The 110,189-nt window shown below is 73.4% G+C and carries 85 protein-coding genes, 5 tRNA genes and 3 pseudogenes; 50 read left to right on the top strand and 43 right to left on the bottom strand.

Features of this window, described 5'->3' with window-relative positions:
• Positions 1-383 precede the first annotated feature (383 nt).
• The 4 genes from ACFXHB_RS18775 to ACFXHB_RS18760 all read right to left on the bottom strand — a co-directional run bounded on the left by ACFXHB_RS18775 (position 384) and on the right by ACFXHB_RS18760 (position 4,991).
• Positions 384-1,058 carry a nucleoside/nucleotide kinase family protein gene (locus ACFXHB_RS18775; protein ID WP_380575496.1) on the bottom strand — a complete coding sequence of 225 codons (675 nt, stop codon included), beginning with the start codon at positions 1,056-1,058 and terminating at the stop codon, positions 384-386.
• An 85-nt stretch (positions 1,059-1,143) separates the two neighbouring features.
• A complete protein-coding gene (locus ACFXHB_RS18770) occupies positions 1,144-2,100 on the bottom strand; it encodes an LD-carboxypeptidase (protein ID WP_380575494.1) in 957 nt (318 codons plus the stop codon).
• A 113-nt stretch (positions 2,101-2,213) separates the two neighbouring features.
• A complete protein-coding gene (gene trpS, locus ACFXHB_RS18765) occupies positions 2,214-3,347 on the bottom strand; it encodes a tryptophan--tRNA ligase (protein ID WP_380575493.1) in 1,134 nt (377 codons plus the stop codon).
• Between the two features lie 180 nt (positions 3,348-3,527).
• On the bottom strand, positions 3,528-4,991 hold the full coding sequence (locus tag ACFXHB_RS18760) for an APC family permease (RefSeq protein ID WP_380575491.1): 1,464 nt from the start codon (positions 4,989-4,991) through the stop codon (positions 3,528-3,530).
• A gap of 434 nt (positions 4,992-5,425) precedes the next feature.
• Between ACFXHB_RS18760 and ACFXHB_RS18755 the strand changes: the two genes are divergently transcribed.
• Together ACFXHB_RS18755 and ACFXHB_RS18750 are read left to right on the top strand one after the other, a co-directional pair.
• The gene (locus ACFXHB_RS18755) at positions 5,426-6,544 is read left to right on the top strand and encodes an ABC transporter substrate-binding protein (RefSeq protein WP_380575490.1); all 1,119 of its coding nucleotides are present in this window, start codon (positions 5,426-5,428) and stop codon (positions 6,542-6,544) included.
• Between the two features lie 120 nt (positions 6,545-6,664).
• Positions 6,665-8,110, top strand: coding sequence for a hypothetical protein (locus tag ACFXHB_RS18750; protein WP_380575489.1), 1,446 nt, complete (start codon positions 6,665-6,667; stop codon positions 8,108-8,110).
• 111 nt (positions 8,111-8,221) lie between these two features.
• On the opposite strand, the gene ACFXHB_RS18745 is transcribed toward ACFXHB_RS18750, so the two are convergent.
• Positions 8,222-8,743, bottom strand: coding sequence for an NUDIX hydrolase (locus ACFXHB_RS18745; RefSeq protein WP_380575487.1), 522 nt, complete (start codon positions 8,741-8,743; stop codon positions 8,222-8,224).
• Between the two features lie 125 nt (positions 8,744-8,868).
• Between ACFXHB_RS18745 and ACFXHB_RS18740 the strand changes: the two genes are divergently transcribed.
• The gene (locus ACFXHB_RS18740; RefSeq protein ID WP_380575485.1) at positions 8,869-9,903 is read left to right on the top strand and encodes an ATP-grasp domain-containing protein; all 1,035 of its coding nucleotides are present in this window, start codon (positions 8,869-8,871) and stop codon (positions 9,901-9,903) included.
• 121 nt (positions 9,904-10,024) lie between these two features.
• Here ACFXHB_RS18740 and ACFXHB_RS18735 read toward each other — a convergent pair whose 3' ends face one another.
• Together ACFXHB_RS18735 and ACFXHB_RS18730 are read right to left on the bottom strand one after the other, a co-directional pair.
• Positions 10,025-14,128, bottom strand: a complete 4,104-nt coding sequence (locus tag ACFXHB_RS18735) for an ABC transporter ATP-binding protein (RefSeq protein ID WP_380575484.1) — start codon at positions 14,126-14,128, stop codon at positions 10,025-10,027.
• A 477-nt stretch (positions 14,129-14,605) separates the two neighbouring features.
• Positions 14,606-15,244, bottom strand: coding sequence for a TetR/AcrR family transcriptional regulator (locus ACFXHB_RS18730; RefSeq protein ID WP_380575483.1), 639 nt, complete (start codon positions 15,242-15,244; stop codon positions 14,606-14,608).
• A gap of 133 nt (positions 15,245-15,377) precedes the next feature.
• On the opposite strand from ACFXHB_RS18730, the gene ACFXHB_RS18725 reads away from it, so the two are divergent.
• The 4 genes from ACFXHB_RS18725 (at position 15,378) to ACFXHB_RS18710 (ending at position 22,079) form a co-directional block, all read left to right on the top strand.
• Positions 15,378-17,096 carry a carboxyl transferase domain-containing protein gene (locus tag ACFXHB_RS18725; RefSeq protein ID WP_380575481.1) on the top strand — a complete coding sequence of 573 codons (1,719 nt, stop codon included), beginning with the start codon at positions 15,378-15,380 and terminating at the stop codon, positions 17,094-17,096.
• 301 nt (positions 17,097-17,397) lie between these two features.
• The gene (locus tag ACFXHB_RS18720; protein WP_380575479.1) at positions 17,398-19,701 is read left to right on the top strand and encodes an acetyl/propionyl/methylcrotonyl-CoA carboxylase subunit alpha; all 2,304 of its coding nucleotides are present in this window, start codon (positions 17,398-17,400) and stop codon (positions 19,699-19,701) included.
• Entirely contained in the window at positions 19,698-20,687 is a 990-nt protein-coding gene (locus tag ACFXHB_RS18715; RefSeq protein ID WP_380575478.1) for a hydroxymethylglutaryl-CoA lyase, read from the top strand. Before ACFXHB_RS18720 ends, ACFXHB_RS18715 begins: the two co-directional genes overlap by 4 nt.
• 201 nt (positions 20,688-20,888) lie before the next feature.
• Positions 20,889-22,079, top strand: a complete 1,191-nt coding sequence (locus tag ACFXHB_RS18710; protein ID WP_380575476.1) for an acyl-CoA dehydrogenase family protein — start codon at positions 20,889-20,891, stop codon at positions 22,077-22,079.
• A 327-nt stretch (positions 22,080-22,406) separates the two neighbouring features.
• Here ACFXHB_RS18710 and ACFXHB_RS18705 read toward each other — a convergent pair whose 3' ends face one another.
• Positions 22,407-22,934, bottom strand: coding sequence for a universal stress protein (locus tag ACFXHB_RS18705; RefSeq protein ID WP_380575475.1), 528 nt, complete (start codon positions 22,932-22,934; stop codon positions 22,407-22,409).
• A gap of 921 nt (positions 22,935-23,855) precedes the next feature.
• On the opposite strand from ACFXHB_RS18705, the gene ACFXHB_RS18700 reads away from it, so the two are divergent.
• Positions 23,856-24,692, top strand: a complete 837-nt coding sequence (locus ACFXHB_RS18700; protein ID WP_380575473.1) for an HAD family hydrolase — start codon at positions 23,856-23,858, stop codon at positions 24,690-24,692.
• A gap of 564 nt (positions 24,693-25,256) precedes the next feature.
• Here the strand turns inward: ACFXHB_RS18700 and ACFXHB_RS18695 are convergent.
• Together ACFXHB_RS18695 and ACFXHB_RS18690 are read right to left on the bottom strand one after the other, a co-directional pair.
• Positions 25,257-26,057 carry a GNAT family N-acetyltransferase gene (locus tag ACFXHB_RS18695; protein WP_380575472.1) on the bottom strand — a complete coding sequence of 267 codons (801 nt, stop codon included), beginning with the start codon at positions 26,055-26,057 and terminating at the stop codon, positions 25,257-25,259.
• A gap of 371 nt (positions 26,058-26,428) precedes the next feature.
• Positions 26,429-26,731, bottom strand: a complete 303-nt coding sequence (locus ACFXHB_RS18690; RefSeq protein WP_380575471.1) for a hypothetical protein — start codon at positions 26,729-26,731, stop codon at positions 26,429-26,431.
• Between the two features lie 301 nt (positions 26,732-27,032).
• Between ACFXHB_RS18690 and ACFXHB_RS18685 the strand changes: the two are divergent.
• From ACFXHB_RS18685 to ACFXHB_RS18665, 5 genes and pseudogenes are all read left to right on the top strand, one after another.
• A pseudogene (locus tag ACFXHB_RS18685) lies at positions 27,033-28,038 on the top strand (helix-turn-helix domain-containing protein); the annotation flags it as partial.
• Positions 28,039-28,864: 826 nt separating this feature from the next.
• Positions 28,865-29,467 carry an oligoribonuclease gene (gene orn / locus ACFXHB_RS18680; protein WP_380575470.1) on the top strand — a complete coding sequence of 201 codons (603 nt, stop codon included), beginning with the start codon at positions 28,865-28,867 and terminating at the stop codon, positions 29,465-29,467.
• A gap of 167 nt (positions 29,468-29,634) precedes the next feature.
• Positions 29,635-29,710 (top strand) — tRNA-His (locus ACFXHB_RS18675).
• A gap of 125 nt (positions 29,711-29,835) precedes the next feature.
• On the top strand, positions 29,836-30,282 hold the full coding sequence (locus ACFXHB_RS18670) for a DUF4442 domain-containing protein (protein ID WP_380575469.1): 447 nt from the start codon (positions 29,836-29,838) through the stop codon (positions 30,280-30,282).
• A gap of 113 nt (positions 30,283-30,395) precedes the next feature.
• The gene (locus ACFXHB_RS18665) at positions 30,396-31,400 is read left to right on the top strand and encodes a hypothetical protein (RefSeq protein WP_380575467.1); all 1,005 of its coding nucleotides are present in this window, start codon (positions 30,396-30,398) and stop codon (positions 31,398-31,400) included.
• Between the two features lie 98 nt (positions 31,401-31,498).
• Here ACFXHB_RS18665 and ACFXHB_RS18660 read toward each other — a convergent pair whose 3' ends face one another.
• The gene (locus tag ACFXHB_RS18660; RefSeq protein ID WP_380575502.1) at positions 31,499-32,437 is read right to left on the bottom strand and encodes a spermidine synthase; all 939 of its coding nucleotides are present in this window, start codon (positions 32,435-32,437) and stop codon (positions 31,499-31,501) included.
• A 163-nt stretch (positions 32,438-32,600) separates the two neighbouring features.
• Complete coding sequence (locus ACFXHB_RS18655) at positions 32,601-33,122, bottom strand: hypothetical protein (RefSeq protein ID WP_380575465.1); 522 nt, start codon at positions 33,120-33,122, stop codon at positions 32,601-32,603.
• A gap of 457 nt (positions 33,123-33,579) precedes the next feature.
• On the opposite strand from ACFXHB_RS18655, the gene ACFXHB_RS18650 reads away from it, so the two are divergent.
• On the top strand, positions 33,580-35,229 hold the full coding sequence (locus ACFXHB_RS18650) for a tetratricopeptide repeat protein (RefSeq protein ID WP_380575464.1): 1,650 nt from the start codon (positions 33,580-33,582) through the stop codon (positions 35,227-35,229).
• A 103-nt stretch (positions 35,230-35,332) separates the two neighbouring features.
• On the opposite strand, the gene ACFXHB_RS18645 is transcribed toward ACFXHB_RS18650, so the two are convergent.
• On the bottom strand, positions 35,333-35,983 hold the full coding sequence (locus tag ACFXHB_RS18645) for a histidine phosphatase family protein (protein ID WP_380575463.1): 651 nt from the start codon (positions 35,981-35,983) through the stop codon (positions 35,333-35,335).
• A gap of 298 nt (positions 35,984-36,281) precedes the next feature.
• On the opposite strand from ACFXHB_RS18645, the gene ACFXHB_RS18640 reads away from it, so the two are divergent.
• The 6 genes from ACFXHB_RS18640 to ACFXHB_RS18615 all read left to right on the top strand — a co-directional run bounded on the left by ACFXHB_RS18640 (position 36,282) and on the right by ACFXHB_RS18615 (position 42,127).
• Positions 36,282-37,568 (top strand): hypothetical protein, encoded by a 1,287-nt coding sequence (locus ACFXHB_RS18640; protein ID WP_380575461.1) that lies wholly within the window; start codon positions 36,282-36,284, stop codon positions 37,566-37,568.
• Positions 37,565-39,220 (top strand): hypothetical protein, encoded by a 1,656-nt coding sequence (locus ACFXHB_RS18635; RefSeq protein WP_380575460.1) that lies wholly within the window; start codon positions 37,565-37,567, stop codon positions 39,218-39,220. Before ACFXHB_RS18640 ends, ACFXHB_RS18635 begins: the two co-directional genes overlap by 4 nt.
• Positions 39,221-39,228: 8 nt before the next feature.
• Positions 39,229-40,584 (top strand): AAA domain-containing protein, encoded by a 1,356-nt coding sequence (locus ACFXHB_RS18630; RefSeq protein ID WP_380575459.1) that lies wholly within the window; start codon positions 39,229-39,231, stop codon positions 40,582-40,584.
• 213 nt (positions 40,585-40,797) lie between these two features.
• Positions 40,798-41,205: a hypothetical protein gene (locus tag ACFXHB_RS18625; RefSeq protein ID WP_380575458.1), complete on the top strand. Its 408-nt coding sequence runs from the start codon at positions 40,798-40,800 to the stop codon at positions 41,203-41,205.
• Positions 41,206-41,365: 160 nt separating this feature from the next.
• A complete protein-coding gene (locus ACFXHB_RS18620; RefSeq protein WP_380575500.1) occupies positions 41,366-41,977 on the top strand; it encodes a bifunctional DNA primase/polymerase in 612 nt (203 codons plus the stop codon).
• 76 nt (positions 41,978-42,053) lie between these two features.
• Positions 42,054-42,127: transfer RNA gene (locus ACFXHB_RS18615), tRNA-Lys, on the top strand.
• A gap of 150 nt (positions 42,128-42,277) precedes the next feature.
• On the opposite strand, the gene pgi is transcribed toward ACFXHB_RS18615, so the two are convergent.
• Both pgi and ACFXHB_RS18605 read right to left on the bottom strand, forming a co-directional pair.
• Positions 42,278-43,939, bottom strand: a complete 1,662-nt coding sequence (pgi, locus tag ACFXHB_RS18610) for a glucose-6-phosphate isomerase (protein WP_380575456.1) — start codon at positions 43,937-43,939, stop codon at positions 42,278-42,280.
• 255 nt (positions 43,940-44,194) lie between these two features.
• The gene (locus ACFXHB_RS18605) at positions 44,195-45,778 is read right to left on the bottom strand and encodes a Na+/H+ antiporter (RefSeq protein ID WP_380575454.1); all 1,584 of its coding nucleotides are present in this window, start codon (positions 45,776-45,778) and stop codon (positions 44,195-44,197) included.
• A gap of 295 nt (positions 45,779-46,073) precedes the next feature.
• Here ACFXHB_RS18605 and ACFXHB_RS18600 point away from each other — a divergent pair, with 295 nt between their 5' ends.
• Positions 46,074-46,982, top strand: a complete 909-nt coding sequence (locus ACFXHB_RS18600; RefSeq protein ID WP_380575452.1) for an NADP-dependent oxidoreductase — start codon at positions 46,074-46,076, stop codon at positions 46,980-46,982.
• A 112-nt stretch (positions 46,983-47,094) separates the two neighbouring features.
• Positions 47,095-47,168: transfer RNA gene (locus tag ACFXHB_RS18595), tRNA-Lys, on the top strand.
• A 135-nt stretch (positions 47,169-47,303) separates the two neighbouring features.
• Here the strand turns inward: ACFXHB_RS18595 and ACFXHB_RS18590 are convergent.
• Positions 47,304-48,995: a chitinase gene (locus tag ACFXHB_RS18590; protein WP_380575450.1), complete on the bottom strand. Its 1,692-nt coding sequence runs from the start codon at positions 48,993-48,995 to the stop codon at positions 47,304-47,306.
• A gap of 212 nt (positions 48,996-49,207) precedes the next feature.
• On the opposite strand from ACFXHB_RS18590, the gene ACFXHB_RS18585 reads away from it, so the two are divergent.
• Entirely contained in the window at positions 49,208-52,498 is a 3,291-nt protein-coding gene (locus tag ACFXHB_RS18585) for a S41 family peptidase (RefSeq protein ID WP_380575449.1), read from the top strand.
• Between the two features lie 181 nt (positions 52,499-52,679).
• On the opposite strand, the gene ACFXHB_RS18580 is transcribed toward ACFXHB_RS18585, so the two are convergent.
• Entirely contained in the window at positions 52,680-52,946 is a 267-nt protein-coding gene (locus ACFXHB_RS18580) for a hypothetical protein (protein ID WP_380575448.1), read from the bottom strand.
• A gap of 222 nt (positions 52,947-53,168) precedes the next feature.
• On the opposite strand from ACFXHB_RS18580, the gene ACFXHB_RS18575 reads away from it, so the two are divergent.
• Positions 53,169-53,990 carry a phosphoribosyl-dephospho-CoA transferase MdcG domain-containing protein gene (locus ACFXHB_RS18575; protein WP_380575446.1) on the top strand — a complete coding sequence of 274 codons (822 nt, stop codon included), beginning with the start codon at positions 53,169-53,171 and terminating at the stop codon, positions 53,988-53,990.
• Positions 53,991-54,055: 65 nt separating this feature from the next.
• Here the strand turns inward: ACFXHB_RS18575 and ACFXHB_RS18570 are convergent, their stop codons facing one another.
• The 4 genes from ACFXHB_RS18570 to snpA (ACFXHB_RS18555) form a co-directional block, all read right to left on the bottom strand.
• Positions 54,056-56,128, bottom strand: a complete 2,073-nt coding sequence (locus tag ACFXHB_RS18570) for a phosphocholine-specific phospholipase C (RefSeq protein ID WP_380575445.1) — start codon at positions 56,126-56,128, stop codon at positions 54,056-54,058.
• Between the two features lie 191 nt (positions 56,129-56,319).
• Positions 56,320-56,976, bottom strand: coding sequence for a pentapeptide repeat-containing protein (locus ACFXHB_RS18565; protein ID WP_380575443.1), 657 nt, complete (start codon positions 56,974-56,976; stop codon positions 56,320-56,322).
• Between the two features lie 123 nt (positions 56,977-57,099).
• The gene (gene snpA, locus ACFXHB_RS18560) at positions 57,100-57,735 is read right to left on the bottom strand and encodes a snapalysin (protein WP_380575441.1); all 636 of its coding nucleotides are present in this window, start codon (positions 57,733-57,735) and stop codon (positions 57,100-57,102) included.
• A gap of 165 nt (positions 57,736-57,900) precedes the next feature.
• Positions 57,901-58,548 carry a snapalysin gene (snpA, locus tag ACFXHB_RS18555; RefSeq protein ID WP_380575440.1) on the bottom strand — a complete coding sequence of 216 codons (648 nt, stop codon included), beginning with the start codon at positions 58,546-58,548 and terminating at the stop codon, positions 57,901-57,903.
• Between the two features lie 230 nt (positions 58,549-58,778).
• Between snpA (ACFXHB_RS18555) and ACFXHB_RS18550 the strand changes: the two are divergent.
• A pseudogene (locus ACFXHB_RS18550) lies at positions 58,779-59,738 on the top strand (LysR family transcriptional regulator); the annotation flags it as partial.
• 203 nt (positions 59,739-59,941) lie between these two features.
• On the opposite strand, the gene ACFXHB_RS18545 reads toward ACFXHB_RS18550, so the two are convergent.
• Together ACFXHB_RS18545 and ACFXHB_RS18540 are read right to left on the bottom strand one after the other, a co-directional pair.
• Positions 59,942-61,156: a low temperature requirement protein A gene (locus ACFXHB_RS18545; protein ID WP_380575438.1), complete on the bottom strand. Its 1,215-nt coding sequence runs from the start codon at positions 61,154-61,156 to the stop codon at positions 59,942-59,944.
• A 562-nt stretch (positions 61,157-61,718) separates the two neighbouring features.
• Positions 61,719-63,425, bottom strand: a complete 1,707-nt coding sequence (locus ACFXHB_RS18540; protein ID WP_380575437.1) for an ABC transporter family substrate-binding protein — start codon at positions 63,423-63,425, stop codon at positions 61,719-61,721.
• A gap of 318 nt (positions 63,426-63,743) precedes the next feature.
• Here ACFXHB_RS18540 and ACFXHB_RS18535 point away from each other — a divergent pair, with 318 nt between their 5' ends.
• From ACFXHB_RS18535 to ACFXHB_RS18510, 6 genes and pseudogenes are all read left to right on the top strand, one after another.
• Positions 63,744-64,724, top strand: coding sequence for an ABC transporter permease (locus ACFXHB_RS18535; protein ID WP_380575435.1), 981 nt, complete (start codon positions 63,744-63,746; stop codon positions 64,722-64,724).
• Positions 64,725-64,743: 19 nt separating this feature from the next.
• Entirely contained in the window at positions 64,744-65,832 is a 1,089-nt protein-coding gene (locus ACFXHB_RS18530) for an ABC transporter permease (protein ID WP_380575433.1), read from the top strand.
• Complete coding sequence (locus ACFXHB_RS18525; RefSeq protein ID WP_380575432.1) at positions 65,829-67,967, top strand: dipeptide ABC transporter ATP-binding protein; 2,139 nt, start codon at positions 65,829-65,831, stop codon at positions 67,965-67,967. Before ACFXHB_RS18530 ends, ACFXHB_RS18525 begins: the two co-directional genes overlap by 4 nt.
• A 142-nt stretch (positions 67,968-68,109) precedes the next feature.
• Positions 68,110-68,183 (top strand) — tRNA-Lys (locus tag ACFXHB_RS18520).
• 134 nt (positions 68,184-68,317) lie between these two features.
• Positions 68,318-68,680: pseudogene (locus tag ACFXHB_RS18515) on the top strand (GPP34 family phosphoprotein); the annotation flags it as partial.
• 70 nt (positions 68,681-68,750) lie between these two features.
• Positions 68,751-68,972, top strand: coding sequence for a hypothetical protein (locus tag ACFXHB_RS18510; RefSeq protein WP_380575504.1), 222 nt, complete (start codon positions 68,751-68,753; stop codon positions 68,970-68,972).
• 79 nt (positions 68,973-69,051) lie between these two features.
• Here the strand turns inward: ACFXHB_RS18510 and ACFXHB_RS18505 are convergent, their stop codons facing one another.
• Both ACFXHB_RS18505 and ACFXHB_RS18500 read right to left on the bottom strand, forming a co-directional pair.
• Positions 69,052-69,897, bottom strand: coding sequence for an alpha/beta fold hydrolase (locus tag ACFXHB_RS18505; protein ID WP_380575431.1), 846 nt, complete (start codon positions 69,895-69,897; stop codon positions 69,052-69,054).
• A gap of 116 nt (positions 69,898-70,013) precedes the next feature.
• Positions 70,014-70,883 (bottom strand): DUF998 domain-containing protein, encoded by an 870-nt coding sequence (locus tag ACFXHB_RS18500; RefSeq protein ID WP_380575430.1) that lies wholly within the window; start codon positions 70,881-70,883, stop codon positions 70,014-70,016.
• A gap of 145 nt (positions 70,884-71,028) precedes the next feature.
• Here ACFXHB_RS18500 and ACFXHB_RS18495 point away from each other — a divergent pair.
• From ACFXHB_RS18495 to ACFXHB_RS18485, 3 genes are all read left to right on the top strand, one after another.
• Positions 71,029-71,102 (top strand) — tRNA-Lys (locus ACFXHB_RS18495).
• Between the two features lie 275 nt (positions 71,103-71,377).
• Positions 71,378-73,867: a transglycosylase domain-containing protein gene (locus tag ACFXHB_RS18490; RefSeq protein WP_380575429.1), complete on the top strand. Its 2,490-nt coding sequence runs from the start codon at positions 71,378-71,380 to the stop codon at positions 73,865-73,867.
• A 173-nt stretch (positions 73,868-74,040) separates the two neighbouring features.
• On the top strand, positions 74,041-75,186 hold the full coding sequence (locus ACFXHB_RS18485; RefSeq protein ID WP_380575428.1) for a DMT family transporter: 1,146 nt from the start codon (positions 74,041-74,043) through the stop codon (positions 75,184-75,186).
• A gap of 73 nt (positions 75,187-75,259) precedes the next feature.
• Here the strand turns inward: ACFXHB_RS18485 and lepB are convergent, their stop codons facing one another.
• Entirely contained in the window at positions 75,260-75,868 is a 609-nt protein-coding gene (gene lepB, locus ACFXHB_RS18480; protein ID WP_380575427.1) for a signal peptidase I, read from the bottom strand.
• A 559-nt stretch (positions 75,869-76,427) separates the two neighbouring features.
• Positions 76,428-76,763, bottom strand: a complete 336-nt coding sequence (locus ACFXHB_RS18475) for a chorismate mutase (protein ID WP_380575426.1) — start codon at positions 76,761-76,763, stop codon at positions 76,428-76,430.
• Positions 76,764-77,088: 325 nt separating this feature from the next.
• Here ACFXHB_RS18475 and ACFXHB_RS18470 point away from each other — a divergent pair, with 325 nt between their 5' ends.
• Both ACFXHB_RS18470 and ACFXHB_RS18465 read left to right on the top strand, forming a co-directional pair.
• Complete coding sequence (locus ACFXHB_RS18470) at positions 77,089-77,514, top strand: OsmC family protein (RefSeq protein ID WP_380575424.1); 426 nt, start codon at positions 77,089-77,091, stop codon at positions 77,512-77,514.
• Between the two features lie 561 nt (positions 77,515-78,075).
• Positions 78,076-80,205: a putative bifunctional diguanylate cyclase/phosphodiesterase gene (locus tag ACFXHB_RS18465; RefSeq protein WP_380575422.1), complete on the top strand. Its 2,130-nt coding sequence runs from the start codon at positions 78,076-78,078 to the stop codon at positions 80,203-80,205.
• A 326-nt stretch (positions 80,206-80,531) separates the two neighbouring features.
• On the opposite strand, the gene ACFXHB_RS18460 is transcribed toward ACFXHB_RS18465, so the two are convergent.
• Positions 80,532-81,635 (bottom strand): LLM class flavin-dependent oxidoreductase, encoded by a 1,104-nt coding sequence (locus ACFXHB_RS18460; RefSeq protein WP_380575420.1) that lies wholly within the window; start codon positions 81,633-81,635, stop codon positions 80,532-80,534.
• A 492-nt stretch (positions 81,636-82,127) separates the two neighbouring features.
• On the opposite strand from ACFXHB_RS18460, the gene ACFXHB_RS18455 reads away from it, so the two are divergent.
• Together ACFXHB_RS18455 and ACFXHB_RS18450 are read left to right on the top strand one after the other, a co-directional pair.
• Positions 82,128-82,724, top strand: a complete 597-nt coding sequence (locus tag ACFXHB_RS18455; RefSeq protein ID WP_380575418.1) for a DedA family protein — start codon at positions 82,128-82,130, stop codon at positions 82,722-82,724.
• Between the two features lie 372 nt (positions 82,725-83,096).
• A complete protein-coding gene (locus tag ACFXHB_RS18450; protein WP_380575416.1) occupies positions 83,097-84,374 on the top strand; it encodes a hypothetical protein in 1,278 nt (425 codons plus the stop codon).
• A 67-nt stretch (positions 84,375-84,441) separates the two neighbouring features.
• Here ACFXHB_RS18450 and ACFXHB_RS18445 read toward each other — a convergent pair whose 3' ends face one another.
• From ACFXHB_RS18445 to ACFXHB_RS18420, 6 genes are all read right to left on the bottom strand, one after another.
• Positions 84,442-85,362, bottom strand: a complete 921-nt coding sequence (locus tag ACFXHB_RS18445; RefSeq protein ID WP_380575413.1) for an alpha/beta fold hydrolase — start codon at positions 85,360-85,362, stop codon at positions 84,442-84,444.
• Entirely contained in the window at positions 85,359-86,450 is a 1,092-nt protein-coding gene (locus ACFXHB_RS18440) for a branched-chain amino acid ABC transporter permease (protein WP_380575411.1), read from the bottom strand. The genes ACFXHB_RS18445 and ACFXHB_RS18440 overlap by 4 nt, the downstream gene beginning before the upstream one ends.
• A gap of 167 nt (positions 86,451-86,617) precedes the next feature.
• The gene (locus ACFXHB_RS18435; RefSeq protein ID WP_380575410.1) at positions 86,618-87,484 is read right to left on the bottom strand and encodes a branched-chain amino acid ABC transporter permease; all 867 of its coding nucleotides are present in this window, start codon (positions 87,482-87,484) and stop codon (positions 86,618-86,620) included.
• Complete coding sequence (locus ACFXHB_RS18430) at positions 87,484-88,377, bottom strand: ABC transporter ATP-binding protein (protein ID WP_380575498.1); 894 nt, start codon at positions 88,375-88,377, stop codon at positions 87,484-87,486. The genes ACFXHB_RS18435 and ACFXHB_RS18430 overlap by 1 nt, the downstream gene beginning before the upstream one ends.
• Positions 88,378-88,442: 65 nt before the next feature.
• Positions 88,443-89,219 (bottom strand): ABC transporter ATP-binding protein, encoded by a 777-nt coding sequence (locus ACFXHB_RS18425; protein ID WP_380575408.1) that lies wholly within the window; start codon positions 89,217-89,219, stop codon positions 88,443-88,445.
• Between the two features lie 5 nt (positions 89,220-89,224).
• Positions 89,225-90,499, bottom strand: a complete 1,275-nt coding sequence (locus ACFXHB_RS18420) for a substrate-binding domain-containing protein (protein WP_380575406.1) — start codon at positions 90,497-90,499, stop codon at positions 89,225-89,227.
• A 360-nt stretch (positions 90,500-90,859) separates the two neighbouring features.
• Between ACFXHB_RS18420 and ACFXHB_RS18415 the strand changes: the two genes are divergently transcribed.
• The 4 genes from ACFXHB_RS18415 to ACFXHB_RS18400 all read left to right on the top strand — a co-directional run bounded on the left by ACFXHB_RS18415 (position 90,860) and on the right by ACFXHB_RS18400 (position 96,921).
• Entirely contained in the window at positions 90,860-91,621 is a 762-nt protein-coding gene (locus tag ACFXHB_RS18415) for a CoA transferase subunit A (protein ID WP_380575403.1), read from the top strand.
• A gap of 5 nt (positions 91,622-91,626) precedes the next feature.
• Entirely contained in the window at positions 91,627-92,430 is an 804-nt protein-coding gene (locus ACFXHB_RS18410; RefSeq protein WP_380575402.1) for a 3-oxoacid CoA-transferase subunit B, read from the top strand.
• A gap of 569 nt (positions 92,431-92,999) precedes the next feature.
• Positions 93,000-94,919 carry a glycosyltransferase family 2 protein gene (locus ACFXHB_RS18405; RefSeq protein ID WP_380575399.1) on the top strand — a complete coding sequence of 640 codons (1,920 nt, stop codon included), beginning with the start codon at positions 93,000-93,002 and terminating at the stop codon, positions 94,917-94,919.
• Between the two features lie 70 nt (positions 94,920-94,989).
• Entirely contained in the window at positions 94,990-96,921 is a 1,932-nt protein-coding gene (locus ACFXHB_RS18400) for a galactose oxidase-like domain-containing protein (RefSeq protein ID WP_380575398.1), read from the top strand.
• A 78-nt stretch (positions 96,922-96,999) separates the two neighbouring features.
• Here the strand turns inward: ACFXHB_RS18400 and ACFXHB_RS18395 are convergent, their stop codons facing one another.
• The 4 genes from ACFXHB_RS18395 to ACFXHB_RS18380 all read right to left on the bottom strand — a co-directional run bounded on the left by ACFXHB_RS18395 (position 97,000) and on the right by ACFXHB_RS18380 (position 101,256).
• Positions 97,000-98,088 (bottom strand): glycoside hydrolase family 6 protein, encoded by a 1,089-nt coding sequence (locus ACFXHB_RS18395; protein WP_380575397.1) that lies wholly within the window; start codon positions 98,086-98,088, stop codon positions 97,000-97,002.
• Between the two features lie 161 nt (positions 98,089-98,249).
• Complete coding sequence (locus ACFXHB_RS18390) at positions 98,250-98,921, bottom strand: uracil-DNA glycosylase (protein WP_380575497.1); 672 nt, start codon at positions 98,919-98,921, stop codon at positions 98,250-98,252.
• A gap of 190 nt (positions 98,922-99,111) precedes the next feature.
• Complete coding sequence (locus ACFXHB_RS18385; protein WP_380575396.1) at positions 99,112-100,380, bottom strand: low temperature requirement protein A; 1,269 nt, start codon at positions 100,378-100,380, stop codon at positions 99,112-99,114.
• A 96-nt stretch (positions 100,381-100,476) separates the two neighbouring features.
• A complete protein-coding gene (locus ACFXHB_RS18380; RefSeq protein ID WP_380575394.1) occupies positions 100,477-101,256 on the bottom strand; it encodes an HAD-IIA family hydrolase in 780 nt (259 codons plus the stop codon).
• 418 nt (positions 101,257-101,674) lie between these two features.
• Here ACFXHB_RS18380 and ACFXHB_RS18375 point away from each other — a divergent pair, with 418 nt between their 5' ends.
• A complete protein-coding gene (locus tag ACFXHB_RS18375; protein ID WP_380575392.1) occupies positions 101,675-102,730 on the top strand; it encodes a lytic polysaccharide monooxygenase in 1,056 nt (351 codons plus the stop codon).
• A gap of 105 nt (positions 102,731-102,835) precedes the next feature.
• A complete protein-coding gene (locus ACFXHB_RS18370; protein ID WP_380575391.1) occupies positions 102,836-103,939 on the top strand; it encodes a Gfo/Idh/MocA family oxidoreductase in 1,104 nt (367 codons plus the stop codon).
• Positions 103,940-104,023: 84 nt separating this feature from the next.
• On the opposite strand, the gene ACFXHB_RS18365 is transcribed toward ACFXHB_RS18370, so the two are convergent.
• Both ACFXHB_RS18365 and ACFXHB_RS18360 read right to left on the bottom strand, forming a co-directional pair.
• Positions 104,024-104,446: a type II toxin-antitoxin system VapC family toxin gene (locus ACFXHB_RS18365; protein ID WP_380575390.1), complete on the bottom strand. Its 423-nt coding sequence runs from the start codon at positions 104,444-104,446 to the stop codon at positions 104,024-104,026.
• On the bottom strand, positions 104,439-104,723 hold the full coding sequence (locus tag ACFXHB_RS18360; RefSeq protein ID WP_380575388.1) for a type II toxin-antitoxin system Phd/YefM family antitoxin: 285 nt from the start codon (positions 104,721-104,723) through the stop codon (positions 104,439-104,441). The genes ACFXHB_RS18365 and ACFXHB_RS18360 overlap by 8 nt, the downstream gene beginning before the upstream one ends.
• A 297-nt stretch (positions 104,724-105,020) precedes the next feature.
• On the opposite strand from ACFXHB_RS18360, the gene ACFXHB_RS18355 reads away from it, so the two are divergent.
• A complete protein-coding gene (locus ACFXHB_RS18355) occupies positions 105,021-105,314 on the top strand; it encodes a DUF6412 domain-containing protein (protein WP_380575387.1) in 294 nt (97 codons plus the stop codon).
• A gap of 89 nt (positions 105,315-105,403) precedes the next feature.
• The gene (locus ACFXHB_RS18350) at positions 105,404-106,102 is read left to right on the top strand and encodes a YidC/Oxa1 family membrane protein insertase (protein ID WP_380575386.1); all 699 of its coding nucleotides are present in this window, start codon (positions 105,404-105,406) and stop codon (positions 106,100-106,102) included.
• A 58-nt stretch (positions 106,103-106,160) separates the two neighbouring features.
• Here the strand turns inward: ACFXHB_RS18350 and ACFXHB_RS18345 are convergent, their stop codons facing one another.
• Positions 106,161-106,715, bottom strand: coding sequence for a TetR/AcrR family transcriptional regulator (locus tag ACFXHB_RS18345; protein ID WP_380575385.1), 555 nt, complete (start codon positions 106,713-106,715; stop codon positions 106,161-106,163).
• Between the two features lie 106 nt (positions 106,716-106,821).
• On the opposite strand from ACFXHB_RS18345, the gene ACFXHB_RS18340 reads away from it, so the two are divergent.
• Both ACFXHB_RS18340 and ACFXHB_RS18335 read left to right on the top strand, forming a co-directional pair.
• Positions 106,822-107,253, top strand: coding sequence for a DoxX family membrane protein (locus tag ACFXHB_RS18340; protein ID WP_380575383.1), 432 nt, complete (start codon positions 106,822-106,824; stop codon positions 107,251-107,253).
• A gap of 128 nt (positions 107,254-107,381) precedes the next feature.
• A complete protein-coding gene (locus tag ACFXHB_RS18335) occupies positions 107,382-108,152 on the top strand; it encodes a CDP-alcohol phosphatidyltransferase family protein (RefSeq protein WP_380575382.1) in 771 nt (256 codons plus the stop codon).
• Positions 108,153-108,264: 112 nt separating this feature from the next.
• Here the strand turns inward: ACFXHB_RS18335 and ACFXHB_RS18330 are convergent, their stop codons facing one another.
• Positions 108,265-108,432, bottom strand: coding sequence for a hypothetical protein (locus ACFXHB_RS18330; protein WP_380575381.1), 168 nt, complete (start codon positions 108,430-108,432; stop codon positions 108,265-108,267).
• The gene (locus tag ACFXHB_RS18325; protein WP_380575379.1) at positions 108,429-108,797 is read right to left on the bottom strand and encodes an ATP-binding protein; all 369 of its coding nucleotides are present in this window, start codon (positions 108,795-108,797) and stop codon (positions 108,429-108,431) included. Before ACFXHB_RS18325 ends, ACFXHB_RS18330 begins: the two co-directional genes overlap by 4 nt.
• 266 nt (positions 108,798-109,063) lie before the next feature.
• Between ACFXHB_RS18325 and ACFXHB_RS18320 the strand changes: the two genes are divergently transcribed.
• Positions 109,064-109,927, top strand: coding sequence for a helix-turn-helix domain-containing protein (locus tag ACFXHB_RS18320; RefSeq protein ID WP_380575378.1), 864 nt, complete (start codon positions 109,064-109,066; stop codon positions 109,925-109,927).
• Between the two features lie 4 nt (positions 109,928-109,931).
• On the top strand, positions 109,932-110,117 hold the full coding sequence (locus tag ACFXHB_RS18315) for a DUF397 domain-containing protein (RefSeq protein WP_380575376.1): 186 nt from the start codon (positions 109,932-109,934) through the stop codon (positions 110,115-110,117).
• Positions 110,118-110,189: the final 72 nt, after the last annotated feature.

Raw genomic sequence — 110,189 nt, 5'->3', positions numbered from 1 at the left:
GTTGACTTTTGGCACGCTGTTGAGTTCTCAAGGAACGGACACTTCCTTCGGACCGCCTTCCAGCGGGCCCTCCGGGCGCTTCGTTCTTTCGTGTTCCCAGCTTATCAGATGTTCTCCGTGCCGTTTCCGGCGCTTCCCTCATCCAACTCGCTGATGTCTTCTGCGGCTTGACGCCCCGTCCGACGTTTCAAACTCTAGCCGATCCCCGCCCCGAAAGGCGAATCCGACCGCAACCCATATAAACGCGCACACCGAATAAGACCTGAGCCGCACCGTCAAAATGACAAAGCACAGCCCGATCAGAACCGGAAAGTGGTGTTTCAAGGATTGGCCGCCCCGGGACCGTCCGCGCAGATGCGTGTCCGGTGCTCCCAGCCGAGCGACTAGAGAACACTACGCCCATGCGGGGCCGGAGGCAAACCGGTGCCGGGCACGGTCCGGGTACAGAGCGAACGGGCGGCCTTCACGTACTCGCCGTTGGGGTGGTCGTTGGTGGTGACCCACTGGCGGGCCGTGGCCTCGTCGCGCCCGCCGGCCCGGTGGCGGGCGATCAGTCGCTCCTCCCGGACGGTGTCCTCGGCCTCGACGTACCAGAGCTCGCGCATCAGTCGGCGGGCCTCCGACCACGGGTGTTCGGCGGCGGCGAGGTAGTTGCCCTCGGTGACGACGAGGCGGGCCTGGGGCGGGACGACATGGCGGGCGGCGACCGGCTCGTCGAGGTCCCGGTCGAAGTCGGGGACGTAGATGGGCTGGAAGCGGTCGGCAGCGACCCGGCGCAGCAGTGCGACGTAGCCGTGTACGTCGAAGGTGGCGGGTGCGCCCTTGCGGTGGGCCAGGCCGAGGCGGTCGAGCTGTGCCGCGGAGAGGTGGAATCCGTCGAGCGGGAGGTACGCGGCGCTGCCCGGGCCTTCCAGTCGCTCGACCTCCGCCACGAGGTACCGGGCCAGGGTGGACTTGCCGGCGCCGGGCGGGCCGGCAAGTCCGAGGATGGTGCGGGCATTGCTGCCCGGCCCCCGGAGGAAGCCCAGGGCGAGGGTGGTGAGGGTGTCCTCGTTCATGGCCGCACCCTACTGAGCCCACCCGCGATGACCGCACCCGCGCCGACCGCGCCCGGTGACCTCGGACGGCCCCGGTGCCGGGGGTTCAGCGCGCGGCGAGGGCGGGTGTCTCCAGGGTGAGGGTTCCGGTGTCGGCGTCGAGCAGGGCGGGCACGCCCAGCGGAACGGTGAGGGTGGAGGGGCAGTGGCCGAAGCCCAGCTCCCAGATGACGGGTACGCCCAGCGGACCCAGCCGGTCGAGCATGACCTCGCGGACGCGGTCGGGTCGGCCGCAGCCCTCCCACGAGCCGAGGGCGATACCCGCGACTCCCTCGAAGGCGCCGGAGCGCAGGAACTGGGTGAGGAGACGGTCGAGCTGGTACGGGTGCTCGTTGACGTCCTCCAGGATCATGATCGTGCCGGCGAAGGAGGGCCGGGCCGCGGGCGTGCCGCGCTCGGCCGCGAGGACGTGCGCGCAGCCCCCGGCGGTGATGCCGCGGGCCCGGCCGGGGACGAGTGCGGAGGCCGTGGCCGAGGTGATCACCGTCGTGGCCGTGGGTTCGAAGAGGGTGCGGCGCAGGTGTTCGGCCGTCGGTCCGTCGGAGATGAAGGAGCCGGCCGAACTCATCGGCCCGTACAGCGAGGCGACACCGAGTCGCCGGGCGACGGCCTCGTGCAGCGAGGACACGTCACTGAAGCCGATCAGCACCTTGGGCGCAGCGGCGCGCATCGCCTCCCAGTCGAGCAGGTCGACCATGCGGTGGACGCCGTAGCCGCCGCGGGCGCAGATCACGGCGTCGACGGTGGGGTCGAGCCAGGCGTCCTGGAGGTCGGCGGCCCGGTCCGCGTCGGCGCCCGCCAGGTGGGCGAGGGTCGGGTGGGTGTCGAGGACGTGCGGCGCGACGGTGACCCGCAGCCCCCAGGAGCGCAGGATCGCGCACCCGGCGGTGAGCCGCTCGGGGTCGATCGGGCCACTGGGGGCGACCACGACGATGTGGTCCCCGGGCCGGAGGTGCGGCGGGCGCGTCAACCCTCGGCCGGGCGGGGTCGGTTGCTGGTCCATGGCCGGGATCCTTCCAGGGGTACGGGCAACGAGGTGCGCGGGGATGGCGCGGGCTCGGGACGGATCGGTCCGGTCCGGTCCGGTTCGCCCGGGGGAGGTATGCCCCGCCCGCTTCAGACCGATCCCATCACCGCCCTGACCTCGGCGAGCGTGGCCTCGGCCACGACGTTGGCGCGCTCTGCGCCCTCCCGCAGGACCTGCCGGATGTAGCCGCGGTCGGCGGCGAGTTCGGCACGGCGGGCGCGCATCGGGCCGAAGTGCTCGTTGACCGCCTCGGTCACCGTGCGCTTGAGGACGGCGGCGCCACCGTCGCCGATCTCGTCGGCGACCAGTTCCGGCGCGCGGTCCTGGCAGAGCGCGGCGAGCAGCACCAGGCTGGAGACCTCCGGCCGGGCGGCCGGGTCGTAGGTGATCCGGCGGTCCGGGTCGGTCTTGGCGCCCCGGATCAGGCGGGCGGTGGTGTCGGCGTCGGCGGAGAGCCGGACGGCGTTGCCCCGGCTCTTGCTCATCTTGCCGCCGTCGGTCCCGAGCAGCAGCGGGGCGGCGGAGAGCAGGGCCTCCGGCCGGGGGAAGACGCCGGTGCCGTCCGGGTGCGGGTAGCGCTCGTTGAAGCGCCGGGCGACGGTGCGGGCCACTTCGAGATGGGGCAGCTGGTCCTGGCCGACCGGAACGACGTTCGCCTTGCAGAAGAGGATGTCGGCGGCCTGGTGGACGGGGTACGTGAACATCAGTCCGTTCACGGCCGACTGGCTGGAGTGGGCGATCTCGTCCTTGACGGTGGGGTTGCGGCCCAGTTCGGCCACGCTGACCAGGCTGAGGAAGGGCAGTAGCAACTGGTTGAGGGCGGGGACGGCGCTGTGGGCGAAGATCGTGGCGCGGTCCGGGTCCAGCCCGGCGGCGAGGTAGTCGAGGACGAGGTTCTCGCTGTGCTCGGCGAGGCGGTCGGCGATGTCGCGGTCGGTGATGACCTGGTAGTCGGCGACCACGACGAACATCTCGACGCCCAGGCGCTGGAGGCGGACCCGGTTCTGCAGGGTGCCGAAGTAGTGGCCGAGGTGGAGCGGGCCGGTGGGTCGGTCGCCGGTCAGGACCCGGTGGGCGCCCGGATCCCGGCGGATCGTCTCGTCCAGGTCGGCACCGGGCCGGCGGGCGGGCGCGGCCGGGGTGCCGGGCACGGCCTGGTCGGCGGGTTCGGCGGGGGCAACGGGCTCGACGGGGACGGTACGGGCGGCGGTGGGAACGGTCATCGGATCTCTCCTCGGTACGGCGGTGGCGGTGGCCGTCCGTCCGGGGTTCCGGGCCCGTCCCGTCGGGGAGACGCAACAGGGCCGTCCTTCCGGACGGCCCTGGTCAGGCATGACTGGTGGCCGTCCTAGGACGGCCACCAGTCGAGACCTGCGAAGCGCTTCACGCGTTCGAGGATAGCGTCAGTCCTCCACGATCAGTGCGGGGGTGTCCTTGCGCAGGGTCTCGCCGCGGAAGAACTCGGGCCGGAACGCGGCGTAGCAGGTCATCAGCACCGCCCCGAGCAGCAGGATGCCGACGCCGATGACGAATACCGATCCGATCCCGAAGACGGCGCCGCTGCCGTAGTCCGGGTCCCAGGCGTCGGTGAGGGTCTGCAGGAACACCCCGGCGAGCAGCACGCCGCCGAGCAGCGGGGCGATGCCCCGCAGCACCAGGTCGCGCAGGCTGCTCCGGAGCGAGCGGCGGAAGTACCAGACGCAGGCGAAGGCCGTCAGGGCGTAGTAGAAGCAGATCATCAGACCGAGGGCCAGGATGGTGTCCTGGACGACGTTCTCGCTGATCAGGCTCATGCCGACGTAGAAGACCGCGGTGGCGATGCCGGCGGCGACCGTCGCGTAGCCGGGGGTGCGGAAGCGCGGGTGAACGGCGCCGAAGCGCGGCGGCACCGCGCGGTAGGCGCTCATCGCGAGCAGGGTGCGGGCCACCGGGATGAACGTGGTCTGCAGGCTGGCGGCGGCGCTGGCGACGACGGCCAGGAAGAGCAGGATGCTCCACGGCGAACCGAGCACCGGCCGGGCCAGCGCGGAGAAGACGTTGTCGGCGGTGGCCGGGTTGCCGAGGCCGGTACCGGCGGTACCGACGCCGGCGAACATCTGGGCCGCGATCGCGACCAGCAGGTACGAGCCCACCAGGGTGACCATGGAGATCATCGCGGCCCGGCCGGGGGTCTTCGCGCTGCCGAGGGTCTCCTCGTTCATGGTGAGGCAGGTGTCCCAGCCCCAGTACATGAAGATCGAGAGCGACAGCCCGGCGGTGAACGCGCTGAAGGAGCTCACCTGGAGCGGGTCGAGCCAGGAGGCGGAGAAGCCGATCGAGTGCGGCAGGTCCCCGGCGGCGGCCTTGCTGATGGCGATGACCGAGAAGAGCACCAGGACGGCCAGTTGGAGGCCGACCAGGCTGTACTGGAACCACTTGGTGGCCGTCATGCCCCGGTAGCTCATCGCGGTGGCGGCGGCGATCAGCACGACCACGGTGAGCAGATGGACGGCCTTGTTGTCGTTCAGCTCCGCGATCCCGCTGCTGCCCGTCATCTCGCCGAGCATCAGGTAGAGGAAGTCGGTCGCCACCCCGGCCAGGTTGGAGAGCACGATGATGGTCGCGACCGTCAGGCCCCAACCCGCCATCCAGCCGACCCGGGGGCCGAAGGCCCTGACCGTCCAGCTGAAGGACGTACCGCAGTCCGGGAAGTCCTTGTTCAGCTCCTTGTACGCGAACGCGACGAGCAGCATCGGCAGGAAGCCGGCCAGGAAGACCGCGGGCATCTGGACGCCGACGGCCGTGACCGTCGGCCCCAGCGTCGCGGTCAGGCAGTAGACCGGGGCGACCGTGGAGAGGCCCAGGACCACGCTGCTCAACAGGCCCACCGAGTTACCCCGTAGACCCTTGTCCCCCGCTGCCCCCGCCGCCCCCGGATCGGGGACTCCACCACTGGCACCACTGTCCGGGGCACCCTGCGGAGCGGCGGGCGCCGTTGCCCGTCCGCTGCTTCCGTGCTCTGAGAGCTGCTGATCAAACACCTGCGCACCCTAGGTGGAGGCATCGAAGGTTGTGTAGGCCAACCCCTGGTGATCTGAGCCACTTGCTTCGATTCATTCACAACAAACGCCCATAGGGCAATGGATTAACGGCGTGTTAACTCGTGTACCTTGGTTTCCAAGGGTTGATGGCGATTTGATTTATTCCTTATGTCATGGGTTGAGATGATTTCTCCCCTCCCCTCGCCCCCTCGATCGAGCCACGCGAAGGCTTCGGATAGGTTTGCCTCACCTAACATCGATCGATCGAGAAGGAGCGTCGCGTGGCCCCCCACCCCGCCGACCGGACCCTCGTCAACCGCACCCCCTCCCGTCGGACGTTCCTCGCCGCCGGACTCACCGGTGGCGCCGTCCTCGGCCTCGGCGGGCTGCTCACCGCCTGCGGCGGCTCCGGCGGACCGACCGGGTCCGGCGGCTCCGCGAACGGATCGGCCCAAGCCTCGTCCGGCTCCTCGCCGAACCAGAAGTCGGTCAAGCAGGGCGGCGACGACTACGCCGCCGTGATCGAGAAGATGAAGGACTTCGGAACCGACGCCGCCCCCGGCGTCTACCCGCGCACCGTCAGGCACGCGATGGGCGAGACCGTCATCCCGGCCAAGCCGGTCCGGGTCGTGGTGCTGGACACCGGCGAGCTCGACAACGTGGTCGCCCTGGGCATCCAGCCGGTCGGCGTCGTCTACACCGACGGCTCCAAGAGCATGCCGTCCTACCTCAAGGACAAGGCCGGCGACCCGGCCGGCGTCGGCACCATCAACAGCCTCAACCTGGAGGCCATCGCCGCGCTCAAGCCCGATCTGATCCTCGGCAGCCAGCTGCGCGCCCAGGACCAGTACGCGCAGCTCTCCAAGATCGCGCCGACCGTCTTCTCCCTGCGCCCCGGATACCCCTGGAAGCAGAACTTCCGGCTCAACGCGGCCCCGTTCGGCCTGGAGGCGGAGGCCGGGGCGCAGCTCGACGCCTACCGGGCCGCCGCCGTCGCGATCGGCGCCGAGCTGGGCGACAAGCGGCCCACCATCACGCCGCTGCGCTTCATGCCCGGCAAGACCCGGCTCTACGCGGAGCTCTCCTTCATCGGCACCATCCTCACCGACGTACCGCTGCCGCAGCCCAAGATCGAGCAGGTCAAGGAGCTCGCGGTCGAGATCGGCCCCGAGCAGATCGACAAGGCCGACGCCGACTGGGTCTTCTACGGGGTGTACGGCACCCCCGGCTCCACCAACCAGGACGCGGTGCTCGGCGGCCCGCTCTGGAAGACCCTCGGGGCCGTCAAGTCCGGCCAGGCCCGGCCGGTTTCGGACGAGACGTGGTTCCTCGGCCTCGGCGTCCTCGCGGCCACCACCGTGCTGGCCGACCTGAAGGGGTTCGTCGCACCGGGCGCCTGAGCCCCGGCGACGGGGGCGGAACGGGACGGTGTCCTCGCACACACCCGCCGGAAAGGCGCTTGGAGCTGGTCCCGGGGTGCGGGAGGATCATCAGGACCGTACCCCGAAGGGCCCATGCCGATGACCGCGCTCGACCGCACCGCCACTGACCCGCCCCCGTCCGGCGCGCCCGCGAACGGCGTGACCGTGACCGGCGTGCCCGCGGTCGGAATGCCCTCGGTCAGAACGCCCGTGGCCGGGACGGCCGTCGGCGGCACGCCCGCGGTCGAGGTGTCTGCGGGCAACGCGCCCGCGGTCGACGCGCACCCGGCCGACGTGCTCGCCGGAGCTGCGACCGGCGCGCCCGACGGGTCCGCGTCCTGTGGCGCGTACCCCGGGTCCCCCGAGTCCCCCGCCGCCGCGGGCGGACCGGGAAGCGGGGAGCCGGCTCGGACCGCCTCGCTCTGCACGATGGCAGCGACAGCGGGCGACCTCGCCCCCGCCCGGTCCACCCGGGACGGCTCGGTCCCGCGCCCCCGCGGTGGTGGGCCCACCGCCGAGAACGGCCGGGACATCGGCGCCGGCGCCGCCGGCGGTACGGGCGGCGAACTCGACGGGGCGGACGGCCCCCCGGCCCAAGGCGTCTCCGGCGGTGCCCTCGGTGCTGTCGAGAGTGACGTCGACGGCCGCTCCGACAGTGCCGCGGGCACCTTCGACAGTACCGAGGGCGCCTTCGACGCGAGCGGGCAGACCGCCGCCCGGATCCGGGCCGGCCTGGCCGCCCGGCTGCGCACGGCCCACGGTCAGGGCCGTTCGCTCGCCGAACTGGCCGCCGCCTGCCGTCGGCCGGTGGCCGAGATCCGCGCGCTGCTCGCCGAAGGCCTCGGAGCCGACGCGGCCGGCCCGGTGGCCGGCCCCGGTGCTGCCTCCGCCACCGGGACGGAGCTGTTCGTCCTGCTCCAGGCTCCGCCGTCGACACCGACGGACGAACAGAACGTCCCCGTGCTGCGGGCCGCGCAGGCGGAACTGCGGACCGTCCTGTCCAGGCGGCCCTCGCCCTCCCGGCGGCTGCGCCGTATGCACCCGGAGGCCGGCGGCCCGGGCGAGCCGAAGGCCACCCCCCGCGCCGGGGCCGGTCGCCACGCGGAGGCCGCGGCGCCGCCCGTGCCGTCGTCGCCCAGGTCGGCCGAGCCGGAGGCCTCCGACCCGCCGGTCGGGACGGTGGGACCGGCGGCCGGTGACGCCGCCGGCGGGGACGCCGAGACGCCGCTGGGCATCCTGATCGGCGGCACCCCTCATCTCCCGGAGGCCGCCGGCCGCCCAGGGGAACGGCAGCCGGTCCGGGTCGCCGCCGAACCCGTCCGGATCGGCCGCGGCACCAGTCTGGTGATCCTGCCGGCCTGGCGGCCCGCCATCGCCGTCTCGGTGCCGACCGACCACCTGCTCTCCGCCACCGGCCTCGCCGTCGACCAACTGGCCGACGCACAGCTGTCGGTGCTGATCAACCCGGGGGCGCTGCACGACCGGGAGCTCGATCCGCACGGTTGGCAGGCCGGCCCGGCCGGCCGCACGGGCCGGGGCGGCTGACGGAAGTCCTCGTAGCCGGGAGGAACGGCCCGTGAGGGCTGCCGGGGGTGTTCGACATCGAGGCCGCCCGGGCGGCCCGGGTAGTCGGGGCCACCGGGGCGGTCGGGCCCGTCAGGCGTTCGGGAGGTAGCCGAGGTCGACCGGCACCGGCTCGCGCCGGCCGTCCAGCCAGCCCTCCCGGACCTCGGCCAGCAGGTCCGGCAGCCGGGGCGGCCAGAGCGCGTCCGCGTGCTCGTCGGCGAGGTCGTCCACCGTCCACCAGCGCCAGTCGAGAATGCGGTCGGCCGCGTGCATCGCGCTGACGTCGCCGACCGGGCCCCGGTGCGGCCCGCTGGTCAGATAGATGTGCTCGTGCTGGCGGACGGGCGTGCCGTGCCAGGTGAAGTCGTGTTCCCAGGTGCAGAGCAACGGACCGGGTTCGAGATCCGTCCAGCCGGTCTCCTCCCAGAGCTCACGGCGGGCTCCGGTCCACGGTGTCTCACCCTCCTCGATGCCGCCGCCGGGCATGGTCCAGTGGACGCCGACCTCGCTGTTGTCCGAGCGGAGGAGGAAGACCGATCCGCTCTCGTCCAGTACCACCGTCCTGGCCGCCTGCCTCGGAGTCCGCTTCGCGCGGCGCAACAGATTTCGCATCGGGTCACTCTCCCAGCCCGGCCCCCGGGCGTCGAACGGATTAGCCGCGGCACCGACGGCATCACCCGGGAGGAGAAAGGGTGTTGGCGCCGCCGGGAACGACCGGTGGACGTACTCTGACGCCCATGCCCGCACCCGCGCTCCTCTTCCCGGCCGACCCGCTCAACCCGCACCGGCCCGACCCGCACTTCGCCTGGGAGGCCCGGGTGCTGCGGGGCCTGGGCGGTGAGCAGTACCTCGTCGACCACGACGCGCTGCTCGCCGGCCAGGCCGAGGAGGCGGTCCGCCGGGTGCCCCGGGACTGCGGCCCGCTCTGGTACCGGGGGTGGATGATTCCGTCGGCCGGCTACGCGGACTTCGCCCGGGCTCTGGCCGGGCGCGGTGCCCATCTGCTGACCAGCGCGGCCGGTTACGCCTCGGCGCACGAACTGCCCGGCTGGTACGGCGTCTTCGAAGGGGCCACGCCACCGAGCGTCTGGATTCCGGTGCGGTCGGCGGCCCGGCCCGGCCCCGAGGAACTGGCCGCCGCCGTCGAGCGGCTCGGCGGGCACGGTCCGGCGATCGTCAAGGACTACGTGAAGTCCCGCAAGCACGAGTGGCACGAGGCCTGTTACGTCCCGGACCTGACCGACCTCGCCGCCGTCGCCCGGGTGGTGGCCCGGTTCGTCGAGTTGCAGGGCGAGTACCTGGCCGGCGGGGTGGTGCTGCGACGGTACGAGGAGTTCGCCCGCTTCGACGGGGTCGCCCGGGCCGGCGACCGCGGGAGCGCGGAGGCGCGGCACCGGAACGGGCAGGGCGGGGCGCGGAACGGCGGCGCCGCCGCGAGTCGGTCCACCGCGAGTCGGTCCGCCGCGAGTCGGTCCGCCGGGAACGGGCGGGCGCCGGCGGCCCGGGCGCTGGAGGCCCGGGTGTGGTGGCTGGACGGTGAGCCGGTGCTGGTCGGGCCGCACCCGGACATGCCCGGTCAGCCCGCCGAACCGGATCTCACCGAGGTCCGGCCGCTGGTCCGCGCCCTCGGCTGCCGCTTCGTCACCACCGACCTCGCCAGCCGGGCCGACGGCTCCGGCTGGCGGGTGGTGGAGGTGGGCGACGGTCAGGTCAGCGACCTGCCTCGCGGGATCGACGCGTCCGGGCTGCTCACCTCGTTGATCGCCGCCTGAGCCCAGCCGGGGCGGTCGGCCGGCGGCGCGGCGGGTCGGGTGGAGTGGCGGGTCCGGGCGGGTGGGCCGACGGCTCGGGTGCGCGAGCCGTCGGGTCAGGCGCGCGGACCCGCGGGCCGGCTCACCGGCCGGGGGCCTGACCCGCCACCACGTCGGGCGCGGGGTGCCCGTCGGCGACGAACGCCTGCCAGAGCCGCGCGTACACGCCGCCCAGGGCGAGCAGGTCGGTGTGCGTGCCGTCCTCGACCACCGTGCCGTGATCCAGGACGACGACCCGGTCCGCGCGTTCCGCGGTGGTGAGACGGTGGGCGATCACCAGGGTGGTGCGGCCGCCGCTGAGCCGGTCCGCCGCGTGGTTGACCGCCGCCTCGGTGGCCAGGTCGAGCGCGGCGGTGGCCTCGTCCAGCAGCAGGATGTCCGGGTCGACCAGTTCGGCCCGGGCGAGTGCGATCAGCTGGCGCTGCCCCGCCGAGAGGTTCCGCCCACGGCCGGTGACCTCGTGGTCGTAGCCGCCGGACAGGCCGAGGATCATGTCGTGCGCACCGACCGCCCGGGCCGCCGCCTCCACCTCGGCCGCCGGGGCCGAGGGCCGGCCGTACGCGATCGCCTCGCGCACCGTGCCCGCGAACAGGTACGCCTCCTGCGGGACGACGCCGAGCCGGTGGCGGTACTGCGCGAGGTCGTAGCGGGTCAGGTCGACGCCGTCCACCCGGACGGTGCCGGCGGTCGCGTCGTAGAACCGCGCGACCAGCTTGACCAGCGTCGACTTGCCGGCACCCGTCTCGCCGACCAGGGCCACCGTCTGGCCTGCGGGTATCCGCAGGTTGACACCGGTGAGGACGTCCCGGGCACCGTCGGCGCCGCCGTTGTAGGCGAAGCTGACCCCCTCGAACTCGATCTCGCCGCGGAGCGCCGCCCGCACCGGCACCGGGTCGACGGCCTCGGCGGTGGTGGTCGGCGTGCGCAGCAGCTCGCGGATCCGGCCCAGGCCCACCGCCGCCTGCTGGTAGCCGTCGAACACCTGCGAGAGCTGGTTGACGGGAGCGAAGAAGAGGTCGATGTAGAGCAGGTAGGCCACCAGCGCGCCGACGGTCAGCGTCCCGGAGTCGACCCGCGACGCGCCCACGATCAACACGAGCGCGGCGGCGACGCTGGAGAGGAACTGCACGAACGGGAAGTACAGCGAGATGTAGAACTGCGCCCGGACCCGGGCTTCGCGGTAGGCCATCCCCCGGGCGACGAAGCGGTCGGTGTTGGCGTCCAGCCGACGGAAGGCCTGGACGATCCGCATGCCCGCGACGTTCTCCTGGAGATCGGCGTTGACCGTGCTGATCAGGTCGCGGGAGATCTCGTACTGCGCCTTGGACTTCTTGCGGAACACCAGCGTCGCCACGACCAGCAACGGCAGCACGGCGAAGACCACCAGGGCCAGGCCCGCGTCGATGATCAACAGGGCGGCGAAGATGCCGAGGAAGGTCAGCAGGCTGACCACGGCCGTGACCACCCCGGTCTGCAGGAAGGAGGTCAGCGAGTCCAGGTCGGTGGTCATCCGGGTCATGATCCGGCCGGACAGCTCGCGCTCGTAGTAGTCCAGGCCGAGCCGGTTGAGGTGCGCGAAGATCTTGAGCCGGAGGCTGTAGAGCACCCGTTCACCGGTGCGGCCACTGATCCGGCTCTCGGCGCTCTGCACCATCCAGTCCAGCAGGACGATCACCAGTGCCACCAGCGCGGCGACGGCGACCCCCGACATCAGGGCCTTGCTCACGCCGTCGTCGATGCCGTGCCGGATCAGGATCGGCAGCACCAGCCCTGCCCCCGCGTCCAGGGTGACCAGGAACAGGGCGACGGCGAGCGGGCGGCGGAACGGGCGCAGCAGGCGCCGGAGGCTGAAGTCCGGGTCGCCGGCCTCGGCCTCGGCCCGGGGGACCTCCGGGGTGTCGGTGGCCGGCGGGAGGGCGGCGACCTTGGAGAGCAGGGCGGGGTCGGCGGTGCGGGCCGCCTTGGCCAGGGCGGGCGTCGCCGGGGCGGCAGCGGGCCGCGACGCGGGCGCGTCCTCGGGGCCGGCCTCGGGCCGGGCCTCGGGGGCCGCCTCGGCGGGCGACCCGTTCACGGGGGTGGGGGTGACCGCGGCGGTGGCCGTGGCCACGGTGGGTCCGGCGCCCGCTTCGGCGGTGGCCGGCGGCTGGGTCCGGCCCGCCTCGGGGTCGGAGATCAGGACGCGGTACTGCGGACATCGGACGTCGAGTTCCTCGTGCGTCCCGATGTCCAGCAGCCGGCCGTGGTCCAGGACGGCGATCCGGTCGGCCAGCTGGAGGGTCGACCGGCGGTGCGCGATCAGCAGCGTGGTGCGGCCGGCCATCACCGACCGCAGGGCGTCGTGGATCTCCGCCTCGATCTGCGGGTCGACCGCCGAGGTCGCGTCGTCGAGCAGCAGGATCCGCGGGTCGGTGAGGATGGCCCGGGCCAGGGCGATGCGCTGGCGCTGACCGCCGGAGAGGGTCAGGCCCTGCTCGCCGACCTTGGTCTCGTACCCGTCGGGCAGCTCCCGGACGAATGCGTCCGCCTGGGCGGCCCGGGCGGCCGCCAGGACCTGCTCGTCGGTGGCGTCGGGACGCCCGTACGCGATGTTGGTGCGGACCGTCTCGGAGAACAGGAAGCTCTCCTCGGGCACGATGCCGACGGCCGCCCGCACCGAGTCGAGGGTGAGGTCACGCAGGTCGTGGCCGTAGAGCCGGACCGCGCCCGCCGACGGGTCGTAGAACCGGGGGACCAGCTGCGCCACCGTCGACTTGCCCGAACCGGACGCGCCGACCAGGGCCAGCGTCTCGCCGGGGGCGAGCTTCAGATCGAGCCCGTGCAGGACGGGGACCGGGTGCTCGGGGTCGTAGCGGAACTCGACGCGGTCGAACTCCAGTGCCACCTCGGGCGTGCGGGGGTCGGCCGGCCGCCCGGCGCCGTCCTCGTGCGCTGCCGGGCCGTCGACGTGGCCGAGGTCCAGGGTGACCGCGTCCGGGCGCTCCCGCACCAGCGGACGCTCGTCGATCAGCTGGAGCACCCGTTCCACGCCGGCCCGGGCCTGCTGGCCGACGGTGATGACCATGGTCAGCATCCGGACCGGGCCGGTCATCTGGGCCACGTAGGTGGAGAAGGCGACGAAGGTGCCGAGGGTGACCTGACCCTCGACCGCCAGCCAGCCGCCGAAGGCCAGCACCGCGACCTGCGCGAGCGCCGGGATCGCCTGCATCGCCGGGTTGTAGCGGCTGTTGAGCCGGACCGAGCGGAGCCGGGCCGCGAAGAGGTTGCGCGACGCCGCCTCCAGCTTGTCCAGCTCCTGGGCCTCCTGGCCGAAGCCCTTGACCACCCGGACGCCACCGACGGACTCGTCGACGACCCCCGCGACGGCCGCGGCCTCCTGCTGCGCGGCCCAGGTGGCGGGGAACAGCCGCTTGCGGCTCAGCGCCGAGACCCACCACAGCGCCGGACCCATGACCAGGGCGATCAGCGTGAGCGGCGGTGACAGCCAGAGCATCACGGCGAGCGACATCACGAACATCAGCAGGTAGCCGGTCATCATCGGCAGCATCGAGAGCAGGCCGTTGATCAGCTGGAGGTCGGACGTCGCGCGGCCGACCACCTGGCCGGTGTCCAGGCGGTCCTGCCGGTGCCCGTCGAGCCGGCCGAGCGAGCGGAAGAGGTCGCTGCGCAGGTCGTGCTGGACGTCGAGGGCGAGCTGCCCCCCGTAGTAGCGACGCACCTGGGTGCAGGCGAACACCAGGGCGGCCGCCAGCAGCAGCGCCACGGCCCAGGGAGCCAGCGAACGGGTGTGCGCGGTGATGACGTCGTCGATGATCACTTTGGTGACCAGCGGCACCAGCGACGTGACGGCCATCCCGACGATCGAGGCACCGAAGGCCAGCAGCACGCTGCGCCGGGAGCGCCAGCAGTAGCCGATCAGCCGGCGGAGCCAGCCCGCGTCCGTCCCGCCGCCGGAGGCCGCGGCCTCGCCCCGGGGCGCGCCACCGCGGTCGCTCGACCGGCCGGTACCGCTCTCGTGCCGTCCGCCCTTGCCGTGCCCGCCCTGCCCGCCGCGCTTACCGTTCGTGCCGCCGGGCGCGCTCGGGCCGCCCCGCTCGCCCTTCGTGCCTCGCGTGCCCCGGGTGCCTCGCGGGCCGGTTCGGGTACTGCTCGGGGAAAGCTCCACCGTAGATCGATGAGTCTCAGGCATATTTAGGGATGCTAACCATTCCGTCGAGTGGCCGCCATGGAGTTTCAGGCCAGAGCGAGCCGGAGGACCCGGCCCGGCTGAGGAGCCAACAGCCTGCGGCCTGCGGTGATTCCCGACCGGGCCGCGCCCGCGCCGTCACTACCCAGCGTGGACGGCATCGCGCCGGACGCCCAGCGGCGGCCGACGCAGGCGGCCGCCGTCCTTTCGACCTAGGGCGGACGGCCGACCCCGGTGCCCGCGACCCCGCGACCGTGACCCCCGCGACCGCTCCGCCCTTTCGGCCGGGCGGCCCGCCGCACCGGTCGCCCCGGTCACGGGTCACGCCGGTCGCGGGTCACCCAGTCACGGATCCCTCAGCCGGTGGCCGCCTCGGTCGCGGGCCACCCGGTCACGGATCCCTCAGCCGGTGGCCGCCTCGGTCGCGGGCCACCCGGTCACGGATCCCTCAGCCGGTGGCCGCCTCGGCCACCGGTCACGTCAGCCGCGGGCCGCCGCTTCGGCGGCCGCGGAGAAGGCGCCGTGCGCCAGGCTGTGCAGCAGGACGGCCATGCCGTCGCGCTGCAGGGCGACGCGGTCCTCCTGGGCGGGGCTCGGGCCGAGGCTGTGCGGGGTCGAGTTGATCAATCCGAAGACGGCGTGCACGGCGGCCCGCGCGACCGGCTCGGCATCGGGCTCGGCCAGTGGCGGATAGGCCCGCCGGACGACGTCCACCCACAGCTCGACGTAGCCGCGCTGGAGCCGGCGGACCCTCCGGCGGTCCTCCTCCTTGAGGTTCAGCAGCTCTCGGTCGTGCAGGGTGATCAGATCCCGGTCGTCGAGCGCGAAGTCGACGTGCCCGCCGATCAGCGCGTCCAGCGCGTCGGCCGCGCCGTCACCCCCGCCGGCCCGGCGGCGGCCCTCCTCCAGGAGGCGCTCGCTGATGCCGATCAGGAGATCGGCGAGCATCGCGTCCTTGCCGGCGAAGTGCCGGTAGAGACCCGGTCCGCTGATGCCGACGGCTTTGCCGATCTCGTCCACCCCCACGCCCAGGAAGCCCCGGGCGGCGAACAGCCGCGCGGCCTCCCTGCGGATCTGGTCACGGCGTGGGAGCGCGGAGGCGGCTGGGACGTTCGACATGCTGCCCATCGTAGACAGTCCGGTTATCGGCCGTTAACCTGGGCGGCACGAGTTAACGCTCATTAACGTGGGGGTCGCAGGCTTACCCAGGCTCTGCCGCCCACCTGCTGCCGAGGGCAAGGGAGCTCTTGGGATGGTCATCTCCACCGCCGGTGTACCCACCGGCGTCCATGGCGGCGCAGCGGCCGGAACCGCGGCGGGCGGCGCCGTCGGCGCCGTTCCGCCGGGAGCCGTCGCACCCGCCCCCCGGCTCGGCACCTCCGTCGACCCGGGCTCCGAGGCCTATCGGGCCAACACCGAGGCGCACCGCGCCCTGGTCGCCGAGCTGCGCGAGAAGCTCGGCACGGCCGCCCTCGGCGGCGGGGCCAAGGCCCGGGCCCGCCACACCGCCCGTGGCAAACTGCTCCCCCGCGACCGGGTGGACACACTGCTCGACCCGGCCTCGCCGTTCCTCGAACTGGCACCGCTGGCAGCCGACGGGATGTACGACGGGGCCGCACCGGCCGCCGGCGTCATCGCGGGCATCGGCCGGGTCGCCGGGCGCGAGGTGGTGGTCGTCGCCAACGACGCCACCGTCAAGGGCGGCACGTACTACCCGATGACGGTGAAGAAGCATCTGCGCGCCCAGGAGGTCGCGCTGGAGAACCGCCTGCCCTGCGTCTACCTGGTGGACTCCGGCGGCGCCTTCCTCCCGATGCAGGACGAGGTCTTCCCCGACCGCGACCACTTCGGCCGGATCTTCTACAACCAGGCCCGTCTCTCCGCCGCCGGCATCCCGCAGATCGCCGCGGTGCTCGGTTCCTGCACGGCGGGCGGCGCGTACGTGCCGGCGATGAGCGACCAGGCCGTCATCGTCCGCAACCAGGGGACGATCTTCCTCGGCGGACCGCCGCTGGTGAAGGCCGCCACCGGCGAGGTGGTGACCGCCGAGGAGCTGGGCGGTGGCGATCTCCACTCGCGGACCTCCGGCGTGACGGACCACCTGGCCGAGGACGACGCCCACGCGCTCTCCATCGTCCGCACCATCGTCGCCGGGCTCGGCCCGCGCCCGGCGAGGCCGTGGCAGCTCACCCCGGCCGAGCCGCCCACGGTCGACCCGGCCGGCCTGTACGGAGCCGTCCCGGTCGACCCGCGCACGCCGTACGACGTCCGCGAGGTGATCGCACGGCTGGTGGACGGCAGCCGGTTCGCCGAGTTCAAGGCCGAGTACGGCGCGACGCTGGTGACCGGATTCGCCCGGATCCAGGGCCACCCCGTCGGCATCGTCGCCAACAACGGCGTGCTGTTCGCGGAGTCCGCCCTGAAGGGCGCCCACTTCATCGAGCTGTGCGACCAGCGGGGCATCCCCCTCCTCTTCCTCCAGAACATCACCGGCTTCATGGTCGGCCGGCAGTACGAGGCGGGCGGCATCGCCAAGCACGGCGCCAAGATGGTGAACGCCGTGGCCTGCACCCGGGTCCCGAAGCTGACCGTGGTGATCGGCGGGTCGTACGGAGCCGGTAACTACTCGATGTGCGGCCGGGCCTACTCACCTCGCTTCCTGTGGATGTGGCCGGGCGCGAAGATCTCCGTGATGGGCGGCGAGCAGGCCGCCTCGGTACTGGCCACCGTCCGGCGCGACCAGCTCGAAACACACGGCGAGGACTGGCCCGCCGAGGCGGAGGAGCAGTTCAAGCGCCCCGTCCGCGAGCAGTACGAGCGCCAGGGCAACGCCTACTACGCCACCGCGCGGCTCTGGGACGACGGGGTGATCGACCCCATGGACACCCGCACCGTCCTCGGGCTCGCCCTCACCGCCTGTGCCAACGCCCCGCTCCCGCCGCCCGGACCGTACGGCGTCTTCCGGATGTGAGGTCCGCCCGGGTGCGGTCGCCCGTCCGAACGGCACCTCCTCCGGACGAGCGGCCCTCCCGGGCTCACCACCCATCAGGCCCGACCCGCCTCGAACCGGCCCGGCCCAGCGCAGCACAGCACTCAGACACCTCGAATCGGCCGACCCGCCTCCGGACCGAACCCCGGACCGGCGGCGGGTGTCGGACCCGACCGCCGCCCTTCCGACCGGTCGGCCCGCCCGACCGCACACGACGCGCCGCTCCCGCCGCCTCCCGGCACCTCCTTCGTACGGCTCCCCTCGACCCGGAGGATCACCTCCCATGTTCGACACAGTTCTGGTCGCCAACCGTGGCGAGATCGCCGTCCGGGTGATCCGCACGCTGCGGCGACTCGGCGTGCGCTCCGTCGCCGTGTTCAGCGACGCGGACGCCGACGCGCCCCACGTTCGCGAGGCCGATGTCGCGGTGCGGCTCGGACCGGCCGACCGCAGCGACAGCTCGGCCGCCGAGACGTACCTGCGGACCGACCAGATCCTCGCCGCGGCCCGCCGCACCGGCGCCCAGGCCGTTCACCCCGGTTACGGCTTCCTCGCCGAGAACTCCTCCTTCGCCCGCGCCTGCGCCGACGCGGGCCTGGTCTTCATCGGACCTCCTCCTGCCGCGGTCGAGCTGATGGGGGACAAGATCAACGCCAAGGAGGCCGTTCGGGCCGCCGGAGTGCCGGTGGTTCCGGGCAGCCAGGCAGCCGCGCCCACCGACGGGGAACTCGTCGCGGCCGCCGACGAGATCGGCTACCCCGTCCTGCTCAAGCCGTCCGCCGGCGGTGGCGGCAAGGGCATGCGCCTGGTGCGGGACCGGGCCGAGCTGCCCACCGAGATCGCCGCCGCCCGGCGGGTCGCCCGCACCGCCTTCGGCGACGACACCCTGTTGCTGGAACGGTGGGTCGACCGGCCCCGCCACATCGAGGTCCAGGTGCTCGCCGACGCCCACGGCACCACCGTCCACCTCGGCGAGCGCGAGTGCAGTCTGCAGCGCCGCCACCAGAAGCTGATCGAAGAAGCACCCTCCGTTCTCCTCAATGCCGAGACCCGCGCCGCCATGGGCGCGGCCGCCGTGCGCGCCGCGGAGTCCTGCGGCTACACCGGGGCCGGCACCGTGGAGTTCATCGTCCCCGGCCTCGACCCGGACTCCCCCGTTCCCTCCGAGGGGGTGCGGGACTTCTTCTTCATGGAGATGAACACCCGTCTCCAGGTGGAACACCCCGTCACCGAACTCGCCGTCGCCGTCGCCGACACCGCCGACGGCTCCGCCGGGACGGGTGCCGGCCGGCCGCGGCGACTGGACCTCGTCGAGTGGCAGCTGCGGATCGCCTCCGGCGAACGCCTCACCTTCTCCCAGTCGGACATCTCCTTCCTGGGCCACGCCATCGAGGCCCGAATCTGCGCCGAGGACCCGGAACGGGACTTCCTCCCCACCGGCGGACGCATCCTGGTCCTCGACGAACCGCGGGGAGAGGGCATCCGGGTGGACTCGGGAGTCGCCCCGGGCACCGTCGTCACCAGCTCCTACGACCCCATGCTGGCCAAGGTCATCGCGTACGGGCCCGACCGCCCGACCGCGCTGCGCCGACTCCGCGCCGCGCTCGCGGACACCCGGATCCTCGGCGTGACCACCAACACGGGCTTCCTGCGACGCCTGCTCGCACACCCCGACGTCACCGCGGGCCGGCTCGACACCGGGCTGGTGGAGCAGACGGCCCAGCAGCAGCCCGCACTGCTCGCCTCGCCCTATGCTCCGGCCAACGCGGCCACCGCCACCGGCACCACCGACGCCCTGGTCATCTCCGATGCCCCGGACAGCACCGACGCCCGGCCCGTCGAGCCCCCGGCGCCCACGCACCTCCTCTACTACGCGGCCGCGCTCGCGCGGCACCTGAACCTCACCCCCACCACCGACAACGGTGGTTGGACCGACCCCTTCTCCATTCCGTCCGGCTGGCGCATCGGCGGTGACGCGGCCTGGACCACCCATCGACTCCGTACCCCCGGCCAGGATCCGGTGTCGGTGAGCATCCGCGCGATCACTGCCCGCAACGTAGCCGAGGCCACTGACATTCCCCCGGGCGTCACTCCCGAGGTGGACATCCGGCTCGGATCCGGGCCGGTCCACCGCGCCCGGGCCGTCCGGTCGGGCGACCGCCTGCACCTCACCGCCGACGGCCTGCAGACGACCTTCGCCCTGACCGTCGACGACGCCCCCGGCGCCGCGGCCGGCCCGGTGACCTGGCTCGGGATCGACGGCGACGCCTGGCCGGTGCACGGGTACGACCCGGTCGGCGAGAGCAGTGCCGCCGGCGCGGCCCACCACGGCGCCCTCACCGCCCCGATGCCCGGCACCGTCACCGTCGTGAAGACCACCGCCGGCGAGTCGGTCCGCAAGGGCCAGCCGCTGCTCGTTCTGGAGGCCATGAAGATGGAGCACGTGATCGCCGCCCCGCACGACGGCACGGTGAGCGAACTGCGGGCCACCGCTGGCGCCACGGTGGCGATGGAGGAACTGCTGGTCGTGGTCACCCCGGCCGAGGACGGGGCGGCCGGCGCGGTCACCGCCGAGGTGCGGTCATGACCGCCGGGACCGGCCCCGAGCCCGACGCGCTGGACCTGGCCCTGCCCGCGGAAGTCCGTCTCCCGGGCCTGCCCGAGGTGGTCCGGATCCACGAGGTCGGACCGCGCGACGGCCTGCAGAACGAGAGCGGCCTCGTCCCCGTGGAGGTCAAGGCCGAGTTCATCTCCCGACTCGCCGAGGCCGGGCTGCGCACGGTCGAGGCCACCAGCTTCGTTCACCCGAAGTGGGTACCGCAGCTCGCCGACGCCGAGGAGCTCCTACCCCGGCTCACCGGGCTGCCCTCCCGCCACCCCGGTCTGCGCCTGCCGGTCCTCGTCCCCAACGAACGCGGCCTGGACCGCGCGCTCGCCCACCACGCCACCGACATCGCGGTGTTCGCCAGCGCCACCGAGACCTTCGCGCGGCGCAACCTCAACCGCTCGGCGGACGAGGCGATGGCGATGTTCCGGCCGGTGGTGGAGCGGGCGACCGGAGCCGGGATCCGGGTGCGCGGCTACCTCTCGATGTGCTTCGGCGACCCGTGGGAGGGGCCGGTGCCGGCCGATCAGGTGATCGGCTTCGGCGTCCGGTTGCTGGAGATGGGCTGCACCGAGCTGAGCCTCGGCGACACCATCGGCGTCGCCACCCCGGGCCAGGTCACCGCGCTGCTGGACGGTTTCGGCAGGGCCGGCGTACCGGTCGAGAGGCTCGCGGTGCACTTCCACGACACCTACGGCCAGGCGCTCAGCAACACGCTGGCCGCTCTGCGCGGCGGCGTCACCGCGGTCGACGCCTCGGCCGGCGGCCTGGGCGGCTGCCCGTACGCCAAGAGCGCCACCGGCAACCTGGCCACCGAGGATCTGGTCTGGATGCTGCACGGTCTCGGCATCCGGACCGGTGTCGACCTCCGGGCCCTGGTGGCCACCAGTGGCTGGATGGCGGGGCAGCTCGGCCGGCCCAGCCCCTCGCGCACCGTCCAGGCGCTGCTCGGCAACGACCGGGACTGACCCGCCCGACACCCCCGCGCCACACGGCATTTCACCGCACGGCATGCCACGACACGACACGGGCCGCGACCCGGTCCGGCCGGGTCCGTACGCCATCGCCCAACCGCCCGACACGCCGCATGTCCATCACATCGTCGGACTGACATGCGGTCATCCCGATCACGCCCGCGGCCACCCCGGCCGGGCCCCAGGAGGATCACCATGCTCGATCACCGGCTGAACAGCGAGTACGAGGAACTGCGGCGCACTGTGGCCGAGTTCGCCCAGGACGTGGTCGCGCCGAAGATCGGCGAGTTCTACGAGCAGGGCGAGTTCCCCTACGAGATCGTCCGGGAGATGGGACGGATGGGCCTCTTCGGCCTGCCCTTCTCCGAGGAGTACGGGGGCATGGGCGGCGACTACTTCGCGCTCTGCCTGGCGCTGGAGGAGCTGGCGCGGGTCGACTCCTCGGTCGCGATCACCCTGGAGGCGGCGGTCTCCCTCGGCGCGATGCCGATCTACCGCTTCGGGACGGAGGAGCAGAAGCGCGAGTGGCTGCCCCGGCTGACCTCGGGCGAGCTCCTCGGGGCATTCGGCCTGACCGAGCCCGAGGGCGGATCCGACGCCGGCGCGACCCGCACCACGGCGCGGTACGACGAGGCCACCGACGAGTGGGTCATCAACGGCACGAAGTGCTTCATCACCAACTCCGGCACCGAGATCACCGGCCTGGTCACCGTCACCGCGCTCACCGAACCGATCGCTCGTTCGAGTGAAGAGGGCGAATTCCCCTCGCCACGGCGCGAAATCTCTTCCATCATCGTGCCCACCGGAACCCCGGGGTTCCAGGTCTCGAAGAAGTACTCGAAGGTCGGGTGGAACGCATCCGACACCCGTGAATTGTCCTTTACCGACTGCCGTGTTCCTGCGGCCAACCTGCTGGGCGAGCGTGGCCGCGGCTACGCCCAGTTCCTGCGGATCCTCGACGAGGGCCGCATCGCGATCGCAGCCCTGGGCACGGGCCTCGCCCAGGGGTGCGTCGACCAGTCCGTCGCCTACGCCGGCCAGCGCCGGGCCTTCGGCCGTCTCATCGGTGCCAACCAGGCCATCCAGTTCAAGCTCGCCGACATGGAGATGCGCGCCCACGTCTCCCGCCTGGCCTGGCGGGACGCCGCGTCCCGACTGCTGCACGCCGAACCGTTCAAGAAGGAGGCCGCGATCGCCAAGCTGTACTCGTCCGAGGCCGCCGTCGACAACGCCCGTGAGGCCACCCAGATCCACGGCGGGTACGGCTTCATGAACGAATTCCCCGTCGCGCGCTTCTGGCGCGACTGCAAGATCCTCGAAATCGGGGAGGGCACCTCGGAGGTCCAGCGCATGCTCATCGCCCGTGAGCTCGGCGTCCCCTCCTGAGGCACCAGCACCAGCCCCGGGCGTCGCCGACGCCCCCGTTCTCCCGCTCCTCGGCCGGTCGGTGCACCGGTCGGCCGAGGAGCGGGGGGATCGGGGCCGGCCGCCCGCCACTCATCGACATCCGTCAGAAGTCCGACAGTCCACCAGAAGTCCGGCAGTCCGTCGGAGAGGAGGCATCCAGGCCCCAGAGCGACAATGCGGTGAAGGAGCACGGGAGACGTCGCGCGACGATCACCGGCGCTCGGCGTCCGACGCCGGCGCCCGGGCGGCACCCAGACCGACACCCGGGCAACGCCCGGACCGACAACCTCACCGCCCGACGATCCGTCAGGGAATGACAATCACCGGGCGGTTGGCGCGACGGGCCAGCCGGCCGGAGACCGAACCGAAGATCTTGCCGAGCAGGCCGTGCGTGCTGCCGACCACGATCGCGTCCGCGGCGTACTCGCGGCCGACCTCCTCGATCTCGTGGCAGATGTCGCCGCCGCGCTCGACCAGGATCCAGGGCACCCCGGCGAGGAAGTCCGCGCACGCGAGCTCCAGGCCGAGCACCTCGGTCCGGTGGTCGGGAAGGTCGACGAACACGGGAGGCTCACAACCCGCCCAGACCGTGGCGGGGAGGCGATTGGCGACGTGGACGATCACCAGGCCGCACTGCGAGCGACGAGCCATGCCCACCGCGTAGGCGAGAGCGCGCTCGCTCGACAGTGAACCGTCGAAACCCACCACCACGCCGTGCTGAAAGGCGGGGTCGCACGAGCCGCCGGGCGACTCCTGCGCCGACGGCTCGTCCGAGGTACTCGGCAGGCCGGTGCCTCCCGGGTGGTCGGCACCCGGTCCCAGGCGGCCTGTCATCGCCGACTCCGCGTGGTCGGTCCGATGATCGCCCCGCTGCCCATGGGACCCGGGACGGCTCCGGCGCGCGATGGTGCGGAGCAGGCGCGAGAAACCGCGGACATCCACGGCGTCCGCACCCGTGTCCGGGGCCGCACCGGCATCGGGGGCCGCGCCGCCGGGCTCTGCGCGACCGCCGCCGCCTCCCCCGGCCACTGCGCCCGCACTGCGGACCGCATCCGGTTCAACCGGTCGGGAGGACTCAAAACCAGCCATGGCTCAAGGCTCTTCGCAGGAGATGGGCCGACAGGAGAGGACAAATCTGCCCCGGCAGCAGGCCCGCCCACGGGAACACGTCGGTCTGAGCCGAGCACCACCGTTTGTGACCTGTCCCTTTCAGAGTACGACGGGCGAGAGACTCAGCCCAGCGGCAAAGCCTCGGAACGGCTTTGTTACCGCGAATGGAGGATGCGCTCGCCAACGGCGATGCGCCCCCTACCAGCGCGCGGTCGCGCCCCCTCTGGCAAAGAGGGTTCTCTGGAGCTTGACTGAGCGGACGGGGTGATGCAACAGGCCACCGGGACACCGTGACCGGACTGTCATTGATCGACAACGATCCGTCGCCATCCGTCACCGACCGCCGGCGCCGGCGGACCACCGGACCGGGGCGGAACGACGCACATCGCCGTGCGCCGTCGCGCGCCCTCGTCACCCCCGGCCGCCACCCCCGGCCGGTTCCGGACCGCCTCCGCGGCCTGCTCCCGGGCGGCGTTCCCCCGCCACCGTTCGCCGGCCGCACCAGGGCCTCCGTGCCCGCCGCACAGCCCCCGCATCGGCCCGGCCCACCCGGACCGGTATCCATTTCAGCCATTTCGCACGGGTTCGCGACGCCCTCTGGCATTTGCCAGGTGCATACACGCGGCCGCTGGCACCATGCTCGACATGCCCCTGCTCCTGTTCGACCTCGACAACACGCTGCTCCCCAGGGACGCCGCTTTCCGGGCCTGGGCCCGGGACTTTCTGGCCGAACGGAGCCTTCCGCCGGGTGACCTCGACTGGCTCGTCACCATCGACGGCGGCGGCTATGTGCCGCGCAGCACCGTACTGTCCGCGACCCAGCGCCGCTACGGGTTGGACGACTCTCTCGACTTCCTGCTCGCCCACTACCGACGCGGCATCAACTCCCACATCCACTGCCCCTCCAGAAACGTCGACGCGCTGCGGGCGGCGCGCGCGGCCGGATGGACGCTCGGCATCGTCAGCAACGGCGGCACCCGGCCCCAGTTGGAGAAGATCCGCCGGACCGGGCTCGGGCCGATGGTCGACGGCTGGGTCATCTCGGAGGAGGCCGAGTGCGTCAAGCCCGATCCGTTGATCTTCGAGATCGCCGCGCAGCGGTGCGGCATCGCGCCCACCGGTGACTGGGCCTCCCACACCTGGATGGTCGGGGACCACCCACCCGCCGACATCGCGGGCGCGGAGCTGGCCGGGCTGCGCAGCGTCTGGCTGCACTACGGCCGGCCCTGGGCCGAGCCGGGCTACCGGCCGACGCTGAAGGCGGCCGGTCTGCCGGAGGCCGTCGGGCAGGTGCTCTCCGCACGCAACGCCCCGGGAGCGCGGCCGGGTATCCGGGCCGCCGGGCCGGGCCGCCGGCACACGGTGGGCGCGGTGGCGGGCAGCCGCCCGCTCCGCAGCCGCGGCGGTGCCACGCTGTCCGGCGCCACGCTTCCCAGTACCGCTCAGCCTGGGGCGCTGCCCAGCGTGCGGCCCAGCGCGTAGGCGTCGCTTTCCGCCCCGGACGGCCCGCGTGCGCCTGTTCCCGGCGACCACCCCGCACCATGGCGCCGCAGCCACCGCGGCGGCCTGCCGTGTCCGAAACCGTTCAGCCGGAGTTGCCACCGCCGACGACGGCGGACCGGTCGACGAGGAACCAGCACTCCCCGGCGACCGGGGACCCGTCGCAAACCGGACGGCCCGGCGTCCTCGCCCCTTGCCCGCAGCCCGCCCTGTGCCCGCGCTCCGGACCGCATCACCGGTCGGGCACCCCCAGGCACCGGACACCCACACACCCGGGCACCCACACGGCACCCCATCCCCGGCGGACATCGAGGTGCTCCAATGTCCCGGCGATCCGGCGATCCGGCGATACAGGCGGAGAGCCGTCCTGCGGCCGCCCCGGCCGCCCCGGCCGCCGCAGCCGGCCTCCACGCCCGGACCCGCCCACGCTGCCTGCCGTGGGCCGCGCGGGCGGGCGACGAAGGTCATCGGGCGAGCCCCCGCCGTGGAGTCCGCGCCCCGGTCGAGCGGCGGGCGACCCGCCGTCGGGGCGGGCGCGGCCGGACGCTACTGCTTCGAGGCGTCGGGCAACGACCACCAGTGGCTTTGCCCGTGCGCGGTGAAGCCGAGCTTGCGGTAGAGGGGTTCGCCGAGCGCGGTGGCGATCAGGGTGACCGGACGGTCGGGGTGCGCGGCGGCCAGCGCGGTCTCCAGGACGGCCCGCGCCACCCCCCGGGAGCGCTGCGCGGGGAGTGTCGCGACCCAGTACACACCGGTGGCGCGACCGTCGTCGTAGGTCAGGCAGGCGCCGGCCAGGTCGCCGGCTATCCTGGCGCGCCAGGCCCGCAGGCCCGGCTCGCGCCGGAGACCCTCGGGCAGCATCCCGCCCCGCGCCCAGGGCTGACGGTCCGTGATCGGGAAGCCCTCGACCACCGCGTGCTCGACGTCGGCGAACGCGTCGTCGTCCAGAGCCTCATCGACCGTCAGGTCGCCCCCGGCCAGGGACCCGGAAGAGGGCACCGCTCCGAGCAGAGGCGCTTCGAGCGAGCCCGGCTCACGGACCATCACGGGCATCGCCCGGCCGTGGACACAGCCGAACCGCGACATGTCCAGCCCGAGGTACGGGTCCTCCAGGGTGACCCGGGTGGTGGACCACTCCTCCAGAAGGGCCGCCAGCTCCTCCTCCACCCGCGCCGGTTCGTCGTAGGGGCGGGTCACCACGATGCGGTGGGCGTCCGGAGTGCGTGCGCAGCGGACCGCGGTGAATCCGGGACGGACGACCTTCTGCCAGCCGTGCACACGGGCTTGGGCGAGCCAGAAAGCGGCGGCATTGTCGTTGGCCTGTTCGAGCCGGCTGAGGTTATTCACGACAGGACGGTAGCGCGGGCGGCGGACGCCCGATCCACGGCCCCGACACTGGCCGGATGAAGCCAAGGAGGCGCACACATCGAGAATCGTGCGCCCTGCTGTGCACCGCCTATTTTCGGTCAATCTCGCGCGACTCCCCCACCCTTGGGCAAAGCCGCAGCCCAGACCCGCCGGCCGGGCACGCCGAAGCCGGGCGCCCCAGGACCGGCCCCGCGACAACCAGCCACCGTTGCACCGGCCCCCTTCCCAGAAGGGTCGACGGGTGCCACGCTTCGTGATCGAATGCATCACGCCAAATTGCCATGTCGACATAGCGTCGGATGGTGAACTTGTCACAACGGCAACGGTCCACCCGATAGATTCGATCTTGGCTAGCAGTGCCGCACCACCACACCACACCACCGAGGGGGCTTGAGCGCCTTGAGCAGGGTGAGCAGGAGCGACGCGGGTCCTGACAGCGACCGGGCCGTGGCCGGTATCGCGGGTCGGTCCGCGAGAGGCACCGGCGTTTCGGCCATCGCTGCCAACGCCCGTTCCTCCGGCACCTCCAGCGCCGCCCCATACGTCTCACCCACCTCTGTGGGCACATCGACCTCACCGGCCCCAGTCGCCTCGGCGACCTCCGGCACCGGCGTCTTCTCCCCGGTCTCGGACCAGGCCGGACGGATGGTCACCCGATCAGCCGTCAGCCCTTCGGCCACCCAAGGGCCGGGTGCGGGTGGCCATGCGGGCCCGTCGGTTCCCGGCCATCCTGGCGGTCACGGCGGCGCCCTCTCCGGCGGACACCCGGTCGGCCAGGAGACGCCGTTCGCCACCATGACCACGGCCGGTCTGCCGGGCGGCATGCCCGGCCAGGGCCCGAACGGTCAGAACCCGATCGGCCAGAACTCGAACAGCCAGAGCCTCAACGGCCACGGCCCCGGCGGCCACGGCATCGGCGGCGGGTCCGGCCTGAACGGCCCCTCGATCCCCAGCATGTCCGCCGCCCCCCGGAAGCTCTCGGGCCGGCGCCGGCGCGAGACCGTCGCGGTGCTGATCTTCGGCGGGGCCCCGATCTTCGAGAGCTCGATCCCGCTCTCCGTCTTCGGGGTCGACCGCCAGGACGCCGGGGTCCCCCGCTACCGCCTGCTGGTGTGCGCCGGCGAGGAGGGTCCGCTGGCCACGACCGGCGGCCTGACCCTCTCCGCCCCGTACGGGCTGGAGGCGCTCGCCCGGGCGGGCACCATCGTCGTACCGGCCTGGCGCTCGATCTCGCAGCCGCCGCCGGTCGAGGCGATCACCGCACTGCGCAAGGCGCACCACGAGGGCGCGCGGATCATCGGCCTCTGCACCGGCGCATTCGTCCTCGCGGCCGCCGGTCTGCTGGACGGCCGCCCCGCGACCACGCACTGGATGTACGCGCCGACCCTGGCCAAGCGCTACCCCCGGGTCCACGTCGACCCGCGCGAGCTCTTCGTCGACGACGGCGACGTCCTGACCTCGGCCGGTACGGCCGCCGGCATCGACCTCTGCCTGCACGTGGTGCGCAGTGACCACGGTGCCGAGGCCGCCAACGCGCTGGCTCGCCGACTGGTGGTGCCCAGCCGCCGCAGCGGTGGAGGACAGGCCCAGTACATCGATCAGTCTTTACCGGAAGAGATCGGCAACGACCCGCTGGCCGAGGTGGTCACCTGGGCGCTGGAGAACCTCAACCAGCAGTTCGACGTCGAGGTGCTGGCCGCGCGCGCCTACATGAGCCGGCGCACCTTCGACCGCCGGTTCCGCACGCTGACCGGCAGCGCCCCGCTGCAGTGGCTGATCACCCAGCGGGTGCTCCAGGCACAGCGGCTGCTGGAGACGTCGGAGCTGTCGGTGGACGACGTCGCCCGCCGCTGCGGCTTCCGGTCGCCGGTGGCGCTGCGCGGGCACTTCCGGCGCCAGCTCGGGGTCTCGCCGGCCGCCTACCGGACCAGTTACCGGGCCCGTCGCCCCGGCTCGGCCTCGCCGACGCCGACGCCGATGCACCCCGGTGACCTCCGGCCGGCCGGTTCCGTGCCGCAGTCGGCCGCGGCGCAGGCCGCGGCGGCCGCCGCGGCCGCGGCCACGGCGGCGAGCGGCGCGGTGCCGGGGCAGCACGGGCCGGCGTCCGGGTCGCCGTACCCGGCCGGCGGCTCCGCCCACCCGGGCCCGCACGGACCGCTCGGGCACGGGCAGCACGGACAGCCGTCCTCGCAAGGGGTCCACGCGCGCGCCGTCCAGCCCTACCCGTATCCGCAGGCGGCCCACCAGCCGCACCCCGGCCAGCCGGGCGCGGGGCGCGGTCCGGGACGGCCGCCGCTGGTCCCGGCGCAGGCCGGTCCCGGGGCGGGCCGACCGCCCCGCACGGCGGAGCACGCCGCCGCGGAGGACGGTCAGCCGCAGCCCGGGGCCCGTGGTCAGGGTCAGGGGCACCGCAGCACGGCCGAGCGGCCGTCGGAGGACACCGCCGACGGCCGGGGCCACGGTGCGGCCACCGGTCGGGCGACGGCGTCGGCCGCTCCGGTGCCGCCGGACGGTCGGGCCCGCCCGGGACGCGCCCCCCAGGTCCGGCCGCAGGGCGGCCGCGCCGCGGGCTCGGACGGAGCCCGCGAGCCGCGTGACCCCCGTCCCGCCCGGGACGGCCACCAGGCATATCCGGTTCACCCCGCCAACCAGGCCGGCCAGGCCCGGGAGGCGCACGAACCGGACGGCCACGGCCAGGACGCGCACGGTGCGGAGGCCTGTGCCCCGGCACCCCGCTCGGCTCCTCCGGTGCCCGCGGCGCGTGATCGCGCCGTAGGGTGAGTGGCGTGAATGACCGTTTGGTATGGATCGACTGTGAAATGACAGGCCTCGACCTCGACCGGGACGCCCTGGTCGAGGTCGCGGCGCTGGTGACGGACTCCGAGCTGAATGTCCTCGGCGAGGGCGTCGACGTCATCATCCGCCCGCCCGCCGAGGCCTTGGCGAACATGCCCGAGGTGGTGCGCACGATGCACACCTCCTCCGGGCTGCTCGACGAGCTGGAACACGGCGTCACGCTCGCCGAGGCGGAGGCGCTCGTCCTCGCCTATGTCCGCGAGCACGCGCCGGAGGCCGGGCGGACGCCGCTGTGCGGGAACTCCGTGGCGACCGACCGCGGCTTCCTCTCCCGGGACATGCCCGCCCTGGAGGGTCACCTGCACTACCGGATCGTCGATGTCTCCTCGATCAAGGAGCTGGCCCGGCGCTGGTACCCGAGGGCGTACTACAACAGCCCGCAGAAGGGCGGCAACCACCGGGCTCTCGCGGACATCCGCGAGAGCATCGACGAACTGCGGTACTACCGCGAGGCGGTGTTCGTCGCGCAGCCCGGACCGGACACCGACACCGCGCGCGCGATCGCCGAGAAGTACCAGGCCGCGACGGACTGACCCGCCCGCACCTCCCGGAGCCGGGGCCCGCCCGAAGGGGGTCGCCGGACCCGGGAGGTCGCCCGCGTCGGGCTGGTCGAAACCCTGGCGCGAGCACCCTCTCGGATCCTGTATTGTTCTTCCTGTCGGAACGGGAACGCGAAGAGCGGGAACGGACCGGACAGATGGTGGGTGTAGCTCAGTTGGTAGAGCACCTGGTTGTGGTCCAGGTGGCCGCGGGTTCGAGTCCCGTCACTCACCCCAGAGCCTGAGGGGCCGATCTCTTCAAGAGATCGGCCCCTCAGGCGTTTTCGCGTTCCCTCAGATTCCCGCGGTTTCCTTCCCGGGAGATCTGCCACCAGATGCTACCGACTAGTAACATCGCTGCCATGACCACACCTTCGATCGGCCAGCTGCTCGACTCGACCGTGCCGATGGCACGCACCCTCAAGCTGGAGTACCTGGAGACGACGCCGGAGCGTGCCGTTCTCCGGCTGCCGGACCAGCCCGAGTACCACAACCACGTCGGCGGCCCGCACGCCGGCGCGATGTTCACCCTCGCCGAGTCCGCGAGCGGCTGCATCGTGCTGGGCGCGTTCGGTGCCGAGCTCTCGCGCGCCGTGCCGCTCGCGGTGAGCGCCGAGATCTCGTACAAGAAGCTCGCGATGGGTGCCGTCACCGCCACCGCGGTGCTCGGGCGTCCGGTCGCGGACATCGTCGCCGAGCTCGACAAGGGCGAGCGGCCGGAGTTCCCCGTCACGGTCGAGATCACCCGCGCCGACGGTGCGGTGACCGGCGTCATGACCGTCATCTGGACCCTGCGCCCCAACTCCTGAGTCCCGCAGGAGCGCCGGCTCCGGCAGCGGCGGCCCGGCGGCCGAGGTCGGCGTGATGACTGTCCGTGACGGCGACCGTGACCTCACGGCCCGTCCGCTCGTTCTCCACTCACGTGCGAGCCAATCACGCGGCCAAGGCGCCGGAACCCGCCCGACCCGCCGTCGTCGCCGCGCGGCGCCCGGGCGGTCGGCGGCTGACCCGCCCGCGCGTCCTCGCGGCCGGCGGGGCGCTCCTCGCACAGCTCTGGGGGCTGGGCGCGGCCACCGCCTGGGCCGCCGCCGGGCCGCTCCCGGAGCCGGTCAGCCGTACCGTCGGTCGGACGCTGGACGGTGGCCCGCTCCTCGACGAGGGGTCAGCCGAACACTCCGCGGGGACGCCCGACCAGGGCGCGCCGCCGCACCCGACGTCGGCGCACTCCCCCGGCCAGGCGGTACCCCAGCAGGCGGCACCCCAGCAGGCGGCACCGGACGGGACGACTCCCCAGCAGGCGGCGCCCGGTCAGGCGGCGGCGCCCGGCGCCCTCGGGCAGCTCGCCGATCCGGCGGGCGCGGCGGTTCCCGTACCCGGCCTGGACGCGGCGACCGCGCCCGTGGGCAGCCTGCTCCAGGACCGGATCAGAGCGGGCGGACTGCCACTGCCCGGTCAGCGGGCCTCTCTTCCCGACGCGTTCGCGATCGCCTCCGGACTGCTCGGCCCCACCAGCGCCCAGACCCCCGCCCAGGCCCGCGCCTCCGGGACGCGCGCCTCCCGGGACGGCGACCCCGGTGGGCCGGCGGCCGAACCCGGCCGGGCGGCCGGCACCACCGCCCCGGCCGCGTCACCCGCCCCGGTGGCCGGTGGGTCGCACGGCCCCGCCGCTCCGCCGCCCGCCCACGATTCCGCCGACCACCGGGACCGCACCGGACAGCCTGGCCCCGACGGGGGCGAGAGGGCGCGGGCCGCCGCCTCCGACCGGCCGGCGCCGCACGAGAACCCCACCGTGACCGACACGGCCGCCACCCCGGCCGGGCAGGGCCTCTCCGGCACCGGGACAGCCGTGCTCGCGCCCATCGCGGCCGGGTTGCTGCTCACCGGCGCCGCGATGTGCAAGCACCGGGGGCTGCCGCGCGGGCACTGAGCCGGGCCCGGACGACGCGGCGGCCGAGGGCGGGATCGACGGCCCGGGGTCGCCGTAGGGGTCCGGGAGCGGCTCCGACGACCGGCCCGGGTGGTCGGCTACCGGAAGACCTCCGGCGGCGGGGCCGGGGAGGGAGCCGCGGTGAGGTCGGTGGCGGGGGCCGCGCCGGCGGCGAAGTCGGCCAGGGTGCGGCCGTGTTCGACCCGGCCCAGGGCGGCGTCCGAGGCCACCTTGCGGCTCAGTTCGGCGATCGGTAGCGGGGTGTGCGCGGCGGCCAGGATCAGGTTCCCGAAGCGCTTGCCGCGCAGCACCGCCGGATCGGCCACCAGACAGAGCTCGGGGAAGACCGCGCCGAGGGTGGCGATCTGCGAACGGGCGAAGGGCAGCGCCGAGCCGTCGGCGATGTTGACCGCGTACCAACCGCCGGGAGCGAGCGCGCGGGCCGCCAGCGCGGTGAACTCGACGGTCGTGCAGTGGGCCGGGACGCGGGCGCCGGAGAAGACGTCGGCGATCACCAGGTCGACGGTGCCTTCGGGGGTCCGTTCCAGGACGCCGCGGGCGTCCGCACCCCGCACCTTGATCTGCCAGCCGCGCTCCAGCGGCAGTTCGGCACGGACGAGTTCGGTGAGCGCGGTGTCGATCTCGGCGACCTGCTGGCGGGAGCGCGGGCGGGTGGCCGCGACGTAACGGGCCAGGGTGAGGGCGCCGCCGCCGAGGTGCAGGACGGTCAACGGCCGGCCTGGCGGGGCGACCAGGTCGATCAGGTGGCCCAGCCGACGCTGGTACTCGAAGCCCAGGTGGGTCGGGTCGGCGAGGTCGACCATGGACTGCGGCGCGCCGTCGATCAGCAGCGACCAGGCGGCCGGGCGGTCACGATCGGGGCGGAGTTCGGCCAGCCCGGAGTCGACGGGGCGGGTGAGCGGCCCCTGGGCGTGTGTGCGGCCGCCGGAACCGGTGACCGCCGGCTGCGGCTCCGCCGTCGTACGGCCCTTGTCCGCGCCGCGACCGGCCCTGCTGCTTCGTCCCATACCGGCCATTATCGCCGCCACCGCGAAGGTCTCCGCAGCTCGGCGGGGTGGCCGGAAGGGGAACGGAGGAGGGGGCGGAGCCAGGTGGTGGGCCCGAGCGGGCCGGGCGACCGGCCCGGACCACGGAACGAACCCGTGACAGCGACCGCGGCGGCAACCGCGGCACCGAGCCTCAGAACGGGCCGAGACCGCCGGCGGTCAGGGTGCACGCGGCCTCGCAGAGGGCCGACCGCAGCACCCAGGCATCGGTGGGGCGGACGGCGAAGTCCGCGCCGGCCGGCGGCATCACCCAGCGCGGATCGGTGGCGGGCAGGAGCAGGGCGCCCGCGGTACACGAGCTGCCGGGCAGGTGCCACGTCTCCGAGGTGCCGGCCGGGACGAAGAACGAGACCGTGCTGCCGTTGCGGCTCTGCAGCACCACGCCGCAGGCCCGGCGCAGCCGCAGGATGTCGACCGCCTCCAGGCCGTGCCGCAGGGCCACGGTGACGGTGTCGCAGCCGGTGACGACCACGCCGCCGTCCGCCGCGAGCCGGCGGACCGGACCGCTGCCGCCGCCGCACGGGACCCGGCCGCCTTCCAGGGGCCCGCGCCCCGGACCGCGGTCGTCGGCCGGTTCGGGCAGCAGGGCGGGGGCGGCGCCCGCGAGCACCCCTCCGGCGACCAGGCGGCGGTACTGCGGTACTCCGGTGGCCATCACGGGCTCTCCTGTCGCCTCGTCCGATCGGAAGGGTGCCGCCGCTCCGGGGTGGGGGCCGCCCCTGCGGGCGGTGGGCCTGGGCGACGACCGGGGCTTCCACGTATCAGGACAACGCCGAGGGTCCGGTCGAGGCCACGGGGCGCCTTACAGCAAGGCATGGCATTTCATGGCAGATCCAGGCAACAGCGCCCGTTTTGACCGCAATTGGCAGCACATCATCCACAAACAGGCTGTGGCCGACCGGTAACTCCGGGTACTGTCGGTCGCGAATCCGGGGCCCATCCAGCCCCACCGGGCCCACCCGCGGCCGAGCAGAGTCCACCCCCGACCGAGCAGGCCCGAACCGCCGACCGGAGCCACCGCACCGACCGGCCGGAGCCCACCGACCGCAGGACCGACACCCACCGGAACCGCCCCACCCGGCACAGCACCCCGCACGACCACGGAGCGCACCATGGCAGCCACCCCACCGGCCGAGCCGAACCGCCCGTCACCCAACACCGTGATGCGCGCACTGCGCGGCGACCGTTCGCCGGGCGAGTTCGCGATGACCGTACGACGGGCGGCCCGCGAGATCGGTGAGCACGTCTCCTGCGACGCCCGCTATGTCGGGCGGGTCGAGGCGGGCGAGATCCGCTGCCCCAACTACGCCTACGAGCGGGTCTTCCGGCACATGTGGCCGGACCGCTCACTGGCCGACCTCGGCTTCGCCCCCCGTACCGCCGTCCGCCGCCGCTCAGCGGACGGCGGTACGGGCACCGCACCACCCCGACTCCACCCGCAGTTCCCGCCCCTGCCCGCCCCGCGCTCGCCGCATTCCATCCAACTCCCGTACGCTGCCTCGCCGTACGCGGAACCACCCCCACCGGACGGACCTGCGTCACCGAGGTCTGCGGCGTCACTCCGGGGGCCCGACGGATCGCACCACTTCGACGAGGAGAACGACGACGTGCGTCGCCGTACGTTCCTGGCCGGCGGCCCGGCCGCGCTGGCCACCGTGATCGGCATCGACCGGCCGGCCGCCGCCACCGGGCACCCCGCCCCGGGCGCGCCCGGGGCCGAGCGGCCCGCCCGACTCATCCCGGCCCAGTCCGGCCCCGGCCCCGGCCCCGGCGCGGGCCGGTCCGGCCCTGCCGCGGACCCGTTCGACCCGGGGTCCGCCTTCGTACCCGGCCGGCCCGGCCCGGTCCCGCCACTCCGCCGGATCGGCACGGCCGAGGTACTCGGCGTCGAGCAGGCCGTCCGGGACATCCGGCTGGCCGACGACGTGTACGGGGCCGACGCCCTGTACGAGCTGGCCGGGCAGTCGTTGCGCACCGCCTACGTCCTGCTCAACGAGGGCGAGTACAGCGCCGAGACGGAGCGAAGGCTCCAGGCCGGCGCCGGCGAACTCGCCATCTCGGTGGGCTGGCTGGCGCACGACTCGAACCGGCTGGCGGACGCCCGGTCGCTCTACGCCGAGGCGCTCGCCACGGCCCGGATGGCGGGCGACTCCGCCCTGGAGGCGCATGTGTTCTGCAACAGCGCCTTCCTGGCCCGGGACGCCGGCCGCCCTCGCGAGGCGCTCCGCGCCGCCCAGGCCGGGCAGGCCGCCGCCCGGCACCTGGACTCCGACCGGCTGCTCTCGCTGCTGGCCATGCGCGAGGCCGGCGGCTGGGCCCTCCTCCAGGACCGCGCCGCCTGCGAACGGGCCCTCGGCCGCGCCGCCGTCCTGTTCGACCGCGGTCCCTCCGAGGCCGACCCCGAGTGGATGTCCTTCTTCGGCGAGGCGGAGATCGCCGGGCTGCGGTCCCAGTGCTGGTCCGCGCTCGGGGACTGGGACCGCGCCAGCGAGCAGGCCGGGCTGGCGATAGCGCTCCAGGAGCCGCACTTCGTGCGCAACCGCGTGCTCTACACCGCCGAGCTGGCCCACGACCGCCTCGGCCGGGGGGACGTGGCCGGCGCCGCCGACCACGGCACGGCCGCCGTCGCCCTGTTCGGCGAGGTCCGTTCGGCGCGGATCCGCAGCATGCTGGCGGACACCGCCGAACGGCTGCGCCCGCACCGCGCCGTCCCGGAGGTCGGCCGGTTCCTGACGGCCTACGACCTCGCGGCGGCGGCCTGACCGGCCCGGCGACACGCGCCGCGACCGCGCGCCCCGCCGGCGACCGGTCACCCGCACCGGGCCGGGCCCTGACAGACCGTCGGAGCCCGGCGCGGCGGGCCGGTCAGTGCTTCAGGCCCTCCAGGTGGCCGAGGTCGTTCCAGACCTCGACCGCCGGCGCGCCGTACTCCCAGGAGAGCACGCAGAGCGCGGCCGTTCCGAGCTTGAACCGCTGGGCGTACTCGGGGGGCAGCCCGAGCCAGCGGGCGGTCAGGATGCGCAGCAGGTGTCCGTGGGCGAAGAGCACCACGTCGCGGTCGGCGCAGTGCATGACCGTGGTGTCCGGGTGCGGTACGCCGTGCTCGTCGTTGAGGTCGGCCAGGAAGGCGTCCACCCGGGCGGCGACATCGGCCAGCTTCTCGCCGCCGGGCACGCCGTCCCGCCAGATCAGCCAGCCGGGCCGGTCGGTGGCCCGGATGTCCGGACCGGTCCGGCCCTCGTACTGGCCGTAGTCCCACTCCAGCAGCTCCGGCCGCTCCACCGCCCGGTCGCCGAAGCCCGCCAGGGCGCAGGTCTCCTTGGCGCGGTCGAGCGGGCTGGTGTAGACGAGGGCGTCCGGCAGGCCGTTCCAGGGGGCCTTGGCGAGGCGGACGCCGAGCGCCCGGGCCATCGCGCGGCCCTCCTCGGTCAACGGAATGTCGGTCCGGCCGGTGTGGCGGCCGGTGGCCGACCACGCGGTCTCACCGTGGCGGACGAGGACGATTCGGGCGGGCATGGGTGGCTCCTCGCAGCGGGGCGGTGGCAACGGTCGGTCTCGCCATTGAGCACCGGCACTCCATGATCCCTCACTCGCCGCCCGCCCACGATCGCGGGCCGGGCGGCCACGACGGGACCGGGGCGGACGCCCACGGCGTGTCCGGCACGGCCGCCCGCCGGGCCCGTCCGGCACCCGCCGGACCGGGGCCCGCGCAGCGCCCGGGCCCGCGCCGGAAAGCGCCCGGAATCGCCGCGATGGCCGCGGATCGCCGGGCCGGACCGGAATGTCGGACCCGGGTGCGACACTGGGCCGCACCATGAACGTCTCGACGAACGTCCCGTCCCACGGGCACTTTGAGCCGCTCGCCCAGCGGCTCGCCGAGCTGCGCGGTCCGGCCCCGCAGCGCAGCCTGAACGCCCGCGCGCTCGCCGCGCTCGCCGCCAATCCGGGCTGTCACCGCCGCGCGGTGCTCGACGCCGCCGGGGTCGACAAGTCCGCGCTGGCCGCCCGGCTCGGCCGCCCCGCGCCGTTCGGGCAGTCCCCGTTCGCCCTCGCCCGCGGTGTGATCTTCGAATCGCGGTTGAAGGAGGACGACTACGCGGCGCTGCTGGAGCCGCTGCGCCGCCACCTCGGCCTGCCGACCGACGGCGACGCCCCGCTCAGCGTGCCCGATCTGCTGCGCCGCTCCGGCCCGGCGGTCCGGGCCGAGCGGACGGCCGCCGCCCTGGCCGAGGCCGCCGCCGACCCGCGGACCTGGACGCTGCTCGACCATCCGCTGCTGCGGCTCACCGTGGCCGGCGGCACCGCGTACCTGGAGCCGGACGCCGTCGTGGTGCACGGCGGGCGGTGCACCGTGATCGAGATCAAGTCCTTCCCCGTGCTGGACGGCAGCGCGGACCCGGCCAAGGTCGGTGCCGCCGCCCGCCAGGCCGCCGTCTACGTGCTGGCGCTCCAGGAGACGGCCGCCGCGCTGGCCGGCCTGGAGGCGGACCGGAACCCGTACGTCGAGCAGCGGCTGCCGGGCAGCCCCCGGCTGAGCGTGCTGCTGGTCTGCCCGAAGGACTTCGGCAACCGGCCCACCGCCGTGACCGTGGACATCCGCCGCGAGCTGGCCACCACCCGCCGCCAGCTCAGCCGGATGACCGGCATCGGCCGGCTGCTGGACGCGCTGCCGGCGGGCGCCGGCTTCGACCTCGCCTCGGACGGGGCCGGCGTTCCCGCCCGCTCGGCCGAACAGCTGGCCGAGTCGGTCGAGGCGGTCCCCGCCGCGTACAGCCCGGACTGCCTCTCCACCTGCGAACTGGGCTTCCACTGCCGGGCCCGGGCCCGCTGCGGGGACCGGGTCGAACAGCTCGGCCGGGGCGTGCGCGGCGAGTTGGGCAGCATCCGGACCGTCACCGAGGCCCTGGCCGCAGCCGCGGGCACCGCCCCGGAGCACGACACCCCCGCCGAAGCCACGCTCGCCGCCGACGAGGCCGCCGCCCGGCTGGCCTACGCCGCCGCGCTGCGCGCCGAGGCGTTGGGGCGGCCGCTCACGGCGGCGGCGGGTCCGGCGGGCCCGGCGACGGCGGACCGGGCGGCCGGACCGGGAGCGGCCCGATGAGCCTGCTCGGCACCCTCGCCCGGTTGGAGGCCGTCCGCAGCGGCCGGGCCGAGCCGCTGGCCACCGTCCGCCACCGGCACCTCTCCGACCGCCCCATGGTGGTCGTCCCGCTGACCGCCGCCGGCGAGGCGGGCGCGCCGCTGGCCGTGCTGCTGGGCACCGACCGCTCCGCCCCCCGGCTGCACATCGTCCCGCAGCCGCTCAACCGCACCCAGCGGTTCGACTTCCTGGCCGAGCTGGCGGCCGACCTGCTGCCCTACCTGGAGTCCTTCGCCGCCGAGGTGGAGCGGATCGAGGGGTCCGAGAAGGATCCGGAGACGGGCGAGAAGACGCAGGTCCTCCGCGAGCTGTGCGCCGACGCGCCGCAACTGGTCGTGCCCAACAGCGCGGGTGTGCACCACCTCGCCCTGCTCGGCCGCTCCACCCGCTTCCGTCGCACCGTCGAGGACGACGAGCCGGGCCCGTACCCGGCGCCGGCCCGAGTGCCGCTGCTCGGCCGCTGGCTGACCCACCTCACCGACCGGGCCCAGGTGCCCGGCTCCAGCCTGCTGCTGGCGATGACCGGCCTGCTCTCCCGGCACTGGGCGACCGGCCAGAGCCACCTGGAGGACCAGCACCTCGCCGCCCGGCTGGCCTGGCACACGCCGCCGCCCGGCCTGACCGGGGCCGAGGCGGCCGAGCTGGCCGAGTCCGCCCGGGACGCGGCCGGCCAGCTGCTGCACCCGCCGGCCGGTCCGGCCACCGACCCGCGCTTCGACGAGCTGGTGCTCGGCCCGGCGATCGCCCGCTACGACGCCGCCGCGGCCGCCCTGCCGCACGCCGTCCGGGAGCCGGGGAGCACCGAGGCGGAGCGGGCCCGGGCCGCCGTCCGGGCGGCGGCCGAGCAGCTGCGCACGGTGCTGTCCGGGGTGCTGCTGCCCACCTGGCACGACGTGTGGCACGGGCTGGACCTGCTCCGCGGCCTGCCGCCCGCCGGGCACCTGGCGGAGCGCTGGACGGGTGACCGCTGGTCCTACACCGGTCACCGCGACCGGTTGGCGGCCGGCGAGCCGCCGCAGCCCCGGCAGGACGACGCCGTGACGGCCGCCCGGAAGCTGGCGCAGCGCGAGCGCGAGCAGGCCCGGCTGGACGTCCAGGAGGCGCTGGACGACCCGCTGGCGATGGCCGAGCACCGGCTGGCCGGCGAGGCGTTCGCGGGTGTGGTGACCGAGGTGGTGCCGGACTACGACACCTCGGGGCGCTCGCCGAAGCCGCGTCCGCTGATCACCGTCCGCACGGCCGACCGTCCGCACGCGGACCTCGGCCGGGAGGCGCACCGGGTCCGGGAGTCCTCCTCGTCGGAGTCCGGCACCGGACCGAGCGCGCAGAAGGCGGTGATCGCCGCGGTCGACCCGGCGGCGGGCACCATCACGTTGCGGGTGCTGTCCGGCATGGGGCGCAAGAAGGAGCCCGAGCCGGGCAGCCTGCCCGAGCCCGGCGAGCGGATCACCTTCACCCTGTTCGAACTGACCGTCCGCCAGTCCGCGCCGCTGCCCGAACCGGACGACACCCCGTGGACGCACGGCGGCCCGCCCGGTGCCGCCGCGCCCGGTCTCCTGCCGGTGGCCACGGCCACCGCCCCCGCGGCCACCGACACCGAGGAATGGGAGTGATCCGGCAGATGAGCAGTGAGCAGGCCCCCGGCGCGGCCGCCGACGCGGCGGTGGCCAGGATCCTGGAGGCCACCGTCCACCCGGCCACCGGCGCCCCGCGCGGCGTGGTGGTGGACTCCCCGCCCGGTGCCGGCAAGTCCACCCTGGTGGTGCGCGCCGCCCGGGAGCTGGTCGAGGCCGGCGAGCGCATCATGATCGTCGCCCAGACCAACGGCCAGGTGGACGACCTGGTCGACCGGCTGGCCCAGAAGGCACCCGAGCTGACGATCGGCCGGCTGCACGCGGCGGACTCCCGGCCGGGGCCCGAGGTGCTGAGGCACCCCCATGTCACCCCCTCCGACAAGGTCGCCGACCTCGCCGAGCTCGACGTGGTGATCTCCACCGCCGCCAAGTGGCAGTGGGTGAGGACCGAGGCACCCTGGCGGCACGCGATCGTCGACGAGGCCTACCAGATGCGCTCGGACGCCCTGCTCGCGGTGGCCCGGCTGTTCGAGCGGGCCCTGTTCGTCGGGGACCCGGGCCAGCTGGACCCGTTCACGGTGGTCGGCACCGAGCAGTGGGCGGGCTTGTCGTACGACCCGTCGAGCAGCGCGGTGGTCACCCTGCTCGCGCACAACCCGCAGATCGAGCCGCACCGGCTGCCGGTCTCCTGGCGGCTGCCGGCCAGCGCGGCACCGCTGATCTCCGACGCGTTCTACCCGTACACCCCGTTCCGGTCCGGCACCGGGCCCGGCGAGCGGCGGCTCACCGCCTCGGTGCGGCCGGACGGCGGCGCGTTGGACGCGGCGATCGACCGGGCGGCCGAGCACGGCTGGGCGCTGCTGGAGCTGCCCGCCCGGCACACCGTCCGGACCGATCCGCAGGCGGTGTCCGCCGTGGCGGCCACCGTCCGCCGACTGCTGGAGCGCGGTCTGACGGCCCACTCCGAGCAGGGCTCCGTCCCGCTCGCCCCCAGCCGGATCGCGGTCGGCACGGCCCACCGGGACCAGGCGGCGGCCGTCCGGGCGGCGTTGGTCACGGCCGGTGTCCCGGTCGACCCGGCCGTCGGGCCGGCCGTCACGGTGGACACCGCCAACCGGCTGCAGGGGCGCGAGTACGACGTCACGGTGGTGCTGCACCCGCTCTCCGGCCGGCCGGACGCGACCGCCTTCCACCTGGAGACGGGACGGCTCTGTGTGCTCGCCTCGCGGCACCGGCACGCGTGCATCGTGGTCGCCCGGGCCGGCATCGCCGAACTGCTGGACGAGCACCCGGCCACCGAGCCGGTCCAGCTCGGCGTCTCGGTCACGTTCCCCGACGGCTGGGAGGCCAACCACCAGGTGCTGCAGCACCTCGCCGGGCACCGGGTGCGGCTGGCGCGCTGAGCGGGGCCGCCCGCGGCCCGGCGGGCGCCCGGCCGGCCGGGGGCGGGCGGCAACGGGTGCACGCCCCCGGCGCGCCGGGAGGGAATAGTGCCCGGACTCGCACCGTTCCGTTACCGGCTGCCGACGCGAGACAATGGACGGCGGCCAGGACCGGGCGGCGTCGTCCCCGGCTGCCGTCGTCCGCCCCCACCGAGCACCCGGAGGTGTCCGTCCATGCCCGACTCCCACGCCCAGGCGTCCGACCCGAGCGGTTCGACCGTGCCGGCCGGTCCGGGCGCAGGCGCCGGTGAAGCGCCCGCCCGACGCCGGCGCCCGGTGCAGCTGCTGTTCGAGCCGCATCTCGCCGAGCCGGAGCCGGAGCGGTTCTTCGACCTCGAATCGATCGAGGACCCGGCGGAGCTGCTGCGCCGGTCCACCGAGCTGGCCCTGGCCTTCCGCGCGGCCGCCGAGCGGGCGACCGACTTCCAGGCCGTCGCCGCCGCGCAGCTCGCGGACACCCGCCGCTTCGACGCGCTCTCCGACACCGAGATCGCCGACCGGGCGGACTGGACGCCGGACTACGCGACCAAGATGATCGAGTACGGCCGCGGCCTGCTGCAGCCCCGGCGTCACGACGGCTAGCCGTTCCGGCCCCTGAGGTCGTCGCCCGGCCCGGGCGACGCTTCCGGAGACCGGCGCGGCCGCGGTACGGGCACCGGCGGCCGGGCGGGGGCGGCGGAACGGCCCGGAGATCTCGCCAGTGGCATATGCGGCGCGGCAGGGTACGCCGGTGCCCGTCGCGCTGTCCGGCAAACCGCGCTTTCCCTCCCGGACACCCGACGGACACTCCACCCTGCTGTCTGTGGACATCTGGACGTATCAGTCGGTGGAGTACGTCACCGTGGCCGGTGAGGCCTGGCTGGCCTCCGCCAGCGAGTACCCGCGCAGCATGCGCGCGCTCTGGGAATCGCGCCCGTGGGCGCCCTCGGTGCTGCCCTGCGGGCGCGCCTTCGACGTGATCAGCATGCCGGCCCTGTTCGGCCGCCGGGTCCTGGACGAGCTGTGGACCTCCGGACCGGGCTGCGGCCCGGTCGCCGCGTACCGGGGACGCACCCTGCTCTTCGTCCGGCCCGGGGCGGCGGCCCGGCTGCGGCGACTGCTCGCCTGGGAGGAGTGGGCCCGGGACGTCCCGCCGCTGCTCTGCCACGGTCGCGGCGACGCGGTGACCGTTCCGCCGGTGCAGCGGATGGTGCACAGCCCTGACTCCCCCGGCCTGGGCGCCGGGCGGTGGATCGTCGCCCCGGAGAGCCGGGAGCCGTGGCTGCCGGGTGCCTCGGTGGTGCTCTGGGCCTGCGTCCGGGCGGCCCGCGAGCCCGCCGACCGGGCCGGGTCGGCGGCCCTGCCCGCCGGCTGAGCCCGGCCGCACGCCGGACCGGGTATTCGATTTTGGCCGGGCCGCGCGCCGCTGCTAAAGTCTTCTCTGTCAGCAGGCGCCGCTAGCTCAGTTGGTTAGAGCAGCTGACTCTTAATCAGCGGGTCCGGGGTTCGAGTCCCTGGCGGCGCACAGACAGCCGGAAGGCCCCTTGCGAAAGCAAGGGGCCTTCGGTGTTTCCTTGGCGGCATCGGGCCGTCCCGGACCGCCCCGGGACCGCCCCGGAGACGCCGACCGGTGCCGCCCGCCGGCCGGACTCGGCGGGCGGGCGGCACCCCTCGGTCAGCGGCCGCGCAGCGAGCGGTAGCGCGCGACCAGCTCCGCCGTGGAGCTGTCCAGCGCGTCGACGCCCTCACCGGTCAGCAGCACCGGCTCGATCCGCTTGGCGAGCACCTTGCCGAGTTCGACGCCCCACTGGTCGAAGGAGTCGATGTTCCAGATCGCGCCCTGGACGAACACCTTGTGCTCGTACAGCGCGACCAGCTGGCCGAGCACCGACGGGGTCAGCTCGGCGGCCAGGACGGTGGTGGTCGGGTGGTTGCCCTTGAAGGTCTTGTGCGGCACGAGCTCGGCCGGCACGCCCTCGGCCGCGACCTCCTGCGGCGTCTTGCCGAAGGCCAGCGCCTGGGTCTGGGCGAAGAAGTTGGCGAGCAGCAGATCGTGCTGGGCGACCAGGCCGGCCGGCAGGTCGGCGACCGGCTGGGCGAAGCCGATGAAGTCGGCCGGGATGACCTTGGTGCCCTGGTGCAGCAGCTGGTAGTAGGCGTGCTGGCCGTTGGTGCCGGGCGTGCCCCAGACCACCGGGCCGGTCTGCCAGCTCACCGGGTTGCCGTCGCGGTCCACCGACTTGCCGTTGGACTCCATGTCCAGCTGCTGCAGGTAGGCGGTGAACTTCGACAGGTAGTGCGAGTAGGGCAGCACGGCGTGCGCCTGGGCGTCGAAGAAGGCCCCGTACCAGACGCCCAGCAGGCCGAGCAGCAGCGGCACGTTCTCCTCGGCGGGGGCCGTGCGGAAGTGCTCGTCAACCAGGTGGAAGCCGTCCAGCATCTCGCGGAAGGCGTCCGGGCCGATGGCGATCATCAGCGAGAGGCCGATCGCCGAGTCGAAGGAGTAGCGGCCGCCGACCCAGTCCCAGAACTCGAACATGTTGGCGGTGTCGATACCGAAGTCCGCGACGCCCTCGGCGTTGGTGGAGAGGGCGACGAAGTGCTTCGCCACCGCCTCGGTGCCCGCGCCCAGGCCGGTGAGCAGCCAGGTGCGGGCCGAGACCGCGTTGGTGATGGTCTCGATGGTGGTGAAGGTCTTGGAGGCGACGATGAAGAGCGTCTCGGCCGGGTCGAGGTCACGGACGGCCTCGTGCAGGTCGGCGCCGTCCACGTTGGAGACGAAGCGGACGTCGAGGTCGCGGGCGGCGTAGGAGCGCAGCACCTCGTAGGCCATGGCGGGGCCGAGGTCGGAGCCGCCGATGCCGATGTTGACGACCGTCCGGATCCGCTTGCCGGTGTGGCCGCGCCAGGCGCCGCCGCGGATCTGCTCGGCGAAGGCCGCCATCCTGTCGAGCACGGCGTGCACGGCCGGCACCACGTTCTCGCCGTCGACCTCGACCACGGCGCCGCGCGGGGCACGCAGCGCGGTGTGCAGGACGGCGCGGTGCTCGGTGTTGTTGATCTTCTCACCGCGGAACATCGCGTCCCGCAGCCGGGCGACGCCGGTCGCCTCGGCGAGCTCGCGCAGCAGGGCCAGCGTCTCGTCCGTGACCAGCTGCTTGGCGTAGTCCACGTGCAGGTCGCCGACCTGGAGGGTGTAGCGGCGGCCCCGCTCCGGGTCGGCGGCGAACAGCTCGCGCAGGTGCGTCTCGCCCAGCTCGGCGCGGTGCTTGCCGAGGGCGGCCCACTGCGGGGTGCGGTCCAGCGGGGTACGGGCGTCGGCACGGGTCTCCGACATCGGTGGCTCCTCGATTCATCTGGGTGCAGATACCGGCAGGGCCAGGCGGGAGGGTTTTCGCGAGGTCGTGCGGGTACTGGTGGTGCGCCGACTTCGTTGACGGCCTGCCCGGGGCCAGCCTATGCAACGTCGGGGCCGCCCGCGCACATTCCGTTCGCGGACGCTCCGTCGCCGCCGTACGGACGCCCGGCGGTTGCCGTCCGGACGCTCCGCGGCCGCCGTCCCGACGGACGGGCGGCCCGCCCGGACACCGCGTCACTTCCGTTCGGAGCGCAGGTCGAGGCCGCGCAGCACCTGGTCGACGAGTTCCGGATCGGCGCCGAGTTCGCTGCGGGCGGCCAGCATCTCGCGCCGGGAGGCGGCGATCATCTCCTGCTCGACGCGGTACGCGGCGCGCCACTGGCTGAGCCGCAGCTTCGCCTCGCCGGCCTCCTCCTCGGCGTACTTCTCCGGGCAGAGCCGGGCCAGCCGGTCGTGCTGACGGTCCCGCAGGCGGTCGGCGACCTCGGCGGGCAGCTTGTCCTGCTCCTCCAGTTCGCCGAGCCGCTGCAGCCCGGCCCGGGCCGCCCGCCACCAGAGCTGGCGGACCGCCTGCTCGTGCTTGTCGTGGTCGACGTCCAGCCGCAGCCGCTTGGCCAGCCACGGCAGGGTGAGCCCCTGGACCAGCAGGGTGAAGAGGACGACGCTGAAGGCGATGAAGACCAGCCGGCCGCGCTCGGGGAAGCCCTCGCCCGAATGAACGGTCAGCGGGACGGCCAGGGCGAGCGCGACGGTGGCCACCCCGCGCATCCCGGACCACCAGAGCACCACGCTCTCCTGCCAGCTGATCGGGGTGTCCTCCTCGGCCCCGGAGCGCAGCTTCCTGGAGAGCCAGCCGGCCGGCAGCAGCCAGAGCAGCCGCACCACGACCACGACGGCGATGACGACGGCCGCGTCACCGAGCATGCTCGTCCAGCCGGCGCCGGCCTCCTTCAGGACGGTGGCCAGCTCCAGGCCGATCAGGCCGAAGGCGACACCCGTGATCAGGATCTCGACGATCTCCCAGAAGGCGTTGCCGACCAGCCGGTAGGAGACGGCGTCGGCCTCCGCGGCGCGCTCGGCCAGGTAGAGCGCGCAGACCACGACGGCGAGCACGCCGGAGCCGTGGATCTCCTCGGCCAGCGCGTAGGCGGCGAAGGGCACCAGCAGGTTGAGCGCGACCTGCTGGGTGGGGTCCTCCAGGAAGGAGGCGAGCCTGGCGTTGAGCCAGCCGAGCCCGATCCCGATGACGACGGCGAGCACGGCCGAGAGCACGAACCGCAGGACCGCATGGCCGGCCGAGAAGTCGCCGCTGACCACCGCGTCGATGGCCAGCGAGTAGATGACGATCGCGGTGACGTCGTTGAACAGGCCCTCGCTCTCCAGGATCGCCACCAGCCGGCGCGGCAGGCCGACGCTGCCGGCCACCGCGACGGCGGCGACCGGGTCCGGCGGGGAGACCAGCGCGCCGACCGCGACGGCGGCCGCGACCGGCAGGGCGGGCAGCAGCGCGTGCACGGTGCCGGCGACCGCCGTCGTGGTGACCACCACCAGCGCGACCGCGAGCAGCAGGATGGAGCGGATGTTGGCCCGGAAGTAGCGGACCGAGGAGCGCCGGGCGACGGCGAAGATCAGCGGCGGCAGGACCAGGGGCAGGATCAGGTCCGGGTCGAGGGAGATGTCCGGGATCTGCGGGAGCAGCGCCATGACGATGCCCAGCAGGGTCATCAGCACGGGTTGCGGGACGCCCGTGCGCCGGGCGAGCGGCATGGTCACCACGGAGGCGAGCAGCACCACGAAGAGCAGGGGCAGCTGGCCCACGGCGGGGTTCCTCTCGGTGACGGACGGCTGGGACGGGCGGCTGACGCGGACGGCCGGGACGGACGGCCGGGACGGAGCGAGGGGGCGGACGGCTGGGACGGCGGACCGGGACGGGCGGCGGGGCCGGCCGGTCCGGCGCCGCCGGACGCGCTTCGGGCCGCCGTCGAGGATAAATCCGACAATGCGCCCAGCTGTCGCAACACGCCGAAGGACGCTTGACCTCAAGTCCGCTTCACCTTCGATGATCGGAGCGCGGGCAGGACCGCGCGCACCGACCACGAGGCAGGAGTTCCAGATGAAGGCTGTCACCGTCCCCCGGTTCGGCGGCCCCGAAGTGCTGCGGGTGACCGAGGTGCCCACCCCCGCCGCCGGACCGGGCGAGGTGCGGGTGCGGGTCTACGCGGCCGGGGTGCAGCCCGCCGACCTCGCCGTCCGGGAGGGCTGGGCGCCGCCGGGTGTGCGGGTCGAACTGCCGGCGGTCCCGGGCAACGAGTTCGCCGGGGTGGTCGACGCGCTCGGGCCGGGCAGCTCCGACTGGAAGGTCGGCGACGAGGTGCTGGGCTTCCGTGCGCTGCACAGCCACGCGGAGTTCGTCACCGTGGACGGCTCCCAGCTGGTCCCCAAGCCCGCCGGCATGCCCTGGGAGCAGGCGGGCTCGCTCTCCGCCTCCGGCCAGACCGCCCACGTCGCGCTCACCCGGCTGCGGGTCGGCCGGGGGGACACCGTCCTGGTCCACGGCGCCTCCGGCGGGGTCGGCACGGTCGCCGTCCAGCTCGCCCGCGCCTGGGGGGCCACCGTGATCGGCACCGCGAGCGAGCGTAATCACGACTATCTGCGCGAGCTGGGCGCGCTCCCGGTCGCCTACGGGGAGGGGCTGGTCGAGCGGGTGCGGGCGGTGGCGCCGCAGGGGGTGGACGCGGCCTTCGACGCGGCCGGGCGGGGCGCCCTGGAGGCCTCCGTCGAGCTGGTCGCGGACCGGGACCGGATCGGCACCGTCGTCGACCACCCCACCGCCGCGCGGCTCGGCCTGGTCGAGCTGCGGGCACCGCGGACGGCGGCCCGGTTGGCCGAACTGGTCGCGCTCTGGGAGTCGGGCGGCCTACGGCTGGAGATCGCCGACACCTTCCCGCTGGAGCGCGCCGCCGACGCGCACCGGCTGGTCGGCACCGGGCACGTCCGGGGCAAGGTGGTCCTCACCCCGTGAACCCCGTGAACCCCGTGAGCCTTGTGAGCCCCGGCAGGGCCCGGGCGGGGGCCGTCCGGCCGTCGATTGGGAGTTTCGGCTGCTGACCAGGTAATGTTCTCCGCGTCAGCAGGCGCCGCTAGCTCAGTTGGTTAGAGCAGCTGACTCTTAATCAGCGGGTCCGGGGTTCGAGTCCCTGGCGGCGCACAGGCAGCCGGAAGGCCCCTTGCGAGAGCAAGGGGCCTTCGGTGTTTCCCGGGGCCTTCGCGGCGCCGGCCACCGCGACACCGATGCCGGGGCGCCGGACGGGTACGGTCCCGTCCGGCGCCCCGCGGGGATCGGTCAGCGACGGAAGTAGCTGTCGAAGTTCTTGGAGAACTCACGGCCGCCGAACTGGTCCCAGTTGATCGACCAGGTCATCAGGCCGCGCAGGTCGGGCTGGGCGCCGGCCTTGGGGACGTAGCTGCCGCAGTTGACGGCCTTGGTGAGGCAGTCCAGCGCCTTGTTGACCTCGGTGGGGGCGACGTAGCCGTTGCCCGCGTTGGTGGTCGCCGGCATGCCGATGGCGATCTTGGAGGCGGGCAGCGCCGGGAACACGTTGTTGGTGTTGCCCGCCACCGGGAAGCCCTTGAGCAGCATGTCGGTCATGGCGACGTGGAAGTCGGCGCCGCCCATCGAGTGGTACTGGTTGTCCAGGCCCATGATGGAGCCGGAGTTGTAGTCCTGGACGTGCAGCAGGGTGAGGTCGTCGCGCAGCGCGTGGATGACCGGCAGGTAGGCGCCGGCGCGCGGGTCCTGGCCGCCCCACGGACCGGATCCGTAGTACTGGTAACCGAGTTGGACGAAGAAGGTCTCCGGGGCCATGGTGAGGACGAAGTTCGGGCCGTACTTGGCCTTCAGCGTCTTCACGGCGGAGATCAGGTTGACCACGACCGGGCTGGTCGGGTTCTTGAAGTCGGTGTCACCGGTGTTCAGCGAGAGCGAGTGGCCCTCGAAGTCGATGTCGAGGCCGTCCAGGCCCCACTTGTCGATGATCGCCGAGACCGAGCTGACGAAGGCGTCGCGGGCGGCCGTGGTGGTGAGCTGGACCTGGCCGTTCTGGCCGCCGATCGAGATCAGCACCTTCTTGCCCTTGGCCCGCTTGGCCGCGATGGCGGCCTTGAAGTCCGCGTCCGACTCCACGCCCGGGCACTCGGTGACCGGGCAGCGGTTGAACCGGATGTCGCCGGAGGTGACGGAGGTCGGCTCGCCGAAGGAGAGGTTGATGAAGTCCCAGGAGTCCGGGACGTCGGCGACCTTGGTGTAGCCGGCGCCGTTGGCGAAGCTGGCGTGCAGGTAGCCGACCAGGGCGTGGCTGCCGGGCGGCGAGGTGGGCGTCACGGTCGGGGTCGGGGTCACGGTCGGGGTCACGGTGGGCGTGACGGTGGGCGTCACGGTGGGGGTGACGGTGGGGGTGACGGTCGGGGTCACCGTGGGCGTGACCGTCGGCGTCGGGCTGGGCGCGCCCGGCCCGTCCAGCGAGACGTCGTCCGCGTAGTAGGTGCCCTGGCCGTACCAGCCGTGGGTGTACACGGTGGCGCTGGTCTGGGTCGCGGCCGTGGTGAAGCTGACGGTGAGCTTCTGGTAGGCACCGCCGGTACCCGGCGTCCAGGTGCTGGTGCCGCCGTCCACCCCGAGGTAGACGTACGAACCCTTGAGGTAGGCGCTGAGCGTGTAGGTGGTGTTGGGCGCGACCGTGACGGTCTGGGCGCAGCGGGCGGTGTCGCCGGCCGAGGCGGCCGCGGCGAGTGCGTAACTGCCGCTGTGGGACTGTCCGGTGACGACGCTGCCGGTGCCGGCGGAGCAGCTCCAGGGGCCGACGGCCCCGGTCTCGAAGCCGCCGTTGGCCAGGAACTCGCCGGCCGAGGCGGCGGGCGCCAGGCCCAGGGTCAGACCGACCAGGGTCGCCGCGGCGACGGCCGAGGCGGTGCCGGCGGCGACCAGCGTACGGGGGCGGCGGGGCGTGCCGGGTGCGGCTACAGGTGTTCTGCGCATGCGGGGGACTCCTGCGGGGGCGCGAATCGTGGGGGACGTCCAAGGGCACGGCGATGTACGTGCCAGTGGGGGTTCGGCCCGACCGCGCACCCTAGTTGGACTAGACCACTGAAGTGGATTCGGCCGTGCGCTGTCAATGGTCCAGACCGGTCGGACGCCTGCGCCCGGCGCGTCCGGTTGCCGGGCGTGACACTGCGTCGAACCATGGAGAGGTGACGTCGCCCGGCTACCTCCGCTACCCCCACCTGCGCGGGGGCCTGCTGGCGTTCACCGCCGAGGACGACGTCTGGATCGCCCCGCTCTCCCCCGACGGCAGCACCGGCCGGGCCTGGCGGGTCAGCTGCGACCGCACCCGGGTCAGCCACCCCCGGATCTCCCCCGACGGCAGCACCCTGGCCTGGACCGGCTGGCAGAGCCCGACCCCCGAGGTCTGGACCGCGCCGGTCGACGGCGGCGAAGCCGTCCGGCTCAGCTACTGGGGCAGCCAGGACACCCGGCTGCGCGGCTGGCTGCCGGACGGCGAACTCCTCGCCGTCACCTCGTACCACGAGCCCTTCGGCCACTACACCTGGGCGCACGCGCTGCCGCCGGACGGCTCCCCCGGCCGCCGGATGCCCTGGGGCCCGGTCGGCGACGCCCAGCTCAGCCGCGCGCACACGGTGCTGCTGACCGGCTCGGCACCGCACGAGCCCGCCGCCTGGAAGCGCTACCGGGGCGGCGCCACCGGCCGGCTCTGGGTGGACGGCGAGCAGATCCTCCCCCGTCACCGGGGGCACTTCGCCTCCCCCATGCCGGTCGGCGACCGGATCGCCTTCCTCTCCGACCACGAGGGCATCGGCAACCTCTACTCCTGCCGCCCCGACGGCACCGACCTGCGCCGGCACACCGACCACGCCTCCTACTACGCCCGGGAGGCCGCCACCGACGGCACCCGGATCGTCTACCAGCACGCCGGTGACCTCTGGGTGCTGGAGAGCCTGGACGCGCCCGCGCCGCACCGGCTGCGCGTCCCGCTCGGCGGCGCCCGGGCCGGCCGGCGGCCGTACCAGGTGAGCGCCGCCTCCCACGTCAAGGACCTGGCCTGCGACCACAGCGGCCGGGCGGGGGTGATCACGGTGCGCGGCAGCCAGTACTGGCTCACCCACCGGGACGGCCCGGCCCGGGCGCTCGCCGACACCCCGGGGGTGCGCACCCGGCTGCCGGTGGTGCTCGGGCACACCGGCGAGGCCGCCTGGATCACCGACGCGCAGGGCGAGGACGCGGTCGAGATCGTCCCGCTGCCCGGCCACGACGCCGTCGGACACGAGGCGGACGGCGAGGCGGGAGCGGACGGTGAGGCGGGCGCGGACGGCACGGCGGGCGCGGCCGGCGTCCACCGCCACCGGGTGCTCGCCGCCGGCCGGCTCGGCCGCGTCCTGGAGCTCACCGCCTCCCCCGACGGCACCCACCTGGCCGCCGCCGCCTCCGACGGCCGGCTGCTGCTGGTCGGCGCCGCCGACGGCGCCGTCCGCGAACTGGCCGCCTCCGACCACGGTCCGGTCACCGGCGCCCGCTTCTCCCCCGACTCGCGCTGGATCGCCTGGTCCCAGCCGGTGGCCGGCCGCTCACTGCGCCGGATCCGGCTCACCCGGGCCGACGCGCCCGCCCCGACCACCGAGCTGACCGACGGCCGCTTCGAGGACGAGCAGCCGGTGTTCACCCGGGACGGCCGCTACCTGGCCTTCCTCTCCTGGCGCGGCTTCGACCCGGTCCACGACGTACACACCGGTGACCTCTCCTTCCCGCTCGGCTGCCGCCCCTACCTCGTCCCGCTCGCCGCCGACACCCCGTCCCCGTTCGCCGCGGCCGCCGAGGACGGCGCCCCGCGCGGCGACGGCGGCGGGGACGGCACCGTGCACGTCGACCCGCGGGGCATCGGCGAGCGGCTGCTGCAGTTCCCGGTGATCGCCTCCAAGTACTCGGCCACCGACGCCGTGCGGGGCGGCCTGGTCTGGCTGCGCTGGCCGATCTCCGGCACCCTCGGGCAGACCTTCACCAATCCGGACGACACCTCCGGCCGCCCCTCCCTGGAGTACTTCGACCTGGCCCGGGGCACCCGCAGCACACTGGCCGACAAGCTGGACGGCTACGCCGTCTCGGGTGACGGCGGCTCGGTCGCCGTCTACTCGGCCGGCACCCTGCGGATCGTCCCGGTCGGCGCGCCGTCCGCCGGCACCTCGGTGGACCTGCGGCGGATCACCCACACCGTGCATCCGCCCGCCGAGTGGCGCCAGGCCTACCACGAGGCCGCCCGGATCGTCCGGGACCAGTTCTGGGACGCCGGCATGTCCGGCTTGGACTGGCCCGCGCTGGTCGCGCAGTACGAGCCGCTGCTGGAGCGGATCGCCGGTCCGGACGACTTCGCCGACCTGCTGCGCGAGCTGCTCGGCGAGCTCGGCACCTCGCACGCGTACGTCACCCCCTCCCGGCGCGGCGAGGGGCCGTCCCTCGTCCAGCACCCGCTCGGCCTGCTCGGCGCCAACGCGCGCCACGCCGCCGACGGCCGCTGGCTGGTCGACCGCATCCTGCCCGGCGAGTCCTCCGACCCGCGCGCCCGTGCCCCGCTCGCCTCCCAGGGCGTCCGGGACGGCGACGAACTGCTGGCGGTGGCCGGCCGCCCCGTGGACCGGGTGCGCGGTCCGGCCCCCCTGCTGGCCGGCACCGGCGGCACCACCGTCGAGCTGACCCTGCGCGGCGGCGCGGGACCGGACGCCGGAGTCCGCCGGATCACCGTCACCCCGCTGACCGACGAGCGGCCGATCCGCTACCAGGACTGGGTGGCCAGACGCCGCTCGCTGGTCCGGGAGTTCAGCGACGGCCGGTGCGGGTACCTGCACATCCCGGACCTCGGCGGCTCGGGCTGGGCCCAGTTCAACCGGGACCTCCGGCGGGAGCTGGACAAGCCCGCGCTGGTGCTGGACGTCCGCGGCAACGCCGGTGGCAACGTCTCCGAGCTGGTCCTGGAGAAGCTCACCCGACCGGTACTGGCCTGGGACTTCAGCCGGGGGCGGCAGCCGGTGCGCTGGCCGCGCTACGCACCGCGCGGGCCGATCGTGGCACTGGCCGACGAGGCGACCAGCTCGGACGGTGACGTCATCATCGCCGCGATCAAACTGCTGGGACTGGGCCCGGTGGTCGGCAGCCGCACCTGGGGCGGGGTGGTCGGGATGACCGGCCGGCACACGCTCGGTGACGGGACGCAGATCTCGGTGCCGAAGAACGCCTCCTGGTTCGACGGCGGGCTCGGCTGGTCGGTGGAGAACCGCGGTGTGGAGCCGGACGTCCACGCGCTGCGCACACCGCGGGACTGGGCCCGGGGGCGGCACCCCGAGCTGGTCACCGCCGTCCGGCTGGCGCTGGACCTGCTGGAGGACGCGCCGGCCGCCGTCCCGCCACCGGACGACACCCCGCGGCCGGACCTGCGGCGGCCGGCGCTGCCGCCGCGCGAGCCGCCGGGCCACTGACCGGGGCGCGGGCGCGCCGGGTCGGGGCGGGCCGGCGGGCTGGCGGGCTGGCGGGCCGGCGAACGGCCCGGGCCCGCCGCGAGGGACGCCGAGGGCACGCCGGGAGGAGGTCGGGGGAACGCCGAGGGGACGCACCCCTCCAGCGGGTGCGTCCCCTCGGCGCGATCGGTCAGCGGTGCGGTCAGTCCCAGGGATCGCCCTCGGCCGTCATGTCCTCACGGGCCCGCTCCTCGGCCTCCCGTTCGGTGACGCCGGTGGTCTCCCGGCCCCCGCGGGCCCGCTCGGTCTCGGCGCTGAACGCGTCGGCCGCCTCGTCGTGCGCGAGGGCGGCCCGCTGGGCGGGGTCCGTCATCGCGCCGCTGTCCTGCTCATGGCTCCCGCCGAGCGAGGATCTGGCCTCCTCGCCGGCGTCGTGCGCCTTGTGGCGGAACCTGTCGAAGATGCCCATGACTCCTCCTTTGGACGACTTCCGGGCTGCCCCCACTCTCACACCGGTGCGCGGCGGGCGCATCCGCTGGCGGTCCGCGCCCGGCGGGCACCCGGGCCTTTGGTCCCGGGCGGGCGCGTCCAACGGCCGTAGCCGGGCGCCGCGCGGCGGGCGGAGGGTGGGTTCCGTCAGACGATCCCGGCAGCGCCGCCGATCCGACGCCTCTCGCCCCTGGAGCCCGCTGTGGCCGTCCCCCACCCGGAACCGCTCGCCCATCCGGACCAGCGCACCCGCCGGCCGCTGCCCGAGGAGCACCACGGCGGGCCGCGCCGACTGGTCGGACCGCTGGCCGCGCTGGACGGACGGCTGCCCGGCCCGCACGACCTCCTGCTGCTGCAGTGCCCGGGCTCGCTGCGGCCCCTCGGCGGCGGCGAACTGCCCGGCTGGGCCCGCGCGGTCCTGCGGGCGCACCCCTGGGTGACGGTCGGCCGGGCTCCGGCGGTGGTCGGCGGGCCGTTCGACACCCCCTCGCCGGTGCGCTGCACCCGGGACCCCTCGGCCGCACCGGAGCACTGGCTGCCGGTGACGGTGCGCGGCCCGGAGCGCGGGCAACGGCTCGACGCGCTGGCCCCGCGCTCGGCGGTGGCCCGGACCCTGCGGCCCGAACAGGTGGCGGGACGGCAGGCGCTGCTGCCGCCGGAACGGGTGGCGGCGATCCCGGCGCTGGCCGCCCTCCCGGCGGCCGGACAGCTGGTGGCGGACCACCGGCTGGTCTGGGGGCCGATCGGCGCGGTCGGCTACGAGCTGGGGACGGGTGTGCCGGTGACCGGTCCGCTGAGCCCGCTGCGGGTGGTGCTGCGTGCGCCGCAACCGGTCAGCCGGCGGGACGCGCTGGGGCTGCGGCGGGCGCTGAGCAGGCTGCCGGTGCCGGTGCAGGCGGAGTTGGAGACCCGGCACGGCGCGGTGCTGCTCGCCGAGTACGCGGCCTCGCCGCTGTCGCTCACGCTGTTGACGCCGGAGGGGCCCCGGGAGGTCCACGATCCGTGGTTCCCCCGGGACCGCTGAGCCCGGGGTCTCCGAGCCCGGTGGCGCCGAGCGGGTGACCCCGTCCCGGCGCCACCGGCCCGGGGTCAGCCGCTGACGCTGGCCGCGCCGGTCTCCAGGTGGCCGGTGAACCGCTGCGACCAGGAGCTGTCGGCGTCCACCGTGACGGTGAAGTCGTACCAGCCGTTGGTGTAGGCGACGGCGTTGAAGAAGTCGCTCACGCTGCCGCCGGCCGGCACCTGGTACGTCCAGGGGCCGTCCGTGCGGTAGTTGTTCGACGCGATGGTGAAGGTCAGCGCCGTGGTGCCGGTGTTGGCGAGCTTGAACCAGAGCGCCGTCTTCCCGGTGCCCGGCTCCACCGCGTACGAGGCGGTGACGGCCGCGTTCTTGCCCGCCTTGGTGGCGTCGCCCTTGAAACGGCGCAGGAAGCGGTTGGGGCCGACCACGGAGAGGTCGTAGGGGCCGCCGCCGAAACCGGTGCCGCAGTTGAAGAAGTCGCTCTGGTTGCCGCCCGGGTCCACGGTGTACTGCCAGGGCCCGCCGGTGCGGTAGGCGTTCGCGTAGGCCGAGAAGTGGACCGACTTCTGGGCGACCGCGCCCTCGTTGGCCATCTTCAGCCAGACCTTGATCGCGCCGGCGGAGCCGAACTCCAGCCGGTCCAGGTTGGCGTTCGGCTGGTACGGCAGGGCGCGGGCCTGGCGGGTACCGGGCTCCTGGACGGGCAGCTTGTTGTCGACCGGCGCCGGGTTGGGCAGCGGGCCGCAGCTCGACATGCCGATCACCGCGTCGGTGTTGGGCAGGGCGGGCAGGCCGTAGACCGGGTTGGCGAAGTCGAAGGCCCCGGTGAGGTCGCCGCAGACGCGGCGGCGCCAGTCGGTGATGTTGGGGCAGGTGGCCGGCTTGCCGATGGCGGCCGTCCACTTCTCCAGGAAGCGCAGCACCGAGGTGTGGTCGAAGACCTCGGAGTTGACCCAACCGCCGCGGGTCCAGGGCGAGATGGCGATCATCGGAACGCGGAAGCCGAGGCCGATGTTGGTGCCGCCGTAGAACTCGCCCGGGGTGCCGGCCGGGGCCGCGGGCGGCGGGACGTGGTCGAAGAAGCCGTCGTTCTCGTCGTAGTTGAGGAACAGGACGGTGGAGTTGAAGACGTCCGGGTCGGCGGCCAGCGCGTCGATCACGTTGTGGACGAAGTGCGCGCCGTCCTGGGGGGTGGAGTACGGGTGCTCGGAGGAGCCCTGGTCGGGAACGATCCAGGAGACCTGCGGGAGGGTCCCGTTCAGCGTGTCGGCCTTGATCGCGGCGACGATGTCGTCCGGGGTCCGGCCGGTCACCTTGGGGACGGAGCCGGTGCCCTTGACCGCGAGCGGGCTGCCCGCCGGGGCGGAGCTGAACCTGGTGAAGTAGGCGAGCGCGTTGTCGCCGTAGTTGTCGGCCGCGTTCTGGTAGACCTTCCAGCTCACGCCGGCGTCCTCCAACGCCTCGGCGTAGGTCTGCCAGCGCAGGCCCTTCTCGTCGCCGCCGTCGTACGCCGGGCCGCCCGCCTTGCCGTCCGGGTCGATCTGGCCGGACCAGTGGTAGGTCCGGTTGGGGCCGGTGGCGCTGAGGACGGAACAGAAGTAGGCGTCGCAGACGGTCCAGTTCTCGGCGAGCGCGTAGTGGAACGGGATGTCCTGACGGGTGAGGTACCCGAGGGTGCGGACATTGCCCTTGGCGGCCACCCAGGAGTCCATCTTGCCGCCGTTCCACGCCTTGTGCTGGTCGGACCAGCCGTGGGCGAGGTCGCCGTTGCACTGCGCCAGGCGCTCGGGGTCGGCGCCGCCAGCCGGCTTGGTGGCGCTGAACTGCCACGGGTACTGCCGCCCGAGCCCGTTGGGCTGGTTGAAGACGCTGTACCCGTTGGCGATCTGGATCGCGCTGCGGTCGGCGAAGCCGCGCACGCCGCGCAGCATCCCGAAGTAGTGGTCGAAGCTGCGGTTCTCCTGCATCAGGATGACGATGTGCTTCGCGTCCACGATGGTGCCGGTCTGCGACAGTGCCGCCGACGGCGCCGCCGCGGGGACCCCCGGCGCCGCCCCCGCACCGGTGGTCCCGGCCACGGCCAGACCCGCCGCCGCGGCTCCGGACAGCGCGACGAACTTCCTACGACTCAGCTCGGCCATCAGCCGGCCCGTCCCTTCACTGGCGATGTTGTGCAGACAAGTTGGGGCTCATCGATCGCGCAGCATCTTCCCCCCGCCCGAACCGCCGCCACCAGGGTCCCGGGAGAGGGTTGGCGGACTGTTCGCCCGGCTGTCACCGAGCGACGCCCGCCTGAACGGCGGGGCGGCGGGCGGCGGCCGGGAGGTGCCCCTCAGTCCTTCACGGTGATCCCCAGGGCATGGGCGAACTGCGGCGCCAGTTCGAGGAGTTGGGGGGAGCTGATGACGGCGCCGCGCAGGCCCTGATGGCCGTCGGGCAGGCCCAGGCGGACGGCGCCGCGCAGGTCCGTCCTGGTGAGCGTGGCGCCGCGCAGGCGGACCTCCTCCAGGGTGGTGCCCGGGAAGGAGACGTCGGTCAGCTTGGCGTCGCCGAAGTCCACGTCGCGCAGCAGGCAGTCCTCGAACACCACATCGCGCAGGACGGCGGCCCGCAGGTTCACCGCCTCCAGCTTGCAGCCGCGGAACACCGTGCGGCGCAGCGCCGATCCGTGGGCGGCCACTCCGGCCAGCACCCCGCCGGTGACGGCGCTGTCCTGCCACTCGCTCTCGCCGAGGTCACAGCCCACCCAGCGGCCGGCCTGGGCCCAGACCTCGTTGAAGCGGGCCTGGCGGAGCTTGACCCCGCTCAGCGCCACGCCGGTGAAGGCGCACTCCAGGAAGGTGGCGCCGCCGGCCCGCTGGTCGGTGTACTCGCCGCCGTCGAAGTGGACGGTGTCGTAGCGCTCGTCACTGCGCAGCGGGCCGGTGTGCGGGCTCAGCAGGTGGGCGAACGGCAGGTCGGCGAGACGGTCGGGGACGGAGAGCGGCATGGCGGTGGCACCTCACGGGTCGACGGGCTGGTCCTCGCCCCGCATGCTCGCACGCGGCACCGACAGGGCCCGGCCGCTCGGGCGAGCGGCCGGGCCGTCAGTGGTCCGCGCGGTCCCGAGGGGTCAGCCGCGGAGCCAGAGGGAGTTGACCCGGCTGCGCTCGGCGCTGTTCGGGTACGGGTTGGTGCACGAGGTGCCGGGGCCACCGCCGGACATCAGCTCGCTGCACGGGCCCGAGTAGTGGTCCGGCAGGCCGAGCACGTGCCCGGTCTCGTGCGCCGTCACCCGGGTGGAGTCGTACTGCTGGTTCTGGGAGTAGTCCAGGAAGATGTAGCCCTGGCCGTGCCCGTTGGTGCTGGCGTACGAGCCGCGCGAGTCGTTGCCCTCGTAGTAGCGGAAGTCCGCGTTGGTGCCGGACCGCAGCTGGACGTTGGCGACCGAGCCGTTCCAGATCTGGGCGCTCTGGGCTATCTGGTTGCGGAAGGTCGGCGCGCTGCTGGCGTCGTAGGTCACCACGACGGCCTTCAGGTACGGCGTGGCCGCCTGCTTCGCCAGCGCGGACTTCATCACGGCCTCGTAGAACGCCTGGTTGTCGGCGTCCTCGGCGGCCGAACCGGCGTAGCCGGCGGCGGTGGCCGTGTAGCCCTGGACCGCCGGCGCGGGCACGGGTGCGGCGACGGCCGTGGTGGGCAGGGCCGCCAGGCCGGCGGCGAGCACCAGGCCGACGGCGGCGGAGAGCGTACGTGAGACACGGTTCATGTGGGGGCTCCTGTTCGCGGGTGCCGGGGCCGCTGGGGGTGGGCCACGGCGAACGGGTGAACGGGTGAACGGGTGAACGGTGATGCGGTGGGGTGGGGCGGCTCAAGGGGGCCGGGCCCGGGTCGGGACGTCGACGCCCCGGTCCGGGCCGGCGGGTGGCGTCGGTCAGCCGGTGACGGCGGCCAGGCCGTTGCGCCAGAGGGAGTTGACCCGGTTGCGCTCGGCGCTGTTCGGGTACGGGTTGGTGCACGAGGTGCCGGGGCCACCGCCGGACATCAGCTCGCTGCACGGGCCCGAGTAGTGGTCCGGCAGGCCGAGCACGTGCCCGGTCTCGTGCGCCGTCACCCGGGTGGAGTCGTACTGCTGGTTCTGGGAGTAGTCCAGGAAGATGTAGCCGGAGCCGTGGCCGTCCGTACTGGCGTACGAGCCGTTGCTCGGGTCGTCGCCCTCGTAGTAGGCGAAGTCGGCGTTGGAGCCGGCCTGGAGGCGGACGTTGGTGACCGATCCGTTCCAGATCTGGGCGCTCCGGGCTATCTGGGAGGCGAACGACGGCGCGTTGCTCGCGTCGTAGGTCACCACCACGGCCTTCAGGTACGGCGTGGCCGCCCGCTTCGCCAGCGCGGACTTCATCACGGCCTCGTAGAACGCCTGGTTGTCGGCCTTCCCGGCGCCCGGGTGCGCCGACGGCGAGGCGGTGTAGTGCTGGGCCGCGCCGGCCGCGGGCGCCGCGGTCGCGGTGCCGGGCAGGGCCGCCAGGCCGGCGGCGAGCGCCAGGCCGAGGGCAGCGGAGAGCGGCCGCGGAATGCGGTTCATGTGGGGGCTCCGATTCGCGGGTGCGCCGTGACCGGTGGGGGCCGGCCGCGGGCATCGGATGAATGCTTGCTGCCCCAGAGCTTGGGTCAGCGCGGCGGCGCGGCGGATGATGTCAACCGGCGATAGCACCGGCCAATCACCCCCCGGTCCGGGGCGGTCCCGACTCCTGACATGTCATGTCCCTGGCGTCACACCGAATTGACCGTTATGCTCCCGACGTGGAGCTCGACGTGAGACACCTCCGGGTGCTGTGCGCGATTGCCGACACCGGCAGCCTCCGCAAGGCTGCGCTGCAACTCGGCATGACCCAGCCCTCCCTCACCACGCAGCTGCACCGCATCGAACGGGCCGTCGGCGGCACGCTGTTCACCCGCGAGCAGACCGGCAGCCGGCCCACCGCGCTCGGCCACTCGGTGCTGTCCCGGGCCCGGCCGGTGATCGCCGGGATGGCCGCGCTGGTCGCCGCCGCCCGCCAGGAGGCCCGCGACGCCGCCAGCAGCGAGCGTGCCCGGCGGCTGCGGATCGGCAGTGTCGGCAGCCGGGCGGTCGCGGCCTGGCTGCGCCGGGTGCACGACCGGCTGCCGGAGACGGACACCACCATCCACATCGACATCTCCGCCAACGCCCTGCTGCGGATGGTCGCGGCCGACCAGTTGGACGTCGCCTTCGTGCACGAGAGCGAGGGCTTCCCGTTGAAGGTCCCGCCGGACGCCGAACACCGCGTCCTGATGGCCCGGGAGCCGCAGTTCGTCGCGCTCGCCGCGAATCACCCGGCCGCCGCCCGGCCGGTGGTCCACCTGGCCGACCTCGCCGAGGACACCTGGATGGTGGACCCGACGGCCGACCACGAGTACGCCGCGATGCGCCGGGTGTTCACCGAGGCCGGGCTCAACCCCCGCGTGGTCCAGGTGCGCGACAACGCGACCGCCGCCGAGCTGGTCGCCTCCGGCGAGGCCGTCCGCCCCTGCCAGCCGACCTCCGCCCCCGGCCCCGGCACGGTCGTCCGGCCGGTGCACGGCGACCCGCTGGCCGTGCGGCTGCTGCTCACCTGGCGGCCGCGCGCGCTCGGCCCGCTGGCCCTGGACGCGCTCTACGGGGAGCTGCGGGCCGCCTACCTGGACCTGGCGCGGGTCAGCCCGACCTATCTCGCCTGGCTGTCCCGGCACGACCAGGCACTGCAGCACCTGGTCGGACACCCCCCGGCGAGCACCGATCCGGGCGCCCCGGTGCCGTCGTCGGCCCCGGCGCCCCGGTCCTCTCGCGGGCTCGCGGCACCCCTCGCGTCGCCACCCCTCGCGTCGCCGCCCCTCGCGTCGCCACCCGTCCCGCCCTCGCCCGTCCCGCCGTCGCCCGTCCCCTCGCCGCTCCTCGCGTCGCCGCGCGAGCCGGCGGCTCAGGCCTCGCGCGAGCCCGCGCCGGCCCCCTCGCGGGCGTGCAGCGCGATGCCCACCGCCACCGTGGCCGCCGTCACCAGGCCGGCCACCAGGACGCCCGAGCCGCCCGCCGCCGTGCAGGCCAGCACCGCCACCGAGGCGGCGGGCAGCAACACCTGCGCCACCCCGCTCTTGGTCTGCCGCGCGTGCAGCAGCCAGACGGTGAACAGGTAGACGGCGGTGGGTACGGTCACCGTCGCGGTGGCGGCCGTCTCCGAGATGTGCGCCTTGTGCACCGCCGACTCCACCGCGACCTCCAGACCGGAGCCGATCGCCGCCGCCGAGCCGAACACCAGGTAGTGACCGTAACCCCAGGCGAAGGCCTGCCGGTTGGAGCGCAGGTGGTCGTGGACCGGCCGGGCGAAGTAGATCCACCAGGCCGAGAAACAGATCAGCAGACCGCCGCCGGCCACCGGCAGCAGCCGGCCCAGCCCCTCGTGCTCGTCCACCGCCGACTGCACCGCCACGGTCGCCGCCGCCACCGTCTCACCGAGCACGATCAGGGTGAACAGGCCGTACCGCTCCGCGATGTGGTGCGGGTGCCAGCTGGTCCGCAACCGCAGCTCGGCGATGACCGGTACGGACAGCTCGGCCAGGATGCCGAGCGGGATCACGTACGACCGGACGTCGTGCGGCAGCAGCAGCACCACCACCCAGGCCACCTGGCAGAGCGAGATGCCGATCGCGTAGCGCAGCGCCACCCCGCGCGCCGGCCCCTCCTCGCTGGCCGCCGCGCGCAGCCACTGGGTGACCATCGCCAGCCGCATCACCACGTAGCCGATGACCGACAGCACCAGGTCCTGATCGGCGAACATCCGGGGCACACCGGCGGCCAGGATCAGCACACCGGCGATCTGGACCAGGGTGGTCACCCGGTACGGGACGTCGTCGCAGTCGTACGCGGAGGCGAACCAGGTGAAGTTCATCCAGGCCCACCAGATCGCGAAGAACGCGAAGGCGTACCCGGTCAGTCCGTCCCCGTAGTGGCCGGCGGCCAGGTCGTGGGCGAGCTCCCGGCCGGCCTGGCCGACCGCGACCACGAAGCAGAGGTCGAAGAAGAGTTCCAGCGGGGTGGCGACCCGGTGCGGCTCCTCCCGGCTGCGCGGGACCATCCGGCGCACCGGACGCGGGTCGACGTGGTGCGGGCGGGGTGCTGCGGCGGGTACACCGGTCATGAACGGGTCTCCGGAATCCGGGCGGTCGGGCTGCGCTGTACCGCCGCATCCTGGCAGCGGCCCGGGCCCGACGCACGCACCGGCGCGGTCGCCCCGGGGCAGCCGGGCGACGGCCGGGCCGGAGCCGCTCCCGGCCCCCGTCGCGCGGCCGTGACGGCGCCGCCCGGTGGCGCCCCGGCCCCGCACGCCGCGTTCGCGTGTCGCGCCGGGGCGCCACCCCGGCCCGATGTTCCTTGCCGTCAGCGAGAGTTGACGGGCCGGTGCGCGAGACGGGTGACAGCACGACGGGTTTGCGGCGCGCCCGCGCCGGACGACCCGACCGCCCGGACCGTCCCGCTAGATTCTTCCCCGGTTGGAGGAACGTGGGTCCGGACGGACCCCACGGCACGAGCGGCCTGCGGGCATCGCGGAAGGTCAAGACCGGTGGCAGGACGACGGGGGCGGCAGAGCCGTTCCTCCCGTGCCCGCGCCACCGGCCTCGTGATCACCGCGCTGCTCGCCAGCGCCCGCCGCGCTGTCGACGCCCGCCGTGCCGCCGGCGCCACCACCGCCGCGGTGGCGGCTACTTCTCCCAGCCCACCGAGGCGTAGTCGACGCTCGCCAGGCCGAACGCGCCGTAGTTCGCCAGCCCCTTGCGGCTCGCGACCACGGTCGGCCGCTGGTACAGCTCGACGGTGTGGCCGAGCTCCCAGATCTTGGCGTCCGCCTGGTTGTAGAGCTTCGCGGCCTCCACCGGGTCGATGGTGCCGGCCGCCTTCTTGAGCAGCGCGTCGATCTCGGGAGTACCGAGCTTCGAGTAGTTGCCGAAGACGTTGTCGCCCTGCGGCAGGCGGAAGTTGCCGAGGCTGCTGGAGAGCGGGAACGAATCGGTGTTGCGCCAGCTGGCGACGTCGAACTTGCCCGCGTTGACGTACTTGGTGAAGAAGTCGTTGCTCGGGACCTTGTCGAGCTCGACCTTGACGCCGGCCCCGAGCCACATCGCCTGGGCGGCGGTGGCGAGGTCGAGCTGGGCCTGCGGGGTGGCATCGTTGAGCACCCAGTGCAGGGTCAGCGACTGGCCGTCCTTGGTGCGCGGCTGCCCGCTGCCCGCCTCCTTCCAGCCCGCCTCGTCCAGCGCCTTCTTGGCGGCGGCCAGGTCGAACTTGGCCCACTCGCCCGAGTTGTCCTGGTAGCCGGTCTGGTTGGGCATGAAGATGTGGTTGCCGAGCGGCTTGAACTCCACCGGGACGCCATTGTTGGCGATCTTGATCAGCGAGGAGCGGTCCAGTGCCTTGCCGAGCGCCTGGCGCACCTTCTGGTCCGCCAGCGGACCACCCCCGCCGAAGGAGATGTGCACCTCGTCCCACGGGCTGGCGGTCCGGATGACCGCGTCCTTGGCGTCCTTGAGCTGCCCGTACGCGGTGGCGGTGCCCGCCGTGGCGTAGTCGATCTCGTTGTTCAGGAACGCCTGGGTGGTCGCCGACTGCGACATCACCCGGAAGGTGATCTTCTCGGCCCTGGGCTTCGCGCCCCACCAGGCCGGGTCCGGGACCAGCGTGATGGTCTGCGCGGTCTTGTCCGCCGTGCCGATCTTCAACGCGCCGGCGGTGATCGGGATCTTCTCGACCCAGCCCTTGTTGAAGTCGTCCGCGGTGCCGATCCCGGCCGCCGGGATCAGCGGGCGGAACAGGTTCTGCCAGTCCGCGTACGGCTCCGAGAAGGTCACCTTGACCTCGGAGGCGTCGGCCCCCTGCTCGACACCGGAGATCAGCTCGTAGCCCGAGGGGTCGGCGATGTTGTAGCCGTCCTTCTTGCCGTTGCTGGCCTCCCAGTCGGCCTTGAAGTCGAGGTAGCCGAGCGGCTTGCCGTCCGACCACTTGGCCTTCGGGTTCAGCTTGTAGGTGATCACCTGCGGGGAGGCCGAGGTGACCTTGGCGTCCACCAGGTAGTCGGGGTCCGGCTTGAAGGTGCCGCTCTCGTCGGTGGCGAAGAGGTTGGGCTCCAGCGCCCGCATGATCTCGACCGCGTCCCCGTAGCGGCCGTCCACCTGGAACGGGTTCCACTGGGTGATCCACTGGTAGAGCGGGAACCGGACCTCCCCACCGTCGCGCAGCTGGTCCGGCGACTTGGCGTTGATGTCGATCGCGCCCTGTCTCGGCGGCTCGCTCTTGACCACGTTGTCGGCCGAACCGCCGCCGCCCGAGCTGCACGCGGTGGCGGCGAGCGTGACGGCGAGAGCGAGCGCGGCGGCCCGTCCGAAACGGCGTGCGGGCGTGGTGGAAGCGTCCATGAGGGTTCCCCCCGGTGAAATCCGACAGGTTGGTGAGGGTTGAGCGTCGCGAGGTGTGGCGAAGCTTGAGCGTGGGCAGCCAAGTCGGTGCCGGCGGACCGAAAGTAACAGCCGATCAGTACGAGTACCAGGGGGCGGAGTTCACACCTGATCCGAACGCAACGGGCGGAAACACTGCCGCAACACCCCGGCCGCGCGCCGGTGGAACACTCTTGACCTGCGCATTTCCTCACCGGCCCGACCAGGGCCACCGACCGAAGGCCACCCACCGATGCCCACCCGACGCGTCGGCCCCGCCCCCACCCCGGGCGGCCGTTGATGCTCCGCTACCTGGCGAAGCGGCTCAGCTACTACGCCGTGCTGCTGATCGCCGCCGTGTTCCTGGCGTACGCGCTGTCCGCCGCCGCCCTCCAGCCGCGCGCCTACTTCGAGGCCAAGGTGCCGCGACCGGCCGCCGCCTCGGTCGAGCGCCAGCTCACCGACCTCAACCTGAACGACCGCACCCCCGTCGTCGAGCGGTTCGGCCGGTGGGCCGGTGACCTGCTCCACGGGGACCTCGGCCGGACCATCCACGACACGCCGGTCCTGGACGACTTCAGCCGGCGGATCTGGGTCTCCCTGCGCCTGCTGCTGGTCGGCAGCCTGCTCGGCATGGTCCTCGGCGTCGCCGCCGGCGCCTGGAGCGCGGTGCGCCAGTACCGAATATCCGACCGGCTGCTCACCGTCTTCTCCTTCGTCCTGCTCTCCACCCCGGTCTTCCTGGTCGCGCTCTTCCTCAAGAACGGCGCCATCGCCGCCAAGGACATCGCCGGGCACGAGGTGATCCCGTTCACCGGCTACGAGACCCCCGGCCTGACCGGCGGAATCGGCACCCACCTCGGCGACTGGGCCCTGCACCTGCTGCTGCCCACCCTCTCGCTGGCGCTGGGCGGCCTCGCCACCTACAGCCGCTACCAGCGCGGCACCATGCTCGACGTGCTCGGCTCCGACTACCTGCGCACCGCCGAGGCCAAGGGCCTCACCCGCGGCCGCGCCCTGGTCAAGCACGGACTGCGGACGGCGGTGATCCCGATGTCGACGATGTTCGCCTACAGCTTCCTGGGCATCTTCACCGGCGCCGCCTTCACCGAGACCATCTTCGGCTGGCACGGGATGGGCGAGTGGTTCATCCAGTCGATCAACGAACAGGACGTCAACTCGGTGGTGGCCGTCAACCTGTTCGCCGCGGTGGTGGTGCTCGCCTCCGGCTTCCTCGCCGACACCCTGCACGCCGCCCTCGATCCGCGTGTGCGGTCCTGACCGGAGGAGAGCCGCTGCCATGACCGCCGTCGCCACGGAACCCGCCGAACCCGCCGAACCCACCGGCTCCGCCCACTCCGTCGTACCCGCTCGACCGACCGCGACCGCCGTGCCCGGAGCCGCGACCGCGACCGCGACCGCGACCGCGCTCGACGTTCCCGCCGTCACGGCCGCTCCGGGCGCCGCCCCGGTGCCCGTCCGCGTCCCCGGGCCGGCCGGCCGCGGCCGCCTCGTGCTCGGCCGGCTGCTCGCCGCCCGCTGGGCGGTGGCCGGTACCGTCGTCGTCCTGCTGCTGTTCGCGCTCGCCTTCGGCGGCCAGTACCTCACCCCCTGGGACTACGCCACCCCCGACTACACCGCGCTGCGCCAACCCCCCTCCGGCACGCACTGGTTCGGCACCAACGGAGTCGGCCAGGACGTCTTCGCGCAGACCGTCCGCGGTCTGCAGAAGTCGCTGGTGATCGGCCTGCTGGTGGCGCTCTTCTCGACCGTGCTGGCCTCGCTGGTCGGCGCCTGCGCCGGGTACTTCGGCGGCTGGACCGACCGGCTGCTGATGTTCCTGGTCGACCTGATGCTGGTCTTCCCCAGCTTCCTGATCATCACCATCATCTCGCCCCGACTGAAGGGCACCGGCTGGCTCGCCTTCGTGCTGCTGCTCGCCCTCTTCAACTGGATGATCACCGCCCGGGTGGTCCGCTCGATGACCATCTCGCTGCGCGAACGCGAATTCGTCCGCGCCGCGCAGTTCATGGGCGTCCGGCCGATGCGGATCATCAGCCGGCACATCCTGCCGAACGTCGCCTCCTTCCTCATCATCGACGCCACCATCGCCGTCGGCGGCGCCGTGATGAGCGAGACCGCCCTCTCCTACTTCGGCTTCGGAGTGAAGGCCCCCGACGTCTCGCTCGGCACCCTGCTCGCCGCCGGGACCGGCGACGCCCCGGTCTTCCCCTGGCTGTTCTACTTCGCCGCCGGGCTGCTGGTGCTGTTCGTCCTGGCCGTCAACCTGATCGGGGACGGGCTGCGCGACGCGCTCGACCCGACCGCCGAGGTGGCCCGTACCCCCCGTCGGACCCGTCGGACTCGTAGGAAGCGCGGAAGAACGTGACCACCACCGTCGAAACCCCGCTGCTGGCCGTCCGCGACCTGCGGGTGGACTTCACCGGACCGCGCGGCGCCACCGTCCCCGCCGTCCGGGGCGTCGACCTCAGCCTGCGGCGCGGCGAGACCCTGGGCATCGTCGGGGAGTCCGGCTCCGGCAAGTCCGTGACCGCGCTGGCCGTGCTCGGGCTGCTGCCCGGCACCGCCCGGGTCCGGGGTTCGGTCGCCCTGGACGGCAAGGAGCTGGTCGGCCTGCCGGGCCGGGAACTCGCCGCCGTCCGCGGCCGCCGGGTCGCCATGGTCTTCCAGGACCCGCTCTCCGCCTTCACCCCCGTCTACCGGATCGGCGACCAGATCGTCGAGGCGCTGCGCATCCACCAGCGCCTCGACAAGCCGTCCGCGCGCGAGCGGGCCGCCGAACTGCTGGACCTGGTCGGCATCCCCGCCCCCGCACGCGCGCTGGACAGCTTCCCGCACGAGTTCTCCGGCGGCATGCGCCAGCGCGCGATGATCGCGATGGCGATCGCCAACGACCCCGACATCCTGCTCGCCGACGAGCCCACCACCGCCCTGGACGTCACCATCCAGGCCCAGGTGCTCGACGTCCTGCGCACCGCCCGGCGCGAGACCGGCGCCGCGCTCGTCCTGGTCAGCCACGACCTCGGAGTGATCGCCGGCATGGCCGACCGGGTCGCCGTGATGTACGCGGGCCGGGTGGTCGAGACCGCCGGAGTGGACGAACTGTTCGCCGCGCCCCGCCACCCCTACACCCTGGGCCTGATCGGCGCGGTGCCGAGGCTGGACGGCCGGGGCGGGCCGCTGGTGCCGATCCCCGGCGTACCCGCGCCGATGGCCGAGCTGCCGGCCGGGTGCCCGTTCGCCGCGCGTTGCCCGCTGGTCGAGGAGCGGTGCCGGACGGCGGAACCGGGGCTCGGCGGGCTCGGCGGGGCCGCCGGGCAGGCCCCCGGCACGGGCGCAGGCGCGGGCACGGGCGCGGGCGCGGACGCGGACGCGGCGGACGGACACCTGGCCGCCTGTGTGCGCGCCGGCGAACTGGCCGAACGCCGACCGGCGCCCGCCGAGGTCTACCCCGTACCGCCGGTCCCCCCGACACCGACCGCCGTGCCCGGGCCGCGCGAGGAGCGCCCGACGGTGCTGTCCGTCAACGGCCTCACCAAGACGTTCCCGCTGCTCAAGGGCACCGTCTTCAAGCGCCGGATCGGCGAGGTGTACGCCGTGGACGGGGTCGAGCTGGACATCCGACAGGGCGAGACGCTCGGCCTGGTCGGCGAGTCCGGCTCCGGCAAGTCCACCACCCTGTTCGAACTGCTGCGGCTCGCCCGGCCGGAGTCGGGCCGGATCGAACTGCTCGGGCGGGACACCGCCGGCCTCTCGCGCGGCGACGCCCACCGGATGCGCTCGCACCTGCAGATCGTCTTCCAGGACCCGATGGCCAGCCTCGACCCCCGGATGCCGGTCGGCGACATCGTCGCCGAACCGCTGCGGGCCCAGCGCGGCGACCGGACGGAGATCGCCCGGCGGGTGCCCGAACTGCTGCGCCAGGTCGGGCTCGACCCCGCGCACGCCGTCCGCTACCCGCACCAGTTCTCCGGCGGTCAGCGCCAACGGATCTCGATCGCCCGCGCGCTGGCCGTCCGGCCGAAGCTGCTCGTGCTGGACGAACCGGTCTCCGCGCTGGACGTCTCCATCCAGGCCGGGGTGCTCAACCTGCTCCAGTCGCTCAAGGCCGAACTGGGCCTCTCCTATCTCTTCGTCTCGCACGACCTGTCGGTGATCCGGCACCTCGCCGACCGGGTCAGCGTGATGTACCTCGGGCGGACCGTCGAACAGGGCGAGGTCTCCGCCGTCTTCGAGCGCCCCCGGCACCCGTACACCCGCGCGTTGCTCTCCGCCGTCCCGGTTCCGGACCCGGCGGCCGAGCGGGCCCGCCACCGCATCCTGCTGGCCGGCGACCCGCCCTCCCCCACCGCGCGGCGCACCGGCTGCCCGTTCCGCACCCGCTGCCCCGTCTACGCCGGGCTCGACGCCGGGGTCCGGACCCGCTGCGAGAGCGAGGCCCCACCGCTCACCGGCCCCGCGCCGGGCCTGGACCACCAGGCGGCCTGCCACTTCCCGGAGTAGCGGCTCCGGCGACGGGGGCATCGTGACAGTGCCGGAGGGGTCGGGGGCACCCCCACCCCTCCGGTACTGTCACTGAGAGTGGTCAGGTGTTCCCGATTCGGCAGATCGGCCCGACTCCGTGTAATGTCTCCCGAGTCAGCAAGCGCCGCTAGCTCAGTTGGTTAGAGCAGCTGACTCTTAATCAGCGGGTCCGGGGTTCGAGTCCCTGGCGGCGCACATGGCAAGGTCTCAGGCCGTCCACTCCGGTGGGCGGCCTGAGGCGTTCGCGGGGCGGGTACCTTCCCGGCGGGTGGCTTCTTCACCACCGCCCGTCCCGTCGTCTCGCGAGCACCGACCGGGGGTTCTCGTCCATGGCGCCGATCGACCTCCGCCCGATTCCGGAGGAGCTGTTGCCGCTCCGCGCCGAACCGGCGGAAGGGCGCCTGCGGATCCCGTACACCGCGCTCCACCGGGCGATCGCCGGCGCTGTCGTGGCCGAGCTGCTGGTCAGCGGCGCGATCACCGTCGAGGGCCGGTGGATCACCGAGGTCCGGCCGCCGGGCACGCGGGACGAGAGCACGGCCGGATTGCTCGCCCTGCTGGAGAAGGCGAGCCGGCGCGAACGCCGGGTCGGGTTCGACGCGGCCCTCCGCCGGATCCCGCGCCGGTCCACCCTGCGACTGTTCCTCGACCGGCTGGCCGCCGACGGCGTGATCACCGTCGAGACGCGCCGCTACCCTGGGCCTGCCGTAACGGCGCCGCACGGCGACCCGCCCACGGGTCGGACCGGAGATCGCCGGCCGGGTGGCCGCCACGCTCGCGCGCGAGGACGTCCGCTCACCGGCCGCCGAGCGGGACCGGCAGCCGGCCGGCCTGGTGGGAGCCGCGGGCCTGCACTACCGGCTCTACCCCGGCGCGAAGGGCGCTCCGACCCGGCGCGTCATGCGGCGGCTGGTCACCGGGCTGCCCATCGCCCGGGCGGTCCGGCGGGCACGTTCGGCGGACTCGGCGGCGCGCTCCTCCTGAGGGCCGGCGCGGCGCCGCCGTCCAGCAGCACCAGCCCGGCAGGGCGGGCAGCCGGCGGGGCGGGCAGCCGGCCCGTGGGTCAGCCGCTGTCCAGGATCGCCGAGGCCACCGCGTCCGGGCGGTCGAACATCATCAGGTGCCCGGCCGGGGCCGTGCTGCGGAAGTCGCCCCCGAGCAGCGTGGCGAGACCTCGCTGGGCGGCCAGCCAGTCCCGGGTACGGCTGCTGCCGCACCCGTCGTCGGCGGCGAGCACGGTGACCGGCAGCCCGCTCGGCAGCGGTGCGACCCGTCGCAGCTCGTCCAGCTCGGCGGCCATGTCCAGGTACCGCGCGTTCTCCCGGAGCAGGGCGCGCAGGGCCCGTCCCGTCCGGTAGCAGTGCCGGACCAGCGGCGCCGGGGCGAGGTCCTCGCGACGGACCGTGGACGCCCGGGCGACCAGCCGGCGCACGGTGGGCCCGAACAGGTACGGGACCGCGACGGCCGTCGCCGCGCCCGCGACCGCGCGGGCCGCCAGGTCGCGCAGCCCGGGCGCCGGCAGCGGCCGCGGGGCCGGCTCGACGCTGCCGTCCAGCAGCACCAGCCCGGCCGCCCGGCCCGGCTGGAGCCGCGCGAAGGCCTCGACGTGGAACCCCGCCAGCGAGTGGCCCGCCACCGTGCACGGTGCGCGCAGCCCGAGCGCGTCCAGCACCCCCAGGATGCGCGCCGCCTCCCCCGCCACCGTCGGGGCCGGCCGGGTGGCCGGCTCGGGCGCGCTCAGCCCGTATCCGGGCCGGTCGAAGCGGACCACCGTGCGGTAGGGGGTGAGGAAGGGGACGACGAGGTCCCAGTCGAACCAGCTGCTGCCGAGCCCGCCGGTGAGCAGGCAGACCGGTCCACTGCCCTCGGCGCGCACGTGCAGGGGCGTCCCGTCGATCCGCAGGAACATCGCCGCGTCGCGCGGGCCCCGTCCCGGCCGCGGCCCCGCCGCCGGTCCCGCGCCGCGATCCGATCCTGCTCCCGGCCCTGTTCCCGACCCTGCTCCCGGCGGCGTTCCCGGTCCGGTCATCGTGGTTCCGCTCCTTCGGCTCCGGTCCGGGCGCGCCCCGGAACCCCCTCGATCGCGGCCGGGCCGGCACCCCGGGCGAGGCTCCCGGCCAGAACGGCCAGCCAGAGCGCGACCAGGAGGACCTGGAGGCGCTGCCCCGCGCCGAGCGACCAGGTGCCGCGGCCGGCCTCGAAGGCGGCGATCGCGGCCAGGCTCCAGCCGGTGGCCAGCAACTCACCGGCCAGCAGCCACGGCCCGTACCGGCCGACGGGCGGCCACCAGCCGTAGCGGCGGGCCGCGACGGTGAGCGCGACCAGGCCGCCGAGCGCGCCGAGCATGGCGAGGCTGCTGGTCACGGCGTGCGCGGTGTGGGTGGCCGGCACCAGGCCGGCCGTCTCGCGGGCGGCGCACATCTCGTCGCTGGTCGGTGCGCAGCTCAGCGGCAGCCGGGAGTCGGCCGCGGTCGCGGCCCCGAAGAGGGCGAGGGCCGCCCAGCCGGTCACCGCCCAGGGCCGGCGGGCGGCGGGGATGCGTCCGGCGGGCTCGTGGTCGGCGGTGCCGTGTCCGACGGGCTCGTGGTCGGCGGTGCCGTGTCCGACGGGCTCGTGGTCGGGCGGGGCGCTGTCGGGGGCGCCGTACGAGCCGGTGAGCAGTGCGGTGCCGGCCGCCGCGAGAACGGCGAGGCCGGCGACCAGATCGGTGGCCCGGAACAGGCCGCCCAGCGGCTGGTCCTCGGCCGCGAGTTCGCTGATGTACGCCTGGACCGGGTCGAGGCCGGTGCTCACCACCACCTCCAGCACCCAGGCGGTGTACGCCACCGCGCTGAGCAGCAGCAGGGCGGCGACGGCGAGCCGTGCCGTCCGGCGGCCGGGGTGGGAGCTGGGCACGTTCCCACCCTAACCGGGCGGAAACTCCGCCCCAACCGGGCGGAAACGGGCATCGCCGCACGGTCGGATGCGTGCCGACCGGGCACCTCCGCCCGCGTGGTGCGAGGCACCCTCCCGGACCGTGTATTGTTTTCCAGGTCAGCAGGCGCCGCTAGCTCAGTTGGTTAGAGCAGCTGACTCTTAATCAGCGGGTCCGGGGTTCGAGTCCCTGGCGGCGCACAGACATTTGGGGAGCCTCTCGCAGTAGCGAGAGGCTCCCTGATTTTTTGCCCTTCGACGTCCCTTTTGTGTGTGATGTCGGTCTCGCTTGCCGCCCCCACGGAGCCAATCGGCCCGATCGGCACGTCCTGGGCTGTACACCGGAAACGGGACAAAGGTCCCCAACCGTCGACAATCCCGTTTGTGCAGGCTGGCACGGTTCGCCCGCAGGAAAGGCCGCCGCTTTGTCCCGAAACACCCAGAGCGGCCGCACGCCGTCCCTCGGTCTCCGCCCGGTGAAGCGCCTGAAGCGCTCCCCGGAGCGCCCGACCGGCGGCGGCAGGCCCCGCCGTCCGAAGCGCACCGGCTGGCGTCGGCTGGTCCCGACCTGGCGGATGAGCCTGCTCGGCCTGGCCGCCGCGCTGCTGCTCGGTGTCGGCCTGTTCGCCCTGGGGATCGCGCTGGTGAAGGTGCCGGACGCGCACGCCGCCGCGACCGCCCAGAGCAACACCTGGCTCTACCAGGACGGCTCGGTGATCGCCCGGACCGGCCAGACCAACCGGCAGAACGTCGGTCTGGACAAGGTCTCCCCCGCCGCCCAGCACGCCGCGCTGGCCGCCGAGGACCGGAACTTCTACCACGAGGGCGCCGTCAACGTGTCCGGGCTGGTCCGCGCCGCCTTGAACACGGCCAAGGGCGAGGGCACCCAGGGCGGGTCCACGATCACCCAGCAGTACGTGAAGAACACCTACCTGAGCCAGAAGCAGTCCGTCACCCGCAAGGTGAAGGAGCTGTTCATAGCGATCAAGGTGGATGCCACCGACAGCAAGGAGAACATCCTCTCCGGCTACCTCAACACCTCGTACTACGGGCGCGGCGCCTACGGCATCCAGGCCGCGGCCCAGCAGTACTTCGGGGTGGACGCGTCCGCGCTCGACGCCGCCCAGGGCGCCTACCTGGCCACCCTGCTGAACGCCCCGAGCGCCTACGACGTGGCCACCGCCACCCCGGCGGGCAAGCAGAACGCGGTCAACCGCTGGAACTACGTCCTGGACGGCATGGTGAAGGAGGGCTGGCTCTCCGCCGAGGAGCGGACCGCCACCACCTTCCCCGAGGTCAGGGACCCGCAGGCGCAACTCGGCCTCTCCGGCCAGGCGGGCTACCTGGTCAACGCGGCGACCGAGTACCTCACCGCCAACCAGACCATCACCGAGTCCGAGCTGGCCAAGGGCGGCTACACCATCAAGCTGAGCATCGACCCGACGCGCCAGCAGGCGTTGGAGGACTCGGTCCAGGCTCAGCTGCACGACACCCTGAACCCGGACAAGCGGAAGAAGGACGCGGCCGCCCAGGCCGGCGCCGTCTCGGTCGACCCGAGGACCGGCGCCGTGGTCGCCCTCTACGGCGGGGTCGACTACACCAAGCACTACGTGGACAACGCCACCCGGCGCGACTACCAGGCCGGCTCGACCTTCAAGGCGATCGCCCTGGCGGCAGCGCTGGAGAACGACGCCAAGACGCAGTCCGGCCAGACCATCACCCCGCGCACCGTCTACGACGGCACCAGCGGGCGCAAGGTCCGCGGTGGCAAGGGCACCGCGTACGCGCCGCCGAACGAGGGCGACAAGAGCTACGGGCAGATCAGCCTGCAGCAGGCCACCGACTGGTCGGTGAACTCGGCGTTCGCGCAGCTCGCGCAGGACACCGGTCTGCAGAAGGTCCGCGACACCGCCATCGCCCTCGGCCTGCCCGGCAACACCCCCGGGCTCGACGTGGTCCCGTCCATCCCGCTGGGCACCGCCACCCCGAGCGTGCTCGACATGGCCGGCGTGTACGCCACACTGGACAACGGCGGCAAGCAGATCACCCCGTGGCTGGTGCAGTCGGTGGACCGCGAGGGCGAGGCGCTCCAGCTGCCGGCCCACAAGACCACCCAGGCGGTCAGCGAGGAGACCGCGCGCCAGGTCACGTCGATGCTGCAGGGCGTCGTCAGCGACCCGGGCGGCACCGGCTGGCGGGCCAAGGCGCTGGGCCGCCCGGTGGCCGGCAAGACCGGTACGACCGACGAGCAGAGGTCGGTCTGGTTCGTCGGGTACACCCCCGAGCTGGTGACCTCCGTGGCGCTGTTCGGCCAGGACCCGGCCAGCGGTGCCCAGGTCAGCCTCAGCGGCACCGGCGGGATCGACGGCGCGGCCGGCGGCCAGTACCCGGCGCAGATCTGGACCAGCTACATGAAGGCCGCGCTCAAGGGCTCGCCCGTCACCTCCTTCCCCTCGCCCTCGGGCACGGACTGGTCGGGCGACAGCGGCACCTCCCAGGGCGGCTCGGACAGCTTGTCGACGCCCTCCGGGGCGCCCTCGCCGTCGGCCACGCCGGGCAGCGGCGCGACGGGCGGCACCGCGGGCGGCTCCGGGGGCGGCTCCACCACCGGTTCCGGCGGGGCGACCGGCGCGCCGGGCGACTCGTCCGGGTCCGGCGGCTCGGGCTCCGCCGGGAACTCCGGGTCGACCGGCGGCGGTGGCTCGGGCGGCTCGCAGACCGGCGGCGGCGCGACCACCGCACCGACCCAGCAGCCGACCTCCCAGCCGACCGGCCGGCCCACCCGGACTCCGGCGCCGACCACCGCCCCCACCACTGCCCCGACCACCGGGCCGACCACGGCTCCCCAGCCTTCGGGCGGCACGGGCGGCACGGGCTCGGGTTCAGGCTCGGGTTCCGGCTCCGGTTCCGGTTCCGGTTCCGGTTCCGGTTCCGGGGCGCTGGCGGGGGCGGGCACGGGGCAGTAGGACCAGGTCTGTTTCCGCGCTCCGCCACCCGCGTGACCGGGTGACCGGGTGACCGGGTGGCGGAGAGCAGAAACAGACCCTCCGTGGACCCGCCATTGCGCACAGTTCGGCGCAGGACCAAATGACGGAATGGCGCCTTACCGAATCTGCGGTATGACTGTCACAATGCCTCGGTGCACAGCTCAAAGCCCCTGTCCGACCGTTCCCCGGGCAGAACCCTCGGCCTCTCCCTCGCCCTGGTCTCGGCGTTCGCCTTCGGCGGCTCCGGCACCGCCGCCAAGCCCCTGATCGAGGCCGGCCTCTCCCCCCTGCACGTGGTCTGGCTCCGGGTCACCGGTGCCGCCGTGGTCCTGCTCCCGCTGGCCTACCGCCACCGTGCCGCGGTGCTCCGGCGCCCCGGCCTGCTGATCGGCTTCGGCCTGCTCGCCGTCGCCGGCGTCCAGGCCTGCTACTTCGCGGCGATCTCCCGGATCCCGGTCGGCGTCGCCCTGCTGATCGAGTACCTCGGACCGCCCCTGCTCATCGGGTACGTGAAGTTCGTCCAGCGCAAGCCGATCAGCCGGGGCGCGGCGGTCGGCGCCGGGGTGGCCGTGGCCGGTCTGGCCTGTGTGGTGGAGGTCTGGAACGGTCTGAGCTTCGACGCGCTGGGCGTGCTGTTCGCGCTCGGGGCGGCCTGCTGCCAGGTCGGCTACTTCGTCCTGGCCGACGCCGGCAGCCGGGGCGACCGCCCGGTCGACCCGATCGCCGTCAGCGCGTACGGGCTCCTGATCGGCGCGGTCGTCCTCACCGTCCTCACCCGCCCCTGGGAGGCCGACTGGGGGCTGCTCGGCGGCAACGTGGTGATGAACGGGCATTCACTGCCCGCGCTGCTCCCGGCTGCCTGGATGATCCTGGTCGCGACCGTGCTCGCCTATCTGACCGGGGTGATCGCCGTCCGCCACCTGTCACCCCCGATCGCCGGGGTGGTGGCCAACCTGGAGGCCGTCGTCGCCACCGTCCTGGCCTGGATCCTGCTGGGCGAACACCTGGGGCTGCCGCAGATGGCGGGTGGGCTGCTCGTCCTGGCCGGCGCCTTCGCGGCCCAGGCGAGCAAGCCGGCAGCGGTGCCGGTGCCGGTCCCGACGGATGCGGTGGGTACCGCTGCGGTGGGTGCCGCTCCGGTGGGTACCGCTGCGGTGGGTACCGCTCCGGTGGGTACCGCTGCGGTGAGTACCGCTCCGGTGGGTGCGACGGCGCTCGGCGAGCGGCCGGCCCGGGCTGCCGGGGAGGCCGAGACCGAGGACCGGGCGCCGGTGGACCGAGAGGTCCGGCACCGCTAGCCCAGCGCCCGCCGGGTCCGGAGGTTCGGGGTCGCCACCGCACGGGGTCGCCACCGCACGGGGCCCACCAGGGTCAGCGGCCGACCCAGCCGAACCAGTCGAGGTGATTGAACGGCCACACGACGGCCGACACCGGTCCGACCACGTTGTCCACCGGCACGGCGCCGCCGCCGGGGCCCCGCTGGTGGTAGCGCGAGTCGGCGGAGTCGCTCCGGTGATCGCCTTCCACCCAGACGTAGCCCTGGGGCACCGTCACCGGACCGAAGTCCAACCCCGCGCAGGAGTCGTCCCCAGGGTGGAGGTACGGCTCGTCCACCTTCGTCCCGTTGACGGTCAGCGTGGTGCCGGAGCACTGCACGGTCTGGCCGCCCGTCGCGATGACCCGCTTGACCAGGTAGTTGTCGTCCTTCGGCGGTACCAGGCCGACGAAACTGAGCACCGAGCCCACGGCCCTGGAGACCGGGTTCCCGTCGATCGGCTGAGGCGGCAGCCAGTCGCCCGGGTCCTTGAAGACCACGGGCTGGCCGGGCTCGGGCTCCCAGCCGGTGAGCGGTGCGAGCTTGTTCACGCCGACCCGGTCGCCGATCCGCAGCGTGTTCTCCATCGACCCGGACGGGATCGTGAACACCTGGAACAGGCAGGTCTTGATCAGCAGCGCGACCACCAGCCCGATCGCCGCCATCACCGGAATCTCGATCCACCAGGGCCGCGGACGTCGTCCTGCCCTACGGTCCTTCGATCCCTTGGAGCCCCTGGGCCGGGTGGAACCCCTGGCGCCCCTGGACGCCTTCCGCGACCGCGCCCGGCGCGCCTCGGCACGACCACCGCCGGGGGCACCGCCATCACCGTGTCCGGCGGCGCCGGCCGGGGGCTGACCGGTCCCGGCATCGCTGTGCGTTTCGGGCAGGTTCACCGCCATCGTCGCTGCTCCACCTCTCCGGCTGGGGGAACCTGCACGGTACGCCAACCCGGAAGCCATGCGAAATCGGGCATTTACCCGCGCCAGACATCACCGCCCCGTCCCACCGGGCCCGTCCGGGCACCGGAACACCACGCGGACGCGATCCGGAGGTGGGACAGGAGGGCCGGGCCGGGCTGCGAGGACCCGGACGGGCTGCGCGCCCCGGGCGGGACACCTGGACCGGTCGCGGGGACGGGGAGCGTCCCGAAGGGCCGGTCGGCCCGGGCCGGTGTGCTCGGAGAGCAGCCGGACGTGCTCGGAGCAGCCGGAACCGGCGCGGTCAGGCGCGGGCGATCGCCTCGTGGTGGCGAATGACCTCGGCGATGATGAAGTTAAGGAACTTCTCCGCGAACACCGGGTCCAGATGAGCCCCGGCGGCCAGCTCCCTCAGTCGCCGGATCTGGTCGCGCTCCCGCGCCGGGTCCGCCGGGGGCAGCTTGTGCGCGGCCTTGAGCCGCCCGACCCGCTGGGTCGCCTTGAACCGCTCCGCCAACATGTGGACCACCGCGGCATCGATGTTGTCGATGCTCTCGCGCAGGCTGGTCAGCTCGGCCCGCACGGCGTCGTCGATCCCGTCGGACAGTCCGGTCTCGGGGGTCGTGGGGTGATCCGTCATCGGGGCGGCTCCGCGGCTCTGTGGTGGTGGGCACCCGACCGTCCGTCGGCCGAGGCTCGGGCCCGGGCAAATCTAACAGGGCGCCCGGCGCGGCCCCGCACCGTTTTGCGCATCCGTCCACGATCCGGACGGCGCGTGAACCGGGGACCGACCGGCGGATCGGGCGCCCGGCCAGGGAGATCGCCGGGCGGCGGCGGCACAGCGGCCTTCGGGGACGACGCCCTGCGGCGTTACCGGTGATCGACCCCCGGCCTGCCCGTAGGCTGGTGCGCGGCATGACCGGAAGTGACGGGACAGCAGTCCCTCAGTAATGGAGGTACCGATCGTGGCAACCACCCGTACCGCACGCACCGCCTGGGAAGGCAACCTGATCGACGGCAAGGGTCAGGTGACCTTCGCCTCGTCCGGCATCGGCGAGTACCCGGTCTCCTGGCCGGCCCGCTCCGAGGAGCCGAACGGCAAGACCAGCCCGGAGGAGCTCATCGCGGCCGCGCACTCCGCGTGCTTCTCGATGGCCCTTTCGCACGGCCTGGCGGGCGCCGGCACCCCGCCCACCACGCTGGACACCCAGGCCGATGTCACCTTCCAGCCCGGCACCGGCATCACCGGCATCCACCTGACCGTCACCGGCGCGGTGCCCGGCCTCGACGAGGCCGCCTTCGTGAAGGCCGCCGAGGACGCCAAGGCGAACTGCCCGGTGAGCCAGGCCCTGACCGGTACGACCATCACGCTCACGGCCAAGCTGGCCTGACGCGGGAAGCCTGCCGCGGCACGTCGGGCGGATCGCCGGTCCCGACCGGGGCCGGCGGCCGCTCCGGCGGCTGATGCCCGGTGCCCCGGAACCCGGTCTCCGGCGCCCGGCACCGAGGTGTTCTGACGACCTGCCGCCCTCAACACTTCGCCCGGGTGTCCCGCGCTCGGGCGAAGTGCGCGGCGCGTTCCCAGCGCTCAGCAAGCGCCCAGGGGCGCACTTTTGGAGCACACGCCCCTGGCGCACATCATGTGATGTGTACCGGGGGCGTCTGCATGTACCACCACACATGCATCCAAAGCGGGCGAATCACCCTGGCGGCGGTCACCGCGTGTTGCCGTCGCGTCCTATGATCGGCCGCAGCGCCCTGTTCTTCACGCGGATCCCCACGCGAGCGCTCCACCGCGAGCGTCACGCCTCGGACCGCGAGGACCTCGACAGAGCGCGGGAGCCGGCCGTCGCAGTTCCGGGCGACCGGCCTGACCAGCGTCAAGCGTCAGCAGCGGACGGGAGCATGCCGTGCCGGGCCAGAACGAGGGGGCCGACGCACACCACCCAGGCGTGCGGCACGAACAACCGCAACACCACCGCCACCTCATCTTTCCGATCCTCCGCCCGGCCAACGGCTCCGCCGTCGCCGCCCTCGCCGACTCCTCCGACGCCTCGCCCGACCCGGACACCGGTACGGGCACTGCCCCGGACACCGGCACCGGTGCGGCTCCCGGCACCCCGCCCGGGTCCGGGTCCGACGGTGCGGTCGGTACAGGCGTCGTCCTCTGTCCCACCTGCTCGACACCGCTCGCGGACGGGACGCACCGGCCCTCCGACGGGACCGACCCCGCCCCCGGGAACACCGACCGTCTGCTGGCGGAGCTGAGCGCCAGCGAGTCCCGCTTCCGGGCCGCCTTCTGCGACGCCGGCATCGGCATGGCCCTGATCGACCCCGACGACCGGATCATCGAGGTCAACCCCGCTTTCGCCACCCTGGTCGGCTGCGGGGTCGGCGACCTGGTCCACACCCGCCTCCGCGACATCATCGACTCGGAGGGCATGCCGGAGCGGCTCTTCCCCGAACTGGTCCGCAACGACCGCGAGCGGCTCCGGGTGGAGAAGCAGCTCAAGCACCGCGAGGGCCGCACGGTGTGGAGCAAGGTGACCATCTCCCTGATCCGGGACGGCGCCGGCAGCCCGCTGTACACGCTCGCCATGGTCGAGGACATCACCGAACAGCGGAGGCTCGGCGACCGCCTGGAGTACCAGGCACTGCACGACCCGCTGACCCGGCTGCCCAACCGGACCTTCTTCTTCGAACGGCTCGACGCCGCCTGCCTGACGGCCGGTGGTGCGACCACCGCCGAGCTCGCCGAGTTCACCGGGACCGCCCCGGGGGCGACGGAGACGGGAACGGAGCAGCCGGACGGCCGTCGGGTCGGTGTCTGCTATCTGGACCTCGACGGTTTCGCCGCGATCAACGAGACCCTCGGCCACCACATCGGCGACCAGTTGCTGATCGCCGTCGCCTCCCGGCTCCGGCGCGGCGTCTCCGATCACAGCTCCCACCTGGTCGCCCGGATGGGCGGCGACGAGTTCGCCGTCCTGGTCGCCGACAGCCGGGGCAGTGACCAGCTGACCGAACTGGCCGCCCGGATCCTCGAAGCACTGGAGCACCCCTTCGACGTGGCCGGGCACCGGCTGGTCGTCACCGCCAGCGTGGGCGTCGTCGAGCGATCGGTGCACGAGACCACCCCCGCCGACCTGGTCAAGGACGCCGACTCCACCCTGTACTGGTCGAAGGCCGACGGCCGGGCCCGCTGGACCCTCTACGACCCGGACCGGGGCGCCCACCAGCTGACCCGTCAGCTTCTCGCCACCGCTCTGCGTCCGGCCCTGGAGCGCGGCGAGTTCACCATCGAGTACCAACCGCTCGTCGGCCTCGCCGACGGCGCGGTGCACGGCGCGGAGGCCCTGGTCCGCTGGCGCCACCCCTGCTACGGAACCCTCTCGCCGGACCGCTTCATCCCCCTCGCCGAGGAGTCCGGCGCGATCGTGCCGCTCGGCAAGTGGGTGCTGGAGGAGTCCTGCCGCCAGGCCCAACGCTGGCTCACCGAATTCCCCGACACCGAGACCTTCGTGAGCGTCAACCTGGCCGCCCGCCAGATCTGGGACTCCGACGTGGTCGCCGACGTGGCCCAGGCCCTCGACAGCACCGGCCTGCCGGCCCGGCTCCTGCAGTTGGAGATCACCGAGAGCGCGCTGCTGGGCCCCGGCGGACGACCGCTCCAGGCCCTGCAGGCCCTCGCCGACATGGGCGTCCGGATCGCGATCGACGACTTCGGCACCGGCTACTCCAACCTGGCCTACCTCTCCCGGCTGCCCGTGCACGTGCTGAAGCTGGACGGCACCTTCATCGAGGGCTTCCGCGACCCGAGCCCGGCCGGCCGTGCCGACCTGCCCGGAGCCGGCTTCCGCCGGAGCGACGCCGACGAGCAGATCGTCGGTGCGATGGTGCAGTTGGCCCACACACTCGGCCTGACCGTGACCGCGGAGGGCATCGAGAGCGCCGCGCAGGCCGAGCGACTGCGGCTCACCGGCTGCGACACGGCCCAGGGCTGGTACTTCGCCAAGCCCGGTGAGGCGGAACACGTCGCGGCGATACTCCGCGAGAGCCGCTCCGCGCCGGACAAGCGGTAGCGGCGGGCGCCGCGGTTCGAGCCTCCTGCGGGTCCGTGGGCCCGGCGGTCCGTGGGTCTGCCGGTCCGTGGGTCTGCCGGTCCGTGGGTCTGCCGGTCCGTGGGTCTGCCGCTCGACGGGCTGCCCGGCTCGACGGGTCGCCCGGCTCGACGTTCGGCGGCTCGGTGGTGTGAGCACCGGAGACGGCGACGGGCGGCGGCCTCGCGGCCCCGGCGCGTTGTGTGAAGGGGTCGGCCGGCCGCGGGCCACCGGGTGGACCGGGCACCGAGCTCGTCGGCGGGCAGAGCGGCTCCACCTCTCGCCGACGAGCTCGGGCGCCTCGGAGCTCAGACGGCTTCGGCCGCCTGGCCGGTGAGCCCGTAGGCCCGGGCGATCAAACCGTAGGAGCGGTGCCTGGCCTCATGGCCGTGGATGTGCGAGGTGACCATCAGCTCGTCCGCCCCCGTCCGCTTGCGCAGTGCCTCCAGCCCGTCACCGACCTCGCCGGGCGAGCCCAGGACGACATTGCCCAGCCAGTCGTCGACGAAGTCGGCCTCCACCGGGCTGTACGGGTAGCTCTCGGCCTCCTCGGGGGTGGGGATCGGGCCCGGGTTCCCCCGGCGGAGTCGGAGCATGCCGAGCGCCGAGGAGCGCGCGAGCCGCCGGGCGGACTCCCGGTCGTCGGCCGCGACCGCGTTCACCCCGATCAGCGCGTACGGCTCGTCGAGGACGGACGAGGGGCGGAACGACGAGCGGTAGAGGTCGAGGGCCGGGATGGTGTTGGTGCTGCTGAAGTGGTGCGCGAACGCGAACGGCAGGCCGAGCCGGCCGGCCAGCTGGGCGCTGAACCCGGAGGATCCGAGCAACCAGATCGGCGGCCGCCCCTCCCCCCTGGGAACGGCCGTGAGCCGGGCGTAGGGGTGACCGTCCGGGAAGTCGCCGTCGAGGAAGTGGGTCAGCTCGGCGAGTTGCTGCGGGAAGTCGTCGGCCCCCTCGGAGAGGCCCCGCCGCAGCGCCCGGGCGGTCGCCTGGTCGGTGCCGGGAGCGCGGCCCAGCCCGAGGTCGATCCGGCCGGGGTGCAACGCCTCCAGGAGGCCGAACTGCTCGGCGATCGCCAGCGGCGCGTGATTGGGCAGCATCACCCCACCGGATCCGAGCCGCAGCGTGGTGGTGTGGGCCCCGAGGTGGGCGAGCAGTACGGCGGGGGTGGAGCTGGCCACACCCGGCATGCCGTGGTGCTCGGCGACCCAGAACCGGTGGTAGCCCCACTCCTCGGCACTGCGGGCCAGGGCCGTGGTCGAGGCCAACGCCTCGGCCGGGGTGTAGCCGACGCCCACGGTGGCCAGGTCGAGGATGGAGAGCGGCGCGGGCGCCGTGCCCCGGACGGTGCCCCGGATCGCCGCGTGGCTCTGCGGTTCGGGCCCGCGCTCCTGCTGGTCGTCGGTGGTCATGCCGTCCGCCTCCTGGCCGTCCTGGTGCTGTCCGAGTGGCGCTCCGAACGACCGCGCACCTGGTCGCGGTCGCCGCTGCCAACGGGGGTCAACCACACCGCAGGTCCCGGTGTTCCCGCTGCCCGGTGCCACTGTGCGACGGATCGCCTACCGACCGTTCGGCTGACTCAGAGCCAGCGAGCGGACACGCGTGGCGACTTCACGCCAGAGCGGGAAGTCGCCAGCCGCAGGGCTCGCGATCGACGGGCGACGTCCGGCAGGCTAGGGACCAGAGCGGATCACCCAACGGGATCCGCCTCCACCTGCAAGGTCATCGGGCTGGACCAGCGCCGATCGATCCCCGCGAGCCCCTGGAACGGCACCCCGCTCCAGGGGCTCGCGTCTTGTGACGCCGAGCAGAGCCGGGGTGCTTCATGGCATGAAAAGTCGAGGCGCTAGCGTTGTCCCCTGCAGCCATCTGCTCCCCCGGGCAGCCTGGAGGGAGTACCAGCTTTGGACATCGCAACGGTGATCGGATCCTCATGGATCTGCGCCCTGGCGCTGTGCGCCGTACTCGGCGACGCGTTCCTCCCCTTCATCCCCAGCGGAACGCTGGTGATCCTGGCCGTGCTCAAGACGGCGCAGATAGACGGCGCGCCGGTGGTGCTGGGCCTCGGCGTGGCGGCGGCCTCGTTCCTCGGTGACCTCCTCCTGCTCCGACTGGCACGCCGGGGCGCCCCCTCCGTCCAGCGGCGACTCGATCACCGCCCGCAGCTGGCAGCCAGCGTGGCCCGGGTCCAACAGGCACTGGACGGGCGGACCAGCGGCGCGGCGGCCGCGATGGTGGTGGTCGCCCGCTTCGTACCGGCCGGCCGGACCATCCTCGACCTGGCCATCGGCCACTCCCCCGGCCACCCGCACCGCTTCCTTCGCTGGTCGGCCCTGGCCGCCCTGGTCTGGGCCGCCTACATCGTCACGCTGGGCTGGCTCAACAGCCACTGGTTCGACACCGCCTGGCTGAGCCTCGCGGTCTCCTGCACCGCCGCCACCGTGATCAGCACCGCCATCGCCCGGATCGTGCGGCGCAACCGCCGGCTCGTCATCAACTGACCCCGCGGGCCCTCGCCACCGAGGACGGCACCGGACCGGCCGCGGCACCGCGCACCCCGAGCCCGCGGAGTCGTGACGCCCCCGACCCCGGGACGCCCCCGGACGCCCCTGGACACAGCGGGGAGACATCGGGTCGCTACGACCGCCGACCGCCGCAGGGTGTGCGAAGCGTCACAGGACGGCAACAGAAGGCCGGTCGTTGCAGCCCATCCATGCCGGGTAGGCGTGTTCATTGTCGATGGACCCCAGGCACCTTGGTGGCCTCTGCGTCCACATGGCATGCTAACGACGGATTACACATCAATTGCCCGATTTGACCGGTACGGCCCACTGGCGCCATATCCACCCGGCCAGCGGCACCCAGGGGAGACCATGACCAGCATCTCGCGCAGGACCGTGCTCAGTGCCACCGCCGCGACCGTGGCGCTCGGGGCGGTGGCGGCGTGTTCCAGCGGCGGAGCGGGCTCAGGGTCGAGTTCGTCCGCCCCGAATCCGACCGGCAGCGGAAGTGGCGGACCGACGGGGAACGGCACCCCGACCAAGGGCGCGTCCAAGGGGACTCCGATCGGCGACGGCTCCACCTCCGACACCGGCCCCCAGCCGAATCAGCCCAAGGCGGAGAAGCTCAAGCCCGGTGAGCGGCCGCCGCAGTTCGTGGTGTTCTCCTGGGACGGCGCCGGCGGCACCGACGACGGCCAGTTCCCCCGCTTCCTCAAGCTTGCCGAGGAACACAAGGCCGCCATGACCTTCTTCCTCTCCGGCATCTACACCCTCCCCAAGGGCAAGGCCGATCTGTACCACCCGCCGAAGCACGCGGTCGGCGCGTCCGACATCCCCTACCTCTCGGACGGGGCGGTCAAGAGCACGCTCAAACTGATCAGCCAGGCCTGGCAGTCCGGCCACGAGATCGGCACCCACTTCAACGGGCACTTCTGCTCGACCCGTCCGGACGGCAACGGCGTCAACAAGTGGACTCCCGAGGACTGGCAGAGCGAGATCGACCAGGCGGTCTCCTTCGTCACCCAGTGGCGCACCAACACCGGCTTCACCGATGTCGACCCGCTCCCCTTCGACTACAAGAAGGAACTGATCGGCGGGCGCACCCCTTGTCTGGAAGGGCAGAAGGCACTGCTGCCGACCGCGGCCGCCCTGGGGTGGAAGTACGACGCCAGCTCCTCAGGCGGTCAGCAAATATGGCCGCAGAAGGTGCAGGACGGCAAGATATGGGACTTCCCGCTGCAGAGCATCCCGTTCCCCGGGCACGCGTTCCAGGTCCTCTCGATGGACTACAACATCCTCGCCAACCAGTCCTCCGGCAGTACCAAGGGTGACCCGTCCAAGTACAACGACTGGCGCACCCAGGCCCGGGACGCCTATCTGGCCGGGTTCGACCGTGCCTACAACGGCAACCGCGCGCCGTTCTTCATCGGCAACCACTTCGAGCAGTGGAACGGCGGCATCTACATGGACGCCGTCGAGGAGACGCTCAAGACCATCGCGGCCAAGCCGGAGGTCCGGCTGGTCTCCTTCCGCCAGCTGGTCGACTGGCTGGAGGCCCAGGACCAGTCCACCCTCCGCAAGCTGCGTTCGCTGAACGTCGGACAGGCGCCGGCCGGCGGGTGGGAGACCTTCCTCGGCGCCGCCGGGTGAGCGCCCCTCGGCATTGAGGTGCCGAGGAGACGGCCGGCGGGGTGGCGGCGCCCCGCCGGCCGATCCGCTACCGGAGCCCCCGCGCGGCGTCAGGTCCCGTCCCGAGCAGACCTCGCACCACGGCCTCGGCGCCGGCCCGGCTCCAGAGGATCGAGTAGTGATTGGTGTCCGGTACGAGGCTCGCGGCCACCCCCCGGGCCGGATCCAGCCCGGCAGCGGCGAGCCGCTCGGTGTCGTAGAGGCCCTGCGGCTCGTCGAGCAGTCCACGCTCCGCCCACAGCAGCTCACCGGGGCAGGGCAGTCGGTGCACGGCGGCGGCCGCGTCCTGATCCAACAGGACCTGCTCACCGTCGAGCCGAACGGCCTCCAGTACGCAGGCGGAACGCAGTTCGGGCTCGGCACCGACGAGATCGCGCTGGGTGTAGGCGTCGATGCCGTCGGACCAGCCGGCGCCGAAGGCCGGGTGCCGCTGCCAGAACGCGCGGTAGGCCGCACGGTCCGGGAAGGTCATCGACAGCCGCGCCAGCGCCGGTCCGAGAACCGCGGCCAGCGCGTCCTCGGACCGGACGCCGGCCGGGACCGGGAAGCTGACCGCTCCGTCGACCAGCAGGACCCGGCTGACGAGTTCCGGGTGCCGTACCGCGGTCAACGCCGTGATCCAGGCGCCCATGGAATGGCCGACGACGACGGTCGGCCCCAGGTCGAGGGCGCCGATCAGGGCCGCCGCGTCGTCCGCGTGCCGGGCCAGGCCGTACGGCCCACCGACGGTACGGCTGGCGCCGCGCCCGCGCAGGTCCGGCGCGAGCAGGGTCGCCCGGCCGGCGAGCACCCGGGCGACCTCGAACCAGGCGAGGCCGTTGGCGGTGATGCCGTGCAGGGCCACCACGGTCGGGGCTCCGGGTACGGTGGCGGGCCAGCGGAGCACCGCCAAGTCCCCACCGGGCACCGGGACCGCCAGCTCTTCGGGGTGCTGCGGCGGTTGGTTCACGCGGGACTACCTCCTGAGGGACGGGAACGGTCGGCACCGGAGCGGCTCGTGGCCCGGGCCGAGCGGACGGAACGGGCGGCACGGATGCGGGCGGGCAGTCTGGCCAGGCCGCCGGGCAGCAGATAGACCACCGCGACGAAGAGGCCGCCCAGGAGGAACAGCGGCTGGGAGAGCGGGACACGGAGAGCGGCGGGCAGGTCCGCGATCGTCTCCGAGTTGGCGACGTCGCCGAGCCGATGGCCGGCCCAGGTGTAGATGACGCCGCCCACCAGCGGGCCCCAGCGCGTGCCCGACCCGCCGAGGACGACCATGACCAGGAGCGAGAGCGTCGCGTCGGAGGTGGCGGCCTGCGGGGTGGCTCCCCCGGTCAGCAACAGGTACACCACACCGCCCACCCCGGCAAGGCCTCCGGCGAGGACGAAGGCGATCAACTTGTAGCCGTAGGGCCGCAGTCCGAGGACCTCGACCCGGCGCTCGTTCTCCTTGACACCCTCCCAGACCCTTCCGACCGGCGAGCCGACGGCCCAGTGGACGGCGGCCAGCGTGAGGACCAGGTAGGCGACGGCGATCCAGTAGAGGTTGGCGGTGTTCTCGATGCCCAGGAGGGCGGCGGGCAGCCGATCCGCCGGGGCGGACCGGCCCTCCTCGCCGCCGGTCATACCGCCCGGGTTGCGCTGGACGAGGATCGAACCGGCCTGCGCGAAGGCCAGGGTGACCATGGAGAAGCCGATGCCGGTGACGCGGAGGCTGACCGAGCCGAGCAGCAGGGCCAGCGCGACGGCACAGGCGACCCCGAAGAGCGCCGCCGCGGCGAACGGCAGTCGGAGCTCCAGCATGCCGAGGTTGGTGGCGTAGAGGCCGGTCGCGAAGTAGAGGGCGTGGCCGAAGGAGAGCAGTCCGGTACGGCCGAGCAGGAGGTCGTAGCCGGTGGCGAGTGCCCCGTAGAGCAGGCACAGGGCGAGGAGTTGGAGGCTTCCCGGGCTGCCGAGCGGGCCGTCGAGCAGTCCCGGGACGGGAAGCGCACTATAAGGGGCGACAAGGAGCAGGATCAGCAGAGCGATCGGGCACCAGCGTAGCGCCCGGTGCACCGCTGTCGAGCGCTCGGCGATTGATTCACCTGTTCGAGGGATGGCGCGGTTCGTGTCCGCCCGTCCAGAATGTCTCTCGGCAGGGCTGGTGTCAGTCCCCCCTGCCGAACCGGCCGTGGCGAGGCCGGCCGCGGTGCCGTCGGTGCTCGTGTCAGGGGTCTTGGTACTCACGCGAGCCTCCCGGTGAGTCCGCGGGGTCGTACGAGAAGCAGTACGGCCAGCAGGACGACGACCGAGAGGTCGCCGAGCCCCGCAGCGGTGTAGTAGTTGGCGAACTGCTGGACGAGGCCGACGCACACCGAGGCCACGGCCGCCCCGGTGACCGAGCCCATGCCACCCATCACGACGACGACGAAGGCGAAGATCAGCAGCCCGGTCCCCTGGCCGGGATTGAGCGAACCGAAGTAGAGGCCGCCGAGGGCACCGCCGAGCGCGGCGGCGGCACCACCGATGGCGAAGACGAGGGTGAACGCCTTGCGCACGTCGATGCCGAGCGCCGTGACCATCGCCCGGTCCTCGACGCCGGCCCGGACGATCAGCCCGTAGCGGGTACGGGCGAGGAACAACCGAAGAGCGAGCAACAGCAGGCCGGCGGCGGCCACCAGCACGAAGCGGTTGACCGGGACGGTCGCACCGAGCAGGTACCAGGTGCCGGAGAGCAGAGCCGGCTGCGGGAAGGGGCGGGCGTCCGCGCCCCAGATGCCCATCAGGAGAGCGGGCACGGCCAGACCGACGCCGACGGTGGCGAGGATCTGGTCCCGGGGGCGGCTGTAGAGCGGCCGGATCAGGAAGAGCTCCAACAGGACGGCGGCCGCCGTCCCCACCAGAGTGCCGAACGGCACCGCCAGCCAGAAGGGGAAGCCGGCCTCCACGCCGGCCCACCAGGTCGCGTAGGCGCCGATGGAGAGCAGGGCGCCGTGCGCGAAGTTGAGCACGTCCATCAGTCCGAAGATCAACGAGAGACCGGAGGCCACCAGGAAGTACAGCGCCCCCAGACCGAGTCCGGTACAGGAAAGGAGAACGATGGTGTCCATCAGGGGTTCACCTCCGGGGTGACAGGAGCAGCGGCCGGATCCGGACCACCCTCCGAGAGGCCGGCCGGCGCGGCCGAGGAGCCGGCGCCGGGGCGGTGGCTACCGACACCCAGGAGGCGGCGGGCCGCCTCCTCGTCGGCCAACAACTCGGCGGTGTCGCCCCGGTGGGCGGCGCGGCCGTCGGCGAGGACGACACAGGCTCCGGCCAGGCGGCGGACGAGGGCGAGATTCTGCTCGACCAGGAGGACGGGAACGGCCTCGGCCGCGCGGGCCAGTACGTCGGCCACCTCGGCGACGATCTTGGGGGCCAGCCCCTTGGTCGGCTCGTCGGCGATGATCAGCCGATTGCGGTTGAGCAGGGTCCTGCCGATGGCCACCATCTGCTGCTGGCCGCCGGAGAGCGTTCCGGCCAACTGGCCGGCCCGCTGCTTGAGTTCGGGGAACAACTCGTGGACGAGGTGGTAGTCCGGTTCGCTGTCCCGGTCCCGGTCCCGGCCTCGGCCTCGGTCCTGATCCCGGCCTCTGCTCCGGCTCCGGCTTCGGCTCCGCTCGGCGAGGCGCAGGTTCTCGGCGACCGTGAGACCGGCGAAGATCCCGCGGTCCTCGGGGGCGTATCCGATGCCCTGGCGGACCACCAGGTGGGTAGGCAGAGAGGAGAGTTCGGTCCCGTCGAACAGGACGCTGCCGGTGCGTGGCACGAGCCCCATCACGGCCCTGACCGTGGTGGTCTTGCCGGCGCCGTTGCGCCCCAGGAGAGCGGTGACACCGGTGGTCGCCACGTCCAAGTCGACTCCGTGCAGGATGTGCGACCCGTCGATGACGACCCGCAGATCGCGGACCGAGAGGAGGTATCCGGCCGAGGCCGGGCCGGCAGCGGCAGCCCGGCCGTCCACCCCGGGAGCGGCGGAGGCGAAGGAGGGCGACGCGGCGGGGCGAGCGGAGGAGCGAGAGGAGTCGATCACAGCGCCTCGCCCAGGTAGGCCTGCTGAACGACGGCATCCGCCATCACGGCCTCGGGGGTGTCCAAGGCAAGCAGCGTGCCGTGGTGCATCACGGCGAGGCGGTCGGCCAGGCCGAGCAGGACGTCCATGTGGTGCTCCACCATCAGTACGGTGCGGCCGAGGTCACGGTGCACGGAGCGGATCAGGGCGGTGAGGGCCGGCACCTCCTCCGCGCTGACCCCGGCCATCGGCTCGTCCAGCAGGATGAGCCGGGGATCGGAGACCAACAGAACGGCGAGTTCGAGCTTGCGCTTCTCACCGTGGGAGAGCGCGCTCGCCACGGTGCCCGCCCGATGGGCGAGTTCGGTGCGCTCCAGGGTCGCGGCCACCTGGTCCGTGTAGCGGTCTGCGCGGCGCCAGAGCCGGTACGAGACTCGCGGTCCGGCGGCGGCCTGTGCGGCCAGCCGGACGTGGTCGGCCACCGTCATCCCCGGCCAGAGGGAGGAGGTCTGAAAGGTACGCCCGAGTCCGCGGCGCGCCCTGGCGTGGACGGCCTCGGTGGTGATGTCGGCACCGTCGAGTTCCAGGCTGCCGCTGCTCGCCGGACAGATACCGGAGATGAGATTGAAGAGGGAGGTCTTACCAGCACCGTTCGGCCCGATGAAGGCGATGAACTCACCTTCCCCGACCGAGAAGGAGACGTCCTCGACGATCGGTACGCCACGGACGGACCAGCCGAGGCCGGCCAGTCGAAGCACCGGCGCGGCCACGGTGGACGAATCGGGACGGGGCACGGTGATCAGCCCGCCATCGGGGTGACCGGGGGCGCCACCTCGTCCGCGGTCAGCGTCCTCTCCACCGAGGGCTTGGCCGCCGCACCGGTGCCGGTCAACCTGACCTGGAACATCGGCTGGAGCAGGGCGTGGTCCTCGGCCCGTACCGTGGTCCGTCCCTTCACCCCGTCGAAGCTCCAGCCCTCCAACGCCTTCACCAGGGCCGAGGTGTCATCGGCGGAACCGTGGGCGCTCTCCACGGCGTGCACGATCATCTGGGCGGCGGTGAAGCCGTCCGGAGTGAAGATGTCGGACTTTCCGCCGCCCGCGGTGACGGCGTCGTCCATGGCCTTCTCCACGGGGGTGCCGGCGGCTCCGCCGAAGTAGTGGTTCAGAAAGGAGATCTTCTCGCCCGCCGGGCCGAAGAGCGGGTAGGAGGCGGCGAGGTCGAGCCCGGTGACGACCTTGGTGTCGGCGAACACGTCCTGCTGGCTCAGGGCCGTCCACAGGGCCGACGAGGTGTCGCCGGCCCAGGCGACGAACAGCAGGTCGGGCTTGGCGGCCTTGGCCTGGGTGGCGAACGGGGTCAGGTCGGTCGCGCTCGGAGGGGCGAGGACCGAGTCGACCGTAGCGCCCTGCGCTCCGAGCACCGCCTTGACGGCGGCCACGTTGGCCTGCCCGAAGGCGTTGTCCTGAGCCAGCACGGCGACCTTCCGGCCCTTGACGTCCCCGATGAACGAGGCCGCGGTCCTGATGTCCTGGTAGGACTGGCGGCCGGACCGGAAGGTGTAGGCGTTCAACCCGGTGACCTTGTCGGCGGCGGCCGGTCCGCTGATGAAGAGCACCTTGTTCTGGGCGGCGATCGGTCCGACCTGGAGGGCGACGCCCGAGGCGGTGGAGCCCGCCAGGATCTTGTGACCCTTGCCGATCAGGTCCTTGGCGGCCGACACGGCCTTGGCCGGATCCCCCGCGTCGTCCTGCTCCTCGAACTCGATCCGGTGTCCGTCGACCGCTCCGGTGCCCTTGGTCGCGTAGGCCAGCCCGGCCTTGAAGCCCTCCAGGTACTGCTTGCCGTACGCGGCCAGCGGCCCGGTCCTGGAGTACACCAGGCCGACCTTGACCGGGCTCTTGGAGCCGCCCCCGTCCGCCGTCGTGGTGCCCGCGGTACCGGCCTTGGCGCAGCCGGCCGCGAGCAGCACGCAGGCCGCGGCGGCGGCGAGCCTGCGCCCCGGCCCGCCCGAGGCGGCCGAGCCCACGGCGACGTCGGAGGCGGTCCTGGTGGGGGCTGTCGAGCTGCGCATGGTGACCGACTCCTGAGGGTGCGGCGGGGTGGATGCCGGAACCGTAGGTGTGGGGTGAAGGCTGCGACATGTGCCCGGGCGCCGTATCGACGCGCTCGGCTGTGGCCCTGCCCGCCATACCGTCGGGTCCGAACCCTCCCGCCGGGCACTGGATGTGGGCGCCGGCCATGTGGCCGCACACCTCCGTGGGGCCGGTCGCCATGGCCGCGGTGCCCCTCACACGGTGACGGTGGTGGAGCACGGGGAGGCACCGGCCGGCCCCGCGTCGTCAGCCTCCCTCCCTCACACCCTCGGCCGCGGCCCGCCCGCCACTCCACCCCCGCCGTTCCTTCCGCCCCTTCCCCCTCATGAGGTGACCCTGTGGACAAGGTCCTGGACTCCGCCGCCGACGCGGTCGGCGACATCCCCGACGGAGCCGTGCTCGCCGTCGGCGGCTTCGGCCTCTGCGGCATCCCGAGCACTCTGATCGGCGCCCTGGCCGCCACCCGCGCCACCGGACTGCACGTCGTCTCCAACAACTGCGGGGTGGACGACTGGGGGTTGGGCCTCCTGCTGCGGGCCGGCCGGATCGCCCGGACGATCTCCTCCTACGTCGGCGAGAACAAGGAGTTCGCCCGGCAGTACCTCTCCGGCGAGTTGGAGGTGGAACTGACACCGCAGGGCACCCTCGCCGAGCGACTGCGGGCCGGGGGCGCGGGCATCCCCGCGTTCTACACCCCGGCCGGGGTCGGCACCCAGGTCGAGGAGGGCGGGCTGCCCTGGCGCTACGGCGCGGACGGGTCGGTGACGCTGGCCTCGCCACCGAAGGAGGTCCGAGAGTTCGGCGGCCGCCGCTACGTGCTGGAGGAGGCGATCACCGCCGACTTCGCGCTGGTCCGCGCCGAGGTGGCGGACCGGCACGGGAACTGCGTGTTCCACGCCGCCGCCCGCAACTTCAACCCGCTCTGTGCCACCGCCGGCCGGGTCACCCTGGTCGAGGCGGACCGGATCGTCGAACCCGGCGTGCTGGAGCCGGACGCCGTCCACCTGCCCGGGGTGTACGTCGACCGCGTGGTACTCGCCGACCCCACCGACCGCCGTATCGAGCGCCGGACCGTACTGGCCGCGCTCCAGGAGGCCTGATCACGATGACCACCGAGACCTTCACCGCACCGTCCACCCCTGCCCCTGCCCCTGCCCCTGCCGCTGCCTCTGCCTCTGCCTCTGCCTCTGCCTCTGCCGGCTCACCGTCCGCCGCTCCCACCGCGGGCCGGGCGACGGATCCCCGGAACGCGCTCGCCGCGCGGGCCGCCCGGGAACTCCGGAACGGGCAGTACGTCAATCTGGGCATCGGTCTGCCGACCCTGATCCCCCAACACCTCCCGCCGGGCGTCGAGGTGGTGCTGCACTCGGAGAACGGCATCCTCGGCGTCGGCCCGTACCCGATGGCGGGAAGCGAGGACCCCGACCTGATCAACGCGGGCAAGGAGACCGTGACCGTCGCCCCCGGTGCCGCGTACTTCGACTCCGCCTTCTCCTTCGGCATGATCCGGGCCGGCCGGATCGATGTCTCGGTGCTCGGTGCGATGCAGGTGTCGGCCACCGGCGATCTCGCCAACTGGATGATCCCGGGAAAGATGGTCAAGGGCATGGGGGGCGCCATGGATCTCGTGCACGGCGCCCGACGACTGATCGTCGTCATGGAGCACACCGCCAAGGACGGTTCACCGAAGATCGTCGAGGAGCTGTCGCTCCCGGCGACCGGCCGGGGAGTCGTGGACCGCATCGTCACCGACCTGGCCGTCATCGACGTCACCCCCGACGGGCTGCGTCTGGTCGAAACGGCCGGGGGTGTGTCGTTCGACGACGTCCGGGCGGTGACGGGGCCGACCCTGTTGCCACCGCTCTCCGGCCCTCTCCCCCTACCGGCCACCGGCTCGCCCGGGATCTGACGCAAGGGCAGGCCTGAAGGACCACGGCAAGGCACTTGAACCCCGGGGTGCCCCCGAGGCACCCCGCAGACGACCCGAAGGCCGGACCGCCCGGATGGCGATCCGGCCTTCGGGCATTCATACGATCGACCCGAAGCACCCGCCGCGCGAATCATCCCTCCATAACACCAATGCATACTCATATGGCCGGGAATCGTCATATCTTCACTCTCGCGCAATGATCATTCCTCAGATCGGTTGCGATCACCCCCATGCTCCGGGAGAGTTGGGGAAGCCAAGGATCCCGCACACCCCGAAGGGGAGTCCGGAGAGCGTGCCGGGATCCCGCGTTCGAAGTGACCGGGTGGCCGCGCGAAATCATCGGTCGTACACGTTTTACCGATGGGCGACCCGGAACTGCCTGGAAACGGCGTAGTTGACCGGGCGGCGCACCGCCTCGAAGGCCGGGCTCCGGGGGGAGCGGTCGTTCACGACACCCAGACCCAGCACAGGGCGCTGGATCGCATACCTCCGGTCGGAGCACGCACGAACGGGTCGGCCCGAACGGCCTGCCACGGGGGGAGCCACACATGATCAGAATGTTCTCGCGGCGTCCGGACGCGGAGAGCTCACCCGGTCATGCCGTCGGCGACGCCCTGGCCTCCGTGCCCGTCCCCGAAGCCCCTTACGACTACGCCCACTTCAGCCGCCTCGCCGGACCGGCCGGCACCCCCGGCCCGCCGGACGCCCCCACCCCCTACCGCGTCCAGTACCGCAGCCTGTTGCGCCGGGAGCCGCACCGGATCCGGGCAGCACTCCTCCTGCTGGCCGCCCCGGCGGTCGAGTCGGTCCTCCTGATCTGGCTGCTACTCCCCGACCACTGGCCGGTCCGGCCGGGCGAGACGCACTCCTGGCTGCTGATCGCCGACAAGGCGATGATCACGATCATCGCGGTCGTGGAGGTGTTCCGCCTGGTCAACGTCGTCTCCAACACACACGCCACGCTGGTCGCCCGCGACCCCGTCCCGGTCACCCCCGAGTCGGGCACCCGCGTCGCGTTCCTCACCACCTGCGTGCCGGGCAAGGAGCCGCCGGAGATGGTGCACCGGACACTGACCGCCGCGCGCGCCGTCCGGCACGACGGCCCGTACGACGTCTGGCTGCTCGACGAGGGAAACGATCCTGCCCTGCGCGCCCTCTGTGCCCACCTGGGCACGCGGTACTTCAGCCGGCGCGGGGTCGAGCGCTGGAACCAGCCCAAGGGCCGGTTCCGCGCCGGGACCAAACACGGCAACTACAACAGCTGGCTCCAGGCCCACGGCGCCGACTACGACTTCTGGATCTCGGTGGACACCGACCACGTCCCGCTGCCCGAGTTCGGCGAGCGGATGCTGGGGTACTTCCGGGACCCGGACGTGGCATTCGTGGTCGGCCCTCAGGTGTACGGGAACTACCGCAGCTCGGGTTCGGCGGTCACCAAGTTCTCGGAGAGCCAGCAGTTCCTCTTCCATGCGCTGATCCAGCGAGCGGGGAACCGCTACGGCGCACCGATGTTCGTCGGCACCAACAACGCGGTGCGGATCAGCGCCCTGCAGTCGATCGGCGGGCTCTACGACTCGATCACCGAGGACATGGCGACCGGGCTGGAGTTCCACCGCCGCCGCAACCCGGCCACCGGCGCGCGCTGGAAGTCGGTCTACACCCCGGACGTGCTGGCGGTCGGCGAAGGACCGTCCTCCTGGACCGACTTCTTCTCCCAGCAACTCCGCTGGAGCCGGGGCACCTACGAGACACTCCTGACCCAGTACTGGCGCGCGGCCCGGCAGTTGTCGCCCGGCCGGCTGCTCAACTACTCGCTGATGGTCTGCTTCTACCCGATGGCCGCGCTGACCTGGCTGCTCGGCGGGGTGTCGAGCGTGCTCTACCTGGGCTTCGGAGCGTCGGGGGTCCACGTCTCCTCGGAGATCTGGATGATGTTGTACAGCGACGCCGCCGCTCTGCAGGTGCTGCTCTACACCTGGAACCGCAAGCACAACGTGAGCCCGCACGAGCCGGCCGGGTCGTCCGGTGTGGCGGGCATGATGATGTCGGCGCTCTGCGGGCCGATCTACGCGGCATCGTTCCTGCAAGCGCTGCTCCGGCTGCGCAGCCGCTTCGTGGTGACCCCCAAGAGCCGGTCGGCCAGCCGCGACCGGGTGGCGACCTTCCGGATCCACCTGTTCTGGACGCTGGTGTTCGGCGGCGCGCTCACCGCCTCCTTCTTCACCGGCCACGACCACGTCGCCATGCGGACCTGGGCCTGCGTGGCCCTCCTGCTCAGCCTGCTGCCGATGCTGGTGCTGGCCGCCGACGCGGTCCGCCGCGGGCGCGCCCGGCCCACCTCGACCCTCTCGATCACCGGCGCCGCGACCACGACACCGGCCGCCCCCACGATCACCGTTCCGCGGCAGGACCGCGCCCAGGCACCCGCCCAGGAGAGCACCACCGCGCCGGCCGGCCGCACCCATTGACCACGCGCCCACCGATCACGCCCCACCCGACCCACACCGTTGAACCCGCAGCACGAGGGGACCGACCACCGTGAAGATCCGCAACGCCGGCCGCGCCAAGCGCTTCGCCCTCGGCAGCACGGTCGCCCTGACCGTGGCCGGAATGAACGCACCGGCCGTACTCGGATTCGCCGACGAGCAGTACCACCAGTACGTGATCAACCGCCCCGAGTACAAGGCCGAGTACGGCCACTGGCAGACCCTCGTCCTCCCGGCCGAGTTCCGGATCAACGCCGTCCACGCCAGCCTGCTGCGCACCGGGAAGGTCCTGATCATCGCCGGGTCCGGGAACAGCGAACGGAGCTTCGCCGCGGGCTCCTTCAAGAGCCTGCTCTGGGACCCCGCCACCAACACCTACAAGCACATACCCACTCCGGCCGACATGTTCTGCGGCGGTCACACCGCCCTGGCCGACGGCCGGCTGCTGGTGGCCGGCGGCACCCTGCGCTACGAGGCTCTGGACGGCGCCGTGAAGAAGGCGGCCGGCACCATGCGGGTACGCAACGAGAACCCGGAGGCGGCCCGCACGTTCCCCAAGGGCACGGTGTTCACCTCCCCCGGGGGTCGCGCGTACGCGTCCACCGCCGAGGTGACCGTCCCGGCCGCGGCGAAGACCGGCTCCGGCGACCGGACCGTGGTGAAGGCCGGCGAGCAGCACGTGTTCGTGGAGGCGGTGGCACCGGGCACCGGGTCCGTGGAGAACTCCCCCGCCCAGTACACGATCAAGGGCCTGACCGGTGCCGACGCCCACAACCTCTACGGCATGGCCGACCGGATGACCCTGGAGAAGCAGGACTTCCAGGGCATCCGCTCCGCCTTCGAGTTCAACCCGGACACCGAACTGTACGAACAGGTCACCGACATGGCGTACGCCCGCTGGTACCCGACGCTCACCGGCCTCGGTGACGGGCGAGTGGTCACCGTCTCCGGGCTGGACGACACCGGGCAGATCCTCAGCGGCAACGACAACGAGATCTACGACCCGGTGCGCAAGACCTGGTCCAAGGCGCCCGACCGCTACTTCCCCACCTATCCGTCGATCTTCCTGACCGCCTCCGGCAAGCTCTTCTACTCCGGCTCCAACGCGGGCTACGGCCCGGCGGACAAGGGCCGCGACCCCGGGCTCTGGGATCTGAGGGACAACAGCTTCCAGCCGGTCCCGGGTCTGCGCGACCCGCACCTCACCGAGACCTCGTCCTCGGTGCTGCTGCCGCCCGCCCAGGCACAGAAGGTGATGGTCCTCGGCGGCGGGGGCGTCGGCGAGTCACCGCTCTCCACCGCCCGCACCGACATCGCGGATCTCTCCGCCCCGAAGCCCGCCTTCACCCCGGGACCGGACCTGCCCGCCGGCGGCACCCGCTACCTCAACAGCGTCGTCCTGCCGAACGACACCGTGTTCACCACCGGCGGCTCCCGCGACTACCGCGGCAAACACCGGAGCGACGTGCTCACGTCGCAGATCTACCACCCGGACACCAACACCTTCGGCACCGCCGCCGAGCCGACCGTCGGACGGAACTACCACGCGGAGGCCCTGCTGCTGCCGGACGGCCGGGTGGTGGTCCTCGGCTCCGACCCGCTGTTCGCCGACAAGGCCGACACCGAGCCGGGCACCTTCGAGCAGCGGATCGAGATCTACACCCCGCCGTACCTGTTCCACGGCGAGCGCCCGCAGCTGACCGACGCACCCGCCGCCGCGAAAATCGGCAGCACCGTCACCGTCAACTCGCCGAAGCCGGAGGGCATCGCCACCGCCAAGCTGATCCGGCCGAGTTCGGTCACCCACGCGACGGACGTCGAACAGCGCTCGGTGGCCCTGGGCATCGGCCCGCGCACGGCGGGCGGTGTCGCGCTCACCCTGCCGGCCAACCCCGATCTGCTGCCGCCCGGCTGGTACATGCTGTTCGTGACGGACGCGGCCGGCACCCCGTCGGTCGCCCGCTGGATCCAGGTGACCGCCTGACTCCGCCTGACTCCGCCGGACCGCCGCCGGACACCCCGAGTCGTCCGCCCATGCGTTGAGACACCCTCTCTGTCGCGGTCACGCGCCGCCGCGTGCCAGGCCCAGCGCGTACGGCAGCCAGAACTCGCCCGCCCGGGGCTCGCCCCGGCCGCACTCGCCGTCGGACTCGCCGGGGTTCTTGATCCACAGGTAGGCGTCGACGCCGGGCCGGCCGGTGGTGACCGTGGGCGGCTCGCCCAGCGCGCGGCCGGGCGGGTTGCACCAGGCTTCGCTGCTCAAGGGGCCGTTGCCGTTGCGGCTGGTGTCGATGACGAAGTGCTTCCCGCCCAGCGCGGCGGAGAGTTCCGCGCCGTACGCCGCGTTCCGGTCGGTGCCGTAGAAGTTGGAGACGTTCACGGCGAAGCCGTCCGCCACGGCGGCGCCGGACTTGCTGAGCGCCTCGGCCATCGCCGACGGGTCCTGGGCCCACCCGGGGTTGCCCGCGTCCAGGTAGACCCGGACCTGTGGGCGCTTCTTCAACTCCTGTACGGCGAAGGCCAGCAGACCGTACCGCTCGGCGGCGGCCGCGTCCTTCACCCCGCAGCCGTCCAGGGTGTGCGCGACGGCGTCCGGCTCCAGCACCACCCAGGCCTTGCGGTCGCCGAGCGCCTCCGCCACGCCGGTGATCCAGGAACGGTAGGAGGCCGCGTCGGTCGCGCCGCCGGCCGAGTACTGGCCGCAGTCGCGGTGCGGGATGTTGTAGGCGACGAAGACCGGGGTGCGGTCCGCCGCGGCGGCGCGGCGGCCGACCTGCTCGACGATGCCCCTGGCCTCCTGGTCCCCGAGCCACTGCGAGGAGGGCTGGGAGGCGATCCTGTCGAGGGTGTCGGCCTCGGCCGTCCGCCCCTGACCACGCAGGACGACGAGCTGCTGGGCGGCGGACGTCCGGTCGGAGACGTAGAAGGTCTGGCCGGGCAGTTGGGCGGGCCCGGTGCCGGCCGGTCCGCCGCTCGGCGAACCGGCCCCGCTCGGCGAACCGGCCCCGTTCGACGCGGGCGCCGCCCCTGGTCCTCGCCCCGGACCGGCGGCCGTACTCCCGCCCGCGCAGCCCGCCACACTTGCCGTCAGCCCCAGCACCGCCGCCCCCGCGGCCAGCCGGAACCCCGCCCCTCGCCATACCCGGCGCACGTACCGCCCCTCCCAGAACCGGTCCGACGACCGGGTCGGCACCCAGCTTCGCACACCGGGTACCGACGGGCGGCCGGGGCCGGTGAACAGCGGGCGGCGGCGAGCGGGCCGGGTGTCGGCCCCCTCGCGCGGGTCGGTGCCGCCCCGGCTGCCGGTCAGCCCTACTTCAGGTTCGGCACCTGCCAGTCGATCGGGTCGACACCGAAGCCGTCGAGCGCTTCGTTGATCTGCGAGAACGGGCGGCTGCCGAAGAACAGCTTGGCGGAGAGGGGCGACGGGTGGGCTCCCTGGACCACCACGTGCTTCGTGGTGTCGATCAACGGCAGCTTCTTCTTGGCGTAGTTGCCCCAGAGCACGAAGACCACCGGCTCCTCGCGCGCGCTCACGGCCTTGATCACCGCGTCGGTGAACTTCTCCCAGCCCTTGGCCTTGTGCGAGTTGGCCTCGTGCGCCCGCACCGTGAGCACCGCGTTGAGCAGCAGGACCCCCTGCTCGGCCCAGTGCATCAGGTAGCCGTTGTCCGGAGCGGGAATGCCCAGGTCGGCGTCCAGCTCCTTGAAGATGTTGCGCAGCGACGGCGGCGTCCTGGTGCCCGGCAGCACGGAGAAGCTCATGCCGTGCGCCTGGCCGTCGTCGTGGTACGGGTCCTGGCCGAGGACGAGCACCCGGACCTTCTCGTACGGCGTGGCCTCCAGCGCCGAGAACTCCTGCCCGCTCGGCGGGAAGATCTGGTGCTCCGCGCGCTCCCCCGCCAGGAAGGCCGCCAGCTCGGCGAAGTACGGCTTCTCCGTCTCGGTGCCCAACACCTCGCGCCAGGACTCCGGCAGCTCCAGCCCGCCGCCGGCTCCGACCGCCTCGACCTCGCCCGCCTCGACCACGCCTGCCTCGACCGTGTCCGTCACGACATCAACCTCCCACCGGACGGCCGCTCACCGCCGCACCGCCCCGACCTCCGGCGTACGGCAGCCCTCGCGCCACACGCCCCTCTTTGCACACCGAACGCTACACAGCCCCACCGACAACTCACTCCGCCGAAGCCACCGGCACCTCCGGCGGGGCCGCCGACGCGCCGGCCACCGGGGCCCGCTCGACGCCGGGAGCCGTCGACGCCCCCGAAGGCGTCGCCCCCGCCGCCCGTCCCACCCGGACGTGCTCGACCACGTTCAGCGTCACCACCAGCACGGCCAGCACCACCAGCACCACGATCGCCGGCAGCCGCACCATCACCGGCGCCAGGCCCAGCACCACCGCCGCCGCCACGATCCGGGTGGTCGACACCGCGCGGAACATCATCCACCGGGTGTAGCCGAAGGTCAGCAGGTACAGTCCGCAGCCCCCGTACAGCAGCGCCACCGAGCCCGCGCCGAGCGCCTGCCGAGGGTCCGCCACGGTCTCGCCGAAGCCGACGGCGACCGCGATCACCCCGGCCACCAGGGCCAGGTGGCCGTACTGGAACACCCGTCGGATGACGTCCCGGCGCGAGTCGGCGACGGTCACGGCGTGCCGCATGGCGTCCGCCGCGTAGACGAAGTACTGCCACCAGAGGCCGCAGGAGATGGTGAACGCCGCCGCCACCGCGACCAGTTCGGCCGCGTCGAGGCGGACGGCGGCAGCCGTGGCACCGATCCCGACGATCGATTCGCCGAGCGCCACGAGCAGGAACAGCGCGAACCGCTCCGGCATGTGCGACGGGTGGTACGCCACGGCGGCCAGCCGGTTGCGGAACAGCACCGGACCGGACAGGTCGCAGAGCGCGCCCAGCGCCCAGAGCACCAGCCGCGGCCCCTCCGGCAGCAGCCCGCCCACGAACAGCAGCGGCCCGCTGACCAGCACGCCCACCCCGTAGGGCCCGCGCCAGACCCCCGGGACGCGGATCAGCAGCACCAGCAGCACCACCCGGGCCGCCCAGTACCCGGCGCCGAGCAGCACGCCCCGGCCCTCGTAGGCGCCGGGCACGGCCAGCGCCATGAAGAGGCCGGCCAGCCCGACGGCGAGGATGCCGAGCCGGTCCCTCGGGGTGTCCACGTCGCGGATGTTGGCCTGCACGGTGGTGCCCACCCAGCACCAGTACACCGGGACGAACACCACGAGTGCCCGGGCGACCCCGGCCCCGTCGTGGTGGTGGTGCAGCAGACCCGAGACCTGAGTGATCGCGAAGACGAAGACCAGGTCGAAGTAGAGCTCCGCCCAGGTCACCCGCTTCTCGTCGACGGACTCCCGCACCGGCTGCCGGACCGGCTCCCGCACCGATTCCCGGACCGACCGCCCGACCGGCTCCCCCGCCGAACTCATCCCGCCCCCTCCTCCGCATACGCAACAGGCGCACACAACGGACGGGCCCTGCCCCGGCCGTCGGCCGGGGCAGGGCCCGATTCATCAGAGCGAAGGCTAGATCAGGTCGACCAGATCCGCGATCGACTGGACGACCCGGGTCGGCCGGTACGGGAACCGCTCCACGTCGGCGGCCGCGGTGAGGCCGGTGAGCACCAGGATGGTCTCCATACCGGCCTCCATGCCCGCCACGATGTCGGTGTCCATCCGGTCGCCGATCATCACGGCGCTCTCCGAGTGGGCCCCGGCCGAGTTCAGCGCCTCGCGCATCATCAGCGGGTTGGGCTTGCCGACGAAGTACGGCTCGACGCCGGTCGCCTTGGTGATCAGCGCCGCGACCGAGCCGGTGGCCGGCAGCACGCCCTCGGTCGACGGGCCGGTCTCGTCCGGGTTGGTGCAGATGAAGCGGGAACCCTGGTTGATCAGGCGGATCGCCTTGGTGAGCGCCTCGAAGCTGTAGGTGCGGGTCTCGCCGAGGACGACGTAGTCCGGGTTGTTGTCGGTCAGCACGTAGCCCGCCTGGTACAGCGCGGTGGTGAGGCCTGCCTCGCCGATCACGTACGCGGTGCCGCCCGGGCGCTGGCCCTTGAGGAACTTCGCGGTGGCGAGGGCCGAGGTCCAGATGCACTCCTCCGGCACCTCCAGGCCCATCCCGGCCAGGCGGGCGCTGAGGTCGCGCGGGGTGTAGATCGAGTTGTTGGTCAGCACCAGGAAGGGCTTGCCGGACTCCCGCAGCCGGCGCAGGAACTCCTCCGCGCCGGGGATCGGCGTGCCCTCGTGGATGAGGACCCCGTCCATGTCGGTCAGCCAGGACTCGATGGGCTTGCGGTCTGCCACGTGCGTATCTCCCGAAGTCTTGCCACGTCTTGCGATGGTCGTACGAAATCTGCGGCGCACCGCCGTCACCGTTGCGCCTCCCACCGGCCGGACCCACCTCGGGACACCGGACCGCCGGGGGTACTGCTGGCTGCCCCAACGGGGCACAGCCTAATCCGCACACCAGCCCGACGGCAGTACGTCCCGCCCACCGGGACGTCCCACGGACCGCGGCAGACCCTCGCGCGGAGCGTCCGGAGCACGCGCCGGCCGCCCCCGCGCCGCCGGTCGGCAGCGCGACCGGGCGCCGAACGCCCCTGCCTCAACGGCTCCTTAAGCCACCCCTAACCGCTCTGATCGCCCCTCAGCACGGCCGTGCCCCCGGGCTAGCGTGAACGCCACCACCCTCACCCCGCTCCCGCGAAGGAGTCCCCTCACCATGCCCGTGCGCCGCCGTCTCCCCGCCGCCGTCCTCACGCTCGCCACCGCAGGCCTCACCGTCGGGCTCGGTGGCGACCCCGCCGCCGCACACGGCTCGATGCAGAACCCGCTCAGCCGGATCGAGGGCTGCTACCTGGAGGGCGCCGAGCATCCGAAGTCGGCGGCCTGCCGGGCGGCCGTGGCCGCCGGGGGCACGGCCGCCCTGTACGACTGGATGAGCCTGCGGATCGGTGACGCCGCCGGGCGCCACCGCGAGCTGATCCCGGACGGCCGGCTGTGCAGCGCGGGATCGGAGATGTACAAGGGCCTGGACCTGCCGCGCGCCGACTGGCCCGCCACGAACCTCACCGCCGGGTCGGCGTTCACCTTCCGCTACCGGGCCACCGCGCCGCACCGGGGCACCTTCCAACTCTTCGTCACCAACAGCAGCTACTCCCCGACCAAGCCGCTGACCTGGGCGAACCTGGAGCCCCAGCCCTTCCTCACGGTCACCGACCCGCAGCTGACGGACGGCTCGTACGTGCTGCCCGGCACGGTGCCGGCGGGGAAGACCGGGCGCCAGCTGATCTACGCGATCTGGCAGCGCTCGGACAGCCCGGAGGCGTTCTACTCCTGTTCGGACGTGGTCTTCGACGGCTCCGGCACCGCGCCCGCGACGGCGCCCGTGCCCCCACCCGCGACGGCACCCGCGACGGCACCGGGCGGCCCGACCTCGGTGTCCGGGCACCCCGCCGGACACGACCACACCACCACCCCCGCCCCCGCACCGGTGGCCGCCGCCGCCACCGCTCCCGGCCCGACACCGCCCGCGGCGGCCGCCCCCGCACCGGCGTCCCCGGCCACGCCCGCCGCCCAGGCCGGCGCGCAGACCCCCGCGCAGGCCGCCGCGCCGGCCCCCACCCGGGGCGCCGCGCCCGAACACCTCGCCCAGACCGGCTCCGACCGCTCCCTCGGCATCCTCGCCTCGATCGGCTCGGCCTTCCTGCTCGCCGGCGCCACCGTCGCCGTCGTCCACCGCCAGCGCCGCCGGACCCCCGGCGCACACGCCCGCTGACCCCGGCCCGGCCCGCCACCGCAGGGGTCCCGGGCCGCCGACGGCCGGTCACGAGGCCGCCGCGAAACCGGGGCCAATCGGGCACCGCGTGATTGAGTAAGGCGCATGAGCCCCTCCGCGCGCCCTCCCCGCCAGCACGACGAACCGTTCCGGGTCGGCCTGATCGGCTACGGCCTGGCCGGCTCCGCCTTCCACGCCCCGCTGATCGCCGGCACCCCCGGGCTCCGGCTGGACGCGGTGGTCACCGCCAACCCCGACCGCCGCGCCCAGCTGCAGCGGGAGCACCCCGGCGCCCGCGCCGTCGACACCCCGGAGCAGCTGCTCGCCGACCCGGACGCGCTCGACCTGATCGTGATCGCCTCCCCCAACCGCACCCACGTCCCGCTCGCCCGGGCCGCGCTGAACGCCGGGCTGGCCACCGTCGTGGACAAGCCCCTGGCCGCCACCGCCGCCGACGCCCAGGAGCTCTGCACGCTGGCGCGGTCCCGGGGCGTCCTGCTCTCCGTCTTCCAGAACCGGCGCTGGGACGGCGACTTCCTCACCGCCGCCCGCCTCGTCCGCGAGGGCGCGCTCGGCCGGGTGCACCGCTTCGAGTCCAGGTTCGAGCGGTTCCGGCCGAAGCCCAAGGCCGGCTGGCGCGAGCTGGCCGACCCGGCCGAGGTCGGCGGCACGCTGTACGACCTGGGCAGTCACCTGGTCGACCAGGCGCTCGCCCTGTTCGGCCCGGTCGAGACGGTCTACGCCGAGATCGACGTCCGCCGGGACGGCGCGGTGGTCGACGACGACGCCTTCCTCGCCCTCACCCACGCCTCCGGCACCCGCTCGCACCTGTGGACCAGCGCCATCACCCCGCTGGCCGGCCCCCGGCTGCGGGTGCTGGGCGACACCGCCGGGTACGTGAAGTCGGGCATGGACCCGCAGGAGGCGGACCTGCGCGCCGGTCACCGCCCGGACGGCACCGGCCGCGCCGGCACCCCGTGGGGGGTCGACCAGCCCTCCCACTACGGCACCCTCGGCACGGACGAGTCCGCGACCGCCCTCCCCACCGACCCGGGCGACTACCCCGCCTTCTACACCGGCATCGCGGCCGCCCTGGCCTCCCCGGGCACCCCGCCGCCGGTCGACCCGCGCGACGCCGTCGCCACCCTGACCGTGCTGGAGGCCGCCCGCGCCTCGGCCGCCACCGGCACGACCGTCCGGCTCGGCTGAGCCGCCCCGGCTCCCTCCGCGCGAGGACCGCTCCTCCCCCGCCCGGCCCCGGCCGCAATCGCGCGGGAGAGCGGTCCCGACCGGTCAGATCCCGATGACCTCGACCGCCGTGCCCAGCCCCCGGAAGTCCGCCACGTTGCGCGTGTAGAGCGGCAGCCCGTGCGCCGAGGCGATGGCCGCGATCATCAGATCGATCCGGCGCGGACGCGGCTGGCGCCCGGCGGCGATGGTCAGGGTGACCAGCGTCCCGTACCGGGCGGCGGCGGCCGCGTCGAAGGGCAGCGGGTCGAAGTCGGCCATCGCCGCACCCAGCACCTCCAGCCGCGCCGCCCGGCTCGCCGCGTCCCGCGCCATCGAGACGCCCTGCTGCAACTCGGCGAACGTGATCGCGGTCAGCTCCGGCACGGCCGGCAGTTCGGCCGGGTTGAGCAGGGCCAGGTCGATGTAGACACAGGTGTCCAGCACCCCGGCCGGCCGCCGCCGGGACGCCCTGCGCCGCTCAGCCACGCCGCCGCTCGAACGGGTCGTCGCCCTCGTCGCCCACCAGCTCCTCGGGGCCGAAGTACTCCTCGGCCTCCTTGCGCATCTGCTGGTAGTCCACCCGCGGCAGCTTCACGTGCCGCGCCACCAGCTCCTCCGCCGTGAGCCGCCGCCGCTCCGCGACCGGCCGCAGCTCCGCGACCTCGACCCCGTTCCTGGTGATGTGGAAGGTCTCGCCCGCCTCCACCGCGTCCATCACCGCGGCGGAGTTGTTCCGGAACTCCCGCTGGGTAATCGTCTTCATCCCTCCAAGGTAGCCCCGCGTAGCACCCCTGGCTACGGCGCGCGAATCGGCGATTCCCGGCGCGCGGAAGGACACGGCCGGAGCGGCTCCCGCACCGGCGGGAGGGGACCTTCGAGTCACTCCCTCCCGCGCACGAGGCCGTCGCCACCACGGTCTGGCTGGGCCCCGGGACCGACGGGTTCACCCAGGTCTGGGTCTACGCCATGAACATCCCCTGACCGGGAAGGCTCCGGAGGCCTTACCATCGTCCTCGACGTCTTGAGTCGGTACGTCCGGAGCGCGGGAGAGGAGCATGTCGTGGGATTGGTCGCGATGCTGCTCGGCCTGCTCCGGGTGCTGACCGGGGAGGCGCTCACCGACGGTGGCTCGCTGACCTCGGTGGCCGCCGCCGCGGCCGTGGTGCTGCTGGCCGGCGCGGTCGCGGGGACGCTGGTCACCGCGCGGCTGCTCGGCGCGCGGGCCCCGGCCGCCGTACGGGACGGGACGCTGCGGCGACGCGCGTTCCGCACGGCCTTCCTCTCGCAGCGTGATCCCGATGCCCGGGGCCGGCGACGCCCCAGGGCCCCGGGCGCGGCCCCGGCGGCCGCGTAACACCGACTTCTCCACCGCCGTCGACGCGGCCGTCCTCCGTAGATCACTCATGTCCTGAGACGTTGAGACCCCGGAGGGCTCGCTCCATCATGTCCGTTTTCGCAGTGCTCGACCCGGCCGTCGGCCTGGCCCACGATGTCGTCGCCACCCTTGCCCAGCTGGTGCCGACGGCGCTGGCGATCGTCCTGTTCACCGTCGGCGTCCGGCTCGCCCTGCACCCGCTGGCGCGGGCGGCGGCGCGCGGGGAGAAGTCGCGGGCCCGGCTCGCGCCGAAGATCTCCGAGCTGAACCGCAAGCACAAGGGCAAGCCGGAGAAGCTGCAGGCCGCACTCGCCGAGCTGTACCGGGAGGAGAAGGCGTCGCCGCTCGCGGGGTGCCTGCCGATGCTGGTGCAGATCCCGTTCTTCTCGGTGATGTACCGGCTGTTCACCACCCCGAACGACCTGCTCGGCCACCCGCTGTTCGGTGTCCCGCTCGGTCTGCACGCGGGCAGCGCGCAGGGCGCCGCGCAGTGGGCCGTGTTCGGCGTGCTGTACGCGGGGCTGGCCGCCGTGGCCTACAGCAACTTCCGCCGGGCCCGTCGGGCGCAGGCGGCCGCGCCCCAACAGGCCGCGCAGCCGGGGATGTCGTTCCTCCCGTACCTGTCGTTCGGCACCGTGCTGTTCGCGGCGCTGGTCCCGCTGGCCGCCGCGCTCTACCTGCTGACCACGTCCGCCTGGTCGGCCGCCGAGCGTGCCTGGCTGCACCGGGGCGGGACCGCGCCGGTGCCGGCGGTGGCGCTGATCTGACCGGCGCGCGGCCCGCACGGGTCGGCGGCGGGTGGGTCTCCACCCGCCGCCGGGCGGGTCAGCCGGGCAGCAGGTTGCCGATCACCGCGCGGGCGATCGTCGCCGGGTCCTCCCCGTCGCGGTCGGGCAGGCTCCCGCTGTTCCACAGCTGGGCGAAGCCGTGGACGATCGACCAGGCCGCCAGTTTGAGCTCGTGTTCCCGCGCGTGCTCCGGGGCGGACGCCGCGAGGGCGGCGGACAGGGCCTCGTCGGCGCGGGCCCGGGCGGCGGCCAGGTGCGGGTCGTCCGGGTGGTACAGGCCGGGCTCGAACATGACCGTGAAGTGGGCGCGGTGCCCGACCGCGAACCGGACGTAGGCGATCCCCGCCTCGGCCAGGTCCGGACCGGCGGCGCGCACCGAGTCGGCGAGGAGCTCGTACCCCTGGGCGGCGAGCTCGGTGAGCAGTCCCGCCTTGTCGCCGAAGTGGTGGGCGGGGGCGGCGTGGGAGACGCCGGCCCGGCGGGCCAGCTCGCGCAGGCTCAGCGCGGCGGGCCCGCTCTGTTCGATGGCCTCGGCGGCCGCGGCGAGCAGGGCATTCCTCAGGTCACCGTGGTGATAGGGCTGGGCAGACATGCCCCGATCATAACTTGTCATTGACAAGATGACGCGGCCGCCCATAACTTGATGGTGTCAAGATGCTCTGCGCGCAGGGCACCACCCCGCACCCTCGGAGGCCGAGATGGCACCCCTGATCGCTCTTGTCGCCGGATTCCTGGCGGCCCGCCTGGCCGGACTGCTGGGTGTGGACGTGCTCGACGGCTGGCACCCCGCCCTGCGGGTCGGACTGGCCGCGATGTTCCTGCTCACCGCGTTCGCGCACTTCTTCCCGCGCCTGCGGACCGGACTCGTCGCCATGGTCCCGCCCGGCCTCCCCCGGCCGGAGCTGCTGATCACGCTGACCGGCCTGCTGGAACTGGCCGGCGCCGTCCTGCTCCTCGTCCCGGCGACGACCCGGCCGGCGTCCGCCGGCCTGATCCTCATGATGATCGCGATGTTCCCGGCGAACGTCTCGGCCGCCCGGCGCCGACTGCCCGGCGTCACCCCGATCGGCCCCCGCACCGCCCTGCAGGTACTGTTCGTCGCGGCCGCCGCACTGACCTTCGCGGGCTGACCGCGCACCGCCGCACCTCCGCCCCGGCGGGACAGCGGGAGCCGTCGGAGACCCGCCCCGGACCCTGGTCACGGCAGGCCGTACCCTGTGATCGTTTCTGAGTCCCGGCCGGACAGGTGGAGGAATTCGTGAAGGTCGCTGCGCCGCCGTTGGCCGAACTGCGGGAGGTCTGCCAGCCGCAGGCCAAGCTGCAGAGCCGCAACGGCGAGCACTGGGCGGGCCGCCTCTACATGCGGGCGATCTCGCTGCGGACGACCCGGCAGCTGGTCCGCACCTCGGTCTCGCCGAACACTCTGACCTGGGTGATGGTGGTCTGCGGCGTCGGCGCCGGAGCCGCCCTGCTGATCCCCGGACTGAAGGGCGCGATCCTGGCGGCCCTGCTCTTCCAGGGCTTCCTGCTCTTCGACTGCGTCGACGGCGAGGTGGCCCGCTGGAAGCGGCAGTTCAGCACGGCGGGCGTCTACGTCGACCGGCTCGGCGCCTACCTGGCCGACGCGGCGCTGATGATCGGGGCCGGCGTCCGGGCGGCCCGCGGTGGGTCCGACCTGTGGATCTCGGTCGGGCTGGCCACCGCGCTGGGCGTGGTCCTGCTGAAGGCGTCGACGGACCTGGTGGACGTGGCCCGGGCCCGCAGCGGCCTCCTGCCGGCCGACGAGGAGTCGACCCAGCCGCGTTCGCAGGGAATCGCGACAGCGCGCCGGCTCGCCTCGATCTTCAAGATCCACCGGGTGACCAACGGCATCGAGGCCTCGCTGGTACTGCTGGCCACGGCGGTCGCGGACGCGGCGGTCGGGAACATCGGCCCGACCCGCGTCGCGCTCGCCGCGATCGCGGTGATCACCTGGGGCATGGTGGTCGCCCACCTCGCCTCGATCCTCTCCTCGTCCCGGCTGCGCTGAACAGCGAAGCCGTTCGATCCGCCGGGGACGAGGCGGCGGGCCCGTCGCCGAGCGGTCGCGCCCTGTCCCGGACAGGGCGCGACCCGCTGCTCCACCGCTCGGCGGACCGCGCTCAGCGGGATATGGCGACCGGCTCGACCGGGAGGTGGTCGGCGCGGTCGATCTCGCGGCCCTGCGCGCCGTCGGGGCCGTTGACCTCGTCACTCCGCAGCCGGCAGACGGCGCCGACGACGGCCGCGAGGATGATCAGCACCAGGAACCCGAGCCCCTCGATGGTCACGCGGCCGCGTCCAACTCGAACCAGACGGACTTCCCGTGCTTGCGGGGCTCGGTACCCCAACGGTGGGTGAGGCCCTGGACGAGCCGGAGGCCGCGTCCGGACTCCGCGAAGTCACAGGGCTCGCGCTGCTCGGGGAACTCGGTGCTGTCATCACTGACCGAGACCCGGAGCGTACGGCCGAGGATCAGGACCAGGACGACCGGCGAGGACGTCCGGCCGTGCCGCCACGCGTTCACGACGAGCTCAGCGAGCGCGAGTTCGGCATCGGCGATGGTCTCGAAGTCCCACCCGGCGCGCGCCATGGCGGCACGCAGGGACTCGCGGGCGAGGGCGAGGGTCGAGGAGTTGAGGATGCAGTTACACACGGGGAATCTCCCTGCGGTGTAGGTGGGGCACACCGGTGAGGGTGTCGCCGTGAGCAAGCCCGTCGCGGAGCAGGCGACGCCGCGTACGAGTGCTCTTCGGTGCCTGGGCAGCCGGTACCAACTGCCCGGCGGGTTGGCGTTACTGACGACCCGTTCGGTGAGCAGTGCATCACAGACTGTAGGACATTAGGGCACATGTGCTTGCACTTTTGCCGAGGCGTTCACTCGATAGGCTGATCGCTGGACCGGCGGACGAGCCAAGGTGGATGCTTGATGCCATGCCACCACGAACCACCCCGACCATCAGGCAGGAGCGAGTAGGGATCGAGCTGCGCAAGATGCGCGATTCCGCAGGGCGTACGACCGCCCAGGCATCCGCCCTACTCGGGCTCGACCGCACGAAGATCACTCAAATTGAGAAGGCTCACTACCCGGTCACCTCGGAACGGGTGCGCATCCTGGCCTCTGACTACGAAGAAAGTGACGCCTCCTTCGTCGACGCACTGGCGGCCATGGCCGATGAGCGCCACAAGGGGTGGTGGGAGGAGTACCGCGGATCCGTACCCGCCGGCTTCCTCGACATCTCGGAGATGGAGTACTTCGCTCGCGGGATCAGCACGTTCCAAGTGAGCCACATTCCCGGGGCCATGCAGACGGAGGAATACGGAAGGGCGATCTTCAGTGACGTCTACCCTCCGCTTAGGCCCCGCCTGCTCGAAGCCCGTGTCGAGAACCGCGTCCAGCGCTCGGCGTTCCTCATGGCAGAGAATGCCGAGCCCTACTCGGCCGTGGTGCACGAAGCTGCTCTCCGGATGCGGTTCGGTGGACGCGAGGCAGCAAAGCGGCAGCTCGACAGACTTCTTGATTACTCCGAACTACCTCATGTCACCCTTCGCGTGATCGGCTTCGATTCCAACGGGTTCAAGGGCTCCGGGCAAGGCATCATCTACGCGCGCAACGCGGTAAGGCGCCTGGATACGGTCCAGCTCGATGCCGTCGGTGGCCCAGTCTTCCTGCATGAACAGAAGCAGTTGGACAACTACCTCCACATCATCGAGACGATGGCCGACCGTTCCCTGACCGAGAAGCGGTCCCGCGATCTCATCAGGCTTCTGAAGAAAGAGATCTAGAACGATGGAAGCACTTCACTGGAAGCGACCAGAGGCCTGCCAGGATGGGGCGAGTTGCCCCGAGGTGGCCATAACCCCCGACGCGGTCTACCTCCGCAGCAGCCTCCACCCCACCTCCGTCGCCCAACTCACCACCGACGAATGGCGCGACCTCCTCTCCGGCATCCGCAACGGGGAGTTCGACGTCTGACCACGGGCCCGGGGCCCCGCCCCGGCGGGGGGGGGCGGGGCCGGGCCGCAGGGGCCCACCCCCCCGCCCGCC

It is taken from the genome of Kitasatospora sp. NPDC059327 (assembly GCF_042752535.1).
In the GTDB taxonomy this organism is placed as follows: domain Bacteria; phylum Actinomycetota; class Actinomycetes; order Streptomycetales; family Streptomycetaceae; genus Kitasatospora.
The sequence above is the reverse complement of the archived record's forward strand: the minus strand, read 5'-3'. Positions and strand labels throughout refer to the sequence as shown.

What these genes read in the sequence shown, in the direction of transcription:
- ACFXHB_RS18370 (WP_380575391.1), top strand. Translation starts at nt 102,836, where the DNA reads ATGAGCCCCTCCGCGCGCCCTCCCCGCCAGCACGACGAACCGTTCCGG.
- ACFXHB_RS18375 (WP_380575392.1), top strand. Translation starts at nt 101,675, where the DNA reads ATGCCCGTGCGCCGCCGTCTCCCCGCCGCCGTCCTCACGCTCGCCACC.
- ACFXHB_RS18725 (WP_380575481.1), top strand. Translation starts at nt 15,378, where the DNA reads ATGGTCATCTCCACCGCCGGTGTACCCACCGGCGTCCATGGCGGCGCA.
- ACFXHB_RS18405 (WP_380575399.1), top strand. Translation starts at nt 93,000, where the DNA reads ATGATCAGAATGTTCTCGCGGCGTCCGGACGCGGAGAGCTCACCCGGT.
- ACFXHB_RS18590 (WP_380575450.1), bottom strand. Translation starts at nt 48,995, where the DNA reads ATGCGCAGAACACCTGTAGCCGCACCCGGCACGCCCCGCCGCCCCCGT.
- ACFXHB_RS18385 (WP_380575396.1), bottom strand. Translation starts at nt 100,380, where the DNA reads ATGAGTTCGGCGGGGGAGCCGGTCGGGCGGTCGGTCCGGGAATCGGTG.
- snpA (WP_380575441.1), bottom strand. Translation starts at nt 57,735, where the DNA reads ATGAACCGTGTCTCACGTACGCTCTCCGCCGCCGTCGGCCTGGTGCTC.
- lepB (WP_380575427.1), bottom strand. Translation starts at nt 75,868, where the DNA reads ATGGCGGCGATCGGGCTGGTGGTCGCGCTGCTGATCAAGACCTGCCTG.
- ACFXHB_RS18435 (WP_380575410.1), bottom strand. Translation starts at nt 87,484, where the DNA reads ATGGACACCATCGTTCTCCTTTCCTGTACCGGACTCGGTCTGGGGGCG.
- ACFXHB_RS18715 (WP_380575478.1), top strand. Translation starts at nt 19,698, where the DNA reads ATGACCGCCGGGACCGGCCCCGAGCCCGACGCGCTGGACCTGGCCCTG.
- ACFXHB_RS18700 (WP_380575473.1), top strand. Translation starts at nt 23,856, where the DNA reads ATGCCCCTGCTCCTGTTCGACCTCGACAACACGCTGCTCCCCAGGGAC.
- ACFXHB_RS18720 (WP_380575479.1), top strand. Translation starts at nt 17,398, where the DNA reads ATGTTCGACACAGTTCTGGTCGCCAACCGTGGCGAGATCGCCGTCCGG.
- ACFXHB_RS18635 (WP_380575460.1), top strand. Translation starts at nt 37,565, where the DNA reads ATGAGCCTGCTCGGCACCCTCGCCCGGTTGGAGGCCGTCCGCAGCGGC.
- ACFXHB_RS18565 (WP_380575443.1), bottom strand. Translation starts at nt 56,976, where the DNA reads ATGCCGCTCTCCGTCCCCGACCGTCTCGCCGACCTGCCGTTCGCCCAC.
- ACFXHB_RS18530 (WP_380575433.1), top strand. Translation starts at nt 64,744, where the DNA reads ATGACCGCCGTCGCCACGGAACCCGCCGAACCCGCCGAACCCACCGGC.
- ACFXHB_RS18650 (WP_380575464.1), top strand. Translation starts at nt 33,580, where the DNA reads ATGGCAGCCACCCCACCGGCCGAGCCGAACCGCCCGTCACCCAACACC.
- ACFXHB_RS18320 (WP_380575378.1), top strand. Translation starts at nt 109,064, where the DNA reads ATGCTTGATGCCATGCCACCACGAACCACCCCGACCATCAGGCAGGAG.
- ACFXHB_RS18410 (WP_380575402.1), top strand. Translation starts at nt 91,627, where the DNA reads ATGACCACCGAGACCTTCACCGCACCGTCCACCCCTGCCCCTGCCCCT.
- ACFXHB_RS18580 (WP_380575448.1), bottom strand. Translation starts at nt 52,946, where the DNA reads ATGGGCATCTTCGACAGGTTCCGCCACAAGGCGCACGACGCCGGCGAG.
- ACFXHB_RS18315 (WP_380575376.1), top strand. Translation starts at nt 109,932, where the DNA reads ATGGAAGCACTTCACTGGAAGCGACCAGAGGCCTGCCAGGATGGGGCG.
- ACFXHB_RS18745 (WP_380575487.1), bottom strand. Translation starts at nt 8,743, where the DNA reads ATGCGAAATCTGTTGCGCCGCGCGAAGCGGACTCCGAGGCAGGCGGCC.
- ACFXHB_RS18730 (WP_380575483.1), bottom strand. Translation starts at nt 15,244, where the DNA reads ATGTCGAACGTCCCAGCCGCCTCCGCGCTCCCACGCCGTGACCAGATC.
- ACFXHB_RS18600 (WP_380575452.1), top strand. Translation starts at nt 46,074, where the DNA reads ATGAAGGCTGTCACCGTCCCCCGGTTCGGCGGCCCCGAAGTGCTGCGG.
- ACFXHB_RS18645 (WP_380575463.1), bottom strand. Translation starts at nt 35,983, where the DNA reads ATGCCCGCCCGAATCGTCCTCGTCCGCCACGGTGAGACCGCGTGGTCG.
- ACFXHB_RS18450 (WP_380575416.1), top strand. Translation starts at nt 83,097, where the DNA reads ATGACCAGCATCTCGCGCAGGACCGTGCTCAGTGCCACCGCCGCGACC.
- ACFXHB_RS18775 (WP_380575496.1), bottom strand. Translation starts at nt 1,058, where the DNA reads ATGAACGAGGACACCCTCACCACCCTCGCCCTGGGCTTCCTCCGGGGG.
- ACFXHB_RS18345 (WP_380575385.1), bottom strand. Translation starts at nt 106,715, where the DNA reads ATGTCTGCCCAGCCCTATCACCACGGTGACCTGAGGAATGCCCTGCTC.
- ACFXHB_RS18655 (WP_380575465.1), bottom strand. Translation starts at nt 33,122, where the DNA reads ATGGCCACCGGAGTACCGCAGTACCGCCGCCTGGTCGCCGGAGGGGTG.
- ACFXHB_RS18710 (WP_380575476.1), top strand. Translation starts at nt 20,889, where the DNA reads ATGCTCGATCACCGGCTGAACAGCGAGTACGAGGAACTGCGGCGCACT.
- ACFXHB_RS18570 (WP_380575445.1), bottom strand. Translation starts at nt 56,128, where the DNA reads ATGGCCGAGCTGAGTCGTAGGAAGTTCGTCGCGCTGTCCGGAGCCGCG.
- ACFXHB_RS18660 (WP_380575502.1), bottom strand. Translation starts at nt 32,437, where the DNA reads ATGGCCGGTATGGGACGAAGCAGCAGGGCCGGTCGCGGCGCGGACAAG.
- pgi (WP_380575456.1), bottom strand. Translation starts at nt 43,939, where the DNA reads ATGTCGGAGACCCGTGCCGACGCCCGTACCCCGCTGGACCGCACCCCG.
- ACFXHB_RS18475 (WP_380575426.1), bottom strand. Translation starts at nt 76,763, where the DNA reads ATGACGGATCACCCCACGACCCCCGAGACCGGACTGTCCGACGGGATC.
- ACFXHB_RS18770 (WP_380575494.1), bottom strand. Translation starts at nt 2,100, where the DNA reads ATGGACCAGCAACCGACCCCGCCCGGCCGAGGGTTGACGCGCCCGCCG.
- ACFXHB_RS18640 (WP_380575461.1), top strand. Translation starts at nt 36,282, where the DNA reads ATGAACGTCTCGACGAACGTCCCGTCCCACGGGCACTTTGAGCCGCTC.
- ACFXHB_RS18420 (WP_380575406.1), bottom strand. Translation starts at nt 90,499, where the DNA reads ATGCGCAGCTCGACAGCCCCCACCAGGACCGCCTCCGACGTCGCCGTG.
- ACFXHB_RS18540 (WP_380575437.1), bottom strand. Translation starts at nt 63,425, where the DNA reads ATGGACGCTTCCACCACGCCCGCACGCCGTTTCGGACGGGCCGCCGCG.
- ACFXHB_RS18360 (WP_380575388.1), bottom strand. Translation starts at nt 104,723, where the DNA reads ATGAAGACGATTACCCAGCGGGAGTTCCGGAACAACTCCGCCGCGGTG.
- ACFXHB_RS18750 (WP_380575489.1), top strand. Translation starts at nt 6,665, where the DNA reads ATGACCGCGCTCGACCGCACCGCCACTGACCCGCCCCCGTCCGGCGCG.
- ACFXHB_RS18505 (WP_380575431.1), bottom strand. Translation starts at nt 69,897, where the DNA reads ATGTTCCTGCGGATCGACGGGACGCCCCTGCACGTGCGCGCCGAGGGC.
- ACFXHB_RS18535 (WP_380575435.1), top strand. Translation starts at nt 63,744, where the DNA reads ATGCTCCGCTACCTGGCGAAGCGGCTCAGCTACTACGCCGTGCTGCTG.
- ACFXHB_RS18625 (WP_380575458.1), top strand. Translation starts at nt 40,798, where the DNA reads ATGCCCGACTCCCACGCCCAGGCGTCCGACCCGAGCGGTTCGACCGTG.
- ACFXHB_RS18705 (WP_380575475.1), bottom strand. Translation starts at nt 22,934, where the DNA reads ATGACAGGCCGCCTGGGACCGGGTGCCGACCACCCGGGAGGCACCGGC.
- trpS (WP_380575493.1), bottom strand. Translation starts at nt 3,347, where the DNA reads ATGACCGTTCCCACCGCCGCCCGTACCGTCCCCGTCGAGCCCGTTGCC.
- snpA (WP_380575440.1), bottom strand. Translation starts at nt 58,548, where the DNA reads ATGAACCGCATTCCGCGGCCGCTCTCCGCTGCCCTCGGCCTGGCGCTC.
- ACFXHB_RS18740 (WP_380575485.1), top strand. Translation starts at nt 8,869, where the DNA reads ATGCCCGCACCCGCGCTCCTCTTCCCGGCCGACCCGCTCAACCCGCAC.
- ACFXHB_RS18350 (WP_380575386.1), top strand. Translation starts at nt 105,404, where the DNA reads ATGTCCGTTTTCGCAGTGCTCGACCCGGCCGTCGGCCTGGCCCACGAT.
- ACFXHB_RS18670 (WP_380575469.1), top strand. Translation starts at nt 29,836, where the DNA reads ATGACCACACCTTCGATCGGCCAGCTGCTCGACTCGACCGTGCCGATG.
- ACFXHB_RS18735 (WP_380575484.1), bottom strand. Translation starts at nt 14,128, where the DNA reads ATGCCTGAGACTCATCGATCTACGGTGGAGCTTTCCCCGAGCAGTACC.
- ACFXHB_RS18545 (WP_380575438.1), bottom strand. Translation starts at nt 61,156, where the DNA reads ATGACCGGTGTACCCGCCGCAGCACCCCGCCCGCACCACGTCGACCCG.
- ACFXHB_RS18460 (WP_380575420.1), bottom strand. Translation starts at nt 81,635, where the DNA reads ATGACCACCGACGACCAGCAGGAGCGCGGGCCCGAACCGCAGAGCCAC.
- ACFXHB_RS18340 (WP_380575383.1), top strand. Translation starts at nt 106,822, where the DNA reads ATGGCACCCCTGATCGCTCTTGTCGCCGGATTCCTGGCGGCCCGCCTG.
- ACFXHB_RS18630 (WP_380575459.1), top strand. Translation starts at nt 39,229, where the DNA reads ATGAGCAGTGAGCAGGCCCCCGGCGCGGCCGCCGACGCGGCGGTGGCC.